At 68.8% G+C, this 87445-nt stretch carries 67 protein-coding genes and 1 pseudogene (1 of these 68 running past the window's edge); 46 read left to right on the plus strand and 22 right to left on the minus strand.

Annotated features, from left to right (window positions below; genetic code table 11):
* The 4 genes in view from NMI01S_RS28300 to NMI01S_RS28315 are tightly spaced (at most 21 nt apart) and all read left to right on the plus strand, a layout consistent with a single transcriptional unit that may run on beyond the window.
* Positions 1-1300, plus strand: partial view of an ATP-binding protein gene (locus tag NMI01S_RS28300; protein ID WP_063001767.1) — the 3' portion only. 1229 nt of this gene lie to the left of the window's left edge; 1300 of the gene's 2529 nt are visible here — the last part of the coding sequence; its start codon lies beyond the left edge, outside the window; it ends in the stop codon at positions 1298-1300.
* A gap of 12 nt (positions 1301-1312) precedes the next feature.
* Positions 1313-3889, plus strand: coding sequence for a hypothetical protein (locus NMI01S_RS28305; protein ID WP_063001768.1), 2577 nt, complete (start codon positions 1313-1315; stop codon positions 3887-3889).
* Positions 3890-3910: 21 nt separating this feature from the next.
* Positions 3911-4774: an NlpC/P60 family protein gene (locus tag NMI01S_RS28310; protein WP_063001769.1), complete on the plus strand. Its 864-nt coding sequence runs from the start codon at positions 3911-3913 to the stop codon at positions 4772-4774.
* The gene (locus tag NMI01S_RS28315) at positions 4771-6258 is read left to right on the plus strand and encodes a C40 family peptidase (RefSeq protein WP_157126413.1); all 1488 of its coding nucleotides are present in this window, start codon (positions 4771-4773) and stop codon (positions 6256-6258) included. Before NMI01S_RS28310 ends, NMI01S_RS28315 begins: the two co-directional genes overlap by 4 nt.
* Before the next feature lie 12 nt (positions 6259-6270).
* On the opposite strand, the gene NMI01S_RS28320 is transcribed toward NMI01S_RS28315, so the two are convergent.
* Together NMI01S_RS28320 and NMI01S_RS28325 are read right to left on the minus strand one after the other, a co-directional pair.
* Positions 6271-7461, minus strand: a complete 1191-nt coding sequence (locus tag NMI01S_RS28320) for a lytic transglycosylase domain-containing protein (RefSeq protein WP_245717065.1) — start codon at positions 7459-7461, stop codon at positions 6271-6273.
* A complete protein-coding gene (locus NMI01S_RS28325) occupies positions 7461-8471 on the minus strand; it encodes a DUF4226 domain-containing protein (RefSeq protein ID WP_167669958.1) in 1011 nt (336 codons plus the stop codon). Before NMI01S_RS28325 ends, NMI01S_RS28320 begins: the two co-directional genes overlap by 1 nt.
* Here NMI01S_RS28325 and NMI01S_RS35110 point away from each other — a divergent pair.
* The 10 genes from NMI01S_RS35110 to NMI01S_RS28370 all read left to right on the plus strand — a co-directional run bounded on the left by NMI01S_RS35110 (position 8455) and on the right by NMI01S_RS28370 (position 19620).
* Complete coding sequence (locus tag NMI01S_RS35110; protein WP_157126415.1) at positions 8455-9114, plus strand: hypothetical protein; 660 nt, start codon at positions 8455-8457, stop codon at positions 9112-9114. The genes NMI01S_RS28325 and NMI01S_RS35110 overlap by 17 nt on opposite strands.
* A 131-nt stretch (positions 9115-9245) precedes the next feature.
* A complete protein-coding gene (locus NMI01S_RS28330) occupies positions 9246-9827 on the plus strand; it encodes a hypothetical protein (protein ID WP_063001772.1) in 582 nt (193 codons plus the stop codon).
* 12 nt (positions 9828-9839) lie between these two features.
* Positions 9840-11570, plus strand: a complete 1731-nt coding sequence (locus NMI01S_RS28335) for a hypothetical protein (protein ID WP_063001773.1) — start codon at positions 9840-9842, stop codon at positions 11568-11570.
* 23 nt (positions 11571-11593) lie between these two features.
* Positions 11594-13123 carry a PE domain-containing protein gene (locus NMI01S_RS28340; protein ID WP_063001774.1) on the plus strand — a complete coding sequence of 510 codons (1530 nt, stop codon included), beginning with the start codon at positions 11594-11596 and terminating at the stop codon, positions 13121-13123.
* Positions 13120-13467 (plus strand): YbaB/EbfC family nucleoid-associated protein, encoded by a 348-nt coding sequence (locus tag NMI01S_RS28345; RefSeq protein WP_063001775.1) that lies wholly within the window; start codon positions 13120-13122, stop codon positions 13465-13467. The genes NMI01S_RS28340 and NMI01S_RS28345 overlap by 4 nt, the downstream gene beginning before the upstream one ends.
* Entirely contained in the window at positions 13464-14216 is a 753-nt protein-coding gene (locus NMI01S_RS28350) for a hypothetical protein (protein WP_063920897.1), read from the plus strand. The genes NMI01S_RS28345 and NMI01S_RS28350 overlap by 4 nt, the downstream gene beginning before the upstream one ends.
* A 27-nt stretch (positions 14217-14243) precedes the next feature.
* Positions 14244-14594, plus strand: a complete 351-nt coding sequence (locus tag NMI01S_RS28355; RefSeq protein ID WP_036509607.1) for a hypothetical protein — start codon at positions 14244-14246, stop codon at positions 14592-14594.
* A gap of 33 nt (positions 14595-14627) precedes the next feature.
* A complete protein-coding gene (locus NMI01S_RS28360; protein ID WP_063001776.1) occupies positions 14628-14933 on the plus strand; it encodes a hypothetical protein in 306 nt (101 codons plus the stop codon).
* 5 nt (positions 14934-14938) lie between these two features.
* Positions 14939-17569 (plus strand): hypothetical protein, encoded by a 2631-nt coding sequence (locus NMI01S_RS28365; protein WP_063001777.1) that lies wholly within the window; start codon positions 14939-14941, stop codon positions 17567-17569.
* Between the two features lie 98 nt (positions 17570-17667).
* On the plus strand, positions 17668-19620 hold the full coding sequence (locus tag NMI01S_RS28370) for a type VII secretion target (protein WP_084513352.1): 1953 nt from the start codon (positions 17668-17670) through the stop codon (positions 19618-19620).
* A 72-nt stretch (positions 19621-19692) separates the two neighbouring features.
* Here the strand turns inward: NMI01S_RS28370 and NMI01S_RS35570 are convergent, their stop codons facing one another.
* Positions 19693-21201, minus strand: coding sequence for a RodZ family helix-turn-helix domain-containing protein (locus NMI01S_RS35570; protein WP_063001779.1), 1509 nt, complete (start codon positions 21199-21201; stop codon positions 19693-19695).
* Between the two features lie 203 nt (positions 21202-21404).
* On the opposite strand from NMI01S_RS35570, the gene NMI01S_RS28380 reads away from it, so the two are divergent.
* The 17 genes from NMI01S_RS28380 (at position 21405) to NMI01S_RS28465 (ending at position 47341) form a co-directional block, all read left to right on the plus strand.
* Positions 21405-22376, plus strand: a complete 972-nt coding sequence (locus NMI01S_RS28380) for a C40 family peptidase (protein WP_063001780.1) — start codon at positions 21405-21407, stop codon at positions 22374-22376.
* Positions 22377-22690: 314 nt separating this feature from the next.
* Positions 22691-24451, plus strand: coding sequence for a type VII secretion AAA-ATPase EccA (gene eccA, locus NMI01S_RS28385; protein ID WP_063001781.1), 1761 nt, complete (start codon positions 22691-22693; stop codon positions 24449-24451).
* Between the two features lie 4 nt (positions 24452-24455).
* Entirely contained in the window at positions 24456-26021 is a 1566-nt protein-coding gene (gene eccB, locus NMI01S_RS28390) for a type VII secretion protein EccB (protein ID WP_063001782.1), read from the plus strand.
* The gene (eccCa, locus tag NMI01S_RS28395; RefSeq protein WP_063001783.1) at positions 26018-30034 is read left to right on the plus strand and encodes a type VII secretion protein EccCa; all 4017 of its coding nucleotides are present in this window, start codon (positions 26018-26020) and stop codon (positions 30032-30034) included. Before eccB ends, eccCa begins: the two co-directional genes overlap by 4 nt.
* A 12-nt stretch (positions 30035-30046) precedes the next feature.
* A complete protein-coding gene (locus tag NMI01S_RS28400; protein ID WP_157126416.1) occupies positions 30047-30463 on the plus strand; it encodes a PE domain-containing protein in 417 nt (138 codons plus the stop codon).
* Positions 30464-30484: 21 nt separating this feature from the next.
* Entirely contained in the window at positions 30485-32002 is a 1518-nt protein-coding gene (locus NMI01S_RS28405; protein ID WP_063001785.1) for a PPE family protein, read from the plus strand.
* Positions 32003-32089: 87 nt separating this feature from the next.
* Entirely contained in the window at positions 32090-32491 is a 402-nt protein-coding gene (locus NMI01S_RS28410) for a hypothetical protein (RefSeq protein WP_063001786.1), read from the plus strand.
* A gap of 57 nt (positions 32492-32548) precedes the next feature.
* Positions 32549-32851 (plus strand): hypothetical protein, encoded by a 303-nt coding sequence (locus NMI01S_RS28415; protein ID WP_063001787.1) that lies wholly within the window; start codon positions 32549-32551, stop codon positions 32849-32851.
* On the plus strand, positions 32844-33680 hold the full coding sequence (locus tag NMI01S_RS28420) for an ESX secretion-associated protein EspG (protein WP_063001788.1): 837 nt from the start codon (positions 32844-32846) through the stop codon (positions 33678-33680). Before NMI01S_RS28415 ends, NMI01S_RS28420 begins: the two co-directional genes overlap by 8 nt.
* A 36-nt stretch (positions 33681-33716) precedes the next feature.
* Positions 33717-35453 (plus strand): nucleotide-binding protein, encoded by a 1737-nt coding sequence (locus tag NMI01S_RS36100; protein ID WP_245717066.1) that lies wholly within the window; start codon positions 33717-33719, stop codon positions 35451-35453.
* Complete coding sequence (eccD, locus tag NMI01S_RS28435; protein ID WP_063001831.1) at positions 35450-36976, plus strand: type VII secretion integral membrane protein EccD; 1527 nt, start codon at positions 35450-35452, stop codon at positions 36974-36976. The genes NMI01S_RS36100 and eccD overlap by 4 nt, the downstream gene beginning before the upstream one ends.
* Positions 36976-38334, plus strand: coding sequence for a type VII secretion-associated serine protease mycosin (gene mycP, locus NMI01S_RS28440; RefSeq protein WP_063001790.1), 1359 nt, complete (start codon positions 36976-36978; stop codon positions 38332-38334). Before eccD ends, mycP begins: the two co-directional genes overlap by 1 nt.
* Before the next feature lie 2 nt (positions 38335-38336).
* On the plus strand, positions 38337-40040 hold the full coding sequence (gene eccE / locus NMI01S_RS28445) for a type VII secretion protein EccE (RefSeq protein WP_063001791.1): 1704 nt from the start codon (positions 38337-38339) through the stop codon (positions 40038-40040).
* Between the two features lie 27 nt (positions 40041-40067).
* A complete protein-coding gene (locus tag NMI01S_RS28450; RefSeq protein ID WP_223273873.1) occupies positions 40068-40403 on the plus strand; it encodes a helix-turn-helix domain-containing protein in 336 nt (111 codons plus the stop codon).
* Between the two features lie 75 nt (positions 40404-40478).
* Positions 40479-41534, plus strand: coding sequence for a hypothetical protein (locus NMI01S_RS28455; protein WP_063001792.1), 1056 nt, complete (start codon positions 40479-40481; stop codon positions 41532-41534).
* Between the two features lie 80 nt (positions 41535-41614).
* Positions 41615-42304, plus strand: a complete 690-nt coding sequence (locus tag NMI01S_RS28460) for a hypothetical protein (RefSeq protein WP_063001793.1) — start codon at positions 41615-41617, stop codon at positions 42302-42304.
* A 120-nt stretch (positions 42305-42424) separates the two neighbouring features.
* Entirely contained in the window at positions 42425-47341 is a 4917-nt protein-coding gene (locus tag NMI01S_RS28465; protein ID WP_063001794.1) for an NAD-glutamate dehydrogenase, read from the plus strand.
* Positions 47342-47441: 100 nt separating this feature from the next.
* Here NMI01S_RS28465 and NMI01S_RS28470 read toward each other — a convergent pair whose 3' ends face one another.
* On the minus strand, positions 47442-48641 hold the full coding sequence (locus tag NMI01S_RS28470; protein WP_063001795.1) for an SPFH domain-containing protein: 1200 nt from the start codon (positions 48639-48641) through the stop codon (positions 47442-47444).
* Positions 48642-48823: 182 nt separating this feature from the next.
* Between NMI01S_RS28470 and NMI01S_RS28475 the strand changes: the two genes are divergently transcribed.
* Both NMI01S_RS28475 and NMI01S_RS28480 read left to right on the plus strand, forming a co-directional pair.
* Positions 48824-50374: an amino acid permease gene (locus NMI01S_RS28475; protein WP_063001796.1), complete on the plus strand. Its 1551-nt coding sequence runs from the start codon at positions 48824-48826 to the stop codon at positions 50372-50374.
* Between the two features lie 334 nt (positions 50375-50708).
* The gene (locus NMI01S_RS28480) at positions 50709-52931 is read left to right on the plus strand and encodes a serine/threonine-protein kinase (protein ID WP_245717067.1); all 2223 of its coding nucleotides are present in this window, start codon (positions 50709-50711) and stop codon (positions 52929-52931) included.
* 6 nt (positions 52932-52937) lie between these two features.
* Here the strand turns inward: NMI01S_RS28480 and NMI01S_RS28485 are convergent, their stop codons facing one another.
* Positions 52938-53303, minus strand: a complete 366-nt coding sequence (locus NMI01S_RS28485) for a DUF1707 SHOCT-like domain-containing protein (RefSeq protein WP_063001798.1) — start codon at positions 53301-53303, stop codon at positions 52938-52940.
* A 117-nt stretch (positions 53304-53420) separates the two neighbouring features.
* Here NMI01S_RS28485 and NMI01S_RS28490 point away from each other — a divergent pair, with 117 nt between their 5' ends.
* From NMI01S_RS28490 to NMI01S_RS28510, 5 genes are all read left to right on the plus strand, one after another.
* Positions 53421-54155 (plus strand): MerR family transcriptional regulator, encoded by a 735-nt coding sequence (locus tag NMI01S_RS28490; protein ID WP_063001799.1) that lies wholly within the window; start codon positions 53421-53423, stop codon positions 54153-54155.
* Between the two features lie 142 nt (positions 54156-54297).
* Positions 54298-54807: a hypothetical protein gene (locus NMI01S_RS28495; RefSeq protein ID WP_063001800.1), complete on the plus strand. Its 510-nt coding sequence runs from the start codon at positions 54298-54300 to the stop codon at positions 54805-54807.
* 122 nt (positions 54808-54929) lie between these two features.
* A complete protein-coding gene (locus tag NMI01S_RS28500) occupies positions 54930-55514 on the plus strand; it encodes a dihydrofolate reductase family protein (RefSeq protein ID WP_063920898.1) in 585 nt (194 codons plus the stop codon).
* A 64-nt stretch (positions 55515-55578) separates the two neighbouring features.
* The gene (locus tag NMI01S_RS28505) at positions 55579-56952 is read left to right on the plus strand and encodes a LuxR C-terminal-related transcriptional regulator (protein ID WP_063001801.1); all 1374 of its coding nucleotides are present in this window, start codon (positions 55579-55581) and stop codon (positions 56950-56952) included.
* Complete coding sequence (locus NMI01S_RS28510; RefSeq protein WP_063001802.1) at positions 56949-59444, plus strand: ATP-binding protein; 2496 nt, start codon at positions 56949-56951, stop codon at positions 59442-59444. The genes NMI01S_RS28505 and NMI01S_RS28510 overlap by 4 nt, the downstream gene beginning before the upstream one ends.
* A 130-nt stretch (positions 59445-59574) precedes the next feature.
* On the opposite strand, the gene NMI01S_RS28515 is transcribed toward NMI01S_RS28510, so the two are convergent.
* Positions 59575-60696 carry an aminotransferase class V-fold PLP-dependent enzyme gene (locus NMI01S_RS28515; protein WP_063001803.1) on the minus strand — a complete coding sequence of 374 codons (1122 nt, stop codon included), beginning with the start codon at positions 60694-60696 and terminating at the stop codon, positions 59575-59577.
* Between the two features lie 117 nt (positions 60697-60813).
* On the minus strand, positions 60814-61713 hold the full coding sequence (locus tag NMI01S_RS28520; RefSeq protein ID WP_245717068.1) for an MBL fold metallo-hydrolase: 900 nt from the start codon (positions 61711-61713) through the stop codon (positions 60814-60816).
* A 156-nt stretch (positions 61714-61869) separates the two neighbouring features.
* Between NMI01S_RS28520 and NMI01S_RS28525 the strand changes: the two genes are divergently transcribed.
* Entirely contained in the window at positions 61870-62310 is a 441-nt protein-coding gene (locus NMI01S_RS28525; RefSeq protein WP_063001805.1) for a MerR family transcriptional regulator, read from the plus strand.
* On the opposite strand, the gene NMI01S_RS28530 is transcribed toward NMI01S_RS28525, so the two are convergent.
* From NMI01S_RS28530 to NMI01S_RS28540, 3 genes are all read right to left on the minus strand, one after another.
* Positions 62304-63599, minus strand: coding sequence for a sensor domain-containing diguanylate cyclase (locus NMI01S_RS28530; protein WP_063001806.1), 1296 nt, complete (start codon positions 63597-63599; stop codon positions 62304-62306). The genes NMI01S_RS28525 and NMI01S_RS28530 overlap by 7 nt on opposite strands.
* A 31-nt stretch (positions 63600-63630) precedes the next feature.
* Complete coding sequence (locus NMI01S_RS28535) at positions 63631-64434, minus strand: SAM-dependent methyltransferase (RefSeq protein WP_084513353.1); 804 nt, start codon at positions 64432-64434, stop codon at positions 63631-63633.
* A gap of 117 nt (positions 64435-64551) precedes the next feature.
* Positions 64552-65337: a maleylpyruvate isomerase N-terminal domain-containing protein gene (locus NMI01S_RS28540; RefSeq protein WP_063001807.1), complete on the minus strand. Its 786-nt coding sequence runs from the start codon at positions 65335-65337 to the stop codon at positions 64552-64554.
* A gap of 414 nt (positions 65338-65751) precedes the next feature.
* On the opposite strand from NMI01S_RS28540, the gene NMI01S_RS36310 reads away from it, so the two are divergent.
* The 3 genes from NMI01S_RS36310 to NMI01S_RS28555 all read left to right on the plus strand — a co-directional run bounded on the left by NMI01S_RS36310 (position 65752) and on the right by NMI01S_RS28555 (position 67923).
* On the plus strand, positions 65752-66522 hold the full coding sequence (locus tag NMI01S_RS36310; RefSeq protein WP_063001808.1) for a DUF6319 family protein: 771 nt from the start codon (positions 65752-65754) through the stop codon (positions 66520-66522).
* A 110-nt stretch (positions 66523-66632) separates the two neighbouring features.
* Positions 66633-67010 (plus strand): MerR family transcriptional regulator, encoded by a 378-nt coding sequence (locus tag NMI01S_RS28550; protein ID WP_063001809.1) that lies wholly within the window; start codon positions 66633-66635, stop codon positions 67008-67010.
* 16 nt (positions 67011-67026) lie between these two features.
* Positions 67027-67923: a TIGR03619 family F420-dependent LLM class oxidoreductase gene (locus tag NMI01S_RS28555; RefSeq protein ID WP_063001810.1), complete on the plus strand. Its 897-nt coding sequence runs from the start codon at positions 67027-67029 to the stop codon at positions 67921-67923.
* Positions 67924-67930: 7 nt separating this feature from the next.
* Here the strand turns inward: NMI01S_RS28555 and NMI01S_RS28560 are convergent, their stop codons facing one another.
* From NMI01S_RS28560 to NMI01S_RS28570, 3 genes are read right to left on the minus strand one after another with little or no spacing between them, the layout of a single operon-like run.
* A complete protein-coding gene (locus NMI01S_RS28560) occupies positions 67931-69472 on the minus strand; it encodes a GGDEF domain-containing protein (protein WP_084513355.1) in 1542 nt (513 codons plus the stop codon).
* Positions 69472-70071, minus strand: coding sequence for a hypothetical protein (locus tag NMI01S_RS28565; RefSeq protein ID WP_063001811.1), 600 nt, complete (start codon positions 70069-70071; stop codon positions 69472-69474). Before NMI01S_RS28565 ends, NMI01S_RS28560 begins: the two co-directional genes overlap by 1 nt.
* Positions 70068-70616, minus strand: coding sequence for a pyruvoyl-dependent arginine decarboxylase (locus tag NMI01S_RS28570; RefSeq protein WP_245717069.1), 549 nt, complete (start codon positions 70614-70616; stop codon positions 70068-70070). Before NMI01S_RS28570 ends, NMI01S_RS28565 begins: the two co-directional genes overlap by 4 nt.
* A gap of 200 nt (positions 70617-70816) precedes the next feature.
* Between NMI01S_RS28570 and NMI01S_RS28575 the strand changes: the two genes are divergently transcribed.
* On the plus strand, positions 70817-72538 hold the full coding sequence (locus NMI01S_RS28575; RefSeq protein WP_084513356.1) for a sodium:solute symporter family protein: 1722 nt from the start codon (positions 70817-70819) through the stop codon (positions 72536-72538).
* Positions 72539-72550: 12 nt separating this feature from the next.
* A complete protein-coding gene (locus NMI01S_RS28580; RefSeq protein WP_063001813.1) occupies positions 72551-72814 on the plus strand; it encodes a hypothetical protein in 264 nt (87 codons plus the stop codon).
* A 10-nt stretch (positions 72815-72824) separates the two neighbouring features.
* Here the strand turns inward: NMI01S_RS28580 and lhgD are convergent, their stop codons facing one another.
* The 8 genes from lhgD to NMI01S_RS35435 all read right to left on the minus strand — a co-directional run bounded on the left by lhgD (position 72825) and on the right by NMI01S_RS35435 (position 82632).
* Positions 72825-74027, minus strand: coding sequence for an L-2-hydroxyglutarate dehydrogenase (gene lhgD, locus NMI01S_RS28585; protein WP_063001836.1), 1203 nt, complete (start codon positions 74025-74027; stop codon positions 72825-72827).
* Positions 74028-74124: 97 nt separating this feature from the next.
* A complete protein-coding gene (locus tag NMI01S_RS28590; RefSeq protein WP_063001814.1) occupies positions 74125-74787 on the minus strand; it encodes a YcnI family copper-binding membrane protein in 663 nt (220 codons plus the stop codon).
* A 204-nt stretch (positions 74788-74991) separates the two neighbouring features.
* On the minus strand, positions 74992-75690 hold the full coding sequence (locus tag NMI01S_RS28595) for a DUF8020 domain-containing protein (protein ID WP_063001815.1): 699 nt from the start codon (positions 75688-75690) through the stop codon (positions 74992-74994).
* Between the two features lie 284 nt (positions 75691-75974).
* Complete coding sequence (locus tag NMI01S_RS28600) at positions 75975-77480, minus strand: PepSY-associated TM helix domain-containing protein (RefSeq protein ID WP_369689939.1); 1506 nt, start codon at positions 77478-77480, stop codon at positions 75975-75977.
* A 394-nt stretch (positions 77481-77874) separates the two neighbouring features.
* Positions 77875-78453, minus strand: a complete 579-nt coding sequence (locus tag NMI01S_RS28610; RefSeq protein WP_063001817.1) for a hypothetical protein — start codon at positions 78451-78453, stop codon at positions 77875-77877.
* 127 nt (positions 78454-78580) lie between these two features.
* On the minus strand, positions 78581-80239 hold the full coding sequence (locus NMI01S_RS28615; RefSeq protein WP_063001818.1) for an acyl-CoA synthetase: 1659 nt from the start codon (positions 80237-80239) through the stop codon (positions 78581-78583).
* 144 nt (positions 80240-80383) lie between these two features.
* Positions 80384-82045, minus strand: a complete 1662-nt coding sequence (locus NMI01S_RS28620; RefSeq protein WP_439956310.1) for an acyl-CoA synthetase — start codon at positions 82043-82045, stop codon at positions 80384-80386.
* Positions 82046-82197: 152 nt separating this feature from the next.
* Positions 82198-82632, minus strand: coding sequence for a YbaB/EbfC family nucleoid-associated protein (locus tag NMI01S_RS35435; RefSeq protein ID WP_063001819.1), 435 nt, complete (start codon positions 82630-82632; stop codon positions 82198-82200).
* A gap of 194 nt (positions 82633-82826) precedes the next feature.
* Here NMI01S_RS35435 and NMI01S_RS35440 point away from each other — a divergent pair, with 194 nt between their 5' ends.
* Complete coding sequence (locus NMI01S_RS35440; protein WP_063001820.1) at positions 82827-84473, plus strand: hypothetical protein; 1647 nt, start codon at positions 82827-82829, stop codon at positions 84471-84473.
* Between the two features lie 69 nt (positions 84474-84542).
* On the opposite strand, the gene NMI01S_RS35125 is transcribed toward NMI01S_RS35440, so the two are convergent.
* Positions 84543-85412, minus strand: coding sequence for a hypothetical protein (locus NMI01S_RS35125; RefSeq protein WP_157126419.1), 870 nt, complete (start codon positions 85410-85412; stop codon positions 84543-84545).
* Between the two features lie 1212 nt (positions 85413-86624).
* Here NMI01S_RS35125 and NMI01S_RS35130 point away from each other — a divergent pair.
* Positions 86625-87445 (plus strand): annotated as a pseudogene (locus NMI01S_RS35130) (hypothetical protein); the annotation flags it as partial.

The raw sequence follows: 87445 nt of genomic DNA on the forward strand, positions 1-87445 counted from the left end.
CGCGCACATCCTGCCCTCGGATATGTGGGCGGGTTTCGTACCGTTCACCACCAGTCAGATCGGTGACGACAGCGGGCCCGTCATCGGGGTGAACCTGCTCTCGGGCAATTACGAGCCGATTCATTTCGGGATCATGGAGGCGGCGCTGCACGATCTGTCCGCCTCGTTCGCCGTCACCGGCGAATTGGGTTCGGGCAAGTCGTATTTCCTGAAACTGATGGCCGTGCTCGTCCATGATATGGGCGGGCAGTTCCTCGCCATCGACCGCAGTCAGGTGGGGGAGTGGGAATACTTCGCCGCCTCCATCGACAACGCCGTCGTCATCGATCTGAGTAATCCGACCGTCTCCCTCGACCCGTTGCGATTGTTCGCGCCCCGGGTCGCGGGCGAGCGGACACTGGATTCGATTCTGCCGCTACTCGATCTGTCGCCGACCAGCGGCGCCGGCGCGGCGATGAGTAGTCTGCTCACGCCTCGCGGCATCGCCGAACACGGCATTCGCAGCATGCTGGACCTGCACGATGTGGTCTGCCGGTTGCGCGACAGCGGCGCCGGCGACGAATTCGCGGATCTGGCGGCGCGCCTGGGCACCATTCTCGATCGGGTTCCGGTGCTTTTCGACCCGACGCTGCCGGTGCTGCGGCTCGATGCCGCCGCCACCGTGGTGCGCAGCCACAATCTGGCGCTGCCCACCGCCGAGGAATTGACCACCCCACACCTCTACAACCGGCTGCCGCTGACCAAGCGGCTGGGCACCGCACTCTACGAACTCGTGGGAGTCGCCGCGCGCGAGGCGTTTCTGTCCGACAACGGCCGGTTCGGACTCCTCGTCGGGGACGAGGCCCATCACTTCACCCAGACCCACGTCGGATCGGCGGTGACATCCGATTTCAGCCGCGACGGCCGAAAGCACCTGGCCGCCATCGGTTTGGCTTCCCACGATCCGGCCACCGACTTCCAGGGCGCGGCACACAATCTGATCCCGAACCGCTTCGTCTTCCGGCAGCGCGACGAAACGCTGGCACGCAACAGTTTGCAGTGGTTGGGTGTCGACCTGGACGAGACTCCGTTCCTGCTGCAGGTGCTGCGGGAGGAGACGTCACCGCCCAGCGGGCCGGGACGCACCGTGCCGGACGAACGCCGCGGCGAAATGTTCATGCGCGATGCGCTCAACCGCATCGGACGCGGAAAGGTCTTCGGCCCGGCCCGGCCGGATCGCGCGGAGGCGATCGGCAGTACGCCGCAGACCGCGGGAGCCGGTGCGCGCCGGTCGGCGGTGGCCCGGCAGGTTTCGGTGTGAGCGGAAGTCCGGATGAGTACCTCTAGCACCGTCCTCGAGCGCCGTCGCGGTCCGCGACTGTTCGACAGACGCGGTCCGCGACTGTTCGACGCATCCCGGCAGCTCGAGTTCTGGGACGCCGAGCAGTGGCAACCGCGCGTGGTCGCCCGCCGTTGCTGGCGCCGGCTGACCTCGACCCGGCGGCGCCGGTGGATCACCTGGTCGGCGATCGTCGGGGTGGTCTTCCTGGTCGTCCCGATGGTGGTCGGCGCGGTCGCCACCGCGGCCGTCGAGACCGAGACCGAGGGTCCGGGCGGCAACAGCGCGCTGGGCTGGACGAAAGTTCGTGACTCCTACGGTGTTTCGCTCGCCGACTACGTCTACGCGACCAATCACGGCGGCATCCTGCATCCTGGGAACACCGGGCTGGCGATCGTGCTCGGCCTGCTGTTCGCCTTCTTCATGGTGCTGGTGACGCTGCCGACCTGGATGGTCGGCTGGGTGCTCGACTTCGGCTGGCTGAATGTGTTCAGCGCACCGTTGAACGGGGTGGCGCATGCCCTGTCCGGGCAGCTGGCGACGCCGATCATGCTGGCGACCTTCGCGTCCTTCGGTGCCTTCTTCGCCGCCTACTTCTTCCAGCGCGGTTTTCACGCCAAGGCCGTGGTCCAGGTGCTCACGATGCTCGTGGTCGCGGTGATCGGACCGGTCTATCTGTCCGATCCGCTCGGTGAGGTGCTGTCCTCACACGGGCTGCTGGCCGAGGGACGCAATGTCGGACTGTCGGTGTCGGCGGGATTGAACGGCAACAGCAATCCCGATCCGTCCGCCATGGTGCCGACCCTGCAGGAGGATATGGCCGACAATTTCGCGCGCCGCCCGTTGCAGGTGTGGAATTTCGGCCACGTCGTCGACGATCGGCCCGGATGCGCGGCGGCCTGGTCGGCCGGTGTGCGGTCGGGCAGCGAAGGCAAGATCAAGGACGGGATGAAGTCGTGCGGGGACCAGGCGGCCGCTCGCGCCGCCGACAACCCGAGCTTCGGGCAGATCGGCGCCGGTCTGCTGCTGCTGATCACCGCGACGATCCTGCTCATCTTCGCCGCCTATCTGTCGCTCAAGATCATCTGGTCGGCCCTGGACTCGGTGTACTGGGGCATCATGACGATCTTCGGATTCGCCGGTGGCGGACTGGTTTACGGCCCGACCCAGACGTTCACCGTGCGCGCTGTCGTGCACGGCATGATGTCCGCGGTGCGCATGTGCGTCCAGATCATCGCGCTCGGGGTCTATCTCCTGTTCTTCGGAGATCTGTTCCGGCAGGCCAAGGGCCAGGAGATGTCGGTGTTCGTCATCGGTGCCATCGTCATGATCGTGGGCCTGCTCCAGTTCAAGCGGCTGACCGCCAGCCTGGACAGCGGAAACGAATGGGTGGCGAACAGATTCGCGCTGGCCATCCAGAGCCCGGGGCGCGGCGGTGGTGGCGGTGGTGGCGGCGGGGGCCATGCGCTGGGGATGGGCGAGATGGGCGCGCACCACAAGTTGGGCAGCGGGACGATGATGGCGGTCATGGCCGGAGCGAGCACCATCTCGAATTCGCCTCTGACCGAATGGCTGCTCGGCGCCCTTCCGGGCGGCTTTCACCCGCAGTCGAAGTTGAAGAAGTTGACGGCCGAAGCGCAGGGCGGGGTATGGGTAGGGGAACCACGGATGGGCGGCAATAGGGGCTGGTATGTGCAATCCATGGCGAAGTGGGAGGCGTTGAGCCGGGAGGCGCGCAAAGGCGCCCGCGCATACGGGGGTTCCCGGGGAATCGAATCCGTTCGCGGGATGGCCGGCGCGATTCAGGGTGTGCTGGATGCGGACGGTGGTATCGCCGACGCGCACGGTGCGATGCTCGGTGCGGGGCTGAAGAACGACAGACTGGGCCACATCGTCGGGCGGTCCCGGAAGATAATCGCGGAGAACGCCAGCAGTGAGAGTGTGGCGGACAAGGACCTCAGCCTGCTGGTCGCCGCGCTGCGCCGGTCCCAGAACTCGGCGCGTCTGCTCGTCAACGGGAAGGGCGATGCGGTGGAAACCGCCGCCGATTTCGCGAATTTGGAGCAGGCATCGCGTTCGTTCCGGCGGATCAAGCGTGGCGGTGTCGCCTTGGACGGCGGGGCGGCGTCAGGCGTCGAGCGGGATTTCGTCAAGGATTACATGCTGAACCCCACGAAAGAAAAGATGGTGGCTCTGCAGGCTGTCATCGACGGTGACGACCTCTCTGCGGGGGCTCTCGCCAGCAACAAAGGCGCGCAGGACCTGCTCAGAATCGGAATCAACGGAACCAGCAGGCTGTCTCGCGAACGTGCGGCTCGAATGAGCCAGTGGATCGGCAACGAGCACGCCAAGGACATCCAGAAAGCAACCGAACATCTGATGGAGGATGTGACCGATGCCAACCGGATCAGAGACCTGAGGACGCTGGTCTTCGACGCGGTGAATACCGACCACTGGGCCAGCGGTGCTCAGGGAACTCCTTGGAACTCGGTGGCTCCGAGGGGCCAGAACAACGCCAACCCCAACTGGCAGAGCCGAATGGCCGACGTCGCGAGATATCTGCAGCCGTAGGACGAGGTCGGAAGGTACGCAATGCTGGGTCGGTTCATACTCCTTTCGTTGATCCCGGCGTGGGTGTGGATCGGGCTGCTCGCGGTGGCGGCACTGTTCGGCTTGGCCACCGTGCTGGTGGTCGCCACCGACAGTTCCGGCTCGGCGGCCTCGGCGGATTTCCGGTACCAGTGCGACAGTGCGCTGGGGCCGGACGAGCAGAGCACCACCGATACGAGCGCGAACACCGGAACGACCGAGACGATCCAGCCGTCGGATATTCCGACCGCCAATCCCTTCGCCGAAATCACCGTCGCTCCCGACGATTCGGAGGTGTCGGGGTGGGAGCGCGATTGTGTGACGGCGATGCAGTCCGCGCCGTACCAATTGCCGGCGCTGCGGGTGACCAATGGCGGTGCGGCCGTCGACTGCGCTCGTCAGATCGCGCTCGCGGAGGTGGGACAGTCGATGGCGGCGGCCACGCTGGTGAAGAACGTGATCTATCAGGCCTCGGCGGTGTGGACCACCGGCCGCTGCGGGGTGCTGGGCGCGGCGCCCGGTGATTCCGTCGCGAGCGCGGGGCGCGCGGGAGCGGAGCCCGCGCCGGCGGCGACGGGCTGCGGACGGTCCGCGCAGAACCCCGGAACCGCTGTCTCGTCGGTGGTCGTTTTGCCGGATACCATTGCCGCCCAAGGTCTTTGCGGGCAGCGGGTGGAAGCGGACCGGATCTCGGCCGGGGATCTCGTCTTCTGGGAGTATCGGTCGCACGCGCCGACCAGGGTGGGCATCGCGGTCGGTCCGGCCGCGATGGTGACCGCCGACCCGATCACCGGTGGCGTGCTGGAGACCGGCATGCCCAGCGGAGACGGAGTACGAGTGAAACGGGTTTTGGGGAGCGGATCATGACCAGTGCGGAAGTGTGGCATACCGGCCTCGACCCGGTCCCGGAACCGGACCCGAATGCCGAGCCCGAACAGGATGGTGAGAATCCGCCGAGTCCGGGCACACCGTGGACGAAGCCGGGGCAGCGCAAGCCGGGCGGACCGGGTACGCCGGCACCGGCGGCTCCCGGTTCCGGTGGGGCGCAAGCCGATCCGAGCAAGCAGGCGGCGCCGGGAGAGGGAACGCCCGCCGCTCCACCGGCTGCCGCGCCACCGGCCGCCGCAGCACCTGCCGCCCCGGCCCCGCCTGCCCCGGCCCCGGCGACGTCCGGATCGATCCCCTCGGGCGTGGGGGCCTCGACCGTGGGTACCGGTGGCCCGGTACAAGCGGCCACACCGGGTACCGGTGCGGGTGCCGTTCCACCGCAACCGGCGGCCGGACGGGGCGCGGACGGGCACGACGGCGGCGGACTCGATCCGGACACCATGATGTCGATCCTGCCGGCCGCGATGATGGGCATGAGCATGCTGCCCATGCTCGCCTCGGCGCTGTCCGGCCTCGGTAAGGGCGGCGGCGGAAACGGTTCCGGTACACAGCAATCCGGCTCGGGCGGCACGCTGACGCCCGAGGCGCAGCAGGCCCTCGACGCACTGCAGAAACTCAAGAAGACCTACGGCGACGAAGGTAAGGACCCCACCGGTCCCAACTCCGGCGGCAGCGGAAAACAGCTCGACACCGGTACCGGGTCGGGCAGCAGCGCCGGCAGCGGGAAGACCGCCGCGCAGATCAAGGCACACCAGCTGTTCCAGCGCAATGCGGCCACGGCCTTCAACACCCTCGACAACGACCTGGTCAACTACATGCGCCGCCTGGCCGGCAAGCACAAGCTCGACAAGAAGGCCGTCACTCAGCTGCTGCGCGATGTCGACACCGAACTCGCCGAACTGGGCTCGGCGGCCTACACCAAGGCCGGGCAGCTGAAGGTGCACGACATCCTCACCAAGGCCCTCGAGAAGGCTACCCGCATCGTCAGCGGCGGCAGCGCGAACTCGAAGGAGGCCGCGGCCGAAATCAACCGTCTCACCAAGCAGTACATGTACAACCTGGCGGGCCGGAAATACACCCAGCCGGCCGGTACGACCGCGTCGTCGGCCGCGCAGAAGGCCGTCCAGGTGGCGCTGCAGCAGCAGGGCGATCCCTACGTCTGGGGCGCGGAAGGGCCCAATTCGTTCGACTGTTCCGGGTTGACCCAATACGCGGCCCGGGCCGCGGGTGTGCAGATTCCGCGGGTCGCCTCGGCGCAGTACCGCCAGCTGCCGGAGGTCGCCCCGAACGCCATCCAGCCCGGCGACCTGATCTTCCCGCAGTCGGAGTTCAACAACGGCAATCCCGGTCACGTCATGATGTACATCGGCAACGGTAAGTGCGTCGAGGCCCCGCACACCGGAGCCGTGGTGCGCGTGGTCAATCTGCCCAGCAGTTATCACGCCACTCGCTGGGCGAAGTGAACGGCCCGGCATTCAGTAGCCGACGTAGCCGGTCCCTCGGTGCATGCCCACGATGCCCGGCACTCGATCGACCGATCCGTAGCGATGGATCGCGTACCGGACACCGGCGATGATGTTGTCGACCGGATTCCAGATATCCCGGTGCCCCGGAAGGGCATACGCGTCGAAGGTCGGGTCGATGGTCTGCATCAGGCCCTTCGACGGTGTTCCGGCCGCCGCGTTGCTGTCCCAGTTGTTGATCGCGTGCGGATTTCCCGCGGATTCGTGCTGAATGATGGTGGCGATATCGGCCGGATCGATCCGGCTGGTGTCGTAACCGTTCTGACGCAGAATCTGCATCGCCTGGTCGATCCATTGACCGACCGCCCCTGCCGGACGCGTCCCCGGAGGCCCTCCGCTCGCGCCGGCCGCTCGATACACCCGGGCCGGGCGCCCGCCGCCGGAGTCCCGGATATAGCGCGCGGCCAGCGCGTTGATCTGCTCCGCGCTGACCGCCGACTGCGCCTGCCCGCCGCGCAGGACCGAACCGGCGCGCTGCAGGGCGGCATCCAGCGCGGCGACCACCTGGCTCTGCGCGGCGGCGCCGGTGCCGACCTTGCCGAGCGCGGTCAGCGCGGCATCGGTCTCGGCGATGATCGCGGCCATCGCCGCCCGCCCCGCCATGGTGTCCTCGACCGTGCCTCCGAGAATGCGGCGCAGTTCGGTATTCACCTCGCCCAGCGCACCGGACTCGGCGAAATTCGACTGGCGCACAGCAGAATACTGCGCTCCGGCGCCGCTGTCCCAGGCGATCGGACCGGTCGGCGCGCCCGTGTCGGCGAGGGTCGGCGGCGCGGCGGATCGGCCCGTCTCCGCGGTCGGGACGCCCTCACCGAAATGGCCGGCGATCGAATTCAACGTGCTCATCGCGGCCATCGCCAGTGGGCCGGCCGCCCCGGCCAGCATCGCGATATCCGAACCGCCGGCCAGTGACGCGGCCGCCGCGGTGCCCGCGGACGGAACGGCGGCGGGCAGCGCCGGTGCGCTCGGTGGGGCCGCGGTGGCGGCTCCGATGCCCGGAAGTGTCGAGGGCAGACCGCCGCGGGGCCTCGCGGGTGCCGGTGCCGGAGATCGGCTCGCGCGCGAACGGGGTTCGGATGTGGCGATTCCGGTCTGAGTTCCGCCGCCCTCCGGCGGTTCGGCCGTATCTCGGGTCCCGGCCATCAGTAGCCCCGATAGGCTTGCCCGTTGCGAACGGCCACCACACCCGGCACATTGCTGACCGAGCCGTACCGAGAGATCGCGTACCGGACTCCCGCGACGATATTGTCGACCGGATTGTAGATGTTGCGATGGCCGGGCAGCGCATACGAATTGAACGTCGGTCCGATGGTCTGCATCAAGCCGATCGACGGAGTTCCGTTGGCGGCGTTGCTGTCCCAGTTGTTGGTGGCCGACGGATTACCACCCGATTCGTGCTGGATGATGATCGCGATCGCCTGCGGATCTATGCGGCTCGTATCGACCCCGGCGGCGGCCAGGACGCCCAGCGCCTGCTGGATCCACTGCCCGACGGTGCCGCCGACCTTGGTCCCCGATCCGCCCGAACGTGAAAGCTGTTGTCCGGCCAAGTTGTACATGTACTGCTTGGTGAGGCGATTGATTTCGGATGCCGCCTCCTTCGAGTTCGCGCTGCCACCGCCGACGATGCGAGTGGCCTGCTCGAGCGCCTTCGTGAGAATCCGGTGGACCTGAAGTTGTCCGGTCTTGGTGTAGGCCGCCGATCCGAGCTGGGCGAGCGCGGTATCCACATCGCGCAGCAGCTGGGCGACGGCCTTCTTGTCGATGGTGTGCTTTCCCGCATGGCGGCGCATGTAGTCGACGAGATCGTTGTCGAGGGTGTTGAAAGCCGTGGCCGCATTGCGCTGGAACAGCTGGTGCGCCTTGATCTGCGCGGCCGTTTTCCCGGTGCCGGCGCTGCTGCCCGACCCGGTCCGGGTGTCGAGCTGTCTTCCGCTGCCGGCGGCATCGGGACTCGTCGGTGCCTTGCCCTCCTCACCGTAGGTGTCCTTGAGTTTCCGCAGCGCGTCGAGGGCCTGCTGGGCCTCGGGTGTCAGCCCGCCGCTTCCGTTGCTGCCGGTTCCACCGCCGTTGGCGGAGCCGGATTGCTGTGTGCCCGAACCGTTCTTACCGAGGCCGGCGAGGGCGGAGGCGAGCATGGGCAGCATGGTCATGGCGGGCAGCATCGCCGAGGTGAGGGCACTGGGATCGGACATCCCGCCGTCGTCGGCGTCGCCGTCCTCGGCCGCCGGCGCCGTGGAGCGCGGGGTCACCAGGGCCGAACCGGCAGCGCGCGCGGGCGCCGGAGCCGCGGAGTCCGTCGCCGTCGCCGTCGCCGTCGCCGGGGTCGGGGTCGGGGTGGTCGCCGATTCCGCCGATGCGGTCCGGCCCGCCGCCCAGGGGGACGTCGATGCGGGGGACGCCGAAACGGACGATGCGGTCGGTGCCGTGCGCGGGCCGGAAGTCGCCTCGGGCCGAATCGAATCCGGGACAGGCGTTGCGGCCGCGGTGTCGGATGCCGCCGGGCTGCCGGATATCGGTAGACCGGAACGTCCCGGGCTCTGCCGCGCCGGCTTGGACCACGGCGTCGGTCTGGCGGACTGCCCCTCGCCGGTCTCCGAGCCGGATTCGACCGGCTCCGGGTTGTCCTCCGGTACGGTGGCCTGCCATATCTCCGCGCTCGTCATCGCGGCTCACCTCGACGCACGTGGCATCGGAAACCGGTGCGCAACAGCGGCTGTCGTCGGCAGGTCACTACGGAGAGTCGTCACAACGCGCACTCCTCCCGAACGCCCGGATCGTCCTGAATCATCCTGACTGGTGCGGCCGCGATGGTCACTTCCCAGCCCTGGGAATCATCGACAATGAACTCGTCGTGAGTGTCGCAACAACCCAACGTCGCGGCTGTTCGGTTCGAGTCCGGGTGCTCGTCGCAGATAGGTGATCTCATGAGTTTTCTGGGGCTCAGCTTGAAGGACGTGGTCGTCGGCGCGGTCTCCGCGATACCCGTGGTCGGTGCGGTCGCCGGCGCCGCGACGGATGGGATCTGGACGGGCATCGAAACCGGCAGTGTGACCGACGGACTCAAGGCTGCGGCGATCACCGGTGCGCTCGCCGCGGTTCCCGGGGGCAAGATCGGCAGTATGTTCGGCGAGAAGTTGCTCGCCAAGGGTCTGCTGGGCAAAGGTGTCGGGCTGATCGGCAAGATCCCGTTGCAAACCGTCAAGAATGTGGCCGCCCGCGGTGGTGGTAAGGGTCTGCAGAGATCGCTGGGCCGCGCGTTGCTGCGTGGCGCCGGTGGAACTCTCGGCAGTGCGATCTACAACCCGGAAGCCGATGCTGGGGCGCCGAAGATCAAGGCTATCCCGGTCCGCCCGGCGGGTGCGGATCTGGCCGGAAACAGTTTCCGCGACAGCTCGGTCGCCACACTGAACTACCAGGGCGGCACCGTCGCGCAACAGCCGGCGACCACAACAGGTGTGACGCAGCAACCGGCCCCGGACGCTACGCCGCGCGCGGTCCCGGTGTAGGTGTGACATCAGATGGCAGAATCCTCCACGAAACAGATGCCGCCGCTGCTGGTGCCGGACGACTTGGGCGTCAGCCCGCAACCGTATCCGCAGGACGACCGGTTCAAACTCCAGCCGGCGACGATCAACCTCATGGACGTCCAGCTCGTGATCGTCGTGGTCGGGTTCTGGAAGGCGTACGGCTCGGGCGATATCAAGCAGCTTCCGAAGGCCGAAGATATCCCGCAGGTCAACTTGAATATGGGGGATCTCAGATCCGACGCGATGAGTAGCTACCAACTTCTCGCGTTCAAACTGCAGTCGGCGTTCGAAACCATGCTGGACGCGCACAACAAGGTCTTCGACAAGGTCACCAAGACCATCGCGGATCGTGAAGCCAGTCAGAACAAGGTCGCGGACTGGATCGAGACGAAGTTCAATACCAAGGCAGCCGAGCCGCCCGATGACGGTCAGAACGAAAACGAATACATCATGACCTACGTCTCCGAGGGCCTGAAATCGGGCGAGACGATCATGAACGACGCGAAGGAGAAGCAAAAGGAAAATGGCGACGGAGTCGATGCCGAAGCGGAGAAGCTGAAGAAGCTCACCGAAGAGGTCAAGACGTTGAAGGAGCAGAACAAGTCTCTGCAGCAGCAGCTCGCGGCGGCCACGGGCAGCGGCGGTGGTGGCGGCGGTGGTGGTACCACCTACGATCCCGACCTGCTCGGCCAGCAGGGCAGCAGCGGTGGGGACGACTCCTACACCCCCATGGATTTCGGCCTCGACGGCACCGGCACCGATCAAACCGGCACCGGCACCGGTGGTTCGCTCACCGACGGATTGTCCACCGGATCGAATTCGGCGTCGGATCCCAGTGGACTCGGCACCGGTTCGACGAGTGGCACGAGCCCGATCTCGGCCACTCCGGCCAGTATGACTTCACCGGATTCCGGAATGAGCTCTCTCGGTTCGGGAATGGGCTCGGGCATGGGCGGCATGGGCGACATGATGAGCCAGATGCTGCCGATGCTCGCTCAGATGCAGATGATGCGCCAGATGCAGGATCCGGGCCTCAACGGTCGCAACGGCGGATTGCAGTCGACGTATCCGCAGCAGCCGCTGGTCTCGGCGCAACCGGTCTCCGCCACTCCGCAGCCGACCCAGCCGGCCGCCTCGCCCGCAGCGGCGCCCGCCGAGTCCGATGCGGCGCCGAAGGGAGCTACGTCCTCGCAGGCCCAGCAGGCCGGTGCGGTGCCACCGGGACGGACCCCCGGTGCCGACGGCACCGTCGAATACCCGTTCCCCGACGGGCGCACGCAGAAGGTGTCGCTCATCGTGGCACAGGCGCTCGACGCGGCGTTCGGCAATCACGGCGGTACCGACGCGCAGAAGGCGTACGAGAAGACGACCGCGAAGTGGACCGACAACAAGCAGATCGGCGATCACGTCGATCCGAACCAGCTGATGACCGGCGACGTGGGCGTCTGGGAGAAGGCCACCGCCCTGCTCGTGGTGTTCGGATCCGGCGCCGACGGCAGTATCGAAGTGATCATCGACGGCGAATTGCAGAAGCTGGACTCCGACAAGATGGACACGATGTCCGGAAAGGCCGGGGAATTCGGCACATTCACCGAATTTCAGCATCCGCGCGGTATCGAGGCCACGGCTCCCGAACACCAGGCGGACGCGGCGCCGGGGATGCCGATGCCCGGAGATCAGCAGGGCGGGGTGTTGTCGGCCGCGGTCGGGACGCCGACCTGAGGCTGTGGTGAGAGGAGGCAGGTGTGGCGTTACAGGTCGATCCGACCGAGCTCGCCGCCGCGGCGGCGGCACTGGCCGAGCTGGCGCGCGGCACCGGTGCGTCGATGCCCACGGGCTGGGTGCTGCCCGCGGGTAGCGATCCCATTTCTGCGCAGGCGGTTCCGCAGCTCAACACCCATGCCGCCAACCTGATGAACGGGATGGCGGGCATTCTGCACGAGGTGCACCGGACGGCACACAAGATCGGCGAGGCCGCGCAGCGCTACACCGATGCCGACGACGAAGGCGCACGCGTCATCGGCGGGCCGGGTGGGGAAGTGCTGGCGAATCCGGTGTCCGACATCGATCCGCCGGCGCTGCGGCGCCCGCCGAGTTTCGGTCTGCCCACCTCGGGTGGTGCGGTGGATCCGCTGACCTTCGCCCAGCAGCTCCGGGCGGGACCCGGCACCGGACCGGCCACCCGATTCGTCTCCGACCTCCGGAACTATCTGGGCACAACGCATGCGGCGGCGCTGACCGGCGTCGACGGCGCCGCTTCCGTCATGCAGCACTGGACGCCGGTCGGCTCCGACGCCGCCGCGCGGCTGGGCCGCCATCGCACATGGCTGGATACGCTCGGCTCCACGCTCGGCAAACTCGCCGACGGAATCGACACCTACACGAAGGCCTTCGACACGGCCAAAGCCAAACACCCCACCCCGGAGGAGATCATCGCCGCGCGTAAGGAACTGGTGCGGTCCATGCGGTCGAAGAATCAACTCGGAATTCAGGCCGCGCTGGCGAAATTCCAGGAGCAGAACGCCCGGTCGGCGGAGACGATCGGCTCCTACTACTCGACGGTGGGTGTCGAGCAGGCCCAGAATGCCGGAGATTCCGAAACCGGAACGGCGGCATCGACATCCGGGCAGTCGAACGGTTCGGGCGACAGCAGTCAGATGATGAGCACGCTCGCCTCGATGCTGCCGACGGTGATGAGTGGCATGATGGCCGCCGGCATGCCCATGATGGGCATGAACCAATCGAACGATCTCGGTACGGGATCCCTCGACGACTACGGCTACGGCGATTACGGATACGACACCGGCGGCGGCGATTACGGATACTCCGGCGGTGGCGGCGGCGCCGGCGCGGATGCGACCCCGATCGGCGATCTCACCAGCGCGATCGGTTCGGCGACGTCCTCGCCCGTCGCGGTCGGGCCGATGCCCACGGTGGGATCGGCCACGGGTGCCGTGAGCAGTGTGTCGTCGAATCTGCCGCGCACGCCGGTCATCGAGTCGCTGCAGAATTCGGCCGGGACGGCGGCGCGCGCGGCCGGTGCCGGTTCGCCGATGATGCCGTACATGCCGATGTCTCCCGGCATGGGCGGCGGCGGTGCCAACAACGAGCGCAATCGGGTGGTGGCCTGGCATCCCGATCGCCTGATGTACGTCGACGACACGCCGCATACCGACGCCGTGATCGGTGAGAAGCCCACCATCGCGCCGACCGTGACACCGGCGACACCAGGACCGGCCAACCAGGCTCCGACGCAAACCGGAGGTTCCGCATGAGTGACATCCATCCCGAGGTGCAGGCGGCCCTGGACGCCGCGCGCGACCTCCGGCACAAGATCGCCGACCTGCGCGAGAAGATCGACGCCATCCGCGCCCGCCGGCCCTCGCCGAGCGGTGCGGTCATTCCCGAGGTCGACGCGATGGGCCGGCTGACCGATCTGTACCTGGCGCCGGGCACCGTGGATCGGTTCGAGTCGCACGAGCTGGTCGCGGAGATCATCGCCGCGATCCGGGAGAGCAGTGCCGACGCCGGCCGTCAGTACGAGCTGCTGATGGCGCAGGATCCCTGGGGAGACGCGTCGGATGCATCGGAACCCGCTGTGCCGGAGCAGGTTTCGTGACCGATCCGGGAGGTGTGACCGTCGCCGACACCGTGCGCTGGCTGCACGGTGAGGGTCTGGTGCGATTGGCCGGACTGGCCGAGCGGACACCGGATCTGCTGGCCGCCTACACGATCGACGTGGCCACGGGCACCGTCAACGCCTATCCGGTCACCGGGGCCGGCGCGGGGTCGGCCGCCATGACCTTCGCCGCCGACGATCTGCCCGATCCGGTGGGCACCGCGCGCCGGCTGGTCGTCGTCGGCGTCACCAGCTCGCAGGCGGTACTGGTGGTGGATCTGGCGGCGTCGCTGGCGATTTCGATCACCGCCGCGCGCCCCGAGCCGGCCGCGCGCTCCTGGGTCCTGCAGTTGCTGCTGAATCCGGAGGTGACGATCACCACCAACAGCGCCGAGCTGACACCGGCCTCGGACCCGCGCTGCCGCACCAGTTTCATACCGGGCAGCAGCGCCACGATCGTCAACGTCGACGATATGCAACCGCCGCTGACGACGATCACGCTGAACCCGGCCACCGACGGCCCGGACCACTTGGATGTCGGACCGGACGGCACCGGCGAAATGTATCTGGGTACGAGATTCTGGCAGCTGCACCAGGTCATGACCGTCGGCGACGAGGCGTGGTCGGCCATCTCCGCCCGGCTGTCGGGCACGGCCGACGATGCGGTCGCCTCCGGGCAACCGCCCGGCCCCGCCGTTTCCGCGCCGCCCGGGCGAGTGTCCGCCCCGGGCATCGTCACAGGTCCCTAGCTTCGCACCAACGACAGGAGTCCGACCATGTCCGATTACGACGACTACGACGAGGACGAACTCGCTCCGCCCGCACCGGATTGGCAGAACCGCGTCTACGAGGTGTTCAACCCCGATCACACCGTCGGCGTCGCCTGCGATCGCGACGGTGAGGTCGTCGGCCTGCATCTCACCGACGACGCGCGCGAGAACGGCGATACCTGGCTGGCCGCCGAGATCCTGCGACTGGCCCGGCTCGCGCATACGAAATCGCGGGTGGGCCTGCGGTCGGAGATGGAGTACAACGGCACCCGGCCGTACACGATCGACTCCTTCGATCTGCCCACCGAATCCTCCTACCGTGCCATGGAGATCGCCGAATTCGGCACCAATTCCTGACCAGCGCAATCACTTTCGAGACAGGTCCCCGCCATGTTGGATATCGACGATCCCGATGACGTCATCGCCGTCTCGGGGAAGGTCGCAGCGGCCAAGATATCGTTCGCCGACCAGGTCGGCGCCACCACCGGCGGCTGGACCGTCGACGAGCGCCCGGCAGCACCGCTCGACTTCCGCCTGAAGGGCGTCTTCGATCAGGTCACCGGCTGGTTCGAAACCGCCGCCACAGACTTGCGCGGGCGGACCCACGCCACCCATACCCGTGCCCACGGCACCGCGACGGGCCTGAAGAACGCCGATATCGACGGCGGCGGACACGTACAGTCCGAATCGGTCTGATCCGGATGAGCCCGGAGCGCGAAAGCCCGTACTGGAAGGCCATCGTCGGGGACAACTGGCCGGAGATCTCTCCGCGCGCCTGGGGCCGGCTGGAGGCGCTGGCGCGCGAGGGAGCCGAAGCGCTGGATCCGGCGGAGGCCGATCGCATGCGACGGGCTTTCGATGATCGGGTCCGCTCCAGCGCGAGCCTGCAGCCGATCAAGGACGAGCTGCTGGCGCAGCAGGGCACGCTGCGCGGATTCGTCGACGCGCTGGTCGCGGCGGCCGATACCTTCGGGCAGATGTCGAGTCTGGTCGACCGCACCCGCGACCGGATCCTCAACGCCGTCGACGGGGCATTGCGCAAGATTCGTGCGGCGCGGGCAGCCGCCGCGGCGGCGCGGGAGAAGGAAGAGGAAGCCGGCGGGGACGGCAGCGAGGCGGACGCACGCCTCCAACGCGATATCGGGAGGATCCTCGCCGAGGCCCGCGCCGAGGTGGACGATATCGCGGCAGCGGCGCTGCGCGAGGTCGGTCCGCAGGGTCTGCCGGAATTGGCCGCGATCGCGGCGGCACTGGGGCAGCCGGGGCCGTGGCGCAATGGGCCGGAGGGCTCCGACGGCCCGGGTGGCGGGCCGAGATACCGCTCGCATCGCACGGGCAGCGACGGCCCGGGTGCGCCCGGCACGCACGGGGTCCGATCGCTGCCGCAGGGACTACGGCCCTCGGGCGGACCGTTCGTCCCCCATCTGCCGAGCCTGCAGGATCTGCGAGACCTCCTGCGGCCCAACGAATCACAACTGCCGCTGTCCCGGCTTCCGGGCTGGGACAGCGGCGCGCCCGACGAGGTGGAACCGGGCACCGGCCACGCACCCGCGCCGGAGGACGGCACCTCGGCCGGGCCGGCCGTGCAGGTGCAGCCGGGCTCGGGGCCGGCGCCGCAGCCCGCGCCCACGGGTGGCGGTCGTGCGCTCGGGCCGATGGCCACCGCACAGGCGGACGACGGGCCCCCTGTGGCCGAGGTGGTCGCGCCGGAGCACCGTACGGTGGACGCACCACAGGCACAGTCGGATGCCGGTGCGGCGCAGACAGTTTCGCACAACGAGACCGGCAGCGACGACGGTCGCGCCGTCACCGCCGATTCCGGTGCCGAGCGGCGGACCGGTGAATCGGGCGCGCCGGATCTCACGGCCGGGCCCGGCCGCCGCACCGATGATCACGTCACCGAATCGGAGAGCTCGCCGTCGTGGGGTGCGGTGGCGGGTATGGCGGCGCAGATGCCGATGTTCACGGCGCAACAGCCGACGTTCACGCCGGATCGGCCACCGGTGGCGAACTCGCCCGCCGCCGCGGGACCGGCGGCGGACCCGCGCGCGACGTCCGCGCCGGATTCCCGGAATGCCGTTGCGGCGCCGCGGGTTACGTCCCCGCCGAGTGGGTCTCCCGGTGCGGTTCCCGGTGTGTCCGCGCCCGGCGTCACGGCGCCGCCCGCCACCGGGCCCGCGAAGAGTCAGCCGCCGGGCCGCCATCCCGGCGAGCCGGGTGCCGGCGCCGACAAGGCCCCCGGCGACAAGTCGCCCGACAGTCACGACACCACCACCGGCAGTGGTGACCTGGTTCGCGATGCCGTGGGCGCCGCGATGGCCGCCGCGGCGGCACCCACCTTCATGCTGGGTAAACGGGTCGACGGTGATCTGGTCCTGGCACGCAGCCTGCTGGCGAGTCTGCTCGCCGCCGGCGGCGCACCCGCCGTCGGTACCGAGTGGGCGGTGTCGATCATGCGCCACGACGGCGGCGTGAGCGCGTTCGTCACGTCCAACGACGGTCGCGGCTGGCTGCCGCCGGGAGTCTTCCTGCCGCGCGAACTGTCGACACCGTGGGTATGGTCGGTGGCCGAGGGGCCGGCCTGGGAGGGGCTGGCCGATCCGGCCCGGGTGCTCGCCGAATTCGCACTGAGCTGGGGGCGGCGTACCGGGGCCCGGCTGTCGGCGCTGGTGTCGTCGGCACCCTTCGACGAGTTGCTGGCCCGGCAGTTGGGCGAGGTCGCGCTCGAGGGATCGGTCGAGCCCGCCCCGACCATGGATTTCTCCACTCCCGCACCGGGTTTGGCCGACCGCCTGGAGCTGGTGACCGCGCCGCCGGTCCTCGAACGGGTCGCCGCGATCCCCGCGGACCGGATCGGCAGCCGAGGTCTGGACTTCGCCTACGACGCGCATCAGCGGCTCGCGGTGTCGGGTCCCGATCCGTTCGCCTCGCTGGGCGCCGCCGAACTCCGCCATCGCATCATGCAGACGATCCTGCAGGGAGGTCAGGTACAGGCGCAGTGGTGGGAGCAACTGTTCGACGCCGATCAACTGCTGGCGGCCTCGATGCTGCCGCTACTGGCCGACGTCTCGCGGGTTCCCCTGGGGGAGTTGCGATCCGAGCATTCCGCGGGCCGATCGGCCACCGATTCGGCCGCCCTGCGGCTGTCGGTCGCGCAACGCCGCTGCAACGAGATGGTCCTGCTGATGTCGGGAGAACCGTCCCGGCAGCGGCTGCGCGACATCGTCTACGCGCACGGGCAGGTGGCGGAATATCTGGCGGCCGTCCCGGTCGGCACCCCCACGCCCGAACCGGTGCGGCGCCCGACGATCACCGCCCCGCCCCCTCGGTAGTGCATCGGATGGCGTGCCGGGCCGCGCCGCCGCGCCCTTCCCGCGAGTGGGAAGGCTCGACAATGAGGACGTCACCGGTGGGAAGGATCTGATTCGGCATGTCGGGCAGCATGGAAGTCGACCCTGCGGTCTTACTCGATTTGGCCCTTCAGCACGATCGGGTCGCCGAAGACACCTTGGAATGGGCGAAGCCTCCCACCGACTGGCTGCGGGAATTCCCCAACACCTACGGCCATATCGCGGACCCCGTACTCGGCGCCCTGCAGGACTATTACCAGGCTAGACAGAACGCGGGTATCGCGCTGGCCAAGGAACACCGCGACACCGCGGCGAAATTGCGCGCGGCCGCCGCCGCCTTCGAACGCAGCGACGAGGACGGCGCCGCGAACATCCGCCGGTACGACGATACGAACGGATCCGGCTCCGCGCCCCACCAGCAGTCGCCCTCCCTGCCCGGCCCGGGCACCCAGGCCCCCACCGGACCGCAGGTCGGCGCGCCGGGCTCCGGGCCCGCCGATGCCGGCGCCCCCACGCCCGGTGACACCGGTGCCGACACTCCGGTGGGCGTCGCGCCGGGCGCCGCACCCGGAACATCCTCGGCCGCACCGGATTCGGCCGGCGCCGCGCCCGGAACGGCGCCGGTGGGTGCGGGTGCGGGCACGGGTACCGGCACGTCCGCCGCCGGGGGTCCGGCCGGAGCGGGCGGTGGCCCCGGTGGCCCGTCGTCCGGTCCGCTGGGCGCGACGCCGCCGTCCGGTGTGGTACCTCCGGGCGGTCCCGCCGGCCCGCCGTCCGGTTTCGGGCCCGACGAGCGCGGGCAGGGGCCGAACGGCACCACCGCCGCGGGGGATCTGCCGCCGGTTCCGGTGCCGACCCCGTTCGCGGCCGCCGTCGCCAAGGCCAAGGACGCCGAGGCCGAACCGGCCTATGTCGTCGGCGACGCCGTGGACAACGATCTGCTGATCGCCCGCACCCTGCTGGGTGCGGTGCTGGCGGCGGTGGATTCGTCCGTGCTGGGACTGCACTGGGCGGTCGCGGTGCTGCGAGGTCCGGCCGGCGCCGGCGTGTTCATCACCTCCAACGAGGGCCGCGGCTGGTTCCCGGCCGGGCTGTATCTGCCGCGCGAGGTGTCCTCGCCGTGGATCTGGGACGACGTGCTCGCCGACGGTTCCGGTGACCCCGCATCGCCGTGGGAAGGCGTCTCGGACCCGGCGCGGGTGCTGGCCGAATTCGGTCTGGCCTGGGGCCGCAAGGCCGGTGCGGAGCTGACCGCGCTGGTCTCGTCCGGATCGATCGACCACGGACTGCGGCAACGGTTCCCGAGTGTGGCCGTGCAGGATCTGGTCGGCCCCTCCTACGACGTCGACCTGCGCGTGTTCACTCCCGACACCGCCGATCGGCTGGCCCTCGCCGGATCCGGCGAGGCTCTGGAACACGTTGCGGCCGTGCCGGATACGCAGATCCGCGCGCGCTGTGAGGAACTGGCCGCCGAGGCCCACCGGCTGGTCGCCGGCAGCGCTCCCGGCGGCCCCGACGCGGCGCAGTCGCGCGGCATCCGGGACCGGATCCTTGCCGCGCTCGGGTCGGGCCGCCCGATCCCCGCCTCGTGGTGGGAAGAACTGCGCGATGCCGACGATCTGCTCACCGCGGCCATGCTGCCGCACCGGGTCGACGTCGGACGGGTCGACGTCGGCGAATTGCGGGTCGACGACGAGGCCGCGGCGTTGCGTGCCCTCGTGTTCGAACGTCGCTGCAACGAACTGGTTCTGCTGCTGGCCGGGGAGGCCTCGCGCCAGCAATTGCGCGACGCGGTCTACGCCCACGAGCAGATCGTGAAGCATCCGCGCTTCGTCGCCGCCCCGGCCGCGGTGTCCACCGGTGTGGACGAACGGGTTTCGCGCCCCGCGGCCGCGTCGAGCGGCCCGGTTGCCGCCCCGGTGGCGCAGGTCGCGCCTCCCACGGTCTCGGCACCGCCGACGGCCGGCGGACCGCCGCCCGGCGCGGTCTCGGCTCCGGACACCTCCGCACCCGATGTGACCGGACGCCCCTGAAAAAGGCGGTGCCGGTGGGCGATTCGCTCCCCCACCGGCACCGCTCGGGTATCTCGCACGTCCTGGTGCGGGTTATGGAGCGACTTCGCTCGCGTTCTCCGGATCCTGCGGTGTCGCGGCATTCGGATCGGCCGCGGCGGTCGGTGGTTTGGTCCGATCCTTGGCCGACGCACCGGTGGCCGGGGCCGTGATCGGCGGCGGAGTGCCGGGAGTCTGGCCGGTGGTGCCCGCCAGCTGGGTGGGCGCGGCGGTGCCCGGAGCCGTCGCGCCGGGGGCGACTGCGGTCGGCGCGCCGTTGGGTGCCACGGCAGCGGGAGCGGCGGCCGGTCCGGCGCCGTTCGGAACGGCCGCGTTCGGGTCCGTGGCCGCCGGTGCGGCGCCCGTGCCGGGGGTGACCTCACCGTTCGAATGTAGTTCGGCCTCTTTGTCTTTCTGGTTCTTCTGCATCGCCTGGGTGACCAGCGGCGCCGCCACCATCGCTCCCATCGGGAGGATCATCGCGGCCATGGGCAGCAGTTGCCCGAGGATGTCACCGAGACCGCCACCCCCGCCCGAGGAGCCGGTACCGCCCGACGCGGAGCCGCTACCGGAGGAACTGCCGCGGCCGCTGGAACTGCCGGACCCCGAACCGCTGCCGTTGCTGGTACCCGCCCGGGACTGGTTGTCCGCGTAGACCGCGTCGACGAGGCGATAGACCTGTGCCACCGCCGCGCTGATCTGCTGCATGAGGGCGGCCTGCTGGGCGGTGGTCGCCTTCGCCGGCACCGCCTTGATCACGGTCTGCAGTTCCGCGACGATGTGTTTGATACTGCCGAGTGTCTCGTCCTTGCTGGCGGCCACCAGGACCGAGGTTCGCGCGATCTGCTGGTCGTATTCGAGCAGCGAGGTCTGCCGCGCGTTCACCGCGGCGATGGCCTGCCGGTAGCCGACGGTGGTGTCGCTCTTCCCCAGATTGGTGAACACCACCGGTTTCAGCAGACTGGCCACCTCCGGCGGTGGCACCGGCATACCGCGACCGAGCAGGTCGACCGCGGTCTGGATCGCCGTACGGGCCAGCGCGACAATGGCTTTCACCGCCGGTTTCGCACCTGGGGGCGGGTCGAGTTCGACGGTCCAGTAGTGCTTCTCGGGATTGGCGGGCGGGGGAGTGGGGGGCGCCGGTTTCGTCGGGTCGGGTTTGGTCGGGTCGGGTTTGGTGGGGTCGGGCTTCGTGGGGTCGGGTTTGGTGGGATCGGGCTTGGTCGGGTCGGGCTTGGTCGGGTCGGGCTTGGTCGGGTCGGGCTTGCCCGGCCCCGGTTTGGTGGGGCCGCCCGGCTCGTGAGGGCCGCCGGGCGGTGGGCCGGCGGATCCGGGCGCCGCCGGCTGTCCCGCGCCCGGTGTCTGCGGGGCGTTGATCACGCGCGCGTCGGTCTGCGGCCCGCCGGCCGGAAATTGCGGCCCGGCAACGCTATTCCCCGCCAGCGGTCCGGAGCCGGTGACCCCGTTACTGCCCGCCATGGGCAGTCCGGTCGTGGGTGTGACGCCGTCCTGCAACAGCTTCGGCAGGCCGATAGTTTCGGTTCCAGCCGTGTTCTCCGGCATGCCGCTGCACCGCCTCCCTCGAGTTCGTCCTCATTGTCGGCCCTTCCCGCAATTGGGAAGTCATGCGGTTTCCGCATCACGGCGGCGGTGCCGCATAGTCGTGGACGACTTCGGGTATGCGAAGTTCCGCGAGTTTCGCTGGTCTCGGGGCAGCCGGGCCGAATCGGGAGGCGTTCGATGCGCAGCGATGGCGAGGCGGTCGAATGTCGCCACAACTGACCGTCGGACTCGACAGCGTCCTGAATTCCCTGCTGAAGCTCTACGGTACCGGCAGTCCCGCCGTGCAGGCGGCGCCGTCTTCGGCGGCCCTGTCGAATTCCGCCATCGATCTGCGTACCGGCGCGTTGATGGCGGGCTATCACGAGACCGCCGGGATGCACGCCTCGGTAGCCGGTGCGCATGCCGAGCGAGATGCGGTGGTGCACAAGGCGGTAACCGCTGCCGGCGACGGAACGGTCAAGGGCCGCAGCGTGGTCAACGGTCAGATCGCCGATCTGCAGACTCGGCTGCGTGCCATCGCGACCGTGGGCGACACCCGCTTCAGCGGCCCTGCTCTGCTCGACGCCGCGCATACCGCGGTGACGAATGCGGCCCGCCAGGTCGATACCGACCTCGCCGAGGCGCAGCGGCACGCGGCGCAGATCGTGCCGCCCGCGACACCGAAAACCGTTCGGGGGCGGCTCACCTCGAATCCTGGCCGGCGCGGCCGGCGCCGGCCGCGCCCACGGACCACGTCGGTGGCGCGGACGGCTCGGGCGTTGCCGGCGATGCACCGGCCGGTCCCGTCGGACGGTACGGCCGGCGGTAAGGCGGTGAGTGCGGCGAGCGCGTATCTGGGTCTTCCCTATGTGTGGGGCGGTGGCGGGGCCGGTGGTCCGAGCGGTGGCGGATTCGACTGCTCCGGACTCACCCAGTACGCGATCGCCGAGGCGACCGACGGCAAGGTCGTCCTGCCGCGCACCACGTACGAGCAGATCTACAGTGGCGTTCGCATTCCGCCGCAGGATGTGCGGCCGGGGGATCTGGTGTTCCCGGCCGGCTCGTTCAGTGCGCGCGGCCCCGAACATGTGCAGCTGGCCGCGGGCAACGGCATGGTCATCGAGGCACCGTATTCGGGCTCGACGGTCAAATGGTCGCGCATGCCGAGCGAGGCCGTCGTGGTGCGGGTGATGTGATGGCCGGTGTGCTGATTCGGAACGAGTGCCCGTGGCCGGATCGCGGTGTGCGAGCACTCGTTCCGAAGGGCGGATCGTCAGGATGAGGACTGCCGATCCACACGAATAATCATACCGTCGAATAACGGTACATTCAATAGCGGCCCACCATAGATGTCGGTGGCCGTACTTCATTTCCGCAGGTCGCGCACCGGCGGTGCGGGCATCCGAAAGCGCGATTCCTGGTATTCCCATGTTTGGGAAATGGCGATCTTCGCCCGGGTCGGGGACTGTCTATGGTTCGGGCAGGCGAGAGCGTCGAAAGGGATGTCCAGGTGTCAGCGGCCGAGGACGCGTTCTATACGGGTGTTCAATCTCTGGGATTGGTCGCCGGGGGCGTGCGCAACGAACAACAAGCTTTGGCGGCCTTTCGCGCCGCGACCGATCTGGATCCGGATATGTGCGACGCCTGGCTGGGTCGCGCGATGGCCGGCGATATCACCTCCGAGGTGATCTACGGCGCCTATCGATCGGTCCACAACCTCTATCGGGACCAGCAGCGAGCCGGTCTGGTCGACCGGTCGCTGTGGTGTCAGGTCGAAATCGGCATGTACGGCCTGCGAGTGGCGATGGCCGACCGCGATCAGATCGCCATCGCGCAGGCGTGTTCCTATGCCGAGGGCGGGGAATGGCAGGAAGCGGCCGCCATACTCGATCAGGTACCCAGCGACGACGTCGCCGACTTCGTGCGGATGTCCCTGTTCTTCCGGACCAAGCGCTGGTCCGACGTGCTGGCCGCCCGCACCGCCAAACCGGTCATCGAGGACGGCCTGCTCGACATCGCGGCCGAATTGATGGCGGCGCAGGCGCTGGCGCATCTGGGCCGCCTGGGCGAGGCGATGCCGCGCGCACAACGCATCGTCGAGGACAGCGCTTCGGGCAACCTCTCCTACATCTGGGCGGATGCGCACTTCCTGCTGGGAATGTTGTACCGGCACAACGGCGATCACGAGAACGCCGACCGGATCCTCAAGGGACTGCAGGGATCCGGGCTGTGGTCCGACCGCGAGGAGTGGCAGCGCGCTGTTCGCGACAAGACCTACCGGCTGGAGGTGACCACTCCCGATCTGCTCGCCTCGCGCACCGATCTCTGGGATCCCACCACCGGTGACGATCCCGCCGAGGCGGCGGCGGCGTCGGCGAAACAGGAACGCGAGGCACTGCTGTCGGAGGCCTCGGAGCTGCTGCAGGCTCAGATCGGCATGGATTCGGTCAAGGAGCAGGTCGACCGGCTCAAGTCCGGCGTACTGATGGATCAGGTCCGGGCCAAGCGCGGGCTGGCGGTGGAATCCAAATCGCAGCACCTGATCTTCTCCGGCCCGCCCGGCACCGGTAAGACCACGATCGCCCGCGTCATCGCGAAGATCTTCGCCGGTCTGGGCGTGGTCGAGAATCCGGAAGTGATCGAGGTGTCGCGCAACGACATGGTCGGCACCCACCTCGGCCATACCGCACCCAAGACCAACGCCCTCATCGATTCCGCGCTCGGCGGTGTGCTGTTCATCGACGAGGCCTACACCCTGATCCAGGAGGGACTGTCCGGCGGCGACGCCTTCGGCAAGGAAGCCGTCGACACCCTGCTGGCGCGGATGGAGAACGATCGCGACAAGCTGGTGGTGGTGATCGCCGGATACGAGGATCAGATCGACCGGTTCCTGGCCTCCAACGACGGTCTCGCCTCGCGCTTCACCAAACGCATCCGCTTCTCCAGCTACGGTGGCGACGAACTGGTCCAGATCGCCGATCACATTGCGCGCAAGAAGGATTCGCTGCTGTCCGAACAGGCGCGCGAGGTACTGCGGGAACGCTGCGATCAGCTCGCGTCGCAAACGAAGAACGGACGCCGGCTGATCGATCTGGCCGGTAACGGCCGGTTCATCCGCAATGTCGTCGAGGCCGCCGAGGCCGAACGCGACTACCGCTTCACCCGCGAGAACGTCGACATCGCCGCACTCACCAACGAGGAATTGATGACGATCGACGCCTTCGACATCGCCGCCGCGCTGTCGGGTTTGGCGCCGGCCGCGACCAGCTGACGCCATGGCGCGATTCCGGGTGGTGACCAAGCACCAGATATCGGGGTGGCGGTTCCTGCTGCGCCGGATCGAGCACGCGCTGGTGCGGCGCGAGGTCTCCATGATCGACGATCCGCAGCGCGGCCGATCCACCGCGCTCTCGATCGGAATCGCGCTGGCCTGCGTCGTCGTCGCCGGCGCCGCGGTGATGGCGTTCTTCAAGCCCGCCAAACAGGTCGGCAACGCCGACATCGTCGCCGACAAGAACAGTGGCGCGCTCTACGTGAAGGTCGGCGGGCGACTGCATCCGGCGCTGAATCTGACCTCGGCGCGGCTGATCAGCGGTAAGGCGGCCGACCCGGTGCCGGTCTCCCAGCAGGAGCTGGACAAGTATCCGCGCGGTCCGTGGGTGGGAATTCCGGGCGCTCCCGACAGTATCGTCGGCAGCACCGACACCGACTCCTCGTGGACGGTGTGTGATACCACCCGCACCGGTGCGGACGCACCGATCGACCGGACCACCGGCCTGCCCACCACCGCCGGCTCCGCGGTGGTCACCACCGCCATCGGCGGCCCGCTGACCGTGGACGACGACACCACCCACACGCTGTCCGGTGATCAGGCGCGGCTGCTGCGCAATGGTTCGATCACCTGGCTGGTCTACGACGATCGCGACAAGGGCGTGGTGCGCGCGGCGATCGATCTGCGCGACTCCGCGGTCACCCTGGCGCTCGGTATCGACGCCACCATGCCGGTTCCGCAGGCCTCGCGCGGGTTGATCGAGGCGATACCCGAGGTGCCTCCGCTGCGGGTGCCCGACGTGCCCGGCGCGGGCGGGGTCACCACGCTCTCCTCGGGCCTGTCGGTGCCCGTCGGATCGGTGCTGAGCGTGTCGAGCCCGGACCGCCCCGCCTCCTACTATCTGGCCTCGCAATCGGGCCTGGTGCAGATCAGCGCGGTGCTGGCGGCCGTCGTCCGCAACGCCGATTCGCACGGCACGGCCACCACCATGGCGGTCGGCCCGGATGTGGTCGCCGCCAATCTGCGACCCGGAACCTGGCCCGGCACAGAGGATTATCCGGCGCGGGCCGTGCAGGTCGTCGAGGCGAACCGCTACGGCGTGACCTGCTACCACTGGTCGCGCGGCGGCCGGGATCCGAATGCGAGCACCCAGGTGCTGTACGGGCGACGGCTCCCGCTGACCGCCGAACAACAGACCCGTATCGTCGGCCTGGTCACCGCGCCGGCGTCGCACGGCGCCACCGCCGACACCGCGTACATGCCCGGCGGCACCGGCCGGTTCGTCCAGGTCACCGGCGCCGATCCGGCCTCACCGCTGCGGGAGTCGCTGTACTGGATCTCCGACAGCGGCGTGCGCTACGGCATCGACGTGGCCCCGGGCGCCATCGGCGATCAGACCCTGGCCGCGCTCGGTCTGCGGGCGCCGCTGCCCGCGCCGTGGAGCGTGGTGTCGCTGTTCGCCGTCGGCCCGGCGCTGTCCCAGCGCGACGCCCGCGTCCAGCACGACGGAATTCCGTCCGACAAGTCCGCGGTCGGTCTGCCACAGCAGTCGGAAGGTGGGGGTCCATGACCAGCACACGCCGCTTCGTCCGCCCGGCCCGCGCCGAACGCGGGCCGAAGGCGCCGGCGGTCACGGAGTTGCGGTTGCAGCCGCCCACCGAATTGCCCAAACCCGTTCCGCCGTCCCGGATTCGGATGATCATGCCGGTCGTCATGGTCGCCGGTATGGGCGGGATGATGGTGATGATGTTCCGCAACGGTGGCGGAGCCGTCAATCCGATGATGATGATGTTCCCCGTCATGATGCTGGTGTCGATGTTCGGCATGGTCGGCGGTGGTATGAGCGGTGGCGGCGGCGGTGGCGCGGCCTCGCTCAACGAGGAACGCAAGGATTACCTGCGTTCCATCGGGGAGAACCGTAAGACGGTGCACACCGCCGAAGCCGAGCTCTACACCTATCTGCGCCACACTCATCCCGGCCCGGCGGAGATCGCCCGGTTGGTCGGCGGTAAGCGGATGTGGGAGGTGCAGGTGGCCAGCCCGCAGTTCCTGCGGGTGCGAATCGGCCGGGGGCGCATCGCGAATCAGGTCCGGGTGATCGTGCCCGAGGCCGCCCCGACCTCCGATCTCGATCCCGTCGGCGTCGTCGAGGTCACCCGGTTCGCCAAGGCGTACTCGACGGTGGGCGGTATGCCGGTCGCGATCAATCTGCTGTCGGCCCCGCAGGTGGGATTCGACGGTGATCAGGAGGCGGTGGCCGGGCTAGTGCGCGCGATGATCGCGGAGATCGCGGTGTTGCACGGACCGGACCAGGTCGCCGTCGCCGCCGTGCTGGCCGATCCCGACGCCCCGCAGTGGGCGTGGCTCAAATGGCTTCCGCACACCCAGCATCCGAGCGAGACCGATGCCATCGGTTCCAGCCGGATGGTTTATCGCACGGTCGCCGAGCTGCGGTCGAAGGTGCTCGCCGGGCTCAACCGCGGCCCCTTCTCGGCCAACAGCCAGCCCACCCTGGATCGCACGCACTACATCCTGCTCGTCGATATCACCGGGCCGGCCAGCGAACGCGACGTCTCGGGCGTGGACGGCTGCACCTGGATACGCCTGGGCAGCACCGAGCAGAGTCTGCCGCGCGCACTGAAGTTCACCGTCTCCCCGGATCGCGAACTGCACGAGGTGACCGCACGCGGCTTGCGCCGGGTGGGTGTCGCCGACACGATCTCGGTTCCGGCGATGACGGCCCTGGCCCGCGGCCTGTCACCGTTCCGGTTGTCCACGGTGGTGGAGGCGGTGGTCGCCGAACAGGCCGGGACCGGGACGTCGTGGGAGGAGATGGTCGGGGTCATCGATCCCGGTGCGATCCGCGCGGAGCGGCAGTGGCCCCGCCGCCGCGACATCGACCGGGCCCGGCTCAACATCCCCTTCGGCCACGATCCCGCCGGACAGGTGGTCTACCTCGACATCAAGGAGTCGGCCGAGGAGGGCATGGGCCCGCACGGCATGTGCATCGGCGCCACCGGCTCCGGCAAATCGGAATTCCTTCGGACCCTGGTGCTTTCGGCCGTCGCGACGCACTCACCGGATGTGCTGAACCTGCTGCTGGTCGACTTCAAGGGTGGTGCGACCTTCCTCGGCTTCGACCGCCTGCACCACGTGACGGCGGTCGTCACCAACATGGAGGAAGAAGCCGATCTCGTCACCCGTATGGAGGACGTCATCAACGGCGAGATGGCGCGCCGGCAGCGCGTGCTGCGCGATGCCGGCAACTTCGCCAATGTCGCCGATTACGAGCGCGCCCGCGAGCAGGGCGCGCAGCTGGCGCCGCTGCCCACCCTGTTGATCATCCTCGACGAGTTCGCCGAACTGCTCGAACAGCATCCGAACTTCGCGAAACTGTTCGTCGCCATCGGCCGGCTCGGCCGCTCGCTGCGCATCCATCTGCTGCTCGCCTCGCAGAAGGTGCCCGCCAACCGGATGGGTGAGCTCGAGGCCCACCTGTCCTACCGAATCGCGTTGCGCACCAACCAGACCAGCGATTCCCGCGACGCCATCGGCACCGCCGACGCCTACCACCTGCCCAAGAAGCCGGGTTCGGGATATCTGCGCGTCGGCGCGGGCGATCTGCAGCGTTTCCAGGCCGCGTACGTCGGCTCGCCGTATATCCCACCCGCGCAGGCGGCTTCACCGGCCGATGCGCAGCGGGCCCGGCGCCCCGGCGGCGGATACAAACCGCCGCAACGGTTCACCACCGCCCACGTCGTCGCCGCCCGCCCGGAACCGGTCGTCGAGCCGCGGCTCGTCCTGCCCGAATCCGAGGACGAGAACGACGCGGTGACGTTGATGGAGACCGTGCTCGCGCAGCTGGCCGGGCACGGGCGTCCCGCCCACAAGATGTGGTTGCCCCCGCTGGGCGTGCCGCCGACCCTGGAGCGCCTGGTCACCGCCGTCCAGCCCGGGGCACTGCAGATTCCGCTGGCGATCGTGGACAAGCCGCGCCAGCAGCGTCAGGACGTGTGGACCGTGGACCTGTCGGCCGCGGGTGGTCACCTCGCGGTGGTCGGCGGACCGCAGTCGGGCAAATCGACTGCGCTGCAAACCTTGGTGATCGCGACCGCGCTGACCCACAGTCCCGAACAGGTGCAGTTCTACTGCCTGGACTTCTCCGGCGGTCTTTCCGGTCTGCGCGGCGTGCCGCATGTGGGATCGGTGGCCTCGGCGCGGGAAGGGGACCGGATCCGGCGAACCTTCGCGCTGATCACCAATCTGATCGCCCACCGGCAGGCGTTGTTCAGCGAGCTGGGGATCGACAGCATGCGCGAATTCCGCCGCCGGCGCCAATCCCCGGCGGATTCGGCGGAGTTGACCGCGCGCGGTGACGAACACGGCGACGTCTTCTTCGTCATCGACGGATGGGATATCGGATTCTCGGTCAACGGGCCGTATTTCGACGAATATCTGCCCGTGATGGAAACCATTGCGCTGCAAGGCCTCAACTTCGGAATCCATCTGGTGGTCAGCAGTTCGCGGTGGGCGGCGATCCGGCCGAATGTCAAGGATCTGCTGCAGACTCGGCTGGAATTGCGGCTCGGCGATCTCACCGACACCGTCTTCAACAATCATCGCGCGGTGGTCGCCTCCATCCCGCCCGACCGTCCCGGCCGCGGCATTTCGGCCGACGGCCTGCACATGCTGACCGCGCTGCCGCGCATCGACGGTTCCGGCGATGCCGACACCGCCGCCCAGGGGATGAGCGCGGCGATCGCGGAATTGGACCGGCGGTTCGAAGGACGCCGGGCGCCCGCGGTCAAGCTGCTGCCCGCCCAGATCACCATGTCCGAGATCATCACCGGGCGGCCGGAGCCGCAGACACTCGCGCAACGACTGGCGCTGCCGTTCGGTGTCCGGGAATCCGATTTGACTCCGGCCACGGTCGATTTCGGGGTATCGACGCATTTCGCCGTCATCGGCTCGCCGGGCTGCGGCAAGTCGACGGTGCTGGCCGCGCTGCTGGAATCGATTCGCACCCAGTTCACTCCGGCTCAGGCGGTGGTGGTGCTGGTCGACTACCGGCGTCAGCACATGGAGGCGATTCCGGACGAACAGCTGATCGGCTATCTGACCAGCGAGCGCGACCTCATCGACAGCCTGCCCGGTTTCGCCCAGAAGATGCGCGCCCGGCGCCCACCGGACAACGTCACGCCCCAGCAGTTGCGGGAGCGTTCATGGTGGAACGGCCCCGAGGTCTTCGTGGTGGTCGACGACTATCACATGGTGGCCGCGCGCGGCGGGCTCAATCCGCTGGATCCGTTGAAGGACCTCATCGTCGACGGTCGCGACACCGGATTCCATCTCATCGTCGCCCGCAATATCGCGCAGGCCGATATGGCCTTGTACGACAACGTTCTCGGCCAGATCAAGAATCTGAACAGCTCCGGATTCATCATGGACGGCTCGAAACTCGACGGCATGCTGATCGGTGACGTCAAGGCGACCAAGCAGCCGGTGGGCCGGGGCATCTTCGTCGAGCCGCTGCAGTCGCGCCGGGATCTGGTCCAGGCCGCGTGGGTGCCACGGCCGGAATAGCGCAAAGGTGTGGTGTATTCCGCACAACATTCCCAAGGGCGGGAATGCCATAGCGTTCTTTCTGTAACCGCTCATACCAGAGTCGGCGTCACTTGTGAGGAGACCTCCATGTATCTCCAGTTCAGTCCGGAAGTCATCGCTGCTGTTTACAGCACGAACACTGCTGTCGCCACCACGCTGTCCGGCTTGATGAACACCGCAGCCGCGGCCAGTACTCCGGCTCCGCCGAGTGCGGATCCGGTCAGCGCCGGGTTGTCGTCCGCCTTCACCAGTTATCAGGGCGGCTTCTTCAACATCACCAACAACGGCATCACGAAGTTCCACGAAGGGAACAGCAAGCTGCCGGAATCGATTCAGCGATACGAATTCAGCGATGGCGAGGGTGGCGCGCAGGTCAGCTCGGCCGGCGCCGGCGTCGTAGCTATCTGACAACTCGGCTGGGAGTGCGTGATGGACGCGGTTTCCGGTGCGGCGGCGGGGGCCGCGGCCGGTATGAGTGTGGCCGGAGACATCGGCTGTTCCGCGGCAGACCCCGCTGCTACTTTGCAGGCGGCGCTCGACCTGGCTGTTATGGCCAGCCTGGCGATGGAAGCGATGCAAACGCTCGCATTCGGCGCGCTTCCGCCGGAGGTGAATTCGGCACAACTGACCGCGGGCCCCGGCCCGGCTCCGATGATGGCTACCTCGGCCGCCTACGGGGCGGTAGCGGAGGCGTTGACGGCAGCGGCCGGTGGATTCGAGGGATCCAACGGAGCGATGCAAGTTTCGTGGCAGAGCGAGGCCGGTGAACGCGCGCACAGCGCGTTCAGTAATCACACGATGTGGTACCGGGAACAGGCTGCCGTCGCCCAGCAGATGTCGGAGCTCGCAGCCAGCGCCGGGGCGGCCAACGGCGCTGCGCGCGCGATGATGCCGCCGCTGCCGGTGATCCTCGCCAACCGGGCAGCTGCTGTGGTGCTGGCAGCCGAGAACGTCGCGTGTCAGGGTGCGGTGACGCCGTTGCTCCTGGAGAACGAAGCGATGTACCTGATGATGTGGGTACAAGCAGCGGAGACGATGGAGGTCTACCAGGCGGAATCGACAGCGCTGATCGCCGCCATGCCACCACCGTTGGTGGCGCCGACCATCGCCGGTGAGGGCGGAAGTCCTCCGGGGACAACGTATTTCAGTCCTCCCGACCCGCCGCCGCAAGGCGGTGGTGGCGGGTACCACGGGACCTCCGACCCCGGCGGACCGGGCGGGCCGGGCGGCGGACCGGGCGGCGGCCCCGGCGACGGCTCGGGCGATGTCACCGGCGACGGGCTCGATCCGGGCAAGCCTGCGGGACCGACCGATACGGGCGTCGATCCCGCTCAGACCACACCCGGCGGGTCCGAGGCCCAGAGCGCGTTGTCGGATGTCAACAACACCATGTCGTCGATGACCGACTCGCTGGGCAATTCCGGTGGTGACGGCGGCTATCTGACCGAGGAGCAACACGGCTTCTACGGCACGTCACCGTACTCGACCACCCTCATGGGCCTCAACGGCGGTGTGGGCAGCGCGGTCTCGTTCTCGATGGTCCGCAGTGGGTTGGGTGCGGTGCCCGCCTCCGGCACCGGATTCCGGATGCCGGCCAACTGGGGTCAGATGGGAGCCAAGGCATTCGGTCCGCTGCCCGGTGAACCGACCACCGGACCGGTGCCGCCGCGCAACGTACCGCGAGGTGCGGTGGCGCCCAAGGCGCAGATGCGTCGGCGCCGCGACGACGAGAAGAAGCCCTCCAAGGTCTTCGTGCCCGGTGACCACGAAGAGGTGCCGGTGCTCGAGAAGACTCCTGTGGTCGGCGTAATCGAATACGCCGACGACGACCACACAATCGACTCTGTACCGGAATTGGTCCCCGCCCTCGGTGTGCTCGACCGCGTCGAGGACGAGCCGGTCACGGTTCCGATGGATGTCCCCGGCGAATACCGGAGTCGCGACTAGCGCGCCGGTCACCGGCCCCGGGCCTCCCCTCAACGTCTCCGCCGATCGCGGAGCCGACTGTGAAACGAACTTCGAAAGGAATGAGAAATGACCAATCCCAATGTCTTGCAGGGAACATCGGACGACTGGAACACCGGTGCTACCAAGACCGCGCTGGCGCTCGGTGAGCTCGAGAACCAGCTCCGGACCCTGGATGCGACTCGGCTGGGGTTGAACACCGCGGTCAAGAGTCAGCACACCGGTACGGCGATCGACAACACCCTCAACGATCTGCACATCAGCGGTAAGAATCTCGCCACTGAACTGCAGCGCATTCTGAGCGAGATCCAGAAGCGCGGCGGCAAGGTCGATATGGACGACCTCGATGCCGCGCAAAAGGTGCTCGCTGCCGACGGTAGCGATGGCCACGTCAACGCGACCGAAGGGTCCGGCGGAGCCTTCGCCGCCTCCCAGATGTCGGGCAAGATCAACACCTCTTTCGCGTCCTGACCCCTGGCAGCCGTGCAGATCTCATTCCCGGAAAACACACGAAAGGTCCGATGAATCATGGCCGGAAATATGTACTTCAATTTCGCTCAGGTCGATGAGCACCACACCACGCTCAAAACGCTCGGGCAGGCGATGGAAGACAATGTCAACAACCTGAAGAACCTGCAGGGAACGCTGGCGAACATCCTGGGTGGTGCGTCCTCGGATGCCTACCAGGAGGTCGCGGGGAAGCTGAACGGCTTGCTGGTGGCCCACCAGTCGAACCTGGTTCGGCTGAATCAGCAGATCCACTTCGCCGCCGGTAGCCAGGGTATGGTCCAGATTGCCGACAAGGCCAGTGCCGCGAGCATGCGTGGATGATGCGCAGGAGGATCCGGTAGCGATCGATCTGAATGTCGATGCCGCCCTGCTGCTTCGGCATCTGGTCGGCATCGACTCCTATCCGCCGGTGCTGGCACTGCTGCCCAATATCTACCGCGTCGAGGATCGGGAACGGGTGTATTCCGTCGTCACCGATCAGCTGACCGAGGCGGGGATGATCGTCGACGGTCGGGTCCACCCGACGATCGAACATTGGCTGCACTGCCTGTACCGGCCGGATGTGGAATTGATCGCCCGGATCGTCGACACCGGTCTCGACGGTCCGAAAGGCATGCTGCGACTGTCGCTGGTCCGCTCGGACGAGACACAGGTGCTCGCGGTGCGGTCCGACGACCATGTCGTCATCCAGTCCGTACCCGCGGGCGACCATCGCCTGGACACCCTGACCGAGGCGTTGTCGGCCGCGCTGGGGCCGGCCCCAGCGCTGGATTTCACGCCGCTGTCGGCATGGGCCGAAGACTTCGACGAGGTTCCGGCCGAGCCCGACGAGCGCCGGCGGGCACTGGTCGAACTCGGCGCCGAGCCGCGCACGGCGAGTCTGCTCTCCCGAGTGCTGAGCGAAGTCGCCCGGCGTGCGGAAATCGTCGTGACCGAACACCATGACGGAGCCACACCTCGACCCGAGGTCTGCGTAAGTGTGCTCGATACCCTGTCGGGCCGAATCATCGTGACTCCGAGTGTGGCGCTGGACGGCCGGACTCGGGCGACGTACGCGCCCGGCGACGAGGCGGCGCTGCACGCCGGCGTCGCGGCACTGGTGGATCTTCTACCCGGCCGCAGCTGGTTCGAAACCAGTCGGGTCGAATAAGACCGTCCGCCGGGCGTTTTCGAGAGGATGAGGGACATGAACCGAGCACCGAGTACGAATGGGCATGCGGCCGAGGCCGTCCGGGCTCGGGGCGGTTACGACGCCTTCTTCGCGGCGGTGCCCGACCAGCCGGGTCCGGCGCCCACCGGTGACTCCGCGGCCTCGACGTCGCAGGCCTCGACGTCGATGGCCGGAAATGCCGCCGCGGCAGCCGGTTCCGCCGTGCAGTCGTCGAGCGAGCCGGCCGGCGGTGCGATACCGGCCGACCCCGCACGCTCCGCCGCACCCCTGGCCGGGGCGCCGACCGGCGCGGCGCCCGTCGGCTCAGGAGCCACCGGCGGACCGCAGCCGGGTCCGGTACCACCGGGGTCCGCGCAGCCGGGTCCGGCAGCACCGGGCTCCGTCCAGCCCGGCTCGGCGGCGGCACCCGCGCAGGTAGCTCCGGTAGCTCCGGGTGCCGTGCAGCCGGGTTCGGCGCACCCGGGTTCGGCGCAATCGGGAGCAGCGCAATCGGGATCCGTGCAGCCGGGTTCGGTGCAGCCCGGGCCGGTGCACTCGCCGGGCGTCCGGTCCGGCGCCGAAGCACCCACGAGCACCGCCGACGCCTCGACACCCCCTGCCGCCCCGCATGCGGCCGAAACATCCGCTGCGAGCTGGCATTCCGCGGCCCAGACCGCCCCGCCGACCTGGCAGCAGACCGCGACCTCGCCGCACGCCGCCGCGCCCACCCCCTACTCCACGACAACGCCGGCCGCCGCCCGGGTCCCGGACCGCGTCGACCGCAGTGTGCAGAGCTCCGAGCGGGTCGAGATCCTGCCCGCCGCACTGACTTCCGCGGAACTGCTGGCCGATATCGCCGCGGCGCACCGCGCCCAGCTGAAATCCACCAGCGGTGTGCGGGGTGCGCTGAACAAGGTCGGCTTCAATCTCGGCCTGTCCCCGTCCGAACAGCGGAAACAGGATCGCCGGGGCCGTATCCGCCGTCAGCTCAACAGCACCTACCAGATCGCGGTGATCAGCGTGAAGGGCGGCGTCGGGCGCACCACGGTGACCGCGGCGCTCGGCTCCACCTTCGCCCGCCTGCGCCCGGACCGGGTGGTGGCGATCGACGCGAATCCCGACTTCGGTGATCTGCCGACGAGGACGCGGCCGCATCCCTACGGTCTGACGCTGCGGGATCTGGTTCGCTCCCCGAATCTCGAGGCGTTCTCGGCGGTGCATTCGTTCACCTCGATCAACGATGCCGATCTGGCCGTGGTGGCCTCACCGTGGAATACCGAATCGGTGGAGGCGCTGTCGGGTGGTGAATACTCCGCCGCCGTCGAGATCCTGCGCCGCCACTACAACCTGATGCTCGTGGATTGCGGTACCGGCGTGCTGGATTCGGCCACCGGGAGCGTCTTGAACACCAGCGACGCGGTGCTGGTCGTCACGCCCGCGACCGTGGGCGGGGTGAAGGGCGCGGTCGCCACCCTCAATTGGCTGAATTCGCATGGGATGCAACATTTGATCGCCAAATCGATCGTCGCGATCGTGCACCATCACCCGGTGAAGCCGACCGTCGAGGTCGACCAGATCGAGAAGCTCTTCGCCACCGCCCAGCGGCCCACCTTCGAACTGCCCTACGACGCGCATCTGTCCGAAGGCGGCGAGATCGACCTCCGACTGCTCGACGAGGACACGGGCCTGGCGTTCGAGGAGCTCGCCGCCGCGCTGGCCGACGGCTTCCCGGGTTCGCCGATGGCCGGCGGCGATCGCGGAGGGTGGCGATGACCGCTGCCTACGCGACCGCCCCCGCGGCGGCGGCGCCCACGGCCGAGGTGGCGCGGGCCCGGATCGCGATCATGGTCGCCACCTATCAGGTCGATGTGGTGGTGCCGACCAAATTCACCATCGAGACCTTCATCGACGATCTCCTCGGAGTCCTGTCGCGCGCGATCGACGACGAGAACGTGGATTTCACTCCGCCCAGCGGACAGTGGAGTCTGGCCCGGCCCGGTGAGCCGCCGATTCCCCGGTGGCGCAGTCTGGCCGATCACGACGTGGTCGACGGCGCCGTGCTCATGCTCACCGCGGTGGAGTCGGCGGAGATGTTCACCCCGGTCGTCGAGGACATCACCGACGCCCTGGCGATGATCAACGAACGCGAATTCGCCGAATTCGACCGCGGCACCATCGCGATCGTGGGCGTCAGCGCCCTGGGCGTGGGTGCGGTCGCCGCCGCCGGAATGCTGGCGTGGTCGTGGACCGAGACCGGCTCGGTGTGGTGGTGCGGGCTGCCCGCACTGCTGCTCGGCGTGGCGTACTGGGTGGCGGCGCTGGTCGTGCGCGGGCGGCGGGTGGCACCGGGCATCTCGCTGGGCCTGGCGCTGTCGGCCGTGCCGCTGCTGTCCGCCGGTGGGGCGATGCTGGTGCCGCCCGCCTACGGGGAGCCGGGCGCGTTCGCCGCGGCCAATATCGCCGCCGGGGCCGTGGTGGCCGCCGTGTCGGCCGCGACCATGATGCGCGTGACCCGTTTCGGGATCGCCACGTTGATGTCGGTCACCGTGCTGGGCGTGGTGATCACCGCGGCCGCGGTACCGGCCACCTATCTCGATCTCGCGCTGCGGCAGGTCACCGCCGGTCTCGTCTTCGCGGGGCTGATCGTGTTGACGGCCGCGCCCCGGCTGGCGGTCGTGATCGCCCGCATCCGCCCGCCGGACCTGCCCGATCCGGGCAGTGAGGTGGCGCCGTCGACCCTGACCGACATCTTCGACGCCGAGGCCGCCCGCGAGGCCGATCCCGAACTCGAGGAGCAGGACGAGCGTGATCGGCGCCGGGCCCACTCCGGGATCGAGGCCCGCGCCCGGCTGGCCGTGACCAGCCTGCGGGGACTGATGGCGGCGGTCGCGGTACTGCTGTCGGTGTCGACGGTCGTCACCGCCGCGGCGAGCCCGGGCGGGATCCGCGAAATCGTGCTGGCGGTGGCGGTCGCCGGGATTCTGGTGCTGCGCTCGCGCTGGTTCCCGGATCGTGTGCAGGCCCTCGCGCTGGTCTCGGCCGCCGCCATCACCCTGACCGGTCTCGGATTCGTCCTGGTCGGTGCCTATCACACCCCGGGCGCCCGGCTGGTGGTCGTGCTCGTCGCGGTGGCGGCGGCGGTGGCGGCCTGCGTTGCGGCGCTTCGGCTTCCGGGTACGCGCCTGTCGCCGGTGACCCGCCGCGTCATCGATCTGATCGAGTACGCCCTGATCGTGATCGTCCCGGTGATCGCGTTCTGGATCATGGGCATCTACACCGCCATGCGAGAGATCTGATGCGTCCGATCCGATCCGCGAGCACGGCGCTGGTCGCGGTGCTCCTCCTGCTGGGTGCCGGTCCGGCCGCCGCGTTGGACCCGCCGGACGTGGTCGTTGGCGCGGCGCCGCCCGACGGCCCGCCCGGCCCCGAGGTGCCGACCAAACAGGACAAGGGCTGTCTGGCCGTCGGCCTGCTGCCCAACAGCGACGTGAAGCAGACGCCACCGCCCGAACAGGCCCTGGATCTGCGCCAGGCGCGGGCGCTGAGCCGCGGCGGCGGCGTGACCGTCGCGATCGTCGATACCGGGGTCGGCCCGAATCCGCGGCTGCCCAATCTCACCGGTGGCGGCGACTACGTGGCCGCCGGCGGCGACGGGCTCTCGGATTGCGACGCGCACGGCACGCTGATCGCCGGAATCATCGGCGCCACCTCGGATCCCGCCGACGGGTTCAGCGGTGTCGCACCGGACGCCAGGCTGGTGTCGATCCGCTACCGGTCGGGCGCCTTCAGCCCGGAACAGCCGCAGGGGGACGAGGCCACCGCGGCGCCGGCCCGCGAGTTGCGCAATCTGGCCCGCGCCATCACCCACGCGGCGAACCTCGGCGCCGGGGTGATCACCGTATCGCTGCCGATCTGTGTGCCCGCGGATTCGAAACTCGACCAGTCGATGCTGTCGGCGGCCATCGGATTCGCCGTGCACGTGCGCGGCGCGCTCATCGTGGCCGGGGCGGGCAACACCGGTAGCTCGGGATGTCAGCAGAACCCGCCGATCGATCCGAGTCGCCCGCGCGATTCCCGGAACTGGGGTGCGGTGCAGACGATTTCGTCACCCGGCTGGTTCGGCTCGGATGTGCTGACCGTCGGATTCACCACCGCCACCGGCGCCCCGATGCCGGATTCACTTGCCGGACCGTGGGTTTCGGTGGCCGCGCCCGGCACCGGAATCGAATCGCTCGGCCCGGGCGGCGGTGGCCTGATCAACGGCGTCGGCGCGCCCGACAAACTGGTCGCCGTGGGCGGCGCCTCGTTCGCGGCGGCCTATGTGAGCGGCGTGGCCGCGCTGTTGCGTTCGCGCTACCCGAACGAGACGCCCCAGGAGATCGCCGCCCGCCTGCAGGCCAGCGCGCACGCACCTGCTCGCGGCATCGACAACTCGGTCGGTGCGGGCATGATCGACCCGCTCGCGGCACTGAGTCTTCGGACCGCTCCGCGCCAGCCGGCGGGCCTGTTCCGCTCCACCGAACTCCTCGTGCCGCCGCCCGCGCGCGCGGCCGACCGCCGCCCGGCGATCGTGGCCGGCATCGTCATCCTGGCCGCGCTCGTGGCCGGGGTGGGAGCGAGCTACGCCGGCACGGTGATCGGGAGACGCCGTTGAGCGTGGCGAACATCCGAATCGGCAGTCCGGAGGGCGGGCCGATCGTGACGGCTTCGATCGCCGCCAGTTTCGTGCTGGTCGGTTTGTGGGGCCGCGCGCCGCTGTGGGTCGCTCCGCTGGTGGTGGTGGCGATGGCGAGCGCGGTACTGGTCCGCGTCGACGGGCGTACCGCGGTGCGCTGGTTCCTGGACTGGTGCGAGTACCGGGCCGGTATGGCGGCGCGGGCGCGGGAGCGGGCCCGGCCGCGCGAGATCCACGACGTGGAGGTCGCCGCCGGCGTGTGCGGTATCCACACCGACGAGTCGACGCTGGTCGCGATGATCCAGCTGGCACCCGACTTGGATCTGCCCACCGTGATCGGTGAGGAGACGCTCTACACCGAGGACGTCGTACCCATCGACACGCTGGTCTCGATGCTGGATCAATACGGGATCGCCGTCGACATCGATATCGTGACCACCGGCCAGCGGGTCCGTCCGGCGACCAGCTACAGCATGCTCTACGACCAGCTGATCGGCACCCATCCGGTGGTGGGGGAGCGGATGACCTGGCTGGTGCTGCGCCTGGATCAGCAGCGCAATCTCACCGCGCTGGCCCGCCGCGGCCCGGCCGAGGTCACCGGCCCGAAAGCACTCGCCACCGCGGCGCATCGGATCGCGTCCCGGCTGCGGGAGCGGGGTATCTCGGCGCACGCCCTGCCCGCGGACGCGTTGCGGGAGGCGACCCGGCTGCTGCACGCCGGGGTCGAACCCGCGGAGCTGCGCGAGCGCTGGGGACAGCTGGAATCGCCGGCCTCCGGGCGCTGCGTGACCAGTTTCTCCATCGATTGGACCCAGTTGCACGGTGCGGGCCTCGACGACTGCTGGAACTGGAATCGCGGCCGGACCACTCTCGTGGTCAGCCTGGCCGGCGGTGCGCTCGGACCGCGCGGCATCGTGCGCTATGTCGGTCCGCCGGTCACCTCGGCGCCGGTCGACTATCTGCGGCGGCTCGGTGGCCGTCAGTCGACGGCCCTGCTGGCGACGTTGCCGACCGGAACTCCGGTCTCCGCCCTGCCGCCCGACGACACCGGCAACGACGTGGCCTCCCCGGAGCTGCTCGCGGAGCTGCCGATCACCATCGGCCCGAACGGGCAGATCCTGGGATCGATCAGTGGCCGGCCGCAGCACGCACTCGCCCTGCCGCTGTTCGACCCGGCGCGCTACAACCCGCGCCGGCGCACCATCGACGTGCACGCCGATCTGCCGGTGGCCCAGCAGATCGTGCTGCGCGCGATGGTGGTCGGCGCCGACGTCGAGGTGCATTCGGCCCGGCCGCACCGCTGGTCGCAGCTGGTTTCCGCGGTCGGCGACCCGTCCTCGCTGCGGCTGGCGGCCGAATCCGGACTCGCCGACGCGGACGGCGGGACCCCCGGCAGCCCGGCCACCATCGCGGTGTTCGACCAGATGTCACCGCGCGCCTCGACGGCGCACACCACGGTGACCATCAACGATCCGGGGACCTCGCGCCGCCGATCCGTGGATCTGGCGATCAACCAGGTCACCGCGACGTCGGTGGATGTCAGCATTCCGATGCGCACGGTGCGGGTGGATCTGATCGAGCCGCGCGGCGAGACCCGCTATTACGACAATCCGGCGCCCCCGGCGGCGGCAGGCGATAGACCGGCGATCACGGCCCCGCAGGTAGGTGGTCCTGGTGCCGACTGACGAATCGGGACGGTAATGTTGATCAATGTGGTGGCGGACTCCCAGACCGATGGTGATATTCAGCCTCCGGACGGCGACGACTCGCTAACACCCCGGCAGAGCGCGGCGGCGATCTTCTCCCGCCGCCTGTCGGAGCTGATCGCGGAATCCGTGGTGTCGACCGAGGACGGCTCGACCAGGTCGCTGACGCTGTATTCGCTGGCGCAGCACCTGGAACTGGCGTACCCGGATGTGCCGGTGTCGCAGTCCGGGCTGTACCGGCTGGTGCACGGGGAAGCGATTCCGCGGTTGGATCTGATCATCGCGCTGGCCCGGGTCTTCGATGTGCCGCCGGAGTATTTCGTCACCGAACGTCCGGACTGAATCGGCGAAAACTGTTCTCCCCAGCGGGAATAGTGCCGATGAGGCACGGGTGTGATTGTCGCTACCATCCGGGATATGCCCGCCGAGGACCAGGGAGATCTCTTCCTTCGCCATCGCGGCGCGGTCCTGGACACGCTGCTCTCCGACCCGTCGTTCGGATCGCCCGAATTCACCGCCGACGGCGGCCCGGCCGCCGGTCCCTCGGCTACCGAACATCCGAATGCCGTTGATTCCGTAGCGGATTCCGATTCGGTACCGTCGGTGCGCAAGGTGAGTTCCGGGCCGAAGGCCAGTGACCGGATCATGGCGCTGCTCAGCGGTGAATCGCCCGCCGGGGCCAGCCAGCTCGAATTCACCTCGGACTTCTCCGAGCGTTCGGCGCGGCTCGGCGCGGCGGCGGAGGAATCCGAACAGCGGGCCGGCGCCGCGCCCGAACCCCGCGAGAAGGCGGCCGACCCCACCTCGGCCGGTGGGCCGCAATTTCCGCAGGTGGTGCTGGCCCAGCTGCGCAAACCGAAGGTCGCCCTGGCGGTCGCCGCGGCGCTGGCCCTCGTGCTCGTGCTGGTGCTGGTCACCACGGGCGGTAAGAAGAGCAATCCCGAGCAGCTGGCCGTGGTCACTCCGGTGGCCGCCGCACCCCCGTCGTCGAAGCCGGGCGCGGGTCCGGAATCGGCGCCCTCGGAGTCGAGCAGCGCCCCCATCAAGGTCCGATCCGCGCAGGCGCACTGCCCGGCCGGCAGTACGGACGCGATGGACGCCTTTTCCGGTGAGCCGGGCAAAGCCTGGTCCTGCGTGCGGGCGTTCAAGATCGACGGCCAGGTCATGACGATCGACCTCGGCAAGAAATACCAGGTGGACTCCATCGGGATCGTCCCCGGCTGGGACAGCGTCGGCAGCGACGGTGCGGACCAGTGGAACAAGTACCGCACGGTGAGCCGGGTGTCGTATCTGTTCGACGATCCGACCGCGACGCGATATACGCAGCAGACGCTGGATCAGCGCAGTCTCGTGGTCACCAAGATGTCTCCCGCGGTCAGCGCCTCGAAGATCACCTTGACGATCCAGCAGTCCAAAGGCGAGCCCTCGATCAACGCCACCGCCATCTCCTCGATTGTGATCACGGGACATTGAAACCTCCGCATTCGATCTGCCAGTACTGCTCCCATCGCAATGGCGGAGACGAAACTCGTTGCGGCCATTGCGGAGCCCCGTTGCCGCTCGGTCCCGAGGCCCGTGTCGACGGTGGTAGCGCCGGTCACCCACTGCTGGCGGATGCCGCGCACACCGCATTGGAAGCCGGGCGCCTGATCGCGCGCACCGCGGGTGCGGCGGAGAAGGTGGGTGCCGAGGTCGCGAAAGCGGGTGAGGGCGCCACCAAAGCGGCCGCCGAGGCCGAAAAAGGCGCTGCCGCAATCGCTGCGCCGGAGGTCAGCTGGAAGGTCGCGATCGCCGCGATCGCCGCGCTGCTGGTGGTGGCCGTTGTGGTCATCCGTTCCTGCGCGGTGGACGCGCCGCCGATGATCGGGCAGCTCACCCCCGTCGAGGCGCTGCCCGATCTGGTGCGGGCCGCCTCCTCGTGCCGTCATGTCGACAGCGGGCCCGCGGTGGACAACTGTGTGATCGCGGCCGATCACCCGTTGTTGTCCGGCGGTATCACCGACGGCCGGCAACTGACCTTCACTGTGCGCGCCGATCCACCGCAGAATCTGACCGCGGTGGTCAACGGCTGGCGCGTGGCCGGCGGCACGGTCATCGCCGACGGCACCGTGTTCGTCGCCATCGGTCCTTCGGCAACGGTGTGGTATGCAGATACCCGCACCGGTCTGCGCATCGAGACGGCGACGTTCGCGAATCGTGCAGGCGCGCAGACTTTTCTGTTCCGATCCGGTTTGGTTCGCTGAGAAACCGGGTAACAGCGCGCAATCCTTGTTACACTGAACAACGTGCCGTTATTTAACGGCACGTTACAGACAGTCCGCAATACTGCGGTACCGATTCCGATCGCGGGAAGGCACGGGTCGATGGTGGCAACTACCCAGCAGACGATTTCATGGAAGCGATTCCGTGATGATCCGACAGATCTGGAGGCGGTGTACTTCCGCTGGATTCAGCCGGGAGCCGCGGCGCCCACGATCACCGACCGTGCCGAGCAGATCTTCCGGCATCATCTGGAGCTGGCCGCGGGTCGGCGCCCGGGAACCGCGGTGACCAGGCTGTATCGCGCCGGAGACGGCAGCGGTCTGGGACCGGCGCTGCAGATCGTCAACGACGATATGCCGCTGCTGGTGGATTCGCTCACCGCGGCGCTGCAACGCCTGGGCGCCACCGTGACCGAGGTCGTGCATCCGGTCTTCGACGTCCTGCGGGATCGGCGCGGCCGGTTGCGGGCGATCGCGCCCAGCGAGGGATTCGATGTGGCGCAGGCGAATTCGGCGAGCCGATCGGAGGGCAGCGGAAACGTCGTCACCGAGTCGTGGATCCATGTGCAGCTGGGTGCCGGGGATTCCGACGCGGTGCTGGACCGGATCGAGCGGGCGCTGCCACCCCTGCTCGGCGAGATCCGCCAGGTCGCCCACGACACCGAGGCGATGACCCGCACGATGGGAACGCTGGCCGCGCGGCTGGATTCCGTACCGCAACCGTCCGCGACCGAGGCGGCCGAATGCGCGCAGTTGCTGCGCTGGCTGACCTCCGGGCACTTCACCCTGCTGGGATACGGCTACTACCGGGTTCATCCCGGCGCCGACGGTCCTGAGCCGCAACAGGTTTCGGGCACCGGACTGGGCGTGCTGCGCGACGGTTCGGGTGTGGACGTGGGCGCTCCCGCACCCGGTTCGGAGCAGATCCTGCGGCTGTCCAACGGCTCCCTGGACTCGCTGCTGCCGGGCTCGCCGGATGTGTACGTGGTCAGCGTCGCCGACTACGCGGCCGAGACCACGCCCTCGGTCGCCGGCCAGGTGGTGGGCGAACACGTTTTCGTGGGCACCTTCACCGTCAGCGGCTTCCACGAGAACATCCTCGACATCCCGGTGATCTCCCGCCGCGTCCACCAGGTCATCGAATGGGCTGGCCTGGCGCTGAATTCGTTCTCCGGCCAGGCGCTGCTGGAGATGTTGCAGACCTTCCCGCGCGTCGAACTGTTCTCCACCGACGCGCGCCGCCTCTTCGAAACCGTCTCGGCCGTCATGAATCTCGGGCTGCGGCGGCAGATCCGGCTGTTCCTGCGCCGTGATGTGGGCAGCAACGCCGTGTACTGCCTGGTGTACCTGCCGCGCGACCGCTACTCGACCGAGGTGCGGTTGCGGATGCACGAGATCCTGCGCCGGGAATTCGACGCCGAGCAGATCGCCTACTCGGCGCGTGTCACCGAATCCGAGCTCGCCGTCGTCTATTTCACGGTGCACCGTGGTGCCGACGCCGAACCGGCGGATATCACCGAATCCAACCGCGAACGCATTCAGGACCTGCTGTTCGCGACCACCCGCAGCTGGAGCGACCGGCTGGTCAGCGAAGCCGCGGGCCTCGCCGAGATCGCCGCGCCGGTCGTCCAGGACTACGCGACCGCGTTTCCGGCGACCTATCAGCAGGAATACGAGCCCGCGCGGGCGCTCGACGACCTGTGCCGGCTGCAGCGCCTGGCCGACGGGCAGATCGATACCGATCTCTACCGCACCGCCGGCGCCCCCTCGGGGGAGTGGCGCTTCACGCTCTACGTCGCCGGGACCGAGGTGTCGCTGAGCCGGGTGCTGCCGTTGCTGCACAGCCTCGGCATCGAGGTCGTGGAGGAAAAGCCCTACCGGCTCGAACTGCCGGGCGACAGCACCCGGTGGATCTACGACTTCGGCCTGCGGGTCGCGCCGAACACGCTGCGTGGCACCGGCGAGGGCGATCCGGAGGCCGATCTGGACCGCGCCGTGGCGCTGGAATCCCTGCCGGACACCAGTATCCGCAAACGCCTGCCGGAGGCCGTGTCGGCGATGTGGTTCGGCGACGGCGAGGTCGACGGACTCAACGAACTCGTCCTGCGCGCCGGATTGCACTGGCGACAGATCGCGATGCTGCGCGCCTACGCGAAATATCTGCAGCAGGCGGGATTCGCCTACACCTTCGCCAACATCACCCGCGTGCTGCTGGCGCAGCCGAGCACCGCGCGCGCCTTCACCGAATTGTTCGAGGCCTATTTCGATCCCGAACACCTCGGGCCGGTCGCGACCGCGCGGGCCGCGGCCATCTCGTCGCGGCTGCAGGACGAGATCGATGCCGTGGTGAGCCTCGACACCGACCGGATTCTGCGGGCGATTCTCGGGCTGATCACGGCGACCCTGCGCACCAACTACTTCCGCCGCGACGAGGACGGAAATCCGCTCGGACATCTGTCGTTCAAATTCGACCCGCACGCCATCGCCGAATTGCCCCGTCCGCGGCCGCAGTTCGAGATCTTCGTGTATTCGCCGCGGGTGGAGGGTGTGCATCTGCGTTTCGGTGGGGTCGCGCGCGGTGGATTGCGCTGGTCGGATCGCCTGGAGGATTTCCGGACCGAGATCCTCGGTCTGGTGAAGGCGCAGGCGGTGAAGAACGCGGTGATCGTGCCGGTCGGCGCCAAGGGCGGATTCGTGGTGAAGCGCCCGCCGGCCGCGACCGGTGATGCGGCGGCCGACCGCCAGGCCATGCAGGCCGAGGGCATCGCCTGCTACCGCACCTTCATCTCGGGACTACTCGATCTGACCGACAATGTCGACCATGCCGGTGGTGAGGTGATCCCGCCGCAGCGGGTGGTGCGCCGCGACGGGGACGACACCTATCTCGTGGTGGCCGCCGACAAGGGCACCGCCACGTTCTCCGATATCGCCAACGAGGTTGCGCGGCACTACGATTTCTGGCTCGGTGATGCGTTCGCGTCGGGTGGTTCGGCGGGGTACGACCACAAGGCGATGGGGATTACGGCGAAGGGTGCGTGGGAGAGTGTCAAGCGGCATTTCGCGGAGATGAATGTCGATACCCAGCGTGAGGAGTTCACGGTGGTGGGTGTCGGGGATATGTCGGGGGATGTGTTCGGTAACGGGATGTTGTTGTCGGAGCATATTCGGTTGGTGGCGGCGTTCGATCATCGGCATATTTTCATCGATCCGGATCCGGTGGCGGGGTCGTCGTTCGCGGAGCGGAAGCGGTTGTTCGGGTTGGCGCGGTCGTCGTGGGCGGATTACGACACCTCACTGATCAGTGAGGGCGGCGGGGTGTTCGATCGCTCCGCCAAGGCCATCGCGATCACGCCGCAGATTCGCGCCGCACTCGATCTGGATCCGGGCGTGAGCACGTTGTCGCCGCCGGAAATGATCCGGGCGATCCTGCTGGCGCCGGTCGATCTGCTGTGGAACGGCGGTATCGGCACCTACATCAAGGCCAGTACCGAATCACACGCCGACGTGGGTGACAAATCCAACGACGCCGTGCGGGTCGACGCGGATCTGTTGCGGGTCAAGGTGATCGGCGAAGGCGGCAATCTGGGCGCCACCGCGCTCGGGCGGATCGAGTTCTGCAAACTCGGCGGCCGGATGAATACCGACGCACTCGACAACTCCGCCGGCGTGGACTGCTCCGACCACGAGGTGAACATCAAAGTCCTTCTGGGAGCGGCCATTTCCGCCGGCGAGCTGGCCGAGTCGGACCGTAACGCCCTGCTGGCCGAGATGACCGACGAGGTCTCGGCACTGGTGTTGCGCGACAACATCTCCCAGAACTTCCGGATGGGTCTGTCGCGGTCGAACGCGGCCGCCATGGTGGGGGTGCACCGGCGGCTGATCGCGGAACTGGAGACGCGGCGCGGCGTGGATCGGCAGCTCGAGGCATTGCCCTCGGATGCCGAACTGGACCGGCGCGCCGCGGCGGGCACAGGACTGACCTCACCGGAACTCGCCAATCTGCTCGCGCACGTGAAGCTTTCGCTCAAGTCGGATCTGCTCAGCGGTGATCTGCTGGACAGCAGTGCGTTCGAGGCGCTGCTGCCCGGTTACTTCCCGACACCGCTGCGGGAACGCTTCGGCGCCGCGATCGGCCGCCATCCGCTGCGCCGGGAGATCCTGGCCACCATGGTGGTCAACGATATGGTCGACTACGGCGGCATCACCTACGCCTTCCGGCTCGCCGAGGAGGCCGGGGCCACCACCGACGACGCGGTGCGCGCCTTCACCGCGGCCGTGGAGATCTTCGATCTGCGGGCACTGTGGGAGCGCATCCGCACGACGCCGATGCCGGCGGCGGCCCGCAACGAGCTGGAGATGGAAACCAAACGCACCCTGGATCGGGCGGCGCGCTGGCTGCTGACCAACCGGCCGCAGCCGATCGCGGTCGGCGCCGGTATCGCGCGCTACCGCGACGGGGTGCGCGCGCTGGCGGCACGGGTGCCGGCCTGGCGGCCCGGTGCGCTCGCCGACGATCTGATGTCGCGCTCCGGCGGTCCGATCGGTCACGGCGCCCCGCGGGAGCTGGCGGAGGAGGTGTTCCTGCTGATCCATCGGTTCCCGCTGCTGGACGTGCTCGATATCGCCGACATCTGCGAACGCGATGCCGACGAGGTGGCCGCGCTCTACTACGCGCTGGACGCCCACTTCGACATCCAGCGGCTGCTGTCCGCGGTGGCGGGGCTGGACCGTGGCGATCGCTGGCAGACGTTGGCGCGCTTGGCCGTTCGCGAGGATCTCTACGATTCGCTGCGCTCGCTCACCGCCGACGTGCTGACCACCACCGAACCGGTCGACACCCCCGAGGAGAAGATCGCCTACTGGGAATCGACCAACCGTTCCCGCCTCAGCCGTGCCCGCGCGGCACTCGGGGAGATCTTCACCTCCGAAGCCCACGACCTGGCGACCCTGTCGGTGGCCGCACGTCAGGTCCGCAGCATGGTCGGCAGCGCCGAAACGACGGCGACGGTGCCCAGCTGACCTGCCGGTGGGTTCGGGTGCGCCGCCTGGGACCGGCACACCCGAACCCGCTCCGGAACCCCGCCGACGCCGCCCACCCGAGATCGGGTGGGCGGCGTCGTTATGCGGGAGTTCCGCAGGCGCCGCAGAAGCGGGCGGTGGGAGGGAGCTCCGCACCGCATTCGGCGCAGTGGCGTGGGGGAGCGGCCAACCGTGTGCCGCAGTGCATGCAGAATCGCGCGGCGCGGGGATTGCCGGTAGCGCAGGATGCGCAGGTCACCTGCTCCGAGGCGGTGGCGTCGTCACCCCCGGGCGTCGCGGATGCGTCGGCTCCGGCGGTAGTTGTCGGCGGCAGCGAGGCCGAGGTGTTCGACTCCGGCGCGGGTGGTGGTTGCAGGGCCGGTCGGTCCGCGGGCCGGCCGAACGGCGACGTGGGCGGAGGCGGGGATTGCTGCGCGGCCCACGGCACCGTCGACGGCTGCCCCATGCCGGCGATCGCGTTGAGACCCAGTGCGGCGCCGAGGAATCCACCTTCGCCGCCGCCGTGCCCGTGCGCCATTCCCTGGCCCGCGCCCAGGGCCATTTCCCCGGCGGCGTAACGCTGGAAATCGCCGGCGAGCCGGATGTAGGTGACATCCTTGGCGAGTCGTTTGAGTCGCTCGGCGTCCTCGGGTGCCAGGGTGATGTCGAAATTCCCCATGCGCGAGATCCGCATGCCGTACTCGTACAGCGTGAGGTTGGTCTGACGCACCACCGCCGACTCGATCGACTGCAGTTGCGCCGAGAGGCCGAGCACCTGCCAGTCGCCCTGCGAGATGCCGTGCGACACGGTCATCTTCATCGACTTGAGCAGCAAATCCGCGCACCAGGCCTGAATTCCGGCAGGATCGGTGAGATCGGTGGTGCCGACGAGGGAGGTGATCAGTTGCGCGGGATCGCGCACGGCCAGAGCGAATTCGCCGAAGACCCGCAGCGTCACGATCTGCTCGCTGGCCGGGTCGACGATGTCGTCGAGCCGGCCGCCGAATCTGACGCCCGCGAATTCGCGCGTGGAAACGAAATACAGCTCCGCGCGGTAGAAGTTGTTGCCGGTGACGGAGTCCACCAGTGCGCCCAGCACCGGCAGTTCGTCGGCGTCGACGCGATGGCGGCCCGGTCCCATCGTCGCGACGACCCGGCCGGACTTGACGAACAGCGCGATCTGATCGGCATTGACGATCGTCCGGCTGTAGCGCCGGATGTTCAGATCGGGCCACTTGTAGACCAGCTGGTCCTTGCGGCCGTCCGGGACGGCGATGAATTCCCGCTCGAACCAGGCCATATCCTCGCCCTTCCTCGGCCGTTGTCGTTATCCAGCGTACCGATACCTATCGGTATGGTCTACCGCCGACCTCGGCGGCGGGATTTCCGTTGTGTTACAACCTATCCCACGTATTGAACGTGCCGTTGAATGACGGTACATTGCCCATAGATATGATCGCCGTCACGTGAAAGGTCCTCCCCATGACAACTGTTCGACCTCCCTCGGAGGCGACGGCGCCCGCGGACGCGCTGCATGCCGAGGATGCGGGCTATCACAAATCGCTGCGCCCCCGCCAGCTGCAGATGATCGCCATCGGCGGTGCCATCGGCACCGGCCTGTTCCTCGGGGCCGCCGGCCGCCTGCACGACGCGGGTCCGGGCCTGTTCCTCGTCTACGCCGTCTGCGGAATCTTCGTCTTCTTCATCCTGCGAGCGCTCGGCGAGCTGGTGCTGCATCGCCCCTCCTCGGGATCGTTCGTCTCCTATGCGCGCGAGTTCTACGGCGAGAAACTGGCTTTCGGCGTCGGCTGGATGTACTTCTTCCACTGGTGTATGACCGGGATCGTAGACATCACCGCGATCGCGACGTATGTCCACTACTGGGGAGGGACCCGCAGCATTCCGCAGTGGCTCATCGCGTTGGTCGCGCTGGCGATCGTGGTGAGCATCAACCTGATCTCGGTGCGCTGGTTCGGTGAGCTCGAGTTCTGGGCGGCGTTGATCAAGGTGATCGCGCTGGTCGCCTTCCTGATCGTGGGTGTGGTCATCCTCGGCGGCCGCTTCGATCTGGACGGCCAGACCACCGGTCCGAGCCTGCTCTCCGCGCACGGCGGTCTGTTCCCGACCGGATTCCTGCCGCTCGTCACCGTCACCACCGGCGTCGTCTTCGCCTACGCGGCAGTCGAATTGATCGGCACCGCCGCGGGCGAGGCCGAGAATCCGGAGAAGATCATGCCGCGCGCGATCAATTCGGTGATCGCCCGGATCGCGCTGTTCTACGTCGGTTCGCTCGTCCTGCTCGGACTGCTGTTGCCCTACAGCGACTTCCACGCCGGCGAGAGCCCGTTCGTCACCTTCTTCTCCAAACTCGGGGTGAACGGCGCCGGGTCCATCATGAATCTCGTCGTGCTGACCGCCGCGTTCTCCAGCCTGAACGCCGGGCTGTACTCCACGGGCCGGATTCTGCGCTCGATGGCGATGAACGGCAGCGCCCCCAAGCTGGCCTCGCGCATGTCGAGTTCCGGTGTGCCGTACGTCGGGATCCTCGCCACCGGTTGCATCGCGCTGATCGGTGTGGGACTCAACGCGATGGTGCCGGACAAGGCGTTCGAAATCGTGTTGAACATGTCGGCGCTGGGCACGATCTTCGCGTGGACGGCGATCATCCTGTGCCAGTTGCAGTTGTGGCGCTGGTCGCGCATCGGCAAGGCGGAGCGTCCGTCGTTCCGGTTGATCGGCGCCCCGTACACCAGCATCGCGACCCTGGTGTTCCTGGCGGCGGTGGTGGTCCTGATGGCCGCCAGCGACGACGACGTACAGCGCTTCGCCGTGCTGGCCATGGTGTGCGTCATGCTGCCGGCGCTGGTCGCGGGCTGGTTCCTGGCCCGCCGCAAGGTTCTGGCGATGGCTACCGAACGCCTCGGCTACACCGGACAGTTCCCGGTGCTGGCGGAACGCCCGCTACAGAACGAGGCGGCCGAGTCGGCAGCCGAATCCGGGGAGCCGGGATCAGCGCCCGACGCCGAGAAGTAGCCACAGCCTCCGCCCCGGTACCACCGGGGCGGAGCTGTTCCCGGCGTTGGGAAGTTCGCGAACGCGGGGCCGTGGCCGGGGAACGAGAATGAGGCCCCGGTTCATCAGCGGCCTCGGGAGGTTTCTCATGCCGGAGCGACCCGATACACCCCTTCCGCATCCGTGGGCGAATCGCCGCATCCGCCGCAGTGAGGTGCGCGGACCGGATGCGCATCCGTGGGCGACGCGACGCAACGGTGGGGCAGAACCCTCGCAACGGCTACGCGTCGCGGTGGAATCTCCGGGCGAAGCGTCCGCGCGACACCACGTCGGTGACTCTGTCGGAAACGGCGGTGTGGCAACGGGTTTCGCGCCGGATCCGCTTTCCGGACCGGTGACCGCGGATGTCGAGGTCGATACGCTCGGCTCCGAGGCCGGCTCCGGCCGCAGCGCGCGCTCGCGGCCGAGTCCACGCCGGTTGGGCGCCGGTCTGGTGGAGATGCCGCGGGTGGTCTCGGTGGATCCGCGCGCCGCGGTACTGGACGACCCGGAAGTGCCCGAGGAGAAGCGATTCTGCTGGAAATGCAACTCCCCGGTCGGGCGCGCGGACGACGCGGGCTCCGGGCAGGTGGCGGGTGATTGCGGAAAATGCGGCTCGCCCTACAGCTTCCGGCCGATTCTGCAACCGGGTGAGGTCGTCGCCGGACAGTACGAGGTGCAGGGCTGTCTGGCGCACGGCGGTCTGGGCTGGATCTACCTGGCCGTCGACCGCAATGTCAGCGATCGCTGGGTGGTGCTGAAGGGTCTGCAGAATCCGCAGGATTTCGAGGCGCACGTGGTCGCGCTGGCGGAGCGGCAGTTCCTGTCGGAGGTCGCCTACCCCGGCATCGTGAAGATCTACAACTTCGTCAAGCACCGTGGCCCGGGCCGTGATGTCGCCGACGGCTACATCGTGATGGAGTACGTCGGCGGGCAGTCGCTCAAGCGCGTACTCGATCAGCGTGCGCCGCAGCGCATTCCGGTGGCCGAGGCGATCGCGTACGTGATGGAGGTGCTGCCGGCGCTGGACTACCTGCATTCGTTCGGGTTGTCCTACAACGATCTCAAACCCGACAACATCATGGTCAGCGAGGACGAGGTCAAACTGATCGATCTCGGCGCGGTGGCGGCCATGGAGTCGTTCGGAAGTATCTACGGCACACCGGGTTTCCAGGCGCCTGAGATCACCGAGACCGGGCCCACCGTGGCCTCCGACATCTACACCGTCGGCCGCACCCTGGCGGCTCTGGTGATGCAGTTGCCGCGCGACGAGCGCGGCCATCAGCTGCCGGAAATGCCGGGGCCCCAGGCGCATCCGCTGCTGGTTCGCTATCCGTCGCTGTATCGGCTGCTGTGCCGCGCCACCGATCCCGACCCGGCCCGCCGGTTCCCGTCCACCTATTCGATGTACTGCCAGCTCACCGGCGTGCTCCGGATGGTGCTGGCCACCGACACCGATCGCGAGCATCCGCAGGCGTCGGTCGAATTCGGTTCCATGCGTGGCGATTTCGGCATCGAGACTCTGATCGGTCAGACCGACGGCATCGTCGACGGCCGGCACCGGATGCCGACCCTCGAGGCGCGCGCGGTGGTGGCCGCCCTGCCGGTTCCCCTGATGGACAGCACCGATCCCAGTGCCGAACTGATGTCCACGCTGCTGCACGGAGATCCGCGGCATGCGCTGGATACGTTGCGGCGCATCCGTGATCGGATCGCCTCCGGCGTCCTCGCGGACACCGGCTCCTTCGAACTCGAGGGCGCACTCACCGCGGTGCGCGCCCATCTGGATCTGGGGGAGGTGGAGCCGGCGCGGGCCCTGTTGCGGGAGTTGATGATCGACTACGACGCCGACTGGCGGCTGACCTGGTACCGCGGTATCGCCGATCTGCTCGACGGCGCCTTCGAGCACGCCTACACCCAGTTCGACACCGTGCACGCCATGCTGCCCGGGGAGATCGCCCCGGCTCTCGCGCTGGCGGCCACCGCCGAACTGGTGCTGCAACATCTCGAACTGCCGGCGGACCCGGATCGCTGGCACCGGGCCGCGGTCGACTTCTACCGGACCGTCTGGCGCACCAACCACGGGGTGGTCAGCGCCGCGTTCGGACTGGCGCGACGACTGGCCGCCGACGGCGAACTGCTCGACGCCGTCGCGGTACTCGACCGGGTGCCGGTGACCTCCCGGCACTACGCGCTCGCGCACATGACCGGCGGACTGCTGCTGGTGTCGCGACCGGTGGCGGAGGTGACCGAGGAGGATCTCGCCGCGGCCGCACACCGTCTGGAGGCCCTGCCGGAGGAGCCGCGGGTACTGCAGTTGCAGGTCGTCGTGGTGGGCGCGGCACTGGAATGGCTGCGGGCGGGCGGGCAGCCGCGCCGGCCCGATGCGACCCTGCTCGGCTTCGCGCTCACCGAATCCGGTTTGCAGCTGGGGCTCGAGACCTCGCTGCGCGCGCTCGCCCGCACGGCGCCGGGTCGGCTGCATCGCTACCGGCTCGTCGATCTGGCCAATCAGGTGCGTCCACGCACCCGGTGGTGAACCGGCTCAGGCGACTCCGCGCACCCGCCAGAGCACGACGGCTACCGGCGCCGCGGCGATCAGCAACAGCCACAGCCAGTTTCCGGCCGCCCACGCCGACACCACCGCGAAGACCGTGATGGCACCGGCCAGAACGGCCAGCGAGGGAAGCGGGTTGACGGGCGCGGGAGCGGCGGGCGGATCGGGAGTGACGACGGGCAGGTCGGTGAACAGCGCCGCCAGCTCGACGCGGGTATCGGCCCGGGTGGCCAGTGCGGTGCGTTCGTCGAATTCGGGCAGGGTCAATCTGCCGGCGCCCAGTTGCTGTGACAATTCCTGCAGTGCGCGCTCTCGCTCGGCGGCGCTGGGGCGCGCGTCCGCCATATCGTCCATGCACAGCAGAATAGGTCGGCTACCCCCGCGGATCGCAATCGAACCGCCAAAGATGGGAACCGGCATGCCGCCGCACGCTTTCGATCCGCGCATGTTTCGGTGTGGTTTCCTTGATGTATGACGACCCGGACCGAGTACACCATCGACGAGCTCGCGCGTGAGGCGGGGACCACCGTGCGCAGCCTGCGGGTGTACCACGAGCGCGGCGTGCTGCCGCCGCCGCAGGTCAAGGGTCGTACCGGCTTCTACAGCGCCGAACACCTCAACCGGGTGCGGACGATCAGCCGGTTGCTCGACCGCGGCATCAAGCTCAACGGCATCAAGGAACTGCTCAACGCCTGGGATCGTGGTGACGATCTCGGCGACATCCTCGGCGTCGCGGAGCCCGATGTGTCGTCGGGCGCCGAATCGCCGGCCGGTGCGACGATCGCCGCGACCGATCTGGCGCAGCGGTTGCACGAGGTACCCAACGGGCTGGCCCGGGTCGTCGCGCTCGGCCTCTACGAACCGGTCGACGCCAGCACCTACCGTGCCGCCGATCCGATGCTGCTGCAGGCCGCCGACCGCCTGTCCGCCGCGGGCGTGCCGGAGCCGGAGATCATCGCCGAATTCGAGCGGCTGGCGACCGAGTGCGACCGGATCGCGCGTCGCTTCGCGGACCTGTTCCAGCGCACGGTGTGGACCGGCTTCCAGGACTCCGCGGGCACACCCGCGGACGTGGCCGGGCTGGCCGCGGGCTCGGAGGTGATCAGGACCGTCCCGGCGCAGGCGGGCGCCGAACTGATCGGCCGTTTCGTGGCCCGATATCTCGATCAGGACAGCGCGCTGAAGGAAGCGCTCGCCGACTCCTGAGCGTTCTTCGCGACAATCTCTTCCCCCCCAATGGTGGGAATATTTCGCGGTATAACGTGCCGTTGTCTAACGGTACATTAGTGGTGTGGCCGATACTTCTGACCTCAGCGTCGGGAGTGCACGATTGAACGGAGACACACCGATGACCGCAGCCACCCTTGCCCGCACCACCCGAGCCCTGCTGCTGGCCGCGACCGTCGCGGGTGCGGCGGTCGTGGGCCTGTCCGCCGGTCCGGCCGCGGCGCAGGCGCCCGGACCGTACTGTCTGTGGGCCGGCGCCGCCTTCGCCCCCGGGGCCCAGGTGCATGCCGGCGGCTGGGCATTCAGTTGCCGCAGCGACCTTTTCGGCGCCGCCCGGTGGAATGCGGACGGTCCGTCCCACCGCGCCGACACCGTGGCCAATCCGGGCGCGCTCGGCAATCCGGCCGGACGCTTCAGTCCCGGTGCGCGCCAGCCGGGCACCTCCTACAACGACTACTGCGTGGGCAACCAGCTGATCGCGGGAACCGAAGATGTGTACGAGGCGGTTCCGGCCTCGGGCGGCCTCTACTGGCGCGCGGCCGGGCCGATCTCCCAATGGCGTTTCGAGGACGAAGGCCCGGCGCCGACCTGGCGCTCGTCGAGCCTGTGCCGCGACGGCGAACTGCTCTGACCCGCAACATTAGGTATCGGGCGCGACCTACTTAAGTAGGTGCGCCCGAACATTACCGATGCGCGCCGCCCCCAGCCGGGGGAACAATCACACGTCGGCAGGTAACGGCAGATGGGTGAGCGATGGCAGGCGTGACACTGTGGATGCAGATGTCGCTCGACGGATACGCGGAGGGGCCCGACCAGGAAATTCACTGGCCGGTGGTGGACGAAGAGCTGTGTGAGTCCTTCCTGGACGAACTGCGGGCGGCCGAGGTGTTCGTCTACGGCCGCAAGACATTCGAGATCATGGCCGCGTTCTGGCCCTATGCCGATGCCGATCCGGCCATCTCGCCGTTCTACGTCGAATTCGCGCGCTGCTGGAAGCGCACCCCGAAACTGGTGTTCTCCCATACGCTGCGCGACCCGGGCTGGAACACCCGGGTGATCGGTGCCGATCCGATCGCCGAGATCGGCGCACTGCGGGCGGCCTCCACCGGACCCGTCGTGGTCTTCGGCGGCGCCCAGACCGCCTCGTACTTTCTGGAACATGATCTCGTCGACGAATACCGGCTGTTCGTGCATCCGCTGCTGCTCGGCGGGGGCGTGCCGCTGTTCCCGAAACCGCTGGACACGGCGGGACTGCAGCTGGTGGACATCATGACCTTCGACAGTGCGGTCGTGCAGATGCATTATCAGCAGGCCACGCCGGTCGCGCGAACGGGGTAGTCGCAGATCGCGGTATCGAATCCGGACACGCGACGGGGGCACGGTGGGCTAACTTGTTCCTACTATGTTCCAACGATCGCGTCTCGGTGTACTGCCCGCCACCAGCAGTGAGTTCGTGGGCAGGTCCGCCCAGCGGGAGCGGATAGCAGCGCTGATCGCGCGTGGCGCGCGGCTGATCACCCTGACCGGTCCCGGCGGCATCGGCAAAACCAGGCTGGCCATCGAAGCGCTGCGCCGCGATGTCGACCTACCCACGCGCTGGCTGGCGCTGGCGGAACTGGACGCCGAGACCGCGATCGCCGAGCTCCGCGATCTCGCCGCCCGGCCGGACGGCACCCCGCACGTCCTGGTCCTGGACAGCTGCGATCGGCTGGTGACCGCTCTCGCGATCGAGCTCGCGGACCTGCTCGAGGCCGACCCGGCACTGACCGTCGTGGCGACCAGTCGTGAGCCGATCGGCTGGATCGACGAACAACTCGTTCCGGTGCCGTCGCTGGATCCCGCACAGGCCTTGCGGCTGCTGCGAATTCGCATGGAGCTCACCGGCCGCACCGCCGACGGCGACGACGAGGATATCCTCCGGCGGATCTGTGCCCATATGAGCCACAATCCGTTCGGTCTGCGGCTCGCCGCGATCAGATTGCGGCACAATCCGCCCACCATCGTCCTGCACGAGGTGAGCGGCGATGCCTACGACCGCCGTCTGCAGTGGTCCGACAGTGCCCGGGTGGGGGTCGAAGCGCGCCACCGCGATATCGGCGCCAACATCGCGTGGTCCACGAGTCGTTGTACACCGACGGAATCTCTTCTGCTGCAACGTTTGTCGGTATTTCCGGGCGGTTCCGCGGGCGGCGGAGCCGACCGGGAGGCGATCGTGGCGATCTGTGCCGACGACGCGTTGCCGGCGGCGTCGATCGAATCGGCACTGGATCGGCTGGTGGAACGTTCGCTGGTGATCGTGCGGCTGACGGCCACCTCGGCGCGGTGGTACCTCACCGAATGTGTCCGCCTCGTCGCGCGCGCCGAACTGCATCGGCGTGATCCGCTCGAGGCCAATCGGCTCGCCGCCCGGCATCTGCAGCTGCGCCGGCTCGAGGTGCGCCGCGCCGAGGGGTCGGCGCTGCCGCAGCAGCCCTGTGTCGCCACGGCACAAGCGCCGGTCGCCGCGGTGGCGGCGCCGCGGCCCGAGTCCGATCGCTGGGAGAGCCTGTCGCGGGCGGAACGTGAGGTCGCGGTGCTGGCGGCCGCGGGCTGGCCCAACAGCGCGATCGCCGTGCGCCGCCACAGTTCGGTGCGCACGGTCGATGCGCAGGTGGCGATGGTCCGGCAGAAGTTGCAGATCACCTCCCGCGGGCAGATCGCCCGGCATCTGCCCGCCGAGGCTCGGGAGCGGATGCGATCCGAGGCCCGGACCCGGCGCGAGACGGCCCGGTCGTGACCACACCGTGGATATCCCAATTCGTCGGCCGGACCGCGGAACTGCGCAGCATCGCCGAATTGCTCGACCCCGGTGGGCCCCGGTTGATCACCCTGCTCGGGCCGGGTGGGATCGGTAAGACGACGCTGGCCACCGAGGCATTGCGCCGATCCCAGCGGCCTGGTCGCGATCAGGTGCTGTGGGTGCGGCTGGCGCGGCTGGAAACCGGCGCCGGCGTCGAGGCGGTCGCCGAGGAGATCGTGCGAACCGTCGCACCGACCGACCCCACCGGCCGCAGCGCCGAGGACTGCCTGCTCGACGCCTTCGCCTCGCTGGGCCCCGCTCGCACCATCCTCGTCCTCGACAACTGCGAACACGTCCTGCACCCGGTGGCGCGGCTGATCGTCGAGTTGCTGAGCGTGAATCCGGACGTCACCGTCGTGGCCACCAGCCGGGAACCGATCGGCTGGACCGACGAGCGGCTGGTGCCGGTGCCGCCACTCGCCAACGATCATGCGCTGGAACTGTTCCGGCGGCGCGCGGAACTGACCGGCCGGCCGATCGGCGCGGAGCCCGCCACTCTGGAACTGGCCGCCCGGATCTGCCGGCGCGTGGACAACAATCCGCTGTTCATCCGTCTCGCCGCGGCCCGGCTGCGCTACCGCCCGGTCGCCGAGGTGCTGCGCGATCTCACCGGCACCGACTCCGACGCGTGGATGCGCTGGTCGTCGGGCGTGCGGGCCGGTGCCGACGAGCGACACCGCAACGTCGGCGACGTGATCGCCTGGTCCTACGGACTGTGCACCGACGCCGAACGCCTGCTGCTGGACCGGATGTCGGTTTTCGCCGCCGGATTCGACCCCGGCGACGAGGAAACCCGCAGCGGCGGAATCGAATACAGCGCGGTGGCGCAGGTCTGCGCCGACGAGGCGTTGCCCGAGCCGGTCATCGCCGCCACGCTGGAGCGACTGGTGGAACGGTCGCTGGTGTCGACCCGCATGACGGCCACCTCGGTGCGCTATTTCCTGCCCGAGAGCGTGCGAGCGTTCGCGCGCGCCCGGCTGCAGGAGCGGCCGGACGGTTCGGCCGCACCGTCCGGCGTGCCCGCCCGCCATCGCCGTTACTTCCGCGACAAAGTCGTTGCCGGACAGGCGATGTGGTACGGCCCGGACGAGATGGAGTGGATCGACTGGGTCCGCGCGGCCTGGAACGACGTGCTGCTCGCGGTGGAGACCAGCCTCGCCGATCCGGGCGAGGCCGTGATCGGACTCGAGATCGCCACCGTGGTCATGGCGTTGCGGGTGCCGTTCCTCACCGGCACCAACCGCGCGGTCACCGGGCTCACGGAGCGCGCCCTCGCGGTGATCGGCGACGATCCGGCGTTGTCGTCGCTGCGGATCTCGGCCAAGGCGCTGATCGGCTGGATCGCGGTGTGGCAGGGCCGGTTCGACTACACCTCCCGGCTCCTCGGCGAATGTGCTGCCGAATGTCTCACCGATCCGGTGCTGCGCGGGGAATGGCGTGAGCACACCGCCGACGACATCGGTCTGCCCGCCCAGGTCGAATTCACCTGGGGGCTGGAACTGTTCCTGGTGCGCCTGGACCTGCGCGCGATCGATGTGTTGTCGCGCGCCCGCCGCAAGTTCGCGGCCGTCGGCGATCGCGGCGGCACCCAGCGCAGCGATCTGTTCACCGTGCTCGCGGCCGCCAGCCTGGCGACTCCGGAGGTCGCCGGGCGGGTGGTGCGCCGCCATCTGCACGACGCGGCGAAAACGGATGCGGCCTGGGCGGTGTCCTGGGCCGAGTTCGCGGAACTGGTCGCCACCATCCGCCACGGCGACCCCGCGGACGCCGTGCGCCGGGGCCGGGCGGCGGTGGCCGCGCATCTCGATCGCGGGGATACCTGGACCGCGGGCTGGATCATCCACTTCTGCACCGTCGCGCTGGCCACGATCCTGTCGCGGCGTATCGAATCCGGTGCGCGCCCGGGCGAACTCGCCGCCGCCGCGCGCGAGATCGCCTACCTGCAGGGCGGTACCGCCGCGTTGCATCGTTCGATGGGGATCGCCTCGGACCGGGTGCCGCTGGTGGTGGAGGGATCGGTGGCCGCGCGTACGGCCGCGACCGCGGTGCTGGGCGACCAGCGCTACGCCGCCGCGGTGCGTCGCGGTGGGCGGATGCGGCCGCAGGAGAACGAACTGCAGCGGTATTTCCTCGGACGGCTGGAGATCGTCGAGGACGCCGACGCCGGCCCGGACGATGCACGCTGGCAGGAACTTTCACCCGCCGAACGTGAGATCGCGATCCTGGTGGCCGCCGGGTGGACCAACAGCGCGGTCGCCGTGCGCCGCGGGACATCGGTCCGCACGGTCGACGCCCAGGTCGCGACCATTCGCCGGAAGCTCGCGGCCGCGGACCGCTCGGCGATCATCCACCGCATTCCGGGCGGCTTGCGCGATCGCGTGCGTGCCGAATCGCGGCAGCCACCGGGACGCCTGCGCCGAACCCTCTGATGTCGAAAGATACTGCGGCGGAGCACTGTCCGGATCTGTCGCTGGGCGCACGCGATCGCCGCGACGAACCGTTTCCGCCGGTGGCCGTTCGTATCCGGTACCGCCGGTCAACGGCTCGCCACGCGTGTTTTCACGGGTGCGCGATTCCCGGACCGCCGAGGGACTCGGTGACCCGGTCTCGACTCCGACTGTCGCCCAAGGCTTTCAGGGCGCGGTCGACATCGTCGGAGTCGTTGTGGACGTGGAACGACACCCGCAGCGCGCCCGCTCGGGCCGTGGTCACCACCGCGGCCTCGGCCAGGGCCTCCGCGGCGGCCGCGGCGCCCGGAATCGACACGATCGGCGCTCGTCCGGGAACGGGTGTGAAGCCGAGGTCGTCCAAGCCGGCGCGGAAGCGGTCGGCCAACGCCAGATCGTGGGCCTGAACCGCCGGAACGGTCAACTCCTCCAGCAGTTCCGCCCCGGCCAGCGCGCCCACCACACCGAGCCAATCGGGCGTGGCGTCGAAGCGGCGCGCGGTGTCGGCGAGCCGTTGCGGCGCATACATTTCCGCCCAGCGGTCGGCGGCCGCGTACCAGCCCGGCGCATGCGGGCGCACCCGGTCGGCGATCTCCGGCCGGATCGCCAGCAGCCCGACGCTGCGGGCGCCGAGCAGCCATTTGAAACTCGCGCACACCCAGATGTCGGCATCGGCGAATCGCAGCGGCAACCAGCCCGCGGCCTGCGAGACATCGAACAGCAGCAGCGCGTCGTGCGCCGTGGTGGCCGCGCGCAGCCGCGCCGCGTCGACCGTCCGGCCGTCGGCGGACTGGACGAGACTGCACGCCACCAGCGCGGTGTCCGGCCGTACCTCCTCGGCGAGTCGCTCCAGTTCCACCGTGCGCACCCGCAGATCCCCGCGGTAGCGGAACGGGTTCGGCACGGACGCGAAATCGCCCGCGGCGACCAGCACTTCGGAGCCGGGAGCCAGTGCCGCCGCGGCCGGTCCGATGAGAGCGGCGGCCGAATTGCCGATCGCCACATCGGCTGCCGTCGCACCGTCGAGCAGGCGGGCATAAGCGGCGCGCAGCCGATCCACCCGATCGTCGTAGCGCGAGGGTGCGCGATGCCCGCTCGCCCACCCGTCGAGGACCGCACGCACCGCGGTGAACGCGCGGACCGGCGGAATGCCGTACGAGGCGGTGTCGAGGTAGGTGGTGTCGACCGCGAATTCGTGGCCGGCCAGAGCGGGAACATACGCCGAGGAGGTCATGAGGCCATGGTCGCGAGCGAGTGGCCCGCCGGTCCATAGCCAGACGGGGCCCGCTGGACCGCTCGAAGGTGCCGATTCTCCCGCGACCGCCCGCAGCGGAGGCCGCCCGCGGTGCCCTCAGCTGCCGTGCGCCGCGCCCGCCTCCTCGGACCGCAACCGCTGGGCGGCCGCGTGGTCATGGGTCGGCACCACCGTCACCGTCGTGCGCACCAGGTGCAGCCGGTGCAGGGTCCGGAAGGTCAGATCGCGATCGTCATCGGCGAAACCGCCCGGGTAGCTTGCCTTCTGGCGGACCTTGTCGATCTGCAGATGATGCCAGGCGGCATCGCCGGCGAGCAGTACCCAGCCGCGCCGGGTATGGGCGAGCACGCCGATACTCCCAGGGGTGTGCCCGGCCAGATCCACCAGCACCACGGTCCCGTCACCGAACAGATCGTGGCTCGCGGTGAACGTCAGCACCGGCGGTCCGTCGAGGTCGTATTCGACCACCGGCCGCTCCCGCAGCGCATCGCGCACGCCGCCGACCGGCGCGACCGGCCCGGTCATGATCCACCGCTGCTCGACGCGATGCATGTGGACGGGCAATCCCGGCAGATCCAGCAGACCGCACACATGATCCCAATGCGCGTGGGTGGGCAGCGCGAAATCCAGCGGTCGCGGGTCGTGCTCACGCAGCGAGTCGACGGTCGCCACGGTGGCCGCCGGGGGCCGCACCGCGACCCGCAGGACCGCCGGGAGCTGCGCGATCGCCCGCCGTTCGGCATCCAGGCAGACGCCGGGGTCGACCACGAACCGGGCCTGCGGATGTTCGACGACGAAGGCGGTCAGCGCGTTGTCGATACGTCGCGGGGTGAACGTTCCCTCGACGACCGCCGCCGTCGGCACCGAGCGTGGCACCTGCGGCAGCGAGCGCACCGAGACGACGCCTCGGGGCTCGGGCAGCCCGGCGTCGGGGAGCGAGGCCAGCAAGCGCCGATCGAGCCGGCGGGGCAGCATCAGCCCGCGCACGGAACCCACTGCGGCAGTGCAGCATTCGAGCACACTCGGTGCCTTCACCGGATCCGGCATGTCATTCGTCCGTTCTGTGGGGGGCCGCGAACGACGGGATCGTCGCCACGTGTTGTGGCACGATAAAACTTAAGGTCGACATGAAGTAAAGGGGTGAGGCCGGCGATGGACGAGGGACTGAAGATCGGCGACGCCGCCGTGGTGGTCGGAGTCGAGGCGCATGTGCTGCGCCACTGGGAATCGGTCGGGCTGCTGCATCCGGCCCGCAGTCCCTCCGGGCATCGCGCCTACGACGAGCAGACTCTCGACCGGGCACGGCTGATCCGCACCCTGCAGCGCACCGGGTTGTCGCTGCGCCGGATCCGGGAACTCGGCCTCTCCGGGCGCGACGAGCGGCTGGCCCTGATCGGCGACGAGCGGGCCCGGTTGCGCCGCCGCATCGACCTGTTCGAGGCCACCGATCGTTTCCTCGCGCACATCCTCGACTGCCGGCATCCGATCCTCGCCGAATGCCCCGACTGCTCCGGTTTCCTCGCCGCGTACGGCGACGAGCGAGACCGGCACGAACTCGCGGATCGAGCCCACCCGACGCCGGCCGCTCACTGATGCAGGCGTGACCGGCTGCCGGGACGCTGCCGCGCGGTCTTGTTGCGGTACATCGCGGTGTCGACCGCATGCATGAGATCGTCGACCGCCTCGGGTTGCCTGGTGACCAGCGCGGTTCCGATCGACGCGCCCACCGTGATCGACCCGCCGGCCACCCCCACCGGTTCGCCGAGTGCCGCCAGCAGCCGGGCCGACATGTCGACCAGTCGCGCCTCACCCGTGCACCGCTCGATCAGCACGATGAACTCGTCGCCGCCGATCCGTGCGGCCAGTCCGTCGGGCGCGGCGGCCGCTCCCAGCCGCTCGGCGACCGTGCGCAGCACGCGATCACCGATGGTGTGGCCGTAGTCGTCGTTGATCTCCTTGAACCCGTCCAGGTCGAGATAGCACAGGCCGATGGGCGGCTCGGCCCGCGCGAGCCGGTCGAAGAACAGCAGCCGGTTGGCGAGCCCGGTCAGGTCGTCGTGATGGGCCTCGTACCAGAGCCGGTCGGCCAGCGCCTTGCGTTCGGTGATGTCGACGGCCACCCCGATGAGGAATCGCACGCTGCCGCGCGCGTCCCGCACCACCGACATGGACAGGTCGATATCGGAGTGGTGGCCGTCGGGCCGGGTGAGTGAGGTCTCCATCCGGAACCGGTCCAGGCCGCCGGTCAGCAACTGCTGGAACTGGGTGTAGGCCTCACCGATGTTGTCCTCGCCGAGCACCGCCGCCACCGACCGGCCGATTATCAGGTCGATCGGCACCCCGAGCATCTCGGCGAAGGCGGCGTTCACGTCGCGGACCCTGCCGGTCTCGGCGTCGATGGTGCCGATTCCCACCGAGGCGCCGGCGAAGATGGCGCCGAACCGGGCCTCCGACAGTTGCCGCCGCGCCTGTTCCTCACGGACCGCGGCCAGGGCGGCGCTCAGCGTGGTCTCCTGCTCGGCCAGGGCGGCGCCGCGCAGCGCCGCGGTGAATCCGGCGGCGAACTCTCCGGCCACGGTGACGGCGCGGTCGCGCACGGTCTCGTAGCCGGGGTCGCCGGGGTCCGGGCAGATCTCGGCGACCATATCGCGGCAGATCACCGCGACCGATCGGCTCACCGCGGCATCGTCGCGATAATTCGCGGCGACCAGCGACGAGGCGGCCAGCCGGGCCGCGTCGAGGCCGGCGGTGCCGCGCAGCGCGCCGAGCAGTTCCTCACACAGGCCGGCGAGCAGGGCCTCGATCTCGGTTCGCGTCAGCGTCGGCGCGACCACTCCGTCGAGTGCGTCGGCCCACCGCGCCGCCAACTCCTGCGAACCCACCCTGCAACCCCTGCCTATCTCGTGGACCCCGTCACACCTTGTGTCCCACGCCGCCCAAACCGAGCGAGCGTCCCGGCGTTTCGTGCAGGTCACGCTCGGATTCCGGGCGCCACAGCGGTAGTTCGACGACGCCCGGCTCGACCGGTTCCCAGCCGGTGAACATGTCGACGATGGATGCGCGGTCGCGAAAACGAATTCCGACGCCGCTGGTCGACTCCTCGTGAATCCGGGCGGCCGCCTCCGGACGGTGTGCCGAGGACAGATGGGAGATCGCGATATAGCTGCCCGGCGCCACGGCTGCCCGCAACGCGGCGACCTGCTCGCGCGGACGTTCCTCGTCCTGCAGCAGATGCAGCACGGCGACCAGCAGCAGACCGACGGGACGCTCGAAGTCGATCAGGCCGGTCTCGCGGGCGCGGGTGAGCAGTTCCTCCGGCTTGCGCAGATCCGCCTCGATGGCGCCCGCGTGGTCGTTGCCGTGCAGGATGGTGGCCGCATGGGTGACCGCGACCGGGTCGATGTCGACGTAGAGAACACGGATCGAGGGATCGATGTCCTGCGCGACCTCGTGCACGTTCCCCGCAGTGGGAATGCCCGATCCGATGTCGAGGAACTGCCGGATCCCGGAGTCGATCATGAATCGGACCGCTCGGCGCAGGAAAGCGCGGTTGCTCAATGCCAGCCGCGGTAGATCCGGCACCAGCTTGCGCCCCTCCGCCGCGGCCCATCGGTCCACTTCGAAATTGTGGGAACCCCCCAGCAGCGCGTCGTACATCCGGGCCGGGCTGGGCCGCTGCATATCCACGCCCTCGGGCGCCCACGCTGGCCTGTCCACTCGAATCCCCTCTTGCCGATCGAGAATCGGCCCGCCGGACGGAGGGTCCGGGGCCGATCTTGTCGAAGCCCAACTGTACGCCCACGCCGGGCCGGTCGGCGGACACACATCGGCCGCTCAGACCAGATTGATCGAGTCGAGTACGCGGGCGCCGAGCTCGGCGTCGCCGGTGATCGCGACGGCGCCCGCCCGCCACGGCAGCCGCCGGGTGCCCCACTGCGGAAACTCCAGCGCCAGTGCGGCGATGTGGGCGGCGGCGCCGGCGGCCCGGCCGGGCCGCACCCGCAGCCGCCCGCCGCGCGGCTCGATCCGCCAGGTGCCGCCGCCGGGGCCGGTGAAAGTCAGTGCCACCGGGGCGTCGAGCCAGCTCAGCGCCTCGCGGTGGGAATGTTCCAGCAATACGGTGAGCCAGGTCAGGATGGCGTTCATGCGCAGGGCGTCGGTGGGTGGCGGGGGAAGGTCGAGCGCGGGTGCGATGTCGTGGCGCAGATGCGTGTGCCAGTCGAAGAGGAGCATCGCCGGAATCAGATCCAGCCGATACCAGCCCAGCTCACCGATCGGCAGCGGGATGCGCCGTATTCCCGCCGCGGTGAACAGGGGCAGCGCCCGCACACCGCGCCGCGACCAGGTGTCGAACTCCGGGAGCACGTGACGCGTTGTGTGGGAACGCTTTTCGTCCACCAGCTGTTCGTTCAGGCGCTCCAGATCGCGGGTGGCGACGATGGCGGCGGCACTCGGGGTGAGCAGGGCGCGCACTCCCGTCGTCATGTGGATGACGACCTCGGCCACCGACCATCCGGCGGCCGCACTGGGCGCGGCCCACTGCTCCTCGGTCAACTCCCCGCAGAATTCGATCACCGCGCGGCGCTCTTCGCTCAAACCGGGCAGATATCGCGAACTCACCGGCAGACCTCGACGACCACCGAACTCCTCATGAACAGCGCACGCTACCGGTTCGTGGTCGCCGGGGACCAGAGCGCACACCGATTTCGGCCTCTGACCGGCGCAGAGACACAGCCGCACGGGGCCTCGCGGGTGGCGGCCGGTGACAGTCGCCGCGTGCTGGAGACGGGGCCGCGACCACTGGTTCGCCGAAACATTGCGGCGGACTCCCCACCGTGCCGACTGGCCGAACCTCGAGGACTCGCCAGGTCACGTGTGCACGCGGCCGAGGTGGCCGTTCCCGGAGCGGCTGGTTCGCTGAGCTGTTGCCCACGTGCCGACCGGGGCCCGGGCAGCACGCGCGATGTGGACTTGTCGGTGCCATGGGGCATGCTCTTGGCACGCAGATGTCTACGAGCCCGCCCGGAGTACACCATGTCGTCCCCACGAACCAAACCGCAACCGTTGTCCGACACCGAGATTCGACAGATAGCGGCCGAGCTCGCCGACGGCCGGCCACCCATGGTGTGGTTCACTCCGGCGGCAGTGGGAGTATCCGAGGGGCGTTCGGGCAAGGTGATCGCGCTCGGTGATCCCGCCGACGGAGACTTCCTGCAGGTCCGGCCGACCGGCTCGAAGGATGTCATGTCGTTCTCGCCGACCGAGGTGACATTGGCCAAGCCCGCCCGCAAGGACAAGCGCACCACCACATCCGAGACCACCGGCGCCACGCCGCCGGCAACGAGGAAGGACACCGCCGTGAGCATGTCGTCGTCCGTGACCGCGCCGCCGGCGCCGCCCACTCCGGCTGCGGGGCCCGCCGCGGCGTCGAAAACGCCCGCGCCGCAACCTGCTTCGGATCCGAAACCGGCCGCCAAACCCGCCGCCACGCCCGCCCGCACGCCGCGGGAGAAGCCCGCCGCGGCCGCCCGCAAATCCAAGGCACCCGAGGTGACGGTCACCCTGGCCGGCACCGCCGACGGTGAATGGACGGTCGACGTGGTGCACGGCAAGAAGCGCACCATCAAGGGGCTGTCGGTACCGGGTGCGTCGGTGGCGCAGGCCGCGAAGCTGCTGCACCCCGAGGTCGCCGAGGTCGTGGACTCCGTCCTGGACGCCGTTCGAGACTCGCAGCGCGCCAAGGTCGAACAACTGCAGGCCGAACTCGAACAGGCCCGCCGCCTCCTCGACGAACTGTCCGGATAGCCGGGCCGCGCCACATCGCCCTCCGCGCGGGCGCGAATACGCGCCCGCGGCCTTGCGTTGACACCGATGACAACGTTTAGCGTTGCGACCGCAGTGGCGAGAGGGAATTCATGCTGATCGGAGAACTGGCCGGGCGAGCGGGGACGAGCACCCGGATGCTGCGTTACTACGAGCAGCAGGGGCTGGTCCGCTCTCGACGGTCGGCGAACGGCTACCGCGTCTACGACGAACACGAGGTGGACGTCGTGCGCAAGATCCGGGATCTGCTGGAGCTGGGATTCGATCTGGCCGATACTCAGCCGTTCGTCACCTGTCTGCGCGGTGGCAACGGGTCGGGTGACGAATGCCCGGAATCGGTCGAGTCACTGCGTCGCAAATTGGCCGAGATCGACGATGCGATCGCCCGACTCGGCACCGCACGCCGGCATCTGACGGACCGGATCGACGCTGTCACCGGGCCGCCGCCGAAGTGCGCGTTCACCTGCTAACTCGGAGGTTTTCCGGATGCGTTTCGCGGTCAGCTACAGCACGGCGTTCAACGGCACCGATCCCGATCGGCTCGTCGCCTTCGCCCGGCATGCCGAAAACTGTGGATTCGAAGGGCTCTACGTCCAGGATCACATCGCGCTGTATCCCGGGGCGGACTACGGTGCGGGCGAATTGCCGCCCACCCTGCCGTATTTCGATCCGCTCGACTGCCTGAGCTTCGTCGCGGCCGCCACCCGGCGGATTCTGCTCGGCACGGGAGTGTTGTTACTGCCCTATCGCCATCCGGTCGTGCTGGCCAAGCGGCTGGCGACGATCGATGTGTTGTCCCGCGGGCGGATGCGGTTGCTCACCGTGGGTCTCGGCAGCCTGCCAGGGGAGGCCCGGGCGCTCGGGGTCGACTACCGCACCCGCGGCCGCCGCACCGACGAGGCCATCGACGTGCTGCGGCTGCTGTGGTCGGGTGGTGCGGAGGGAGTCAGCCACCAGGGTGAGTTCTTCGCCTTCGACGATCTGTGCAGCTACCCCAAACCGCATGGCGGGAACGAACTTCCCATCCACGTCGGGGGTTCCAGCGCGGCGGCCGCGCGGCGTGCCGGGCGGCGCGGCGACGGGTATTTCGCCGGTGGCATGCTGACCGAAGCCGAGCGCGACCGGCAGTTCGCGCTGGCCCGCGAGGCCGCCGTCGAGGCGGGCCGCGATCCCGCGGCTCTCGAGTACACGCGATGGGGGTCGGCCGATATCTCCGTCGACCGTGCCGGACAACTCGGCGAACACGGTGTGCATCGCCTCGTCGTCGGATTCGCCGGAGCCGAACCCGCACAGCAATACGATCAGATGTCGGAATTCGCCGAACGTTTCGCGCTCGCACCCGAAGGCGCGGGCAGCGGTGCCGACCGGCTGCCCGCGGTGTGACCGCTGCTCATACCGCCGGTTCGTGCCGGCGCGCTCGCCGCCGGCTCTCGGCTTGGGGCAGGTGGCGCAGGTCGTCGTGGAATGCGCAGCCGAGCGAATAGTCCTTGGCGTGGTACATGGCCGAATCCGCTTCGCGCAGTAGGTCGTAGATGGTGGCGTCGGTGCTGCGCGGGCCGCTGCAGGCGATGCCGATGCTCGCGCCGATGGTCACCTCGGTGACCGACAGTTCGAAGGGTTTGCCGAAAGCAGCCAGCAGTTTCTCCGCGAGGACGGCCGCCTCGGCGCGGTTGGCGCCGGCCAGCACCACGAATTCGTCGCCGCCGTAGCGGGCCGCGACGTCGTCGCGGTGGATGACGCGGCGAATGCGGGCGGCGGCATTGGCGATGAGTTCGTCGCCGACCGCATGACCGTAGCTGTCGTTGATGGTCTTGAAGCCGTCCAGATCGAGGAACAGCAGGCAGATCGGGCGGCCGGTCCACAGTTCGCGATTGCGGGCCGGGGCGCGCAGCAACGCGGACCGGTTGAGCAGGCCGGTGAGCATATCGTGGTCGGCCTGGTATTGGGCCCGGCGCTCGCTGCGCGCACTGCGCACGATCGCGCGCTCGCTGCGCACCAGCACACCCACCAGCAGCGTGGCGAGCAGGGCGGATACCACTACCCGGTCCACCGTGCCGACCCGCGCGCCGACGGTCGGCACCAGCGAGGCGACCACCAGCGTCACCGCGATCACGCTGGCGCGCTGGCGGGACCGGTGCGGATGTACCCGCCGGGCGCCGCCGAGGGTGACCATGGTCGGATGCAGCGCCGCCAGCCCCACCATCGCGTAGGCGACGAGCAGCGGCGTCAACAGCATGCGTGCGTCGAGATGCACCGATCCGGCGGATTGCAGGTTGTAGCCGAGGTCGGCCACCAGGATCGCCAGCAGGCCGACGTGCACCAGCCGCAACGAGGTCTCCGAACGCGACGACGTGACCACGGAGTGGGTGACCAGTGTCAGCAGGAGGGCGTCGATCACCGGATAGATCGGCATGATCAGCGTCGCGGCATCCCACTGCCGGGTGTTGTGCAGGACGGGGGAGATGAGAAAGGTCCACGAGGCGAGCAGGGCGCCGAGTGCGATCAACCCCGAATCCAGCACCAGATCGCGCTGGCAGCTGGAGCGCCGTGGCCACAGCCAGAGGAAGGCGGCGACGCCGACTCCGCCGTAACCGGCCAGCGTCGCCAGATCGTCGTAGGGCGGGAATCCGCTGCCGGTGAAATCGCGCAGCAGCGTTCCGGCGGCGAACAATACGCCGGAGAGGGCGAGCAGATACCAGGCCGCCGGTGCGGGCGGCCGATGCCGCCGCACGCCCGTCCCGATCATCGTCAGCGTCGCCACGACGACACCCAGCACCGCCGTCAGCGACAGCGCCGGTGATTCGGCGGTGGCCAGGACCACGACGATCAGGACGACGGCAGCCGATAGTGCTGTGCGCCAGAGCTTTTCCGGCGGCCAGGTGCGTAGCGGCCGGATGCGGGTGGTGTGGTGGTGCTGTGTGCCGGATGTCATCAGCCCCCCTGGTCCGCGTCGTCGTCGATGAACCGAGCCGCGTAGTAGGTTTGTGAATCCTCGATCGCGACTTCCACGTTCGCCTGTTCACCGATCGCACTGCGCAGTGCGTCGGCGAACGAGAATTGAGAATTGTTGTACGAGCAGATGTCCCAGCCGACGACCCCACCATCTGCCGCCAGGATCTGGACAACTGTACTGATCATGGCATGAAAAGCCACCCCGTGTCGCGCAGTTGGGGTAACAAGGGTGAAACCTGCATAGTAAATCGCATTGCGCTCGGCGTGTTGCGGAAACCGTGTCGCAAAGTACTCGGGACTGATCCACGGCACGGTATCCAGATGCCGGGTCAGGGTGGTGAGTCCGATCGGTTCGCCGGCCGGGGTGCGGGCGACGATCTTGTCGACCCGGGTGTCGGTCATCTCCGCGCGGAACTCGTTGCGATGCAGCACCTGCCGGGCGACCGCCTGCGCTCGCAGCGGTCCGAAGGCCTGCTCGTAGAGGTCATGGAAGAGCTCGACCTCGGCGTCCACGATCGCCGCCTCGAGGGTGATCTCGACGCCCGGCCACGACGCCCCGGGGCCGAGCGCATCGTTCACGGACGATCCCAGCCGCTGGCCCGGTACGCGGCCAGCACCAGCGCACACGTGTCGCGGCCGTCGGCGCGCGCCGCGACGGTGGCGGTGTGGATCGGGCCGAACCGTCCCGGCCGCGCGGCGGTCATATCGGCGAGGCTGGCGTGGATGAGATCGTCGACCTGCTCGGTCGTTTCGGCGGCGTGTTCGACGAACAGGCCCGCGCCGGAACCGTCCGCACACAGCGTCCAGCCGATCCCGGCGGCCGCGGTGGCGCCCCGCGCCCGCGCGTGCCCGAGAGCGTAGACGCAGTAGAGACGGTCGCCCCAGCCGATCCGCTGGCGCACCCGCGCGGTGCGCCGCAGCTGTGCCCGCGGGGGGATCACCGACGATAATCGGATCAGATTCGCTTCTCCCACACCGAGTTCGCACAGGGCCGCGTCGAAGGCGGCCACCTCGGTCGCGCCCGTTCCCGTCGCCGTGCCGATCTCGATCGTCAGCGTCGCGGATCCGTCGCGATCGCGATCACGGCGGCCGAGGGGGTCGAGCGAAGTATGAGTTGTGAGCATCGTGTTCGATCCTTCCCGGGCACACCAGTGTTGCATTTTGCAGGGCGGCGTTTCTCTAAATTCCTTCTTCGAAGAGTCGCAGATCGACTCGACGCGCGCCGCGCGGGACACGGACTGGCCGCGGAGATGCACTGGGGCGCGCTACGATCCGGGCACATCGTGACCCGGTCGACCGCTGGTCTTTCCGACAGGAGATCCGTATGCAGCCTCTAGCTCAGCTACCGCACCGGTTCGATTCAGCGGCGGCGGTGCTGGGTGCGGATCAGCTCCGGCTCGATGCCGCACCCGTCGATTACGCCTTGGTCGCCGTGTATTTCGTGTTCGTACTCGGTATCGGACTGATGGCCCGCGCGCGGGTCTCCTCGAGTATCGATTTCTTCCTGTCGGGTCGGTCACTGCCAGCCTGGGTCACCGGCCTGGCCTTCATCTCCGCGAATCTCGGTGCGGTCGAGATCATGGGGATGTCGGCCAACGGCGCCGAATACGGCATGCCGACCATGCACTACTTCTGGATCGGCGCGGTGCCGGCCATGCTGTTCCTCGGCGTGGTGATGATGCCGTTCTACTACGGCTCCAAGGTCCGCAGTGTGCCGGAGTTCATGCGGCGCCGTTTCGGCACCGGCGCGCATCTGGTGAACGCGATCAGCTTCGCACTCGCCCAGGTGCTGATCGCCGGGGTCAATCTCTACCTGCTGGGTTCGATCGTCAACGTGCTGCTGGGCTGGCCGCTCTGGGTGTCGGTGATCGTCGCGGCGTTGATCGTGTTGTCCTACATCACCCTCGGCGGCCTGTCGGCGGCGATCTACAACGAGGTGCTGCAGTTCTTCGTCATCGTCGCGGCGTTGTTGCCGCTCACGCTGGTCGGCCTGCATCGCGTCGGCGGTGTGAGTGGTTTGAAGGACCAGGTGACCGCCCGGCCCGACGGCTCCGAACAGTGGCATTCGTGGCCGGGCCACGAGCTGAGCGGTTTCTCGAACAACGTCCTGTCGGTGACGGGCATCGTGCTCGGTCTCGGCTTCGTGCTGTCGTTCGGTTACTGGACAACGAATTTCGTCGAGGTGCAGCGCGCGCTGGCGACGCATTCGATCTCGGCCGCGCGGCGCACCCCGATCATCGGCGCCTACCCCAAGATGTTCATCCCGTTCATCGTCGTCATCCCCGGCATGGTCGCCGCCCTGCTGATCCCGCAGATCGCCGAGTTGAAGAACACCGGGCAGGGCGATGCGACCTACAATCAGGCGCTGCTCTATCTGATGAAAGAGGTTCTGCCGAACGGCCTTCTGGGCGTCGGCCTGGCGGGTCTGCTGGCGGCGTTCATGGCCGGGATGGCGGCCAACATCTCCGCGTTCAACACCGTCTTCAGCTACGACCTGTGGCAGCAGTACGCGGTCAAGGACAAGCCCGACGGGTACTACCTCACCGTCGGCCGCCTCGCCACCATCGGCGCCACGGCCATCGCGATCGGTACCGCGTTCATCGCGGGCAGCTTCTCGAACATGATGGACTACCTGCAGACGCTGTTCTCGTTCTTCAACGCGCCGCTGTTCGCGACCTTCATCCTCGGTATGTTCTGGAAGCGGATGACCCCGACCGCCGGTTGGGTCGGCTTGGTGTGCGGAACCCTCAGCGCGGTGGTGATTTTCATCCTGAACAAGGCCGAGGTGTTCCATCTGTCCGGGCAGGGGTCGAGTTTCGTCGCCGCCGGTGTGGCCTTCGTGGTCGATATGGCGCTCAGTATCGCGGTGAGTATGTGGACCACGCCCAAACCCGACGCCGAACTGGTCGGGCTGGTGTATTCGGAGACGCCGAAGGACCAGCTCACCGATCCCGATGCCGCGACGCTGCCGTGGTATCAGCGACCGGTGCTGCTCGCCGGGATCGCCCTGGTCATCGTGATCGCGCTGAACATCTTCGTCGGATGAGGAAGTGACACCATGCTTTTCGATATCCGGACCATCGTCGGTGCCCTGCTCGGGTGCTACGGCCTGATCCTCGTCGTCACCTCGCTCGTCCACGACACCGCCGCCGAGCGGGTGCGCACGGGGGGATGGAATATCAACCTCTGGGCCGGGATCGGGATGCTCGTCGCGGCGGCGGCCTTCCTGCTGTGGGTGGTGCTACGCCCGGTCCGCGAACTCACCGAATCCGAACCGGAACAGCCCGAGACCGAGACACCCGGCGGACCCGCGGAACCCTAGCGGCCCAACGCTATCGGCCGTCCTGTTCGAGCACGTCGACCACGTGCTCGGCGATGGCCATACTCGAGGTGGCCGCGGGGGAGGGTGCGTTGCGCACGGCGGTGATCGGGCCGAGACGGTGGATGCGGAAATCGTCGACGAGTTCCCCGGCGGCGTCGACGGCCTGCGCCCGCACACCCGAACCGGCCCGGAACACGTCGCGCACGCCGATATCCGGGACATACCGTTGCGCCGCCCGCATATACGCGCGCGCCGACAGCGAGCCGTGGATTTCCCGCACCCCGGTGCGCCAGTGCCGGCGCGCCATCCGCCACGACCCCGGCCAGGCCGCGAGCTCACGCAGGTCCCGCGCGGAAACCGCGGACCGGCGATATCCCTCGCGGGAGAGGGCGAGCACCGCGTTCGGCCCCACCTCCACCTCCCCGTTCACCCGGCGGGTGAAATGCACGCCGAGAAAGGGGTACCGCGGATCGGGTACCGGGTAGATCAGTCCGCGCACCAGATCCTGCTTCTCCGGCCGGACCAGCATGTACTCGCCCCGGAACGGAATGATCCTGGGCCCAGGCTCGTCTCCGGCCAGCCCGGCCACGGCATCGCTGTGCAGGCCCGCGCATACGACGAGCCGATCCACCACGATCTGCGCGGCGCCCGAGCCGAGGCGGATGCCGTCCGGGGCGCGCGTGACGCCGGTGACCGGAAAGGACAAGCGGATCTGCCCGCCCGCGGCGGTGATGTCGTCGGCGAAGGCGGCGGCGATCCGGGGAAAGTCGGTGATGGCGGTATGCGGCGAATGCAGCGCGGCCAGGCCCGTCGCATGCGGTTCGATCTCGCGGAGCTCGCCGGCATCGATACGCCGCAGTCCCGGCACGCGATTGCTGCCCGCTCGCTCGGCCAGCGCGTCCATCCGCACCACGTCGTCCGGGGTGACCGCGACGACCAGTTTGCCGACCTCCTCGTAGGGCAACCGCTTCGCGGCGCAGTAGTCGCGCAGCAGCTGCCGTCCGCGGGCGCACAGGGTGGCCTTCAGCGACCCGGGCTCGTAATAGATTCCGGCATGGACGACTCCGGAGTTGTGCCCGGTCTGGTGGGCCGCGACCCGATCCTCCTTGTCCACCACGACGACCCGGGTGCCGGGCCGGCGGCGGCTGATTTCCCGGCCGATCGCCAGTCCGATGATGCCGGCGCCGATGATGCCGACAGTCTGCTCCGGCACGCTCACTCCCACTCTCGCCCGTGATCGGCCATGACGTTCGTCGTCAATGTACGGGCGGTCTCCGGCGTCGGCGTCCCCGGGGCCGTCCGGGCGGCGGCTAGTGCCGAGACCGGTTCCGCGTGAACATCGTGGCGGCGGCGAGAACACCGAGTGCGCCGAGCACGATGCCGATGCTGCCCAGCCATCGCGCGGTGGTGTCGGTCTCGTGTTCCTCGGCCGCGGCGGCGGTGTGGACGTCGCCGTGGTTCTGCGCCCCGCCCTCGTGCGCCGGCGCCAATGCCAGTGTCGGCGCGGGGAATTCGGGTTCGGTGTCTCCGGAGGCGGGCTGGTCCCATGTCACGACCCGTCCGTCGGCGTAGGTCTGGGTGGCGGGCAGCGTCACGGTGTCGGCGTCCGGCAGGCCGTCGGCCAGCACCGAGAACTGTTCGAATTGCCCGGTCCCGATGCCGCCGCCCGGATCCGCCATCCACGTGACGGCGACGACCCGGTGGTTGTCGTCGCGGGTGACCTTCGTCTTCCAGCCCGGCACCGGTTCGGTTTCGGCTTCCGTCAGGGCCGGAAGCCGCACGCTCAGTTGTGTGGTGGCGCTACCGGTCGCCGATTCGTTGGGTACCCGGAAGGTCAGCACGGCCGAACCGCCGCGCGCCGCGTCCGGACCGGACACGGTGACGTGGGCCGATGCGGGGGCGGCGGCGAGAACGGAAACCGCCGCGGCGGCGATACCGGTGCGTGCGGTGCGGTGGAGCCAGGAATCGTTCATAACGCGGTCACTCCTTCGCGAAAGGGGGAGCGGAGACAACCTGTGCCGATCGTCTGCACGATATCCCGGAAGGGCGGTGCCGGTGCCGATCCCCGCGGATTGCGCTGGGCGCCTTCGCTGTTCGGCTGTCGGTGCGTGGCCCGGCCCCCGGTATCCGGTAGGTCACCGGATACCGGGGTGCGGTCGCCGCGTGGTCCCGCTACCTCACTTCGCGGGGAACGGAGAGTTCACCGTGGTGAAGTACTGGGCCGCGGCCATGACCGCGACGGGGGCCGTGACGAGCAACTGACCCGCGAGGGTGCCCAGTGCGCCGATGGCGACGATGCCGCCGAGGCAGCCGACCACCGCGGCCGGGACGAACGGGCCGAACATGCCGACGATGGTGGCCGCCGCGATGGTCGCGCCCGCGATTCCGCCCAGGACACAGCCGATTCCGGCGCCACCGATGCCGCCCACCAGGGTGCCGATCGAAGCGCCGGCGCTGAGGGTGCTGGTCATCCGGCTCCACGCGGCCTGCTCCCGGTCGTACGGGGTCTTCCACGGCGCGCTGTCCTCGAACGGCATCGCGACCGGCTGGTACGCCGCGTGCGCGAGGTCGAACTTCGGGGTCAGGGTCGCGGTGCGGTCGTGGATCTGCGCCTCGATCGGGAAGACGAAGTCGTCGACCCGGAAGGACAGCTGCGTGCCGGCCAGCACGGTGCCATCTGCCGCCTTGACGGTGAATACGCCGTCGTCGGCCGACAGTGATCCGGCGTCGGTGGAGATGAGGGTGCCGGTCGGCGTCGTGGTCGCCTGGAAGCCGACCGCACCGGCGTCGGTGGGGGCGGCGCCCGCGGTGGCCGTGCTCAGGCCCAGGGCGGCGGCGACGAGAGCGGCGGTGGCGGCGATGTTCTTGATTCCCATGGTGATGAATCCCTTTGCGGTATCAGGTAGATGAAAGTTGCTGTGGGTGTGCCGAGTGCGCCGAATGCGGGCATGAAGCGGCCCCGGACGACCGAAGACGGTGTGTCCGACGGATTACGGCGCAATCGGTGATGCCGGCCGATCGCTGTCGGCGGCTGTCACGGCCCGGCCGAGCGCGCGGTCCATCGCACGGGCGACTCGGCGTCGCTCGTGTGAGCGGGAAAGATGTTCCGGCGCAGCCGAATTACGTCGGCAGGTGTCGTGACCGAATGCGATTCAGGACTTCAGGCGACGACTACTTCCCGGCGTCGTCCGGCGATCAGGCCGGCGACGATATCGACGATCAGGAATGCGAGCAGGCTCACGCCCAGCACCGGTGCGAACCAGCCGATCCCCACGGTGACCGCGACCAGCGGGACGCTGATCCACAGCGGCGCCCGTCGCAGCACTCCGCGTGCCGGTGCCCGCCCGAAGGTGAACGGGCTGTTCTCGCGGGTCGGACGCCGCCGCCACCACATCAGATAGCCGCGTCCGATCACGGTGATCAGCGCGATCATCGTGGCCAGCAGCAACAGCTGATTGGCGAGGCCGAACAGCATGCCCATATGCAGCGCAATGCCCCAGTTGGCGAGTTTGGCCATCAGCGGCCAGTCCGCGTAGCGCAGGATGTCGGTGACATCGCCGGTCTTACCGTCCACCGCGATCGCGTCCTGGGTGTAGACCCCGGACAGGCGGCGTTCCTTGACGGTGAAGGCGGTGGTGTCCTTCGCCGGGATCGTGATCTCGACCGGACCGTCGATACCGTGCCCGCGGGCCACCGCCAGGACCTTGTCCACTCGAGCGGCGCGGTCGGCGGGAACGGGCATCGACATGCCGTGTCCGCCGGTGTGGTCGGCGTGTTCACCGCCGGCCGGCATCGACGGCATCGGTGCACCCGGCAGTGCCGTGGCGACGACCGGGGTGGTCCAGTTCAACTGCTGCCGCAGCGAGGTGATGTGCTGTCCCGCATGCTGCGACCAGGTCATACCGGTCGCCGAGAGGAACAGCAGCGGCAGCACGATCCACATCCCGACCGCGGCATGCCAGGTGACGCTGCGCGGGCGACCGGCCTTCGACCGATCCGGCCACAGCAGCCGCCGTGCGGAACCGCGCGAACGGCGCAGCCACATCACCACGCCGGCGAGGGCGATGATCCACATCCACGACGCGGCCATCTCACTGTAGAGCCGGCCCGCATCGCCGAGATGCAGGTTCCGGTGCAGCACATCGATCCAGGTGCGCAGCGGCAGCGCACCCGTGCTGCCGTAGACGACGCTGTCGCCCACGGAGGTCGCGGTCACCGGGTCGACGAAGACCGCGCGCCGCTCGGATTCCCCGAGGCTCGGATCGGTGAAGATCACGCGCGTGGTGTCGCCCGCGTGCTGCGCCGGGTCGACCGCGACCAGCGCCAGCGTCGGTTCGGTGGCCACACCCGCCGCGATCTGTTCCGACAGCGGTCGCGCCGGACCCGTCGAATCGACATGCAGCAGGTCACGATTCACGATCGACTCGATGCTGGGCGCGACCGCGTACAGTGCCCCGGTCACCGCTGCGATCAGGATGAACGGCGCGACGAAGACGCCCGCGTAGAAGTGCAGCCGCATGGCCAGCGCCTGCACCGCGCGCGACGGGCCGGACCGAGACGGTCGCGACCGGTCCGAACCGGGTGGTGATTCATGCGCCGCGTCGGGCGGCGACTGCTCTGGCTGCGGCGGCTCGGTGCCCGCGGCCGGAATATCGGTGATGCTCACTGGTAGTGCTCCTGTTTCGAGGGCACCCACATCGTTGTGCGCGACATCGCCTCGCCGGCGTCCGGCCGACCGCACCTGCTGGTGATGAATCAGCTGCGGTGCAGTCGGATCCGGCCGCGCGTGGTCCTGGAGTTCCGCCGCACTGGGACTGTGGCGGTACTACGGTCCGCGGGCCGTGGGGCCGTGCGATGCCGGCCGATGACGCGGTGCACGCACCGGTGCCGTTCGGAGCCTCCGAATCGGCGCGGGTCGACCGCGGATCGGATGCGGCGTCGGATCCCGAGGCCGTCGATCTGCTGCCCGGACCCACGCCACAAGCGCCCGAATCGGTGCACCGATCGTCCGTAACTCGGTGTCGGCGACAGTGATTCGCGAATGTGGGTGTTGAGATGACTCAGCAGTACGCAGGGAGCGGTGGTCCGCGGGTGCGGAAGGTTTCGGTGGGGAAGATCCGCAGGATCACCCGGTCGCGGTGGACGCTGCGGGGAAGGATCGGTTCGCCGATCGCCGGGAGGCTCACCGGGACCGGCAGGACACGCGCGACCGCGGTACCGATCCGGTAGGCGGCCTCGGCGCCGAGAATGACGACGGCGGCGCACACCGCGCCGACCAGGTGGGCGCCCAGCATGGCGGGCGTCCACAGCGGCATATCGTGCATCTGCGCCATATCGGCCGACATCACCAGGTGGCCGATCAGCTGTCCGCCCCACAGGGCCGTGACCAGTCCGACCGCGGTGGTGCGCAGCGGTGCCAGCCCTGCGACGAGCGCGCCGACCGCCGTGGAGGCGGCCACCAGCAGCATCAGCGTGCTGGACTGCACCGGCATCCCGCCCGCCGCCCAACCGTGCGCGGCGATCGACAGCGCTCCCGACACGGATCCGGCCGACGCGCCCCGCAACCGCGCCACCGCGGCCCGACGCGTACGCGTCGACACCTGGGCGCGGGCCGAGACGCGGCCGGACGGGGGAAACACGAGCTGAATGATAGCCGACCGCTTCGAAGCCAATTCACAGATACGTCAAACTCATTCCGCGTGGAAGCTCCGCGGAAACGCCATCGGCCCGGGAGTCACGCTCCCGGGCCGATGCGTGCCGGACGACTCAGTCGCCGCTGACGTCCATCTCCGTCAGCGGCTTGCGCAGCAGCTTGCCGGTGGCGTTGCGGGGCAGCTCGTCGAGGAAGATCACCTCGCGCGGCACCTTGTAGCGCGCCAGGTTCGCCTTGACGTAGTCCTTGATCTCCTGGGCGTCGCGCCGGGAATCGGGACCGGGAACGACGAAGGCGCGCAGGCGCTTTCCGAACTGCTTGTCGTCGACGCCGACGACGGCGGCCTCCTGCACGTCGGCGCGGTCGGCGATGAGATGCTCGACCTCCTGCGGGAAGACGTTCTCGCCGCCGGAGACGATCATGTCGTCGTCGCGGCCGTCGATGAACAGCAGCCCGTCCTCGTCGAAGTGACCGACGTCGCCGCTGGACATCATGCCGTCCACGGTTTCCTTGGTACGGCCGTCGGTGTAGGCCTTGAACGAGTGCGCGTTCTCGATGAAGATCGTGCCGGTGACGTTCGGTTCCGTGATGCGCTTGCGGTTCTCGTCGAACAGCGCCAGCCGGATGCCGAGCGGCGGACGGCCCGCGGTGCTCGGCGACTTGCGCAGATCCTCCGGGCTCGCCACGGTGATCAGCGCGCATTCGGTGGAGCCGTAGACGTTGTAGAGCACGTCACCGAAGTAGTCCAGGCTGCGCGTCACGACGTCCGGCGGGATAGCCGAACCCGCGGCGAAGATCATCCGCAACGAGGACATGTCGTACTTGGCGAGCGTCTCGGGCGGCAGGTCCAGCATGCGCTGCAGCATGGTGGGCACCACCACCAGCGACTCCGCCTTGTACTTGTCGATGTTGGCGAGCGTCTTCTCCGGATCGAAACGCCGCTGCTGGAAGATCATCCGGTTGCCCAGCGAGAGCCCCAGGGTGAACTGCGACAGTCCGGTGGCGTGGAAGACCGGCGCCGCGACCACCATGGAACCGTTGCGCGGCAACGGAATCCGGTCCAGGAACTGGGCGGAGATGAACGGGCTGACCTTGTCGCGCGGCGCGCCCTTGGGGGTGCCGGTGGTGCCGGAGGTCAGAATGACCATGCCGCCCGGTTTCGTCGGCGCGGCCACGGCGTCGGGGGAGTGGCCCTCGCGCAGCGAATCCACGGTCGGGATCGCGGGATCGACGTTGTCGGACTCGTCCACCCAGGTCAGGATGCGGGGGATCTCGTCGGGGATGGCGCTCATCAGATCGAAGAACTCGCTGTCGTGCAGCACCAGTTTCACCTGCTCGCGCGTGGCGACGCCGGCGAACTGCGGCTTCGCGAAGCCGGTGTTCATCAACACCGCGCGCACCCCCAGTTTGCCGGTGGCGGCCAGGCTCAGCACCATGCCGCGGTGGTCGCGCGCCAGCAGCGCCACCACATCACCCTCACGCAGGCCGTGCGCCGCCAGGCCGCGAGCCAGCTGGTTGGACTGCTCGTTGACCTCGGCGAAGGTCAGCTCGCCCCGCTCGTCCAGCAGCGCCGCGGACTTCGGATTGGTCTTCGCGGCGTGCATGATCACGCCCGCGAAGGGTCCGAACTTGGTGACGTTGAGCGCCGAGCTGACCGCATGGTCCGGTCGCAGCGGGCTGAACAGCCCGCGTTTGCGCATGACGTTGACCCCCAGAGCCAGATCTCCGGCCTTTCGGAGGGCAGTGCTTGCTGACGGAAGGACAGCTGACATAGGTACAACCTTCCGCGGATTCCGCCAGGCAGGCGGGACCGCAACATCGAGATCCAGTGCCTGCTAACCCTAGCAAGCAGGGGTGCGTGAATGTGGTTCGCGTCTCTGTAACCGACGGTACCGAACAACTGGTCGGGTGACCGGTCAGGTGATCTGGTATTCGACCAGTGCCCGGCGCAGCAGCTTGCCGGTGGCGTTGCGCGGCAGATCGTCGAGGAACACCACGTCACGCGGCACTTTGTAGCGGGCGAGGGTGCCCTTGACGTAGGCCTTGATCTCGTCGGGATCCAAGGTGACACCCGGCTCGGGCACGACGAAGGCGCGCAGCCGCTTGCCGAATTCCACGTCGTCCACGCCGACCACCGCCGCGTCGAAGATGTCCGCCCGCTCGAGCAGCAGGTTCTCGACCTCCTGCGGGAAGACGTTCTCGCCGCCGGAGACGATCATGTCGTCGTCGCGGCCGTCGACGAACAGCAGTCCGTGTTCGTCGAAGTGGCCGACGTCGCCGGAGGACATATAGCCGTCGATGATCTGCTTGTGCCGTCCGTCGGTATACCCGCCGAACGGCGCACCGGAGCGAATGAAAATGCGCCCCTTGACATTCGCGCCGTGCACCCGCTTGTCGTTCTCGTCGAACAGGACCACTTCGCAGGTGATGGGCGCGCGTCCGGCGGTGCCGGGGGCACGGGCCAGATCGGCCGGCTGCGCCACCGTCGCCACCGCGCATTCGGTGGAGCCGTAGAGGTTGTAGAGCACCGGGCCGAACGCCTCGGCGGCACGCACCGACAGTTCCGGAGACAGCGCCGAACCGGCCAGCACAATGGATTTCAGCGAGGACAGGTCGTAACGCTCGCGCACGGCCGGATCGAGCTCGACCATGCGATGCAGCATCGTCGGCACCGCTACCAGCAGGTCGACGTCATGTTCGGCGATCAGAGCCAGGGTGCGCTCGGCGTCGAAGCGTCGCATCATGACCGTCGTCGCGCCGAGAGCGGTGGCGACCAGCCAGGTGGCCTGGCCGGTGCTGTGGAAGATCGGCGAGACGATGAGCATCGTGCCCTGCGGCGGGAACGGGATCCGATCCGCGATCTGTGCCGAGGAGATCGGCGAAACCGCTTCGCGGGGAGCGCCTTTCGGCAGGCCGGTGGTGCCGCTGGTGAGGATCACGAAGCCGCCCGGCTTGGCCGGCAGCGGCAGCTCGTTCGGTGGGTGGGCGGCGATCAGTTCCTCGATCGTTATTGCGCCCGTGGGCAATTCGGCGCCGTCGTCGACCCAGGTGATCACCCGCGGCAGCTCCGGCGGCAGCGCGTCGAGCAGGCCGACGAATTCGCTGTCGTGCAGCACCACCTTCACGTGCTCGCGTTCGCAGACCTGCGCGAACTGCGGCTTCGCGAAGCCGGTGTTCATCAGCGCCAGCCGCGCACCGGCTTTCCCGGCGGCCGCCATCGCCAGCAGCAGTCCGCGGTGATCGCGGGCGAGAATGCCGATCACGGTTCCCGGTTCGACGCCGAGCGACTGCAGCCCGCGCGCCAGCCGCGTGGAATTGTCGTCGAGTTCGCGGAAGGTCATACTGCCGTGCTCGTCGACCAGCGCCGGCCGCTGCGGCCACATCCGCGCGGCATGCCGCACCATCGTCGCCTGCGGCCCGAGCCGGCGCCCCTCCTTCGCCGACAACAGCGTCTCACCCAGATTGCGCGGATCGATGAAGCCGCGCTCCCGCAGCACATTCAACGCCCGCACCGCCTCGGTCACCTCGACCGCCTTGCGCGCGACCCCCTGCAGAACCGACCCGATACCGACGCCCACGTCAACCACCTCCACACGACCCGATCGCGTGCTGGGGACGGTAGCAGCCGCAAGTGTGACTTGGTACACACTTCCGGTCAACAGCTTGGCCTCGATTGTGGGTGGGACATCGTGCGGAGCCGAGGAACGCGCGCTCGGATTCGCGCTGCGGGTCACCGGGCCGGCGCGGCGCCCTCCGGATCGTCCTCGGGCGGAACCGGAGCACGCAGACTGGGGGCGCCGGGGAGCAGATCGGGCAGCTCGGGTAGAGGGTCGACGATGTCGGCCACCGGTGCCACTGCCTCGGCGGTGTGCTTTTCGGCGTGCATCGCGGCCTCACGGATGACTTCGGTCAGTTTGCGGGCGAGATCTTCCGGCTTGTTCCGCATGGCCGCCGGCTCCAGCTTTATCTCCGTGACCACCCCGGCGGAGTCGACGCTCACTTCGATCGCGCCGTCCGTCGAACGTGCTTGGATCCGAAGGGAATCGAGTCGCCGGCGAATCTCGGCCAGACTCGCCATCTGCTCCTCGTAATTGTCGAGGAGCTGATTGACTTCCGTGCGGGCCAGGTGCCGGAAATCGTCGCCGGCCGCGGACAGCGGATCCACTACCGGATCCCGTCTTCGGATTTCGGCCGGCCTGCCCCACCCATGCGGTCGCACTCCGTTTCCGCCGTTCGCTGTGCCGAACGGGCCTGTATCGACGGTGTGCTTGCCATCCAACCAGTACGCCGCCGGCTTTCCCAGATGTGGGAAACGAGGAGAAGGGACGGAGAATCGTCGGCATCGGCAACAGGAGCGAGGTGGTCGAAGTGGGGCAGGAGCTGTCGATCGACGAGGCTCGGCTCCGCGCTGTCGTCCAGGAGTACGAGTCGATCGCGAGCGAGGCTCGCCAGATCTACAACGAGCTTCGCGACCACTTCGCGAGGGTCGGCAAATTCTGGGGCGACGACGAACCCGGCCACACCTTCGCCAAGACGTTCGAGCCCGACTCCCGGACCCTGCTCGACAACATGAATCGCACCCTCGGGGCGCTGACCGAAGAAGGGAAACTGCTTTCGGGCATCGCCGATCGTTTCGAGGAAGCCGACCGGGACGGCAGGACCTCTATTCTGGGTGCGGGCGACGATCGCGAAACGCCGACGGGCACAGGGCAATTCACGGCCGGCGGGCCGGAATCGGCGGCCCCGGGTGTGGTCGGTACGCCGAACTCCGCCGCTCCGGTCGCCCGAGTCCCCGTGTCATCGCCGGCTCAGCGTGCGGGCGATACTGCGGCCGAGCCGGTTTCGCCGGCCGATCCGGCTCATCAGAGTGCGCAGAATCAGCCGGCGGCGGCTTCGTCCGACGCTGCGCCGAATTCTCCGTCGGCGATGTCCGGCGGAGGTAATGGCGTCACCGACGCGCCGGCGCCGTCGGTGGGCAACGCGCCACCGGCGTCGGGAGTGCTTCCCCCATCGGAGGCCAAAGGCCCGGCGTCACGGTCGATTCCGGAGACCGCGCCGGCGAAGAAGGCCGACGCCCCGGGATCCGCCGAATCACAGCGGTCGAACACACCCTGGTCGGGCCGTTCGGAGAGTGCCGGCCCGAGGCCGGACCCGGCACGCAAAGTCTCGGCTCCGTCGACGCGCGGAGGACGACCGAGTACGCCCGGGGCGCCGAAGGCCCCGGCGAAGGGCGCTCCGGGAACTCCGAAACGCGTTCGGCGCGAGAACAAGCGGGTCGAGGCACGACATGCGACGTCGGACGAAGGGCAGGAACTCGCCGAGGCGCTCATGAGACGCCACGGTCTACAGGTGACGGGGTTCGACACCCCCGGGATCGCCCTCGATACGCTGCGCGAAATCGCACAGGCCCTCGACGACGTACTCACCGCCCACCCCTACCTCGACCTGCCCGAATTCGCGATCGCCGAATGCGGGGACGCCGTCACGCGGCTCGACTGGGTTCGCAGTTCGGACGACGGTGAACACATCCCGCGAGTGAAACGTCTGATCCTGAACGTGGCGACTGCCAAAAATACCGACTCGCTTACTCGGAAAGTGTCCGCGGAAACCGAACGTGGCGGTGTCTCTCGTGGTTCCGCCGGAAGGCCGTTGTATTCCACGGTCGTCCGGGAACTCGGTCATGCCCTCGATGTGACAGGCGGTCTTCGCGCCCACTCGCTATCGCAACGGACATTGATTTCCGAGTACCTGTCGGAGTGTGGCGACAGCCGGTTCGAAACTCCGCTCGGCGTCGTCGTCACCGATTACCGGCGGTGGCGGGGTCGGTTGAGCGGATACGGCTTCCCGCACGGCAGATTCGAACCGGGAAGGGCGCTGGCCGACGCGTTCGCCGAGGTGCAGCTCGATGCGGGGAAGGCCGTCGCCCCTGCGCGCGTCCTGCATCGGCTGCTCGTGACTACCGCGAAACGTCACAGCACGAAGACCTTTCCCCCTGATCGGGCGTAGCCGCGTCATGCGGAGGGACCGGCAGCGAGCGGCTGTCAGCGTGAACGGACGAATTCGGTGACCCTGCGGTTACCGCCCGAACTTCCGGACTGGGCGGTCAAAGGGGTCGCCGGCGAGAGTTTTCCCAAGTTCGACGAAGATATCGGATACGCGACGTCGGAGTGCATATCCGATTGCATGGAACGCTGGAAGAACCTGGGGCCCCGTTTGGACCGCCTCGCCGCTATGGAAAGTCTGGCCCTGTCGGGCATGACCGAATCCGAGAAAGGCGAGCTCCGAAATCGCCCGATGCTGGCGGATATCAGCAATACGCATGATTACGGGCAAAATTTGGCCGCCTTCACGTCGTCCGCCAGCGGAAATTATCAGTACACGAAATGGAGAATAATCTGGACCCTCGTCGCGATGGTGGCGATGGTGGCGACGGACATCTTCGTCGGTGGTCCGCTCAAAGCCGCGGCGGACCGGGCACGCAGCGAAGCGATAATAGTGGCCGCCCGGAACCGGCTGTTGAGCTGGGTGGAACGAATAGGAGCCGAGTCCGCGGCCAAGCGGGCTCTCATCCCCATGGCGCGGGTAGCCAGGCTGTCGGCTCCCTTCATGAAAATCGCCGGGATAGGCGCGGTCTTCGGTGGCGGTGTCGATCTCGCCGCGCAGATGTCGCAGAAATACATCGATCACCGCCGGGACGAAATCGACTTCGGCAGTGTCGGTAAACAAGCACTGCTCGGCGGCGTAACAGGCCTCGCCGGTGCGGCTTTCGGCCTGTACGCCGCACCACGCGCAGGCCGGATGTTTCAGAGATTCGCCGGCGGGGCCGGTGCGACCGCGAGCAGAGTGGTGCCGACCCTGGTAGTCGGTGTGGGGGGCGGTCTGGTCGGCAGCGTGGTGGGCGTCGGAGCCAACGCCTTGATCAGCGGCGGAAAACTCTCGGGGCAAGATCTTCTCGACGCAGCGGTCGCGGGATTCGGTGGCGGATTCGTCGGTTCGGTGATTCCGGCGGGCCGCGCGCTGAAAGGTGGGGCTTCGGCGCCGAGGCTGGCGGAACCGCCACCGACTTCTGCGCCCCGCACCGCTGGCACAGGATCGACCGGCCGACCCGGCAATAGTCTTTCACCAGTGGCACTGGGCGAGCTACACCCCCTCGACTCCGCAATCGCCCCGCCCTCCGGTCGTCGCGGCGATCAATTCGGTCTGGTGGCCGCAGCGGACCCCCACAATCCGGGGAGTCCCAACGCATTCAACGCGGGCGGCCCGAGAGGGAAGCCCGAAAGTTCGGCGAGCGAGCCCTCATCGGCGGGATCCGGAGTCGGCGAGCGGAATGCGGGGAACCCACCGGGAGCACCGGCAAGGGGTCCGGAGGCGGGCGCTCCGTCGCCGGAAGGGGCGCCGCCATTGCGAGTTTCGGTGGGTGAGGGGAGTGCTGACCCTGCGAGTGTGCCTGCGTCGCTTCCGGATCCGGGCGGGCACGCGGTCAGACCTCCTGTAGCGCCGGACGGTCCGGCCGGGGTTGCGGAGCGATCGTCGGGGACCGCGCCGGAACCTGGGCAGTCGGCGGGTCAAGGGGCGGCACCTCTGCGGGTATCGGTGGGTGAGGGGAGTGCTGACCCAGCGGGTGTGCCTGCGTCGCTTCCGGATCCGGGCGGGCACGGAATGCGGCCGTCAGCGGAGCAGGGCGGGCAGCAGCATCCGGCGAGGGCCGAGGCACCGCCTGTTACGCCGCCGCCGCGTGGACCGGCGGAGACTCCTGCGCCGGGTGGGCCTCCGGCAGCACCGCGAAGCAGTGGAGCCGGCGACGGCGGTGGTGTCACCGCCACCGGTCCTAGAAACGAGGCTCAGCCGCCATCCGGGCCGTCGGCGCCCGTCCCGCCACGGGGCGAACCGGGTTCGGGTCCGGCACCTGCGAGACCGGAAGGTGGGCAACCCGCTGAGCCGGGAGCCACTCCGGTCCCGGGTGAACCCGTGCCCGGTTCTGCCTCGGGCAGAGCGGAGGAAGGTTCGCCGTGGGGTCCGTCCGAGCCGTCGCCGTGGGGCGAGTCCACGGATTCCCCCTGGGGCGATGCCGGTGAGTCGCCGTTCGGACCGCGAGGCGAGTCGCCGTTCGGTCGGCCTCGCGAAGAAACGCCGCAGCAGCCGGAGGGAGGTGCGCCGGTGGCCGAGCGCGGCGAGGGTGCGGGTGAGGGCCAGGGCACGTCCGGAGCCGGAAAGAACGAGCCGAGCAATGAGAGTAAGGCGGGCGAGGGCACAGACGGCGACGGCAAGACGGGGCAGCCGGATGCGAATTCGGCAGAACCAGAGGGAAGTTCGCCGAAGAAGCCGGCGCCGGAATCTGTGAAAGCAGCCGAGCGGGATGAGTCGGCGGGGCGGGAAGGTGAAGCGGGTAAATCGGGCGAGGAGAGTTCGCCGCCACCTCCCCATGATCCGGACGGCGCGGGTTCGCTCGGGGAGAGGTATCGCGACGTCCTGGGCCAATTGATGAAGGACGGCGTCTCACTCAAGAGTGAGGCCGGTGCGGAGTTCTTGGCGCGAAATCCCCTGCCCGAGTTGCCCGAGGGAGTGACAGAGAGGCAGGTGTTGGATGCGATCGATTACGCCGTGCGCGCTAATCGTCGCGACGGCGGCGATGTGAACCAAGCTGTCGAGTATGTCCACAGGGGCTTGGAGCATTACAGGGAGCAGAACCGTCTGAATGCACAGTCTTCCGGTGGGACACCGCCGCTTCCGCGGGAGCCGAATGGCACGCCGAGGGCGACGCCACCGCCACCGGGCCGACCTGAGAGCCCGGCGGCTCGTCCGGGTAGCGAGGGGGACGGTAGTACAGGCAAGCCCGCGAAGAGCGGCGACGGCTCGCGTGGGGACGGTGAAGCCGGCTCGGGCGCGGGGAAGGGGAAGAAGAGCGGCGACGGTTCGGCTGGGGACGGCGAGGGCGGCTCGGGTCCGGGGAAGGGCAAGAAGAGCGACGACGGCTCTGG

This window comes from Nocardia mikamii NBRC 108933 (assembly GCF_001613505.1).
Taxonomy (GTDB): Bacteria; Actinomycetota; Actinomycetes; order Mycobacteriales; family Mycobacteriaceae; genus Nocardia; species Nocardia mikamii.

Excerpts from the sequence above, each read along its gene's own strand:
- NMI01S_RS28335 (WP_063001773.1), top strand. The coding sequence starts at position 9,840 with ATGGCAGAATCCTCCACGAAACAGATGCCGCCGCTGCTGGTGCCGGAC.
- NMI01S_RS28505 (WP_063001801.1), top strand. The coding sequence starts at position 55,579 with ATGTTCCAACGATCGCGTCTCGGTGTACTGCCCGCCACCAGCAGTGAG.
- NMI01S_RS28470 (WP_063001795.1), bottom strand. The coding sequence starts at position 48,641 with ATGGCCTGGTTCGAGCGGGAATTCATCGCCGTCCCGGACGGCCGCAAG.
- NMI01S_RS28410 (WP_063001786.1), top strand. The coding sequence starts at position 32,090 with ATGACCAATCCCAATGTCTTGCAGGGAACATCGGACGACTGGAACACC.
- mycP (WP_063001790.1), top strand. The coding sequence starts at position 36,976 with ATGCGTCCGATCCGATCCGCGAGCACGGCGCTGGTCGCGGTGCTCCTC.
- NMI01S_RS28495 (WP_063001800.1), top strand. The coding sequence starts at position 54,298 with ATGACCGCAGCCACCCTTGCCCGCACCACCCGAGCCCTGCTGCTGGCC.
- NMI01S_RS28615 (WP_063001818.1), bottom strand. The coding sequence starts at position 80,239 with ATGTCAGCTGTCCTTCCGTCAGCAAGCACTGCCCTCCGAAAGGCCGGA.
- NMI01S_RS28575 (WP_084513356.1), top strand. The coding sequence starts at position 70,817 with ATGCAGCCTCTAGCTCAGCTACCGCACCGGTTCGATTCAGCGGCGGCG.
- NMI01S_RS28370 (WP_084513352.1), top strand. The coding sequence starts at position 17,668 with ATGTCGGGCAGCATGGAAGTCGACCCTGCGGTCTTACTCGATTTGGCC.
- NMI01S_RS28360 (WP_063001776.1), top strand. The coding sequence starts at position 14,628 with ATGTTGGATATCGACGATCCCGATGACGTCATCGCCGTCTCGGGGAAG.
- NMI01S_RS36310 (WP_063001808.1), top strand. The coding sequence starts at position 65,752 with ATGTCGTCCCCACGAACCAAACCGCAACCGTTGTCCGACACCGAGATT.
- eccD (WP_063001831.1), top strand. The coding sequence starts at position 35,450 with ATGACCGCTGCCTACGCGACCGCCCCCGCGGCGGCGGCGCCCACGGCC.
- NMI01S_RS28570 (WP_245717069.1), bottom strand. The coding sequence starts at position 70,616 with ATGCTCACAACTCATACTTCGCTCGACCCCCTCGGCCGCCGTGATCGC.
- NMI01S_RS35110 (WP_157126415.1), top strand. The coding sequence starts at position 8,455 with ATGGGCAGCATGGTCATGGCGGGCAGCATCGCCGAGGTGAGGGCACTG.
- NMI01S_RS28590 (WP_063001814.1), bottom strand. The coding sequence starts at position 74,787 with ATGAACGATTCCTGGCTCCACCGCACCGCACGCACCGGTATCGCCGCC.
- NMI01S_RS28310 (WP_063001769.1), top strand. The coding sequence starts at position 3,911 with ATGCTGGGTCGGTTCATACTCCTTTCGTTGATCCCGGCGTGGGTGTGG.
- NMI01S_RS28595 (WP_063001815.1), bottom strand. The coding sequence starts at position 75,690 with ATGGGAATCAAGAACATCGCCGCCACCGCCGCTCTCGTCGCCGCCGCC.
- NMI01S_RS28325 (WP_167669958.1), bottom strand. The coding sequence starts at position 8,471 with ATGACCATGCTGCCCATGCTCGCCTCCGCCCTCGCCGGCCTCGGTAAG.
- NMI01S_RS28560 (WP_084513355.1), bottom strand. The coding sequence starts at position 69,472 with ATGACATCCGGCACACAGCACCACCACACCACCCGCATCCGGCCGCTA.
- NMI01S_RS28525 (WP_063001805.1), top strand. The coding sequence starts at position 61,870 with ATGGACGAGGGACTGAAGATCGGCGACGCCGCCGTGGTGGTCGGAGTC.
- NMI01S_RS28465 (WP_063001794.1), top strand. The coding sequence starts at position 42,425 with ATGGTGGCAACTACCCAGCAGACGATTTCATGGAAGCGATTCCGTGAT.
- NMI01S_RS28580 (WP_063001813.1), top strand. The coding sequence starts at position 72,551 with ATGCTTTTCGATATCCGGACCATCGTCGGTGCCCTGCTCGGGTGCTAC.
- NMI01S_RS28515 (WP_063001803.1), bottom strand. The coding sequence starts at position 60,696 with ATGACCTCCTCGGCGTATGTTCCCGCTCTGGCCGGCCACGAATTCGCG.
- NMI01S_RS28415 (WP_063001787.1), top strand. The coding sequence starts at position 32,549 with ATGGCCGGAAATATGTACTTCAATTTCGCTCAGGTCGATGAGCACCAC.
- NMI01S_RS28500 (WP_063920898.1), top strand. The coding sequence starts at position 54,930 with ATGGCAGGCGTGACACTGTGGATGCAGATGTCGCTCGACGGATACGCG.
- NMI01S_RS28315 (WP_157126413.1), top strand. The coding sequence starts at position 4,771 with ATGACCAGTGCGGAAGTGTGGCATACCGGCCTCGACCCGGTCCCGGAA.
- NMI01S_RS28490 (WP_063001799.1), top strand. The coding sequence starts at position 53,421 with ATGACGACCCGGACCGAGTACACCATCGACGAGCTCGCGCGTGAGGCG.
- NMI01S_RS36100 (WP_245717066.1), top strand. The coding sequence starts at position 33,717 with ATGAACCGAGCACCGAGTACGAATGGGCATGCGGCCGAGGCCGTCCGG.
- NMI01S_RS35570 (WP_063001779.1), bottom strand. The coding sequence starts at position 21,201 with ATGCCGGAGAACACGGCTGGAACCGAAACTATCGGCCTGCCGAAGCTG.
- NMI01S_RS28405 (WP_063001785.1), top strand. The coding sequence starts at position 30,485 with ATGGACGCGGTTTCCGGTGCGGCGGCGGGGGCCGCGGCCGGTATGAGT.
- eccB (WP_063001782.1), top strand. The coding sequence starts at position 24,456 with ATGGCGCGATTCCGGGTGGTGACCAAGCACCAGATATCGGGGTGGCGG.
- NMI01S_RS28475 (WP_063001796.1), top strand. The coding sequence starts at position 48,824 with ATGACAACTGTTCGACCTCCCTCGGAGGCGACGGCGCCCGCGGACGCG.
- NMI01S_RS28330 (WP_063001772.1), top strand. The coding sequence starts at position 9,246 with ATGAGTTTTCTGGGGCTCAGCTTGAAGGACGTGGTCGTCGGCGCGGTC.
- NMI01S_RS28355 (WP_036509607.1), top strand. The coding sequence starts at position 14,244 with ATGTCCGATTACGACGACTACGACGAGGACGAACTCGCTCCGCCCGCA.
- NMI01S_RS28550 (WP_063001809.1), top strand. The coding sequence starts at position 66,633 with ATGCTGATCGGAGAACTGGCCGGGCGAGCGGGGACGAGCACCCGGATG.
- NMI01S_RS28365 (WP_063001777.1), top strand. The coding sequence starts at position 14,939 with ATGAGCCCGGAGCGCGAAAGCCCGTACTGGAAGGCCATCGTCGGGGAC.
- NMI01S_RS28380 (WP_063001780.1), top strand. The coding sequence starts at position 21,405 with ATGTCGCCACAACTGACCGTCGGACTCGACAGCGTCCTGAATTCCCTG.
- NMI01S_RS28555 (WP_063001810.1), top strand. The coding sequence starts at position 67,027 with ATGCGTTTCGCGGTCAGCTACAGCACGGCGTTCAACGGCACCGATCCC.
- NMI01S_RS28345 (WP_063001775.1), top strand. The coding sequence starts at position 13,120 with ATGAGTGACATCCATCCCGAGGTGCAGGCGGCCCTGGACGCCGCGCGC.
- eccCa (WP_063001783.1), top strand. The coding sequence starts at position 26,018 with ATGACCAGCACACGCCGCTTCGTCCGCCCGGCCCGCGCCGAACGCGGG.
- NMI01S_RS28455 (WP_063001792.1), top strand. The coding sequence starts at position 40,479 with ATGCCCGCCGAGGACCAGGGAGATCTCTTCCTTCGCCATCGCGGCGCG.
- NMI01S_RS28485 (WP_063001798.1), bottom strand. The coding sequence starts at position 53,303 with ATGGACGATATGGCGGACGCGCGCCCCAGCGCCGCCGAGCGAGAGCGC.
- NMI01S_RS28320 (WP_245717065.1), bottom strand. The coding sequence starts at position 7,461 with ATGGCCGGGACCCGAGATACGGCCGAACCGCCGGAGGGCGGCGGAACT.
- NMI01S_RS28305 (WP_063001768.1), top strand. The coding sequence starts at position 1,313 with ATGAGTACCTCTAGCACCGTCCTCGAGCGCCGTCGCGGTCCGCGACTG.